Below are 115,343 nucleotides of genomic sequence, written 5' to 3'. Positions count from 1 at the left end.
TTGGTTGCTATAGGCAAATGATCTTCAACAAGCAGATTTATCGGTACGTTTTTATTATTCCTGATATTGATGATAAAACTTCTGGTTTCTTTTTTATTGCTACCCAGGAATTGGGTTTCCTTAAAATTCTTTTCTTTTTCTCTGGTGATGACGATGTTTTTGTCTATTCCCAAAGAAATATTTAAGGTGTCTGATGTATTAGAAGTGTTTATTAATGTTTTCCCCAGATAAGTGCCATCGTAAAATATGCTGGCTTCTCCTGTAATCAGATTTAAGTCTTTCAAATCGCTTAAATTAGCCATTAAATATACATTGTTATTAAGTTTGGGTACAGCGTAATACTCGTAATCACTAGCGACATCGTAGCTGGCAATATCTACAGCCGAATTTTTTCCATCGCTTAAAATAGTGTAGCTGTTTACAATGTTAAAGGAAATGTTGGTGGGCTGTTCTACGGTTTCTACCTCAATGGTATTTACAGGAGGAGCGGCTTTAGTAGTTGTGTTAAGTGTACTGACTCCGGCTAATCTTCCACTTAATGCAGTTTCGGCCTTCGCTTTGCCGTAACCTACTACCACAGTTTCGTTTAAAGCCATTTGGGTAGGTTGCAATACAATATTGTGTGTTTCTCTGCTCACAATTACTTCTCTGGTGTCGAACCCGATATAAGATACCACTAATCTGTTAGAAGAATTACTGTTAGGTAATTGCAGATTGTAATTTCCAGATCCATCTGTAGAAGTGCCTAAAGAACTGTTTTTTACCCGGATGGAAACTCCTGCTAAAGGCTGGCCTTCGTTATCGGTTATTTTTCCGGAAACGGTACTTATGGTATTGTTTTGAAAATTAAAACCATAACCTTGATTTACATATCCTAACTCATATTTCCGAAGGCTTGGGATTTGGTTGTCCACATTTGGATTGCCTGTAGATAAAGTCAGTTTTACATTTTTCCAGTCTTCGCCTGAGTTTTGAGAAACATTGGCTTTGTAAACCAGGTTTACCTTAGAGGTGACGTTTTTAGCTCTTAAATCATAAAATGGGTACCAGCCTGCATTTTTTACCAGATAGCTGATGGAAAAGCTTCCTTTGGTGATGCTGTTTGAAGAAACCTTAACGGCAATATCTGTACTTGTTGTGTTGGTGATGCCGTTATTCTCTATAAACTGTCGTTTAGCAAGAGCCATTTCATCATTTAACTTTTTGATGTTATGGTTTAAGGAAGTTTGTTTAGCTTTATTAGCCTTTAACCTTTCGTTCTGAAAATCTAAAGCCTGTTTAAGTTTTAGCACATCAAAACTGGTGTTACCATTCATAACCGTTTGATTCTTCAGTATCATTTGTTCTTCGGCTTTAGAAACCTCCAGTTCGTTGTTAAGAGCCGTGAGTTTCTCCTGATATTCGTCCATTTTTTCCTGGAAAGCTTTGTCAGGAGAACCGGTTTCTTTGTTTTTTAAAAAATTCAACTGTCTGGATACGGACAATATGGTGAAATTACCAGCTCCTTTAACCTGAATACTTTTTTCGTCAATATCTGGTGACACACCATTAAATACGATATAGTTTACGCCTTTAGGGATTTCTATCGATGCAGCGTTGCGGGTAACTTGCGCACCGCTTAAAAAGACAGTAACTTCCTGGATAGTGGAAGTGGCTTTAATTTTACCTTCTTCCTGTCCCATAGCTGTAAAGGATACCAGGGATAGGGCGATGAATGCTTTTAGGTATTGTTTCATAATATGAAGCTTTTTGTTTTTTATTTCAGTTTAATGATATGATGCAGGTTTTAGGAGAATTCCATAAAGGAAAGTATAAAAGTTCTGTATATGTATTTAGAAGAGCTTTTAAAATTAACTAAAAAATGTTTTTAGGATGAAACATCAATCTTTCTATATAAAACCTGGTTAGAGAGACTGATGTTTTGTAGTTAATGCTTTTGAGGAATAGAAGATACGTGACTAAATAACCTTAATTTTTTCAGTATATCTCGCTAAAAGTCTGTCTGTAGGATTTAAATCAGTAATTAAATAATCAAGAGCGTTTAAATCGCATACTTTTAGTTTTTGTGCAGAATTCAGTTTTTCGGCAATACAAACAATTGCTGTTTTTTGAGCAGAACGAAGCATAGCTTTTTTGGCTTGCACAACTTCCCAGTCAGAATCTGTAAGGCCATCATCAATAGAAATGCTGTTAGCACCCTGTATACATAAATCAACTTTTATATCAGCCAATTGGCTAATGGTTAAAGAGCCGGTATTAATATGAGCACTTTTAGAAAGCTGTCCACCTAATAAAATTACGTTTACTTTTTGCTTCTCTGCTAATTCCAGAGCAACCAATGGGCTAATGGTAAATATGGTGCATGAAAGATTATCTGGAAACATTCTGGCTAATTCAATCATAGTTGTTCCTCCGCTAACTAATAAAACCATATCATTTTGAACCAGGTTTAGTGTTTTTCTGGAAATCTCCTTTTTTGAATCTTTAGCGTAAGTGTTGTTTTCCTGAAATGGGTATTGGAAAGATTTAGATAATGCTCCACCATGTACTTTTAGTATTTTTCCGGCTTCCGCAAGTTCATTAAGATCTCTTCTGATGGTGTCTTCGGAAACATTCAATTGAATGCTCAAATCAGAAGATAGCACCTTGTTATGAAGATTAATCTGCTTGATGATATGATTTTGACGTTCTTCTTTAAGCATTTTCTAAGCTGTAGTGGTTATTTAGATTTGGTAAATTTATCTATAAAATCAATAAAAGTCCATTTCAATAAAAATTAGTTAATATAATCTTTGTCTTCGTCGCTTAAAGTAGGTTTGTTTTCTGTTATTTGTCCAGAATTAGTATCTTCTGTTGCGGTATCGTTATCGATGTTCTTTTTTGGTCTGCCTATAATCAACCCAATCAGGAAACCTGCAAAAGTTAAGGTCAGCATCATGATCAATTTAGAAACATACATTTCTTTCCATAACACTTTGAAGAGCACTTCGTCCTGATTCTGCATCAGGATAATGGTTATTATGGCAGTTACGGCTATAATAAAAAAGGTTTTGAATTTCATATCTCTATGTTTTTGTTTAGCAAAACTCTGTTTGCCTAAAGATTGTTTGTTCTTGTTAATAATTAAAAGTCAATCCTATCTCTACTATTGGCTTTTGAGAATTATTTCCCTGAGCCGGAATGATAAATTTACTATCTAATGCAAAATTAGGCAAATAATAACGAAGAAGATTCATGTCCATTCCAAATGTGAGACCAAAACTCTTAAAATTACCCGCCTGCTCCAAATTTTCAAAATCAGTAAAAGCTCCTCCTCTTAACCTTTTAACATAAGCTAAGGGGCCAATTTCCCAATCAGGATAGGCTAGAGGAAGCTTGTAATCCAATAATAGCGTATTATTTAGCTTGCCTATGGGTAATAAATGAGTATAGCCTCTTGCTCTGGGGATATTGGCATTATAAGCGAAACTACCGGATGAGTGCTGATAATTATACCGAACCTGTAAGCTGTGATTTTCCAGTAAACCTGGTAAGAAGCCAGCAGTTTTCAGGTAAAAGAACTCTCCGTTTACTTTCTTGTCAAAAGGATAGTGTTGGTAGTTTACGGCAAAACTAGCGGCGTATCTAGGTGCAAGATCTCTTTGTGACCTGAGTGTTGAGAAGGAACCATACCATTGGTATTGCATTGGAAAAACAAAATTTTGTTTAAAGTTTTGTAGGGCAATGGATGGATTAGAACGGGTAGAATAACTGGTATTGACCACATAACTGGTTTTTATGAATTTATTATTCCAGTTTTTTTGAAATGGAATTTCGATTTGAAGACTTGTTTTGTTTTCCCTCCAATAAAAAGGAATCCATATAGGGTTTGTTTGGTTACCTCCTTTGGCATAAGAGATATTTTCTTTATTGCTGACACCGAATGAAAATATAGGGTAATATTTTTTGTAGTTAAGCTGGGCATCAAATTCATTTGAGTTTAAGCTGGTATTGTAAGCATAGCCAATAGTTGTAGAGAGTGTATTCAATTTGTTGTCAGAAACCATATTGAAACCGATTCTGCTTTGGTTGTCATCTTCGAAAACAGGTCTTAAACTGTGAAAGTAAAACAAATGGGTAAGGTCTCTGTATTTTTTTACAGGGTAATTTACTTCTGGAATATGACTTAATACGTCGTGAGAGTTTTCCTGTGTTTTAAGCGAGTTTAGATAGGGGTGTGTATCTTTAGTGGTTTTTGTTTCGAACGTTGCTTCTGAAGGTGTTATTTTGCTTGTGGAGATGTTGAAGCCATCAGCTTGGTAGTCGTTAAATAAAATCTCGTCTTTATTAGTGGTTAGGTTAGCATTGTAACCTCCAAAAGAAGCATAAGTTATTTTTTTTCTTTGTTGAGTATTGAAGTCAAAATAGAAAATATTCTCTATGCCATCGTAATGTGCTTTATATAAAATACCATTGTTCCAGAAAACAGGTCGGGCTAGTAACTGTCTTTCTTCTTTAAAAATTTTTTGGTGTTTTTTGGTGTGAACATCATAAACCAAAAAAGTTTTACCCATATTGTTCACAGCAGTTACCACAATTTTTTCTCCATCTTCCCTATACCGCGGAGTTTGTAGGGTGTAACCTTCTTCATTAGGTAAAACAGAAATCGTATTTCCGGTACGGCTGTCTATTTCTTTAAGGTTAAAACTTCCGTTTTTATCTACAGCTACAAAAACGATCTTTTTTCCATCCGGAGATAATGAAGGAGAAAAACTTCGCGTGTTTTTGGTTAATGTTTTTTTGGTCTTAGTGTAAAAATCATAGATACATACCTCACTAAAGTTTTGTTTGGAGTATCTTTTGTCATAGCGGAACTCATCCCAGGTTAGCATCTGGTTGGCATAGTGGAAATGGCTTTCTAGTTGCGGGCCAATGCTGACTATTTTTTTTTCTTTGTGATTGTTTATAGTTATGATTTGAGTAGGGGTAGATAGAGCTGTTTTGAGGCATAAAATATCTCCATTTTCAGTTTGAATAGGTAATAGATAATTTGATGGTTTTTTTGAAGAGATGTTATTGATAGGAGTATAGTTTCTATGTTCCGTTTTTGATAACTGATCTTGCCAAAAAGAGTCAATTTCCATAGTGGTTTTTTTATATAATTGATGCGTTCCATAACCTCCGAATTTTTTAATAGAAGAACTGAAGTTGTAAGGTCTTAAAGGAAACTTTGCAATCCTGTTTAAACTTTGGTCCAGAATTTCTGATCCGAAATCTTTTCTCAGTTTGCTAGTCATGAAGTAGCCCAATGTATAATAATCCGGGGTGAAGTTTTTGTAAGAGCCTAAGTAGTTTTTAGAATAAGAATAGTTGCGTCCCGAAAGCAGGTTGGCTCTTAGGTTAAGATCAAATGAAGGTTGTCTGCCGCGGCCTGCTTGCGTTAGCAAGGTTTCGGTGATAACAGCATCTCCTTCGAAAAACCATGGTGGAAGGTTTATGCCGAAAAGGGCCAATTTTAGTTCTTCGAAAAGTGGAGCCTCTAAGTGAGGGATTACTTTGTCGAACTGAACGACATGTCTTAGTTCGTGTATAATTAAACTCTTAAGCCAATCTTGAAAATCAAATTCTTGTGATGGGATAGTGTATAATTCTGATCTTCTTGGTGCGGTTTGTACAAAGCCATTTGCTTCTACTGTTTTGCTTTGCAGGATAATACTGATTGGGCGAGGGGAGTGGTTTAGCGAGTAGCTTACCTGGTTAATTACATGTTCCAGTGTATTGGCTACAATTTGTGCTTTTTTTTCTTCCTCGCTCGGAAAGATGATTTGGAAGTGGGGAGTGTTTATTTGATTGAATTTTACACTAGGAGGGTTTTGCCCACCGTCAAAAAATTGACCGTAAGCAGTATGTGAAGCTATAGTTAATGTTGAATATAATTTTAATCTGATTATAAGTGATTTATAATTATTTTTTAACTGCATTATATATTTTTACTAATATTTTTAGTTTTTATATCTTTCTGTTCTTTGTTTTAGTTGAATTTTTTATTCATATTCAAATATATAAAAAATTGATTTATAAATATTTATTATTTAATATATTTTTCATTTTTATTTTGTTTGTTGTTGTTTTTGATGTGTTTTTATGAGGTTTTAGATTTTAATTCTGTTTTGGATTATTGGATGAATAATAAATGTTTTTTGTACACTAACTTTTAATGAATCCTTGCTTTTAAATTCTGATTGTTTCGTTAATGTGATGGTCGTTTGGTTGAGCTTATTTAAAAAATTAATGAATGAACACGGTTTTAAAGAAATAAAAAACGGTAATTTTTTTTGTTCTTTGAACGTTTTTTAGAGTAGAATTCTGATATTTTAAAATGTTGTTTTTTTAAGTCTTTTTAAATTTTGATAGTGTATTGTATTTTGTTTTATATTGTTATAATTATGCTTTATGTGTTTTAGTTAGTGTATTTTTTGTTTTTAAATTTAAGAATATGAAAAGGTTGTTCTTGTCTAGGGGATACCTGTGTTCTCTTTACTTGTTTTGAGTTGAGGGGGCGGGGCAGTATGGATAAAGGAGGAGAAGTTTTAGTACTTGTTCAATTGTTCTGGTTTTAGGTTTGTTTTAAGTTTTTAAAGGGGTCGAGAGGTGGAGGATTTGACTGAGTGTTATATTTTTTAAAGAATATATGAAGATGGTTTTTAAGAGAAAATAAGATGATGGTAAAGGTGTCTTTTTAATTGAAAAAAAGAGGAGTTAAAGTAGAGGGGTTTGATGAGCTGAGATAATTTTGCGAGGGTTGGTTAAGAGCTTTTTTGAAGTCTTGTAAGAATGAGTGTATTGGTTTGATATCCTATAGCTATTAATTAATAGGATAGTAAAAAAGTCTCTGTGTAGGAGACTTTTTTTAGGAATATATAGTGCGTTTTATCTGATGATTTAGTGCTTAATATAGAGGTGTTCTTTTGCTTAATTTACGTTTTTCAATTTTGCTTTTTATGATAGGATACATAAAAACAGTTCCTAAAATAATACTTGCTCCTGTATAAAAACCAGATGTCATTTGTTCTGTTTTTCCGAAGATAATAAGTGCGAGAACAATCCCGTAAATAGGTTCCAGGTTGGTGACCAATGCTACTCTAAAAGCGGTAAGTTCTTTCATTACTCCTACGCCCAATACATATGCAAAAGAAGTGCATACTGTGCTTAAGAGCATTAAGTAGGCAAAGTCCTTAGTGTTAAGTTTTAGTCCGCTGTTGAATCCTCCGCTAAGAAGAAGGTATAACGAAATCCAAAAGAAAGCGCCAGACATTTCGTAGAATGTAATGACGGTTGCGCTGTTTTTTTTGATTAATTTAGAGTTAATAATAGAGAAAATACTGGCGCAAAAAGCACTTGAAATACCCATTAAAATTCCAATTTTATACTGTGTTTCAAATTTAAAAATCATGTAAACACCTAAAATAATCAGCATTCCTATGCAGATTTCAAGGAAAGAGATGGATTTGGCTTTAAATAAAGGCTCCAGAAGCGCTGTAAATAAAGTAAGGGAAGAAAGACATACAATTCCTACGGATACGGTAGAAGCCTTAATAGAGCCAAAAAATAAGATCCAGTGTAGTCCTACTATTCCGCCAGTGATAAATATTCTGATAAATTCATCTTTAGGAATTCTGAAATTTACCCCTTTAATTTTAAAATATAGGTAGAGTGTAATAGCTGCAATGCCTACTCTGTACCATACTAAATGTACTTCGTTAATAGAGATTAATGCACCTAAAATTCCTGTGAATCCCCATATCAGTACTGTGAAATGCAGGATGAGTACGTTGCTTATCTTTAGCTTCATGTGTGTATAAGAAAATGTAAATATCTGAAACTTATATGAGATGGAACTACCGGAATAACATAGAATTGTATGTTGTTCCGGTAATTATTTTGTTAGAATTTATCGCACAAACGTAAGTTGTGCTACTTCATTCCTTAGTTAAACGGCTCTGGATTTAATAGAATTTCTATTTAGGAGCTTTAATTACTAAATAGATACCTAGGCAAGCAAATAAAGTGTTCGGGATTAATACGGCTATGATAGGAGGTAATCCGCCCTTAAGTGCAAAAACGTTAGCAAATTGTATAAATAGGATATAGGTGAAACTTAATAAGATTCCGAGTCCTAATGGAAGCCCTACGCCCCCTCTTACTTTTCTGGAAGAAAGCGCTACGCCAATAAGTGTTAAAATATAGGTGGAAAAAGGGTAGGTCCAGCGTTTGTATTTCTCTAATTCAAGGTTCACCATGACCCCAGATCCTCTTATTTTCTCCTTTTCAATCTTCTCATTCAGCTCCCAGTAATTCATAGCCGAGTAAATATTGTCTCTGATATCAAAATCTATCGGCTTCATGTCAAGTGTAGTATCTTTGCTGATACCATTTTCCATGCGTTCCTTAAGTCCATCCACATACCTTACAGTATAATTCTCTATTTTCCATTTGTGGCTTACAGAATCCCAGGAGATACGGTCTGCCATTAGTTTTTCCTTTAGATCTTTTTTGTCAAATAATTCCAGAGAGAATTTGTAGCCAGATTTGCGTATATTATCAAAGGACTCCATATATATATAAGTATTAGAGTCTAGTTGTAAATGTACATTGCTTCTGGAGGTGTCTTTTATCTTAGTATAGGTATTCTCAAAGTTGATCATTAACCTATTGGTTTCAGGTATAATAAACAAGTTAAAAGCAATATTGAATACGAAAATAACCGTAGAGGCAATAAAATAAGGCCTTAGGAATCTGTTGAAACTTGCTCCACTGGTTAAAATAGGAACAATCTCTGTTTGGTCGGCCATTTTAGCCGTAAAGAAAATAACAGATATGAAGTTGATCAGTGGATTTAAAAAGTTGAGATAAAACGGTACAAAGCCAGCGTAGTATTGGAACACTACTTGATTAAACGTAGCCTTGCTTTTTAAAAAGTCATCCAGCTTCTCAGATATATCAAAAACAACCGAAATAACCGTAAAAAGGGCCATTGTAAATATAAATGTGCCCAGGTATTTTTTGATGATGTACCAGTCTATTAACTTGATGTATCTGTTTAGAAATTTCATTAAAGCCTTTGTCCTAACACTTTAACCATTTTGTTTTTCCATTCGTAAAACTCGCCTGATATAATTTTCTCTCTGGCTTCTTTTACTAACCAAAGATAAAAATGTAAGTTGTGTAAAGAAGCAATTTGTGCACCTAAAATTTCTTTAGAATGAATAAGGTGTCTTAAATAGGCTTTAGAATACACTAAATCAGAATAAAGGTCACTATCAGGATCTATGGGCGAGAAGTCGTCTTTCCACTTTTCGTTTTTAATATTGATAATTCCATTTCTGGTAAATAACATTCCATTTCTTGCATTCCTGGTAGGCATAACGCAATCAAACATGTCAATTCCCAAAGCAATATTTTCTAAAATATTGATAGGAGTACCTACCCCCATTAAATATCTTGGTTTTTCGTAGGGTAATATATCGCAAACAACCTCCGTCATGGCATACATTTCCTCTGCCGGCTCGCCTACAGAAAGTCCTCCAATAGCATTCCCCTCCCGGTTTTGTTCTGCAATAAACTCTGCCGATTTCTTGCGAAGATCTTTATAGACAGAGCCTTGTACGATGGGGAATAAAGTTTGTGAGTAGCCATATTTAGATTCAGTATTATCAAACCTGTCAATACATCTTTTTAGCCAGCGATGGGTCATGTCCAGCGACTTTCTAGCGTAATTATAATCGCAGGGATAAGGTGTACATTCATCAAAAGCCATAATAATATCGGCTCCTATAGTTCTCTGGGTATCCATCACATTTTCTGGGGTAAACAAATGTTTAGAGCCATCAATGTGTGATCTGAAGGTTACACCTTCTTCTTTAATTTTACGTACTTCGGTAAGAGAATATACCTGATACCCGCCACTGTCCGTTAATATTGGACGTTCCCAACCGTTAAATTTATGTAATCCACCAGCTTTTTCAATAACATCTAAACCTGGTCTTAAGTATAAATGGTAAGTATTGCCTAAGATAATCTGAGCCTTGATGTCATCGCGGAGCTCTCTCTGGTGAACAGATTTTACAGTTCCGGCAGTGCCAACCGGCATAAATATAGGGGTTTGTATAGTTCCGTGGTCGGTTGCTATTTCTCCCGCCCGGGCCTTTGACAATTTATCCTGCGCAGCTAGCTTAAATTTCATTCAGTTAATTCTAAAGATGGCAAAAATAGTAAAATTTAGTGCAGAATTATGGTTTTAACCTGTAAATAAGTAGATATAGATTACATACTTAATTTTGGTGAAAGCCTAATGAAGAGAGTAACAAGCGCCTGTTTTAGAATGAATATTTACGATATAATAAATAAAATACAACTAAAAAGCCGAAAATATCTATTATTACTGCTACATAATTTGTTTTCTTGTATAATTTATGAAATTTGCACTCTTAAACATTACTTAATTGGAAGCTTATATAGAATACGTTATACTTATATTCTTACTGGTTTTTTTCTGTCTTCAGCTCTATTATTTATTAGGAGTACAAAGAAAATTGGCGGTATATCACCCGAAAGAAAAGACAATCAATCCTAATTTTAAAGCTTCGGTGATTATATGTGCCCGTAACGAGGCAGCTAATTTAAAAGAAAACCTTCCGTTTATTTTTGAACAAAAAGGAATAGATTTTGAAGTTGTAGTGGTGAATGATTGTTCTTCTGATACTTCAGACGAAATTTTGAGAGCTTTTAAAGCAGAATATAACAATTTGAAGATAGTAACTAAAGATGAACATCCTTTATTTAAGACAGGAAAGAAATTTGCAGTAACCCTTGGGATAAAGGCCTCCTCTAATGAAGTATTGGTTTTTACCGATGCAGATTGTAAACCCGAAACAAACCAGTGGCTGGCAACAATTTGCTCTAATTATGAGGATACCAATACAGAAATAGTTTTAGGATACTCGCCTTATAAGAGATCCAAAGGACTTTTAAACCTTTTAATCAGGTACGAAACATTTCAGACAGCATTAAACTATTTTTCCTTTGCTATTAAAGGTATGCCGTATATGGGGGTAGGACGAAATCTTTCCTATAAAAAATCGTTATTTTTTAGGGGGAAGGGATTTGCCTCTCATATGCATATCCAATCAGGAGATGATGATTTGTTTGTTAACCAGAATGCAAACGAATATAATACGGCAATAGAGATCAGACCAGAATCAAATGTATGGACCGAAGCTAAAACTACGTGGAAAGCTTATTGGATGCAAAAATTAAGACATTTTGGGGCGGGAAAAGCTTATAAGAAATCACATAAATTACAATTAACCTTACAAGCTCTATCTTCTATAGGCTTTTATGCCTTTGTTTTGTTAGGTGCATTGTTAACTCATTATTGGCCTTATGTATTGGCCGCTTTTGTTTTAAGGTTTTTAATCCAAAGTTTCGTTTTTTATAAATCATTTATTATTTTACGGTACAAAGATTTGATTTGGTGGTTGCTTTTTATTGATCCTTTGTATTATTTATTTTTAGTGATAATTAGTGTGAGGAGACTTTTTAGGAAGAAACAAGTATGGAAATAAATCCAAATTTTTCGGAAAATGCCAAGAATGATTATCATTTAGTGCTTAGCGCAAGAGAGGGTAGTCAGAAAGCCTATGCAGAATTAATGCATAGATATAAAGACTCCATCTATTTTATGGTGCTGAAAATGGTTAACAATAAGGATGATGCCATGGATTTAACAGTGTCAACATTTGCCAAGGCATTTGAGAATTTGGAAAAATATAAACCAGATTTTGCGTTTAGTACTTGGCTTTTTAGAATAGCGACTAATAGTAGTATAGATTTTATACGAAAAAAGAGAATAGTAACAACGTCTATTGACAATGTAGGAACAGATGAAGGGGAAGATCAGGTATTTCATATAAAAAGTGAAGATCTTAATCCCGAAGAATCCTCCATAAGAAAGCAACAGGCAGAACAATTAAAGGATATAGTAAGTAGGTTGCCAGACAGGTACCGTACGTTGGTAGTTTTAAGGTATTTTGATGAACTGTCTTATGAAGAGATATCAGAACACCTGATGCTGCCCTTAGGGACTGTAAAAGCACAATTGTTTAGAGCCCGGGATTTATTATCTAACATATTAAATAAAAGAAAGAAAATTGGAAGTGACCTCTGAAATAATCTATAGATATTTTCCAGATTTAACAGCTGAACAAAAACAACAGTTTGATCAGCTTTTTAGTTTATACGACCTCTGGAATTCGCAGATTAATGTAATCAGTAGAAAAGATATTGATTTGCTTTACGAGCGTCATATCTTACATTCACTGGGTATTGCAAAAGTGTGCACATTTAAGCCAGGTCAGCATATTATGGATGTAGGTACCGGAGGGGGATTTCCGGGAATACCTTTGGCTATATTATATCCTCAAACGCAATTTCATCTGGTAGATTCCATAGGGAAAAAGATAAAAGTAGTTAATGAGATAGCTAAAGCTATTGGACTTAAAAATTTAAAAGCTACGCATAGCCGAGCCGAGCAAGTAAACGAAAAGTTTGATTTTATAGTTTCCAGAGCAGTTACACAACTGAAAGATTTCTATCCGTGGATACGAGGTAAATTTAAGAAGGATTCTATATCCAGTCTTAAAAACGGGGTGCTGTATTTGAAAGGAGGAGATTTAGAAGAAGAACTTAAACAGTCAAATTTGAAAAACATAGCTCTTTATCCATTAAAAGATTATTTTGAGCAAGAGTTTTTCGAAACCAAGTATGTAGTTTACATTCCGGCGCAATAGCTTCATAAGATAATGCAACCAATTATAAACCAATATGATGCTGTACGAAATAGCCCTGACTTTTATAAAGGGTATAGGAGATGTGACCATCCGATCACTTCTGTCCCATTTTGGTAGTGCAGAAGAGATTTTTAAAGCCAATAAACACTCCCTGATGAAAATTCCGGGAATTGGAGAAAAAACAGCCCGGTCAATACTAGATCATCAAGCTTTTGATAGAGCAGAAGAAGAGCTTAAATTTATCGAACGCTATAAAATACAACCCTTATTTATAGGTCATAAAGACTATCCAAAACGTTTGTTAAATTGTGACGATGCCCCATTTATGTTATATTATAAAGGGAATGCAGACCTAAATAAGAAAAAAGTGCTTGCCGTAGTAGGAACCAGAAATGCAACCCCTTATGGTATACAGTTTTGTGATACACTAATTGAAGGATTGAAATCTCACGATATGCTGGTGGTAAGTGGATTGGCTTACGGGATAGATATTGCGTCGCATAAAGCGGCTTTAGCTCATGGATTACCTACAATAGGTATTTTAGGGCATGGTTTAGATAGAATTTATCCTGCACTGCACAGGAAAACTGCAGAAAAAATGCTAGAACAGGGAGGTTTGTTGACAGAATTCCCATCTGCATCTAATCCGGAAAGAGCAAATTTTCCAAAGCGAAATAGAATAATAGCAGGTATGGCTGATGCTGTAATTGTGGTAGAAGCAACCAGAACAGGCGGAGCATTAATTACCGCTGAAATAGCAAATACCTATAATAAAGATGTATTTGCGGTACCTGGAAGAGTAGATGATGAGTTTTCCGAAGGATGTAATTTTCTGATTAAAACCAATAGGGCAAGTGTTTTAACCAGACCAGAAGATATAGAATATATTATGGGATGGTTTGAGGTAGATAAGAAAACAGTAGCCAATAATCAATTGAAGATGCCTCTTAACCTAACTGCGGACGAACAAAAAATAGTAGCGCTGATTATGGAAAATGATCAAATGGGTATAGATGAGATTCAGTTTTCATTAAACCTATCGCAAAGTAAAGTAGCCTTTACCCTGCTCAATTTAGAAATGAATGGTGTTTTAATAAGTTTGCCCGGTAAAAGATACAGGTTAAACGCTTAAAAGAACAAAGGCTGTAAAAAATAAAGAAACCCTTACTTTTACAGCCTTTGCAGTAAAGTTTATTTTATATTCAGGATATTATAGTAATTCTATTCCCTGAGATGCTAGTCTTTCAATCTCTTCTTCGGCCCAGATACTAACCTGTACTTCGCCAATATGTGCTTTTTTAAGCATAAACATGCAGACGCGAGACTGACCTATTCCGCCTCCAATACATTCAGGAAGTTGTCCGTCAAGTAACATTTTGTGAAAAGACAGTTGAGCCCTTTCAGTACTGTCTCTTAGTTCTAATTGTTTGGCTAGTGCCGCTCTATCAACTCTTATTCCCATGGAAGAAAGTTCGAAAGCACATTTCAAGATAGGGTGCCATACCAAAATATCTCCGTTTAATCCGTAAGAACCTTCTTCGTTAAGTGTGCTCCAGTCATCATAATCAGGGGCCCTTCCGTCATGAGGTTCGCCATTGCTTAATTTTCCGCCAATACCATATAAGAATACAGCTCCATATTCTTTAGCTATGGCATTCTCGCGTTCTTTCGGCGTCAAATCAGGATATTTATCCAATAACTCCTGAGAAGAAATAAATTTGATGTTTTCAGGTAATATCGCCTTTACTTCCGGATAAGTTTGCTCAACAAATTTCTCGGTGTATTTTAAAGCGTCGTATATCTTAGAAACAGTTTGCTTTAAGTATTCCAGGTTTCTTTGAGAAGGATCAATTCTTTTTTCCCAATCCCACTGATCTACATATATAGAATGGATATGAGTATAGTCTTCGTCAGGACGTAAGGCTCTCATGTCCGTCAATATCCCAGAGTTTAGGTCAATTTCAAGCTGTTTTAGTCTCAATCTCTTCCATTTAGCCAAAGAATGTACTACAACTGCTCTTTGCTCTCCCAATGCTTTTACAGGAAATGCAACCGGGCGTTCGATACCATTTAAGTCGTCATTAATACCTGTGCCGTCTAATACAGCAATAGGAGAAGATACAGGTATGAGGTTGAGCTGACTAATAAGTTGGTTTCTTAACGTCTCTTTTACAAGAGTAATTGCAACTTCTGTTTTTAACATCTTTTGAAAGTTCATTATAATGTTTTTTATATCTCTATTAAAAGGCGATTCCAAGAAATCTCTCTTTTAATTTTTGCTATTTCGTTTTTGAAAAATTAAAATTAGCTCCCTCGAATATATATCGAATTTTTAATATATCTGCTATACTTTGGTAAAATTAACAATAAAAATGATGTTTTATTGTTTTTTTACTTTGTTTAGCTTCCTTTTTAGGAAAGCTAAAAGGCATATAATTAGTAAGTTATAAAAAACTTGACCACTATGCTCTCGTTTCTGTTTAATTTACCAAGGTAAAATCAGTCAAAAATGAGTGTATTTTATATTTAAAATTCAGATGGCAAAAGTAGTTTTTGTTTTGGAAAAATTTACTGAAAAAGTAAAATAGCTTTAAAATCTTTTTATTTCTTACGCAGAACCCCTCTAAATAGCTTAAATATGCGGAAACTATTGTGTCTGAGCTTTGAAAAATCCTTTATAAATTATAGAATTCTAAAATATTAGGTTACTGAAAGTGATAAATAAATAGAATGATTAGGTAAGTCCCGTTAATTATTTATGTTTTTTTAGGATTATCCAATATCTGCCATCAGGAATATTTCTCCATCAGCAGGACTTAAATTATCACTTCTGTCAATAAAATAAATATTTTCGAGATCTTCGTAAGTAGCAATCTGTATTTCTTTTAGATGGCAGCTATTAGCTAGATCAATAGCTTCCTCGGGGCTAAAAAAACTAATAAATGGAGTACCTGATTTTTTTGCCCCATCTATGGATATTTGTTGCAATGGCTGATCTGTTTTTGAAATAAGATTAAAGGGCAGCATAAAAGTCATGACCAATTTAGATCCTGAAGCTAAGCGGGATATTTGCTTTAAAGTATCTAGAATAGCTTCTTGGGTAAGGTACATACTTACACCTGTACAGGCAATAAAAGCAGGTTGGGTGCTGTCAAATCCCGATTTTTCTAAGGCCTTTAGCCACGATTTTTGCTCTTCAAAATTTACTGGAACAAAATGTAAAGATGGTGGTATAGTATAGCCGAGCTCTTTTAATCTTTGCTCTTTCCAGGTTAAGGTGTCCGGGTGGTCAATTTCAAATATCTGCAATCCATCTAGCTGCTGTGATCGTCTTTGGGCAAAAGTATCTAGTCCTGAGCCTAAAATAATATATTGGTTAATTCCCGCTCTAAAGTGAGTTGTAGCAAGATCATCCATAAACCTTGCTCTGGTTACAATAGCTAAGCGCACCCTTCTGGTAAAATCAGGATCCATATCTGGTTGTTTTTCCCAATCTTTTTCAGGAGATACCAATTTTATCCCTATCGCATCTTCCAGAATATGTGGAAGTGGGTCTGCCTGCAAATGCAGGGCTCGCCATAATGCGGTTCTTACAGCTGTTTGATTAGGCTGGGGATGATGTTTTGCTTGCATAGTATGATAAATGTTGTTTCCATAAAAAAAGCAACCATCTTTTGGATGATTGCCTTTTATGATTGATATCCATCAATAGATGATTATAATGTAGCCATGTGTTGTACCAAATCAACGATTTTGTTTGAGTAACCCCACTCATTATCGTACCAAGATACTACTTTTACGAAGTTGTCGTTCAAAGAAATACCAGCTTTTGCATCAAAGATAGAAGTTCTGGCATCACCTAAGAAATCTGTAGAAACTACTTCATCCTCAGTATATCCTAAAATGCCTTTCAATTCACCTTCAGAAGCTTCTTTCATAGCTGTTTTGATGTCTTCGTAAGATGCACCTTTGTTTAAACGTACAGTTAAGTCAACAACAGAAACGTCTGCAGTAGGTACACGTAAAGACATACCAGTTAATTTACCTTTTAATTCAGGTAATACTAAACCTACAGCTTTGGCTGCACCAGTAGAAGAAGGGATGATGTTTTGGTAAGCACCACGTCCACCTCTCCAGTCTTTTACAGACGGACCATCAACAGTTTTTTGAGTAGCTGTAACAGCATGCACAGTAGTCATTAAACCTTCAACAATACCAAATTTATCATTTAATACTTTAGCAATAGGAGCTAAACAGTTTGTAGTACAAGAAGCATTAGAAACGATGTTCTGATCTGCTTTTAAGCTTTTATGGTTAACCCCCATAACAAAAGTAGGAGTGTCATCCTTAGCAGGAGCAGACATTACTACTTTTTTAGCGCCAGCCTCGATATGTTTTTGTGCTGTTTCCTGAGTTAAGAAGAAACCAGTTGATTCAATGATGTATTCTGCACCTACTTCATTCCATTTTAAGTTTGCAGGATCTTTTTCTGCAGTAACTCTGATAGTTTGACCGTTAACAACTAAATTGCCGTTTTTTACTTCAACTGTACCGTCAAATCTACCGTGAGTAGAATCGTATTTTAGCATATAAGCCATATAGTCAACATCGATAAGGTCATTAATACCTACAATTTGGATGTCACTTCTATTTATTGCAGCTCTAAAAGCTAATCTTCCTATTCTACCGAATCCGTTAATTCCAATTTTCATTTTTGTTTTAATTTTTATTTGCGTAATAATTCAATAAATTATGTAGAGGCTCTTTAATAATCTGGGTTACCTCTATATCCTTTTTTTTAGCCACCTCTAATAAATAACTGTCAAAATTTGCCGAAACCGTACCTACGAAATTAACCGGTTGGTTATGGCCGTATTTATCCAGTAAAGGAATAAGATAACTATCCATAAACAAAGAAAAACCACTTTTTACAAAGTCTTTTACGAACGAGTGTTCTTTGTTTTCCAGTAACAAATCTACAAAAGAACTTAGAAAAAGATTAGGGTGAGCCTGTTTATATACTTTATCAAGCACCTGTCTTTTGTCTAAATCATATTTTTTGTTGAATATTTTTCTGAAATCAGCAGGAAGACTATTTGTCAGATACTGTTTAAGCAGCATTTTTCCTAACCAATTTGCAGAACCCTCATCAGCAATAGCGTAGCCTAATCCATAGTTGTTCTCTGTGATTTTTTTTCCATCAAAGTAAGCTGCATTAGAGCCGCTTCCCATAATGCACACAATGCCGGGTTCATCATTACAAGTGGCTCTGGCTGCAGCATCAAGATCGTGGTATACGAATACTTTGCTGAACCTGAAAAATTGAGAAAACGCATTCTGGATAATCTCATTCCTTTCTGCGGATGTTGCCCCTGCGCCAAAAAAATAGATCTTCTTGATTTTCTCGGCGTGGTGCACAAATTTAATATTCTTGTTCAATAAATTAAGAATATACTTTTCATCATTAAAGAAAGGGTTTATTCCCTGCGTACGTACTTCAAATAATTCCTGATCCTTATCTGCAATTTTCCAATTGGCAAACCTAGATCCACTATAGATGACAGCTATCATTTATGCTAATATGGTTGACATTTCCATCAAATCTTCTTCCAGTTTAAACTCATGTCCCGAAATAGATTGTTCCAGATCTGTAAAGCTGATATTGTTCCCTCTTAAGCCAACCATTTGTCTGGTTTCGCCTCTAAGGATAGCCTTTACAGCAGCGAAGCCCATTCTACTACCTAATATCCTGTCAAAACTACTAGGGCTTCCTCCTCTTTGTAAGTGGCCTAAGATAGTAACTTTTGTATCGAAGTAGTCAATTTTTTCTTTTACTTTTTGAGCGACATTATATGCTCCGCCATTTTTATCACCTTCGGCAATAATTACAATACTTGAAGATTTGTCGTTTTTAGCACCTGCTTCCAGGGTATTTATCAAATCATCAATAGCGGTTTCCTTTTCAGGAAGCATAATGGCTTCTGCACCTCCGGCAATTCCTGCGCGTAGAGCAATACATCCGGCATCCCGTCCCATAACTTCAATAAAGAACAATCTGTCATGAGATTCAGCAGTGTCCCTTATCTTGTCTATGGCATCTATAACCGTATTAGTCGCCGTATCAAAACCTAAAGTAAAATCCGTTCCGTAAAGGTCGTTGTCAATTGTACCCGGTACACACATTACAGGAATGTTAAAGTTTCTGGAAAGTCTTTCCGCTCCGGTAAAAGTTCCATCACCACCAATAGCTACCAAAGCATCTATACCGGCTTCTTTTAAATTGTCATAAGCTTTTTGTTGCCCTTCTTCGGTCTTAAATTCCAAACAGCGCGCTGTTTTTAATATAGTGCCGCCAAGTTGCATGATGTTGCTTACAGAATGGCGATTCATAGGGAAGAAATTTTTATCTATCATACCCTGGTATCCCTGTTTGATACCTATCACCTCACAACCATAATAAATTCCTGTTCTTACAACTGCCCTAATGCAGGCGTTCATGCCCGGTGCGTCGCCTCCTGAAGTGAATACTGCTATTTTTTTTATTTTAGACATTAAATTGAGAAATAATCATGTAATTTGGGAGTACTAATATACGTGTATTTTTTACACTAAGTGCTATTTTTTCGAAATTTTTTTTAAACTTTGCCGTTGTGGTTGATTAATGAACTTATAATTTATCGTTTTGACTTATTTACCGATTTATCTGAACTCGATTTTTTCAGTCGACTGTGTCATCTTTGGATTTGATGAGGGAGAGCTAAAAATTCTTTTGATAGAAAAGAATGAAGAACCCTACAAAGACTGGTTTGCATTGCCCGGTCATTTAGTCAATAAAGACGAAAGTATAGATGCCGCTGCTGAACGTATTTTGTACGAATTAACAGGGTTGAAGGGAATTTATATGGAGCAGTTTTATACGTTTGGAGAACTGGGAAGACACCCTCAGGGGCGTATCATTACGGTGGCTTATTTTGCGATGATCAGGTTACAGGGAAATAAGGAATTACAACCCATAACCAACTCAGCAAAGAAGGCATCATGGGTGTCTATTAAAGAGATTCCGGAACTTGCATTTGACCACCAGAAAATTTTTGAGAAAGGCTTTGAAAAGATAAAAAATAAGATCAGTTACCAACCTTTAGCTTTCGAACTTTTACCGGAGAAATTTACACTTACTCAGTTACAAAACTTGTACGAAGTAATCCTGAATAAGAAGCTGGATAAACGTAATTTTAGAAAGAAAATATTGGCATACGGTATCTTAAAAGAATTGGATGAGAAGCAAAAAGGCGTGTCTTATAGAGCCGCCAAACTTTATAAATTTGATCGTAGAAAGTACAGTAAATATTTTCAGAACGAATTATCCTTTTCTAAGGATTAGAATAACTTCTAAGTATTAAAATATAGAGTTTTTATAAACAGGAATTTTATAAAGATTATAAAGGGATTTAATACGAATCTAACAGATATAATAAGTGAGTTTGTCCCTGTTAAGTAGCTATTCCAAGTTTATTTGATAGAGGCAAGTACCATCAGCAATTGGGTGATTTTTAATTGTTTTTCTATTGATTAAAATGAGGGAGCCAAGAGATAGTAGTTGAAAGAGAGCCAAGTAAAACAGTACTTAATTTATTGGTGAAAAATACAAGGATAAAAATATCAGATAAGCAGGGAATTTGCTGTTTAAATGGATGTGTAGACGAAATAAATGATAAGGTGCTATTCTCTATAATTGTTGTAGACAAAAACAGAAAATAGCACCTATTATACATTTATAAACATTTAACAAATGCTATCTGGTACAATCAGCGGTCCATATAGCCCCATCTTTGGTATAGGCAATTTTTAAGCTATTTGCAGTTACTTTTATGTACTTCGCTTCGTCGCTACCTATAGAAATAACAGAGTTCTCTCCTTTTTCAAATTCTACACCTGTAAGATTAGGTATATCGTCAGAAAAAACAAAATAATAATTGTTTCCTGTTTTTACTACCCGTACATGTCCATCATCGCTATGTTTACTTACACCTTCCGCTTTGTAGTCAACAGTACCTTTGTAAGTCCCTACAAATAAATCTTTATCAGCAGGGTCGTCTTTTTTACTACACGCAGCAAATATTACCGAAATTAATAATAGTGCTGCTGAAATTTTCATTAAATTTTTCATAAATATTTGTTTGATATAAAACTAAATAGGCAACTATTATTCCAAAAAAGCTTTTCTTTTGATTTTTAATGAGGATAGTATATAATGATAGTAAGGAATTTTAGTAGTTATTTGCTTGTTTATGAGTTGTTTGTGGTTTTGTTTGGGTTTTTAATACCCTATCTTGGTTATTTTTTGTCTTTATTAATAAAGGGGCAGTGGCTACGCTTATTTTAGTTGACACAAGCTTTAAAATTGTTTCTGAAATAGACAGTATTTAATAAACCATGAATCTTAAAATATTACCTTGAACTCGTTAACGCAATGATATATGGAAAAAAACACAATAAAATGGGGGATTATAGGGTGTGGTGATGTTACTGAGGTGAAAAGTGGTCCTGCCTTTAAAAAAGTTGCTCATTCTTCTCTGCTTGCAGTTATGAGGCGCAATGCTGAAAAAGCTGCAGATTATGCTCAAAGACATCAGGTGGGAAAATGGTATGCTGATGCCGATCAGTTGATAAATGATCCCGAGATAAATGCCATATACATAGCGACGCCCCCTTCAAGCCACGAGAAGTTAACTATTAGAGCGCTGCGGGCAGGAAAGGATGTATATGTTGAAAAGCCGATGGCGCTTTCTGTTGCTGGTTGTGCAAATATGAACGCTGTAGCGGATGAGACAGGAAATAAATTGGTGATTGCACATTATAGACGGGCAATGCCTTACTTTGAGAAGGTTAGAACACTGATAAATAATGGTGCTATCGGAAAAGTAAACCTGATTAATTTGCAGGTTATACAAGGGGGAAATCATACTATTATCGCACAAACTACAGAAAATTGGAGAACAAATCCGGAAATATCCGGTGGCGGTCTTTTTCATGATCTGGCACCTCATCAACTAGATTTTATGATTTATCTCTTTGGAGATGTAAAAGCTGCCGTTGGTTTGGCAACAAGTAAGAAAAAAGAATCCGGTACAGATGACCTTATCTGTGGTCAATTGCTATTTGAGAACAATATAATGTTTAATGGAATATGGAGCTTTAATAATCTGCTGCCCGAAAATATAGATACCTGTGAGATTATAGGAACGGAGGGGAAAATAAATTTTAACTTCTTTGGGGGTACAAGTATAAAAATAGACTCTATACATGAAGATAGAATAATAGAAATAGCACATCCGCAACATGTACAACAACCCATGATAGAACGAGTGGTGGCATATTTTTTAAATAAAGGACCTAATCCTTGTGGAGCGGAATACGGTATAGAGGTGCTCAGGATAATAGATCTGTTTACCGCAAAGGGTAGTAAGTAGTGTATATCAATAAAACAAAAATAAATGTTAAAGACCAGTTATTTGTTAGCCGTTACGTTTGCGTTTTCGGCATGTGTGAGTCAAAAAAGCAAAAAGCTCCAATCGGTTACCGAGTTAAAAGATAAAACCGGGTGGACTACAGATACCCTTAGAAAAGATGTTATCTGGTACAAGTTTAATGCTGTTACCGATGGCGAATTTGCCAATCAGAATGTAAATGTCATCAGCTTTAATCCTAAACTAAAAATGGGTAAAATGCTGTTGGATTATAAAAAAGAGAAGGATTCTTTATCTGTTTTTGCGAGTAGAATTTCTGGAGCTCTGGCAGGAATTAATGCTACTTATTTTATCGAAAAAAAAGATTCTGCAGATTATATGCACCTTCGGTTGAAAGGTATAGATATACAAAATGTAAAAGTTCCTAAAAGCAGTATTTATTGGTGGAAACATCAGGGGATGTTTACTTTTAATAATGAGGGGACTGATTTTGCTATTCATTTTTCGTCTGAAGATTTTGGAAAGATAAAATCGGAAAACATTATGACAGGAGCTCCTATGCTGATCGATAATTTTAAACCTGTGGGTTTAACTTTTGCTGATACTGCAGGTGTAAATCTTAAAAAATTGCATTACGAGCATTATCTGAAGCACCAGGGCATCAGGCACCCGCGTACCGCAATAGCTGTTAGCCGGGAAGGAAATTTATTGTTGGTTACGGTGGATGGTAGAAATAAAAAGGCCTTGGGAATGTCTGCCAAAGAGCTTACTGCATTTTTGAGTAGGTATTTTAATCCGCGATCGGCAATGAATATTGATGGTGGTGGTTCTACTATGATGTGGGTGAAAGGTGAGCCCCATAATGGCATTGTTAATTATCCAACGGATAATAAAAAATTTGATCATTATGGACAACGTATGGTAGAGACTGTATTGTTTATCAAATAAATAGAGTGAGCCGAATTGAAATTATCTTTTAAATTTTAGTCTATAAATACTACTTTTACCGGCGCGCTTAAACCTATCCTTAAAAATAACAGATGAATAAACTAAAAAAATTAAAAACACTTCGTTCTTTATTATTCTTATTTTTAATAGTCTCTCAATCCTCTTTCGCTCAAAAGAAGGAAAAAACTTTAGCCAGACCTCGTTTAGTGGTAGGTATAGTTGTAGATCAGATGCGTTGGGATTATTTGTACAGGTATTATGATCGTTATCAGGACGGAGGTTTTAAGAGATTGCTTAACGAGGGGTTTAGCTGCGAAAATACTTATATTACCCATTTACCGGCAGTAACAGCTATAGGGCATTCTACTATTTATACAGGCTCGGTACCTGCCATTCACGGAATTACTTCAAACAATTTTACAGATCAGCTTACTGGTAGAAAATGGTATTGCGCCGAAGATACTGTGGAACAAACCGTAGGAAGTAAATCTGCTGCAGGAAAAATGTCACCCAGAAATCTGTTAGCTTCTACTGTTACCGATGAACTGGCTTTGGCTACTAATTTTCGCTCTAAAATTGTTGGTGTTTCATTAAAAGATAGAGCAGCAATTATGCCTGCAGGCCATACACCAACAGCAGCCTTTTGGTTGGATAATGAAAGTGATAATTTTATCACCAGTACTTATTATATGAAAGATTTACCTGATTGGGTAAATGTGTTTAATAGTAAGAAGTTAGGTCGCAATTTGGTGAAAGATGGTTGGCATACTTTATATCCTATGGAAACTTATGTGCAAAGTACGCCTGATAATGTGCCATGGGAAGGACTTTTTGCAGGGGAGAAGAAACCGGTTTTTCCTCATGATATTAAAAAGTATTTTGAGATCAATACAGAAAATATAAGAAAAACGCCTTTCGGAAACACACTGACTCTTGAGTTTGCTAAGGCGACTGTAGAGGGGTATGATTTGGCAAATGGGCCAGTAACTAACTTTCTGACCATTAATTGTGCTTCTACAGATTATATTGGACACATGTATTCTGCAAATTCAGTTGAAGCAGAAGATGGGCTTTTGAGATTGGATAAAGATCTTTCTTCTTTTTTTAAATACCTTGATGCTAAAGTAGGTAAAGGGAATTATACCGTGTTTTTAACTGCTGACCATGGAGGTGCGCATAATCCCATGTTTTTAGAAGAACATAATATTCCGACGGGAATGCTGGGCTTAAAGAAAAATGCTATGGCTGCTGTTAATAAAATGGTAGAGGAGCGTTATGGTCTAAAAAAAATAGTAACGGGAAATACAGGCATATATCTTTCTTTGAATGCTAAACAAGCGGCAGAAAAAGGAGTCGATTATGAGAAGCTGAAAAGAGATGTGGTAAGTTTGCTAATGAAACAACCGGGTATACAGTTTGCAGCAGATATGGAGAATATTGGGATGGCGTCGATTCCGCAACTCATTAAAGAAAAGATGATTAATGGGTACAATGCAAAACGGACAGGTGAAATTGCATTTATTCCGGAACCGGGGTGGACTTTAGGAGGTGCAAAAGGGGCAACTCATAGTTTGTGGAATCCTTTTGATACCCATATTCCACTCGTATTTATGGGATGGGGCATTAATCAGGGGAAATCAGTAGATACTTATTCTATGTGCGATATAGCGCCTACAATAGCGGCTTTACTACATATACAAGCACCTAATGGAAGTATTGGTAAGGCGATATCGGAAGTGATTAAAAAGTAATTTCATAGGGGAAATAAACCCTAATGTATAATTTACTTAGGGTAAGTTAAGAAAGTATTTGTACTATTGTTGGTCAAAATCTAAATTAAACAAATAAAAATTCTAATGAAGATGACTTTTAAGAAAATTAGCAGGAGACTGTTTTTATCTCTGTCCGTGGTATTGTTATTGGGGAACATTTCAGTAGCCAAGGATAAAGCAGAGTCAAAACAATTACAAGACAAGGTAATTAAGATTTTAGCCATAGGTAATAGCTTCTCGGAAGACGCTATTGAACATTATTTATATGGACTGGCAAAGGCAGGCGGGATAAAGGTTATTATTGGTAATTTATATATTGGTGGCGCGCCTTTGGATTTGCATTGGAAAAATGCGAGTACGGATAAATCGGCCTATGAATATCGTAAAGTAGATGTAGATGGTAAAAAAGAACGCTTTCCAAAAACTTCTATTTCTAAAGCACTGGCTGATGAAGATTGGGATTATATTAGCTTTCAGCAAGCAAGCCCTAAATCGGGACAGGCAGATACTTACGTTGAGCCATTACCCTTATTGTTTAAGTATGTAAAAGAACGGGCTACAAATCCTAACGTCAAATATGTTCTTCATCAAACCTGGGCTTATGCTCAAAACTCTACGCACAAAGGGTTTGCTAACTACAATAAAGATCAGATGACTATGTACAATGGGATTATTGATGCCAGTAAAAAGGCTATGAAATTAGTTCCTTTCAATATTCTTGTTCCTGCTGGTACTGCCATACAAAATGCCAGAACATCTTTTATTGGAGATAACATGTGTCGTGATGGATACCATCTTGATTTAAATGTGGGTAGGTATACAGCTTCTTGTACTTGGTATGAAACCATTTTTGGAAAAAGTGTTATTGGTAACTCTTTTAAGCCTGAAAAAGTATCGGATAGAGAGGCTGCAGTGGCTCAAAATGCAGCTCATTTTGCAGTTAAAAAGCCGTTTAAGGTGACTAAAATGAAAAAGTTTTTGAATAAATAATCTGTATTTTATTCATTGCAAATAGCAGAGGGTTAAAACGAGTTGTAAATATTCAATTCTTTTAACCCTCTTTTTATTGCGACTTTTAAACAGGCTCTTAATACTATTCCTTTAAAAACTCTTGATAATTGGTTAATATTTCGGAAATTTAGTAATCCATAACTTTGTTCTCCTAATTAACAGCATATAGATGTCGCATACTTTAGATAAGAAATAGTTCTTCTAAGAATCCCCTTATCCAATAGGGGGGGATTTTGTGTTATCCAAATCTTTACTAGTAATAACCATCAGATTTTATTAAATAACATAAATTTAATATACTCAATATAGGGAATATCTAAGTTTGACGAGGTTTGGTTTATAACATTTTATTGATATTTGTTTTAATAAATATCAATAATTAATTTAGACATATTATTACAAGCCGATATAAACACCATTATCTTGAATACTTACAGTAGCTATAGTGATAAAGAATTATTTGACCTGTTGAAGAACGGGAATAGAAATGCTTTTGCCGAAATTTACGATAGATACTGGGCATTGCTATATAAACATGCATATCGGCTGATAAAGGATCAGGACTTGGCTCAGGATGTTGTTCAGGAAGTCTTTGTGAGTTTATGGGATAAAATAAAAGCTATAGACCTTCAGTTTTCGATAAGCTCTTACTTGTATACCGCTGTAAGAAATAAAGTCCTGAATCTGATTCAGCGCGATAAAGTGAAGAACAATTATATTGAATCTTTGGCAAACTTTGTAGCCAGCTCAGAAGCAATTACCGACTATAGACTAAGAGAGGGATTGCTTAAGGAAAAAATAGAAAAGGAAGTTGCTGCCTTACCCTCAAAAATGCGTCAGGTTTTTGAAATGAGCAGAATTCAAAATATGTCTCATAAGCAAATAGCAGAAGAATTGAATTTGTCTGATAAGACTGTAAAAAAACAAATGAGTAATGCTATTAAGATATTGCGTCTTAAATTAGGAGGATTTCTGATACTTTCCATCTTGTTGAAATTGCTTTAGTAGCAATTCAGGGTTTTTTATTAAAAAAAGACAACAAGAAGCAATCTCATTTTCTATTTCTTATAAAAAAATAAAATAAATCTACTACCACCGCTCTATCAAATTGTCATAAGCAATATAAGATCACAAATTATGTGTTTATGGATGAAAAACAAATAAGGGAAATCCTAAAAAGATATAACGAAGGAAGCTGTTCCAGGGAAGAGAGGGAATGGGTAGAATCCTGGTATCTGGATATGGTGGATAAATCTCAATCAGCAGATATAACAGATACTGAAATGCTTGCAGCGAAGGATAATATCTGGCAAAACATAGTTAAAGAGCGACCAATTGGACAGAATAAAGGTATAAGATACTCCAGAATAGTAGCTGCAGCGTCTGTTATCGTAATCATGGGATTTGCCTATTATTTCTTCAATAGTGAAGTGCAGCTGAAAAATAATACAGCAATTGAAAATTATGCTGCTATAATACCGGGAGGCAACAAAGCATATCTAACTCTTGCCGATGGGAAAAAAATAAACCTTACCGATTTGGACAGTGGAATGACCATAACCCAGGAAGGAATAAAAGTCATTAAAAAATCTAATGGAGAACTGGTTTATGAAATTACAGATGCCGTTGCTTCTGCAGCTCAGGAAACTATAGGAAATAATACGATTGAAACTCCGGTAGGGGGGCAATATCAGGTTCTGTTGCCAGATGGAACTAAAGTTTGGCTGAACTCTTCTTCATCTCTTCAATATCCGGTTAAGTTTAGCTCAAATGAAAGAAGGGTTACTTTAACTGGCGAGGGTTATTTTGAAGTAAAATCTGATAAAACAAAGCCTTTTAAGGTGGTGTCGGAGAATCAGACCATAGAAGTGCTGGGTACAAAGTTTAATGTAAATACTTACAAAGATGAGCCAGCGGTAAGAACAACACTTTTAGAAGGTAGTGTAAAAGTATCATTGGCTAATGAGACAGAAATACTTCGTCCGGGAGAACAGTCAGCTATTAAAGGACAGCAGATAAGCATTCAAAAAGTAGATACAGAACAGGCGGTGGCATGGTACAGAGGCGACTTCGCTTTTGAAGGCGCGGAGCTGAAAAACATCATGCGCCAAATCAGTCGCTGGTACAATGTAGAAGTAGTCTATCAAGGTGATGTTGGCGATATAAAATTTGGCGGTTCTATTTCAAGATCCAAAGATATTCAGGAAGTGCTAAAAGTACTTTCGATGACACAAGGCGTAAACTTTAAGCTGGAAGGAAGGAGGGTTTTGGTTATGCTGTAAAAATATGAGTGCCGGGTAACCGAAAAAGAAAACGGGAACGTTGGCGCGTCCCCGATTAGATTTTGGTTCCCTACAGAAATACATAATGCGTCGAAACAATAAGTATTAAAAAAGAAACCTAAACAAATGTATAAAAATTATGCAAAAAATGGTGGTTGGCATACAGCTTTGCTCATAAGCCAACTGTTTAAATCCAGGATAGCATATCCTTCTCAAAACTTAAAGAGATTACTTATGCGGGTTAAATTAACTTGTGCTTTTATAGTAATTGCGTTTTTGCAGCTATCTTTTGCTTCCAATGCGCAAAACATCACTTTAACCAAGAAAAATATAAGCCTCACCGAGCTGTTTAAAGAAATTAAAAAGCAAAGTGGCTATGACTTTGTGTATAAACACGATTTATTGATTAAAGGAAAAAGCATTAGCATAGATGTTAAAAACAGGCCATTAAAAGAAGTTCTTGACCAAAGTTTCGAAAACCAGCCTTTTAGCTATTCTATAGAAAGTAAAACGGTAGTGGTTCTTCCAAAAGAAAAGGAAAAAAACGTATATCAGGTTAGTCCTCCTCTAAGCGGTAAAGTTGTAGATAAAGACGGAAATCCACTGGCAGGTGTAAGTGTCGCTGTAAAAGGCGAGAGTAAAGGGACACAGACCGATGCTAACGGAAACTTTACTTTAGCTGTCAGTACAGGCAGTACTCTTGTTTTTTCTTATTTGGGATTTGTTACACAAGATATAGTATATAATAATCAGAAAGCGATTGATGTTGTTTTAAGTGAATCTCCACAGGCTTTAAATGAAGTTGTAGTAACAGCTTATGGACGCCAACAGTCGAAAGCCAGTAATGTAGCTGCTATTTCTACTATAAAAAGTGCAGAAATCAAACAGAGTCCAGCAGCAAGCTTAAGCGTTGCATTAGCAGGACGTTTGCCCGGACTGACAGCAATCCAACGTTCTGGAGAACCGGGAAGAGAAGACAATATGCTGAGAATCAGAGGGCGAGGAACTTTTAATACCTCAGATCCCTTAGTAGTGGTTGATGGTGTAGAAAGAGCAGATTTCTTAAATTCTTTAGACCCTAATGAAATAGAGAGTATAAGTATACTTAAGGATGCTTCTTCAACTGCTTTATACGGAGTGAGAGGAGCGAATGGGGTTATTATTGTAACTACAAAAAGGGGAGAAGCCAATAAGCAGAGCATAAATTTTTCGGCCGAACAATCACTTCAGAATTATACCAGGTTTCCAGAGAGATTGAATGCTTACGATTATGCGGTTTTAATGAATGAAGCTCGTATAAATGCCGGAAGCACGCGAATGTATACCGATGATGAATTGGCTCATTGGAAAAATCAGGACTGGCCAGAGGCATATCCGGATATTGACTGGCTAAAAGAAATTACCAAGCCTTTCTCTTCTCAGAACAGATATAATCTGAATATATCCGGGGGTATGCCTAAAGTGAAATATTTTATCAATGCGGGAGCTCTCCTTCAAGATGGAATGTTTAAGCCAGACCAGACAGAATGGGAAGCGAATAGCACCTTAAAAAGATATAATTTCCGTACAAATTTTGATGCCAATTTAAATAATTCTTTAACAGCATCCTTACAGTTGGCAGGAAATATAGAAAAACAAAATAGGGCGGCCGGACTTTATGGACAGCCGGGACAGGATGCTACAGCTTATATTATCAATGCGGTGTTGAGACAGCCTGCAGGTTTGTTTAATCCGCTAACACCAAATGGAGAAGTACAAAATAGTCCGCAGGGAATATCAGACTGGCCTGTATATGGTGTATTAAACAGGAGTGGGTATGTTATTGAAACAAGAAACAATATAACCGGAACATTTTCTTTAAATCAGGATTTAAGTACTTCGGTAACTCCAGGTCTATCGGTAAAAGGGCTGTTTGCTTTTGACTCAAGAGCAAGCAACATACAGCGTAGAGAACGTAATTTCGAACGTTATCAAGCCATTATTGTAGGTGATAAGGTAGAGTATCAGCTGTTTCAGGGGACCAATACAAATCTTTCCAATGCACAGCTTACATCGGGTTTTTTATCAAATTCAACTTTGCAGTTTTCAGCAAATTATGCCAGGAAATTCGGGATACATGATGTAGGCGGATTATTGTTGTACCAGCAGGAACAAAAACATATAAATGCAGAATTGCCTTACAATTATAGGAGTTTTGCAAGCCGTTTTACGTATGGTTATGCAGGACGTTATTTGGCAGAAATAAATATGGGCTATAATGGTTCTGAACAGTTTGCTAAAGGAAACAGGTATGGCTTTTTTCCTGCTTTTTCTGCCGGATGGGTAATTACTGAAGAAGAATGGGGGAAAAAAATTCCGTTTGCAGAGAGCTTAAAATTAAGAGCTTCTTATGGGATAGTGGGTAATGACCGTATGTCGAGTGCAAGATTTTTATACCAGGATAATTATGGGAAGCGTACTGGAGCAAACATGACCGGAACTCCAATAGGCTGGTCTAATCTGAGTGGTGGAACAGTAGAAAATTTTATTGGTAATCCGGATATAACCTGGGAAACATCAAAAAAAGCTAATATAGGTATAGATGCGACTATTTTTAAAAATTTCTCGGTAGTAGCAGAGTATTTTCAGGAAGAGAGAAGCGATATATTGACAACTCGAGGTACAGTACCTGCCATGTTTGGAAATCTAAGTGCACTCCCGCCATTAAATTTTGGAGAAGTAAAAAATAAAGGATATGAAGTAGAGCTAGGCTACAGCAAAGCTTTTAAAAATGGATTATCTCTGATGTTAAGAGGTAACACAGGTTATGCTCATAATAAGATCATTTTCAAAGATGAACCTTTGCGAGATGATACATGGTCTTTAAGATACCCTACCACAGGCTTAATGATAGGCCAGCCGGTGGGATACGAAGTTGCGGGATACTTTAATACTTTAGATGAAATAGAGAGCTGGGCAGACCAAAGCGGTTTGGGTGCAATATCGCAACTTGGAGATTTTAAATATGTAGATAAGAATCGTGACGGAGTAATAGATGAAAAAGACAGGGTAGTAATAGGGTATCCTAATGAACCTCTTTTAAATTATGGATTTTCATTCTCTTTAAGCTATAAAAATTTTGATATGGCCGGCCTGTTTCAGGGAAGTGCCATGAAATCGTTGTATATAAGCGGGCAAGGTGCGTTCGCGTCAAGCAATCTTAATTTAAGTAGATATTTGGGCAGATGGAATCCTGAACGATATGCGGCAGGTGAAGAAATTACCTATCCACGGCTAACAGTAAATAGCAATTCTAATGAAATAGCCAATAGTTTCTTTGTAGAGAATGCTTCTTTTATCAGGCTGAAAACACTCGAATTAGGATATACACTTCCTGCCCGATGGACAAACCATATAAATGCAAAATCTGTAAGACTGTTCTTTACGGGGCTAAACTTATTTACCTGGGATAAGATGAAAAATAAGGACTATGATCCTGAAACTGCTAATGGGAATGGAACAGTTCACCCGCTTTTTAAGGTTTATAATTTTGGTTTAACAGCATCTTTTTGATGAGTTTGTATACATGATTAATTAGAAGAAACATGAAAATCAACATAAAATATTTAATGTTATGCCTGATGTTCTTAGGTATTTCGGGATGTAAGAAAGACCCATTAGATAAACTTCCAGATGGCGTATTAACCCGGGAGCAGGCATATAAAGATCCTGCATTAGCTATGGGATTCTTGGCAGAGATATATGCCGCAATACCTCCATATTTTGATGGTTATGGATTTTACAGAATGCTTGCAGTGAATAGTGACGAAGCAGCCGACAATGATTTGCAGAATGATCCGGGATGGAATGCAGGCAGGTTATCATTAAATTATAATCCTATAGCAGTACAGAATTTAAGGGGAGGGGCTAGCAGCAGACTATGGGATATTTATTGGAATGGTATCCGCCAGGCGAATATTTTTTTGGAAAACATAGACTTTACTCCAGTTGATGATTTGGGAGGGAGCAATGCAATTACAAGCGAACAAAAAAAAATGTGGATTGCAGAGGCCAGATTATTAAGGGCATTTTTTCATGCAGAATTGATAAAATACTACGGAGGCGTAGTTATTACAGAAAAAAGCTTTCCTGTAAGCTTTGATTTTGGTACTCTCAAAAGAAATACTTTTGAAGAATGTGCGAACTGGATTGTTAAAGAATGTGATGACGTATTGCCCGATTTGCCTGTAAGACGCCATCAAAGCGGTACGGCAACAGAAGTGGGCGTTGGCAGAATGACAAAAATGATAGCGCTTGCTATTAAAGCCAGGGTACTTTTATACAATGCGAGTCCTTTAAATAATCCGGAAAACGATATCAATAAATGGAGAGATGCTGCTATTGCCTCTAAAGCTGTGATTGATTTGGCGGAAACTACCGGAGAATATAAGCTATATTATCATACAGATAATTCTCCCGTTTCCAATACTTATGAATTATTCAGACAAAAAGATAATGGTACATCAGAAATGGCAGAAGTTATCTGGCAGCATCCCAATCCTCATAATAGTTTGGGACATTTTGCTTATGTTCACGGTATTCCCAGCGCAGGAAACCATAAAGCAGGCACTAATCCGTCACAGGAATTGGTGGATGCTTTTGAAACAATATCTGGTGAGCCTCCTGTTCTGGGATATGCCGATGAAGACAAGTTAATACCTGTGCTTAATGCAGATGCTGCAGATTATAATCCACAAAATCCTTATGCAAACAGAGATCCAAGACTAACTGCATTTGTGTATTATAACGGAGCTTATTGGGGCAAAAAAGGAGCTAATGATTATTATGTTCAGATATATCAGAATGGATTAGATCAGGTATCCAATAACAGGAGATATACAAGGACAGGGTATTATATCAGAAAATTTATGGACCCAACAAGAGGGAACGGGACTTTAAGTGCGGCAAGTCCATCAGGACAGGCTTATTGGCCTATTTTCCGTTTAGCTGAATTTTACCTTAGCTATGCAGAGGCAGAAAATGAGGTAAATGCCATACCGACTGCAGAGGTATTGAGCGCTCTTAATAAAGTAAGAGCAAGAGCAGGCATGCCTGATATAAAAAGCAAGTTTACTGGCAACAGAGAACTGCTTCGAGAAAGAATAAGGAACGAAAGAAGAGTAGAACTTTGTTTTGAAGAGCATCGCTTTTTTGATGTACGCAGATGGAATATCTTAGATAAGACGGATAAAGCAGTAACGGGTATGCTGGTTACTAAAAATGTGGATAATACATTTAGCTACAGCAGGTTTGTAGCTGAGAAAAGATATGCATGGGCAAATAAATACAAAATATTGCCTATTCCTTTAAATGAAATAACCAATATGCCTTTGCATGGGCAAAATCCGGGTTGGTAACCATTAAAAAATAGAAGATATGTATAGAGATTTAAGAAGAAGTATTTTTCTGACAGTTGGTTTGTCTTTTTTTGCAATAGCTCATTTGCAGTGTTCTAAAAGCAAAGAGGAAGAGTCAAATACTAATCCAGGGAATAATAACAGCAAAAAGCCAAATATTATTGTTATTGTTGCGGAAAGCCACAGGGCAGAAGCGCTTGGAATAATGGGAAATTCGGTTGTTCAGACACCTAACCTGGACAAGCTTGCGAATGATGGTATTGCCTTTATCAATTCTTATGTTACTACAGCCGTTTGTGCGGTAAGCAGGGCAAGCATATTGAGTGGTCAGTATCAGGAAAGACATAAAATAAACAGTTTTGCCGCTAATTTTACTTCATCGGCGTTAAGTCAGACTTATCCCTTGCTTTTGAAAAATGCAGGATATAAAATTGGCTGGGTAGGCATGTTTGGTGTTGGCAATACGCCACCAGCAAGCAGTTTCAATTACTGGCAGGAAAATCTTCCGTGGCAATCTAACGGAGTGCATAATACGGATTTGGTACAACAAAAAGTCTTTGAATTTCTGGATCGCTATCGTGGCGAACAGTTCTGTCTTTCGGTAAACTTTAATGCCGCACATGAAGTAGACGGAACTCCTGCGACTTATCTGGTGCAAGACCGTTATAAAAATACTTATTCTGGTGCAGCCATAGCTGTTCCTGAAACAGCAGATCCTAAATATTGGAATAGTTTTCCCGATTTTTTCAGGACAGATCAGAATATAGCCAGACAAAGATGGTATGGCTTTTTTTCTACTACAGAGCTTCTTCAAAATAATACCCGCAATTATTATCGTTTGCTAACAGGTGTAGACGAAGCTGTTGGATCAATTGTTCAGAAGCTTAAAAATCTGGGAATAGCTGATAATACCATCATTATCTATACTAGTGATCACGGATTTTCTTTAGGAGAACATGGTATGATGGGTAAATGGTATGGTTTTGAAGAGTCTATACGCGTACCAATGATTATTTATGACCCACGCTCTGCAGATCTGAAAAAAGGAAAGGTTTCACAGACATCTCTTAATATTGATATTGCGCCTACTGTTTTGAATATGGCTGGAGTAACTGTACCATCGACCATGCAAGGCGAAAATTTAATAGAAATAGCCAAAGGAAATCAGCCAGACCGCCAGCATTTCTTCTATAGCCATACGGTTTTCAGTGCTCCGCAGCTTCCAAAAGTAGAAGGTATTGTCTCAAAAGATTTTAAGTATATGACTTATACTGAGTACGCTTATGAAGAGCTGTATAACACACAGCAAGACCCAAAAGAAACAACGAATCTTGCGTTAAACCCTTCGTATGCAGCTAAGCTTAATGAAATGAGAAACTTGTATACTCAGGAAAAAGCTGCGGTAAAATAATGAACATTAAAAAAATGGACTATGAAACTTCATAAAGTAAAAATATGGGTTCTGTTCACTGTGTTTACATTGATGTATGCATCTTGTAAAGTAGAAGAAGGAACCGAAGGAACACCACAAAGCAATTACCATAAAAAAGTTCTGGAATTTGTGTCTATAGAAGGACGGGCCGGAGCTGCTAATATTAGTTGGTACAATCCATCTAAAAGAGAGATGGAAGTGACTATTAAGTACACCGATAATAATACAGAAGCAACGTTGCATAAAACATCTTCTGAAAAAAACGATGAACTGCTGATAGAAGGTTTAGAAAACCATGAATATGTTTTTGAAATAATAGTTAATGATACAAAATCAGGTCTGATAACTGAAAAAAAACAATTTAGTGTCCTACCTTTAAAGGTATATTCAATAGAAGATGTAATTGAAACTGTTGTTGCCGAATCCAATTCAGATGGTATTAAATTCTCATGGCAAAACCAGACAGGTAGCGGAATTGATTTGAAGATAACTTATCTGGTTTACGGACAGGAGAAAGTGCTATCTAAAAGTTCAGACATATTAAATGATAATATTTCCATAAGCCGGGCCCCTTCAGGACCAATGGATTTTTTAGTAGAAATTTCAAAAGACGGACAAAAAATTCAAAGAACCATTAGTCTTGTTGTTGAAGATATGGTGATATCCAATAAAAGTGAATGGACAGTAACTACCAATTCATACAGACCTGAAAGTCCTCCGTCTAACCTTGTTGATGGTAATATAAGCACTATATGGCATACACCAACAACAGCCGCTGCCGGTGCGCCAGGATTTCCTTACTGGTTTATAATTGACATGAAAAAAGAAGTCAATATAACTAAAGTGCATCTCTTCAAAAGAGTAGGTACACATAATGGATTTGGAGATTTTGAAGTTTGGGGAAGTACCAACGGAACAGATTTTACCCAGTTAAGCGGAGACACTTTCCATTTGATACAAACTGCTGAATATGATAATGTGGGGCAGAAATTTAATATAAGCGGAAAACCCCGGGTTAAATATTTAAAAATAGTTGCGCTGAAACTTACGCCAACATGGACACCCCAGACAGCCGGTTATACAAGCCTTGCCGAAGTTAATGTTTATGGTGATGAAGATTTTTAAGATGAATAAGAAAATGCAGATAAAGAAAGATTGCCGTTACAGGTTCAGGTATATAATACTTCTGTTCTTTTTGGGCGCTTTACAGGCGTCGGTTAATGCTCAATCTCTTGCCGTAAGTGAATTGACCTGCGAATACCGTAATAATCCGGAAGGAATAGATGTTAAAATTCCCCGTTTAAGCTGGAAACTGTTTTCTAAAAATAGGAATATTGTGCAAACAGCTTATGAGCTCAGGGTTTCAGAAGATATGAAATCTATCGCTAAAGGGAACAATTTATTATGGACATCAGGAAAAATAAGCTCGGGCCAATCAGTACTGGTTGATTATGGAGGGCCGGAGCTAAAATCTCGTCAACGCTATTATTGGCAGGTACGTGTTTGGGATAATAAAGGAAATATCTCGCCGTGGAGTGAGGTGAAGTACTGGGAAATGGGATTGCTTAGTGCCAAAGAATGGCATGCAAAGTGGATACAAACGGCAGAAGAGACTAACGGAAAGCCAATGCCTAGTCCAATGTTCAGAAAAGAGTTTAAAGCTGTTAAGCAATTGCATAGGGCAAAGCTGTATATAACCTCTCATGGATTATATGAAGCCAGAATTAATGGAAAACGAGTAGGAAACGATTATTTTACTCCTGGCTGGACAAGTTATCATAAACGTTTGCAATATCAGGTTTATGATGTGCTCCCTTTATTAAAAGAAGGTAATAATGCCACGTTGGTGACATTGGGAGATGGATGGTATAGGGGTTATCTGGAGTTTAACAATAAGCGCAATCTGTACGGAAAAGAACTTGCTTTATTGTACCAGCTTGAACTGGAATATGCAGACGGGAGCAAAGAGCTAATAGTATCAGACAATAGCTGGAAATATTCGTTCGATGGACCAATCCGTTTTTCTGACATCTATAATGGTGAGACTTACGATGCCCGAATGGAAAATAAAGCTGTTTGGCAACCAGGATATAATGATAGCAAATGGAAGAATGTGCGGGAAGCAGATATAGACAAAAGCAAGCTTGTTGCAAGTAATAATGTGCCGGTAAGAAAACATGAGGTTTTTAAGCCTGTAAAATATATTACTACTCCCAAAGGCGAACAGGTAATAGATTTTGGACAAAATCTGGTAGGTTGGGTACAGATTAAATTACAAGGTAAAGCCGGCGATTCCATTATATTGCATCATGCAGAAGTGCTGGATAAAGCCGGGAATTTTTATACAGATAATTTAAGAGGAGCTAAACAAGAGAATAAATACCTTTTCAAAGGTGAAGGGATAGAAGCGTGGGAACCTCATTTTACATTCCAGGGATTTCGTTATATCAGGATAAAAGGTTATAATGGAAAGTTAGACTCTACAAATGTGAAAGCTTTTGCTGTATATTCTGATATGAGCAGTACAGGAACATTTAGTACATCAAACCCTCTGTTAAATCAGTTACAGCACAATATACAATGGGGACAGAAAGGCAATTTTCTGGATGTGCCTACAGACTGTCCGCAACGTGATGAGCGCTTGGGATGGACTGGCGATGCTCAGGTGTTTTTCAATACTGCCGCTTATAACATGAATGTTGCCGGATTTTTTACCAAATGGCTGCAAGATCTAAAAGCAGACCAGCTTAAGAACGGGAATGTGCCGGTTGTTATTCCGAATGTCCGCGAAGAACGTTATTCGGGAACGGCAGCCTGGGCAGATGCAGCAACAATAATTCCATGGAATTTTTATGTAGCGTATGGAGACAAGAGGTTATTGGAAGAACAATATGACAGTATGAAAGCCTGGGTGAATTTTATAGAAACCACCAGTAAAAATAATCTTTCAACAGTGGGATCAAGCTATGGCGATTGGCTGTTCTATACTCCTGTAGATGACAGGTACGGTAAAGGAGCTATCACAGACCGGAATCTGATTGCACAGGCTTTTTATGTATACTCGACACAGCTAATGATTAATGCCGCAGAAGTATTGGGCAAAACAGAGGATGCAAATAAGTACAAAAAGCTTTTGCCATTGATAAAAGAGGCCTTTGCAAAAGAATACCTTACTCCAAACGGAAGACTGGTCTCATCAACACAGACAGCTTATGTATTGGCACTGCAATTTGATATTCTGCCTGAAAATTTAAGAAAGCAGGCTGCAGAAAGGTTAGTTGAAAATATAAAGGAATACAATTATCATTTAACAACAGGTTTTGTAGGAACACCTTATTTGTGCCATGTACTGACCCGTTTTGGATATAATGACATAGCTTACAAATTGTTGCTTCAGGAAACTTATCCTTCATGGTTATTTCAGGTTAAAAGAGGTGCAACAACAGTTTGGGAGCGTTGGGACGGTATAAAAGCAGACGGAACTTTCCAAAATAAGTTCATGAACTCTTTTAACCATTATTCCTATGGAGCTATTGGCGAATGGATGTACAAAACTATCAGCGGTATAAAACCTGATGATACTAATTCAGGATACAGACATTTTACCGTTGCGCCACAACCGGGAGGAGCGTTAACAAAAGCCGATGCAGAGCTGGAAACGCTATATGGTAAAATAAGGTCGAAATGGAAGATAGAGAATGGATTGTTTAAGCTGGAAGCAACTGTTCCTGCAAATTCTATGGCAACAATTATACTTTCTAATACAACTGTATCGGCAATTAAGGAAAGCGGAAAATCCCTGTTGCAATCATTGTCACAAGAAAATATAAAGGAGGAAGGGAACAATGTTATTATTAAAGTTGGTTCAGGAAATTATGCTTTTGAATGTACCTATTAAGCTACTTTAAAAATTAGTATATAAACCAAAAAGAAATCAGTTAAATAAATATTGGTATAAATCTCTCATTACAATCCGGCAAATACCTGTACCGGATTGTAGTGCGGGGATAGATATGCCCATACCACAATCTTATTGTTTCACGCACCTTTTGGGTATACAGGGTGCATAAAATTTATTAATATGTTTAAAATCAATTACTTATTTGTAGTTCTTGTGTTAAGCCTATGTTTGGCTCTTGATGTAAAAGGACAAGAATATGTTGCCGATCCGGGATTTGTTGCCGGAACAGGTGTAAATAGTACAGTTTGGGATATCGAGCTTCAAAGTGATGGGAAAATAATTGTACTGGGAACGTTTTCTGCTTATAATGGGGTCCCAGTAAATGGTATTATGCGTTTGAACAGTGACGGAAGCTTAGATAATGCTTATCAGGCAAATATGGGAAGCGGTTTTGGGGACTTGCCTTCAAAGGTTCCTGTGAAAGGTTTTTTACATACTGACGGTTCTTTGTATGTGATTGGTTCTTTCTCTTCTCTGAATGGAAAAACTGTACAAGGCCTGGCAAAAATAAAAGCTGACGGTACACCTGATGATATTTTTAATAATAATCTGGGGACAGGATTTACCTTAGGAGGAAGTGTAACTACAGGAACTCCTACGGTTTATAGTGTCGCTTTCCAGTCTGATGGGAAGATTGTTATTGGCGGTTATTTTGGAGCATTTAATGGTCTCTCTACAGTTAAGCATTTTCTGAGACTTAATTCTGACGGAACGTTAGACAATACTTTTAACGGAAATGGAAAGTTTGATCAGCAAGTGAGAGATGTAGCAATTACATCGGATGGGAAAATTATTGTAGCCGGGTATTATGGCAATTACCAAAGTTCTCCTGCCGTGGCTGTCGGTAAAATAGCTCGTCTAAATAGTGATGGTACATTGGATGCTGCTTTTAATGCGGGAGGCACAGGATTTAACAATGCGAATTTTGCTATAGCATTACAGCCAGATGGTAAAATTATAGTAGCAGGGGCTTCTGTATCTTACAATGGAAATGCAGCTGCCAGTGACAAGATAACCCGTTTAAATAGTGATGGCACATTGGATGCAAGTTTTAATACAGGAGGTACAGGAGTAAATACAGGAACAACTCATCCGCAGTATATAGCAGTACAGAACGATGGTAAAATTGTTGTATATGGAGAAGGTATTACGGCATACAACGGTACAGCTGTAAGTCCGGCTAATATTATCAGGCTAAATGCTAATGGTACTTTAGATAATACTTTAAATATTATAACTGATTTTTCTAATATTACAACTGTGAGAGCTTTTGTTAAAGATAATGATGGAAAACTATTAATAGGAGGCTCAAACAATAGGTTTGTTCGTCTGGTAGACAAAAGCACTTTGCCGGTAAATCTGCTTTCTTTTACAGCGAAATCAGAGAAAAACGATATTATACTTTCCTGGAAAACAGCTTCTGAAAAAGATAATGATATTTTTATTGTAGAAAGAAGTACAGATGCCGTTAACTGGTTAGAAATAGGTTGGCTAAAAGGAGCTGGAACAAACAACGAAACGGTCAATTATCAGTTACATGATCATAAGCCTTTAAATGGATTATCCTATTACAGACTTATCCAAAAAGATAATAATGGAAAAATAACAGTATTTGATCCCATTAGTTTAAATTATAGTTTATCTGAAGGCAATAATATAAAAGTTTATCCTAATCCCTTTGTTAATATCATAAATATAGAACTTGGTTTTAAAGAAGGAAACATATTAATTACAGATATTCAGGGGAAAACTATCTATCAAAAATCCTTTGCAGAGGAAGGAAATATAATAGTAAATATTGGTAATGTTGGTTCGGGTATCTACAATATTTCTGTTATATCAAAGAATGGAGAGATATTCAATAGAAAACTGATAAAGGTTAATTAATCAATTGATAGAATAACGCTGGCAGGGGGGATCAAATTTGGTGCATAATCCTGTCAGCGTTTTATCATTCCTGCCATGAATAGATAATAGCGTTCTTACATCTTTAATAAAAAAGCTTAATAATGCGTTTAAAAAAAATATATACTATACTTTTTACTTACCTTTTTTTTAATCTCCCATTTTTTATTTCAGAAGCTGATGCTCAAATAAAGCCTGTTCATCTAAGATGCGAGTATAAAAATACACCGGTAATAGATATTGCAGAGCCCAGATTGAGCTGGGAGTTAGTGTCTAATAGAAATAATCAGACACAGTCTGCCTATCAAATTATAGTTGCAAGTTCAGTTAAACTGCTTACAGAAAATGGAGCAGATATTTGGAATAGCGGTAAGGTATTGTCAAATTCTACAAATCAAATTGGGTTTAAAGGGAAGAAACTATTATCAGGAAAAGTTTATTATTGGAAAGTACGCAGCTGGGACAAGTCGGGTAGAGCAAGTGCATGGAGTAAAGCCTCGACATGGGAAACAGGGTTTTTAAAAAGAGAAGACTGGATCGCAAAATGGATTGGTTATAATTTGGATTCTTTAAACAAAAACAAAACCTATCATTTACCGCCAGCGCCTTATCTGAGAAAGGAAGCGAACGTAAATAAAAAAATAAAGACAGCCCGTTTGTATGTTACCTCTTTAGGATTGTATGAGTTTTATATCAATGGAAAACGCATAGGCGAAGATTTTTTTCAGCCAGGCTGGACAGACTATCATAAGCGGGTTTATTATCAGGTTTACGATATCACTAAGAATATCCGGCAGGGGAAAAATGCATTTGCTTCTATTCTTTCTTACGGCTGGTATTCGGGGTATTTAGGTTATGCGATGCTGGTAAAAAGTCCTCAGGTGAGAGCTTTTTATGGAGATACTCCAAAACTAAAGGCACAAATAGAAATAGAATATGCTGGTGGAGAGAAAGAATACATTGTAACAGACGAAACCTGGTTTGCAAACCAAGGTCCTTTGACAGAAAGTGATATCCTTAACGGAGAAACTTATGATGCCCGTTTGGAATTACAGGGCTGGGATAAGCCCGGTTATAATCAGCATGGATGGAAATCAGCAGTTGTATATCCTGAAAATGAAAATCAGGCATTAGAGATTTATCCCGGTAATCCGGTTAGGATATATAAAGAGTTAAAAGCAAAAAAAATTATCCCACGTCCAAATGGAAAGTATATTGTAGATTTTGGCCAGAATTTTTCCGGTATTATTAGACTAAAAGTAAAGGGAGCTGAGGGTGATAGTATTATATTAAGATATGGAGAAATGCTCCATCCGGATGGAAAGTTAATGACGGAAAACCTTCGAAAAGCAAGAGCTGCCGACACTTATATTTTAAAAGGAGATATGAAAGAAGAAGTCTGGCAGCCAGGATTTACTTACCATGGTTTCCAATATGTAGAAATCTCAGGATTGAGAAAAGCCCCTTCTGAAGAAACAGTTATAGGACTGGTATTGAGCTCATCTGTTCCAGTGACAGGAGATTTTGAAACAGACAATGCAATGGTTAATAAGCTATATAAAAACATTGTGTGGACACAGCTGTCAAATTATTTTGATATTCCGACAGATTGTCCGCAACGTGACGAGAGACTGGGATGGACAGGGGATGCGCATGTTTATATCAAATCGGCAATTTACAATAATGATATAAGCGCTTTTTTTACAAAATGGATGACGGATCTGAATGATGCACAGTTGTCTAATGGGGCCTATCCATCGTATGCTCCTATGCCAATGAAAGATGGAGTAGCTATGATCAGAAAGACAGACAGCTACTCTCCGGGTTGGATGGAAGCCGGTATAATATGTACTTATGAACTTTATAAAGCCTACGCAGATACCAGACTGATTGAAAAATATTGGAGCAACATGCTGCGATTTATGAAGTTTTTAGAAACAAAAAGCAAAGGAGAATATATATTTAAGGAGAGATCTTTTGAGGATATCCATCCTAAGGGAGGTTATGGTGACTGGCTTTCTGTTGGTAAGCAAACCTCTCCTGATTTGTTAGCCACTATGTATTACGCTTATTGTGCTGCTTTGATGAGCGAAATGGCAAGAGCCATTCAAAAGACAGAAGATAAATTATTCTTTGATAAGGTGTTTGAAAATGTGAAAAAAAAGCTTTATGAACATTATACAGACAAAACCGGGCAATTTAAAGTAGATTCTGATATTTATGGAAACGGAGCAGGATATTCTCATTACAATCCTCAAAAAGGTTTTGGCGGACATACACAAACAGCTTATGCCAACGCAATATACATGAGGCTTTTGTCTCGGGAAGACACCCAGAAAGCTGGGAATTATCTCAAAGAGCTTATTTTAAAGAACTCCGGAAAATTATCGACAGGTTTTTTGGGAGTAAAGCCGTTGCTTCCTGCTTTATCTGCTACAGACAATGGAGACATGGCTTATAAACTGCTGTTATCTACAGAGTACCCTTCGTGGGGATTTGAGGTGGTAAACGGGGCAACAACAATTTGGGAAAGATGGAACAGTTATACCAAAGAAAAGGGATTTGAAAATAATGCAGGAATGAATTCTTTTAATCATTATTCCTTTGGTGCTGTTAATGAATGGATGTTTGGCAATATGGCAGGTATAAAAAATGAAACTCCCGGATACAGGACATTTATTATAAAACCGGAAATACCTGAGCAAGGTATCAATCGTGTCAGGGCAAATTACAGATCAATTAATGGCAATATTGTTTCGGGCTGGAAAAAAATTGGCAGAAAACTGGAAATGGAAGCAATAATCCCTGTGAATACATCTGCATGGATTTATATACCATCAAGCTCCACGGATAAAATATCCATTAATGGCAAACAATTAAAGAAAAGTATTTACTATGCTAATACCGAAACAGCAGGCAATAAGGTAAAGGTTAAACTGGGATCGGGAAGTTACAAGATTGACTGTTTATTAGAATAATAAATAAATCTATATTATTAATTATAGTTGATAGATGTAGTAAGGGGGATTCTTTAAATAATAACTAAGAGCCTTTCCTATCAATATAAGGGAAGGCTCTTATTTTTTAAGGTACTTTTATGTTGTACTTATTCATGTTAATTTAATAACTTAGTAACATTATAGGCCTAAATTCGTTCAGCGCAATGAATGATATCGAAACTAACAAATATGAGTTAATCAGAAGATTTTCAGAAGGTGACGAAAAAGCTTTCCTGCAAATCTTTAATTCTTATCATAAGAAAATTTTTCCTTTTGTTCAGAAATATGTTCATTCCTCTGATTTGGCGAAAGACCTTACTCAGGAAGTTTTTGTGAAGATATGGGAGCAAAGAGAAAAGTTATCTGAGATAAAAGCGTTTAAATCATACCTTTTTACAGTAGCTAAGAATCATACCTTAAATGCGTTAAAAAAAGCCTCCCGTTCTCAGGAAGTTATGGGCGAAATAGTGGAAGCTTATCTTGTAGGAAACAATACTACAGAAGAAAAACTGCTTGATAAGGAATACCTATTCTATTTAAATAAAGCATTAGCACAATTACCGGAAAGAAGTCGTGAGATTTTTAGATTGTGCCGCGAACAGAAAAAAACATACGAAGAAGTAGCTTCTATTATGGGCATTTCCAGAAATGCAGTTAAAAATCACATGGTTTTATCTATGAAGCATTTAAGAAAAAGCGTTGAAGGAGAATTAGGGATATCTTTAAGTATTCTAATAGTTGCTTTCTTCAAATAACAAACCTATTTAATTTCATTAAAAAACTTTATTGAATAACTGCGGGAGTGCTTATTCATCCTATTTCAGTAAGTGTATTAAGCTTTTGTGCTTATAGCGAATATTTGATAATCATTCGGGATTTGAAAGGTTTTAACAGAGGTACAATACTGCCGTAAGTATACCGTAGTATGACCATTAGCGAACCGATAGTATATACTTAGTGGGCTTTTGCGGACTTTAGTGGAGTTTTATGGGCTTTTACGGAGTTTGTGAAGGTTTTGGAGTTGAAGATGTTAAGTTAAGAAAAAATATCTAAATCATATATATTGTTTTTTACCAATCTGGGACTTGTATGGTAGAATGTTTAAGTCCTATCAAAAAAAACAAAAAATCTGCTACCCTATATTACATTTTTATTGTCTTAGTAGTAAAGAGTAAATATTGAATGGAAGATAAGTTCTATAAAGAGTTAGTTGATAGATATCTGCAAAGAAAATTGGACGAAGAAGAATTGCAGGTGTTTTTTCATTTATTACATGAAGGTAAACTGGAAAAATATCTGTCAGAATCAATGGATAATGATTTGTATGATAGTTCAGTTGATGTAGAGCCATCAATATTTAAACACAGATATATTAAATATGTCTATAGAGTTGCAGCAGTTTTGGCAATTGTTGGACTGGCATTTTCACTCTATTTTTATTCGTATCACAATGGTGGAAGTAATGAAGTTATTGTAACACGGACTGTTGCTCCGGTTGTACCGGGAGGTAATAATGCTGTTTTAACGTTAAGTAATGGTAAGCATATTATACTGAACGATGTTGCTAATGGTACCTTAGAACAAAATAAGAGCTTTTCTGTGGAGAAACAGAAAGACGGACTATTGGTTTTTAATGCAAACCATATTATAGCTAAAGAAAAAAATACAGGCTTTAACAAGATAGAAACACCAAGAGGTGGAATCTATCAGGTAATTCTGCCTGATGGTTCTCATGTTTGGCTAAATAGTGCTTCAAGTATTACATTTCCGACCCAATTTACTGAAAGTGAGCGTAAGGTTTCCATAAAAGGGGAAGCTTATTTTGAAGTGGCTCACAATAAAAAGAAACCTTTTAAAGTATTAAGTAACAACCAGGAGATAGTAGTGTTGGGGACTAAATTTAATGTGAATGCTTATAATGACGAGCTGCTAACCCGGACAACATTGCTTGAAGGGAGCGTAAAAGTAAGTACACCTGCAATATCGCAGTTATTGAAGCCTGGTTACCAGGCACAAATGAGAGATATAGGACATCTTGATGTCAAGCGGGCAGATTTAGAATCTGTTATGGCATGGAAAGATGGTTTTTTTCAGTTTGATAGGGTAGATATCCAAACACTTATGCGTCAGCTGGCAAGATGGTATGATATTGAAATAGAATATAAAGGAGAGGTGCCAAAAGATGAGTTTGTTGGCAAAATTAAGCGTAATGCGGACATTGATAATGTACTGGAGGTACTCAGGTATGGGAAAGTGAAATTTCAGTTAATAGGAAGAAAACTAATTATCGGATAAAAAATAATAGTGCTTATGGTTAAAAACTAAGAGTCGAATGAACAAAAAACGGAAGTGCTACCAACACTCCCGTCAAAAGCCTTTAGAAGGCTGTTCAAATCTGGAAAGAATTATTAATCGCGAATCAATAACCTTTAATTTAAACATTACAAAAGTATGAAAATAATCTTTTGTGGGAAAATACCAATCCGTGAAATACACTCGTCGAAAATTTTTTTGGTAATGAAACTCACTGCTTTTTTAATCACGCTCGGCATACTTCAGGTAAGTGCAAAAAGCTACTCGCAGAAAATTAATTTTTCTGGAGAGAGCATACGCGTAGAGAAAGTTTTGAAGGCAATAGAAAAGCAAACCGGCTATTACCTTTTTTATAAATACAATGAGATTAAGGATGCAAAAGTCATTAATAATCTTGATTTAAAAAATGTAGAACTCAAGCAGGCACTTTCCGAAATTTTTAAAGATCAGCCCTTCGAGTATTTTTTAAAAGAGAATACCATCATTATCAATAAAAAAGAGAATACAAAATCTTTTGAAGTTCCTTTTCAGCAGATATTTATTAATGTGAAGGGAACTGTAGTTGATGAAAAAGGTGAAGCTTTGCCAGGGGCAAGTGTAAGGGTAAAGAATGGAAGTCAGGGAACTATGACGGATGCAGAAGGAGGATTTACCATTAGAAATATTACCGAAGGCGCCATCCTGTTGATCACGTTCACTGGTTTTGAAACCAGAGAAATAGAGGTGAAAGGCAATACTGATTTACGTATAGCATTAAAAACAGCGCAATCAAAATTAGATGAAATTGTGGTGGTAGGTTATGGTAGCCAGAGAAAAGAGCTGGTTACAAGTGCTATAGGAAGTGTGAAGTTTAAAGACGAAGATATTAGACAGGTTTCGTCTCCGGCTAGAATGTTAGAAGGTAGAATAGCAGGGGTAAATCTATCATTAGGATCTGGAAATTTGGCTTCTGGAGAACGCATCTCAATTAGAGGAACGTCCTCTATTAGTGCAGGGAATAATCCTTTATATGTTGTAGATGGTGTTCCTATCAATAACTCTAATATGTCTATTTATGATTTTGGTGAAACTTACAGTCCACTTGCTGCATTCAACCATGCAGATATCGAATCTATAGAGGTATTAAAAGATGCCGCTTCTGCTGCAATATATGGCTCCAGAGCGAGTAATGGGGTTATTCTGATTACTACAAAATCGGGAAAAAACGGAAAAAACATTGTAAAAGTGGATGTAACTACTGGGTTTTCTGAGTTTGCGGATAAGAATAAGTTGAAAATAGCCAATTCGGATTTATATGTATTACAATTTAATGAGGGACAGGAAAACTATAATAAACAATATGGTTTAAAAGTTGGAGATGCAAATTACAAGCTTCCTATTTCTAATCCGTTTGGAAATATGCCCGATACTGATTGGTTAGGTCTTATTTTGCAGAAGGGGTATTTTAAAAATGTTAATACCAATTTTTCTGGCGGAACAGGGAAAACTCAATATTATGTAGGTATAGGAGTAACAGACCAGGAAGGGGTTGTCCATAATAATTCTATTAAAAAATACAATCTGAATACCAAATTCAGCCATCAATTTAACGATTGGTTAGAAATAGGATTCAATAATATGGGGAATTATATCCGTAATAATCAGGTTCCCGGAGCAAATCTTGGATCTACTATTTTGGCCAGGGCAATTGAACAAAGGCCTTTTGACAGACCTTATAAACCTAATGGGGATTATTATGTTGGCGGGACTGATGAGTTGATGCGTCATAACCCTATTCAGATCTTAAATGAACAAACTGCTTATGTAGATAACTTCAGGTATTTAGGAACTTATTATGGTAAAATCAACTTTAATGACCACCTGTCTTTCAGATCTTCTTTTAGTGCAGATATAGGTTATACTTATGATTATACTTATTATAATGAGAAACATCCTTACGGAACGGGAGTTGGGAGGTTGTTGGATGATAATCGTTTAATACAAAACTATCTGACAGAAAATGTTCTGAATTATACCAACACTTTTGGGAAATATACTTTAAGCGGTTTATTAGGACATTCTTTCCAAAAACAGCAAAGTAGAAATACCAACGTAGATGCTCGTGGATTTGCTACACCATCTTTGGGAGTGGTATCTGTGGCTTCTGAAATAACTAGCGCCAGTGGTTCGGCCAGTGAATATGCACTAGAATCTTATTTTGGTAGAGCAACGGTTTCTTATGATGATAAGTATATGTTTACAGGTACTCTAAGAGCCGATGGTTCCTCTAAATTCAGATCAGATCACAGATGGGGTATATTCCCTTCATTGTCGTTTGGTTGGAATATTTCTAAGGAGGAGTTTATGGATGGAACAAATCTGGATTTGAAACTGAGAACGAGTTATGGAAAAACGGGTAATCAGGAAGGTATCGGAAATTATGCCTATCAGCCTTTAATTGCGGGAGGTCAAAATTATGGTGGAATTAGTGGGATCTCTGTTTCTACTTTTGGTAACGAAGACCTGACCTGGGAAAAGGCAGATCAATATGATGCAGGATTTGATATTTCGCTATTCAACAGAAAGGTAGATTTATCATTAGATGCTTATTACAAGAAAACTACAGATTTATTGTACAGCCGACCTATCCACGCCACAAGTGGTATGACAAGTATCATATCTAACATAGGGTCTATGGAAAATAAAGGGATAGAGCTATCTGTTAATACTCATTTCAAATTAGGACCGGTAGCATGGAATTCCAGTTTTAATATAGCGCATAATAAGAATAAAATTTTATCGCTGATAGATAATGAGAACAAGCCTATTTCTATAGGTGATAACAGGGCATTAATGGTGGGGCGAGATATAGGGTCATATTATCTTTTTCAGTCACAAGGTTTATATCAATATGATGGGGAAGTTCCTCAAAAACAGTTTGATCTTGGAGTTAGGGCAGGAGATGTTAGATGGACAGATTTGGATGATAACGAAATCATTAATGATAATGACAGGGTTGTAGTGGGTTCGTCAAACCCTAAATTTTCGGGTGGCTGGAACAACAGTTTTAAGTATAAGAGACTACAACTAGATGTTTTGGCAACTTATAGCTATGGCGCAAATATTTACGCAGCATGGAAACCTAATGGATTGGGACGTATAGGTTACAGATTTGCCCAGTTGGAGGAATATATTGACAATCGTTGGACTGGATCGGGTACAACCAATGTTTATCCACGAGCGATTGCCAGCGAAACATTCAATACGCGTAATTCCACAAGATTTCTGGAAGATGCTTCATTTATCAGATTGCGGGCGCTTACGCTTGGGTATTTATTGCCAGAGTTGACAGTGAAAAAGTTTAAGGTAAGTCAGATCAGATTGTTTGCACAGGCAGATAATTTGTTTTTATGGACAAAATATTCGGGATGGGACCCTGAAGTCAATACCAATCTGGATCCGAGATTTTCAGGGGTTGATAACCTGAATAATCCTCAGCCAAGAACCTATAGTATTGGAGCAAATATTAGTTTTTAACATTCAGCTGTACAAACATGAAAAAGAAATATTTATATATAATGATACTTGCGGGTACGATTTTAGGGAGTTCATGTGCTAATAAACTAGACCTTTATCCATACTCTTCAGTGTCGCCGGATGCTAGTACCGAAAAAGATTTACCCGCACTACGTATAGGCATGTATAATAACATGCAGAACGATCCGGGAGTACATGCTTTTATCCTTTTTGATATTCTGGGAGGGAATTTACATACAGCTTCTGGGGCACCATTAGATCTTATAAACTCTCAATTAAGTCCTTTAGCAGGCGTGGTTTCTACTGGCTGGAATGGATATTATAGTGCGCTTTATCAGGTTAATAATGTGATTTCTATATGTGAATCCCTGGAATCCAATAGTGTCAGGAATACTGCTTTGGGAGAGGCGTATTATTTCAGAGCTTATATCTATTACAGTTTATTGACCAGATGGGGAGGTGTGCCTATTTACCGTAAAAATTCTCTTGAGAAATTAGCAAGAAATACAAACGATGAGGTATGGGCTTTTATAGAAGAAAACCTGACTGAGGCTGAGCAACTATTGGGCGAATCTTCCAGTTATTATTACGTGTCAAAAGATGCGGTATCTGCATTGAAAGCAAGGGTGTATTTGTATCGTGGAAATAAGTCGGCTGCGGCCACAATTGCAGAAAATCTTATTACTTCTGGTAGGTATAAGTTGGATTCCTTTGAGAAAATATTCAGAAAACTGGCTAATACCGAGATCATTTTTGCTTTTGAGAACAGAACGGAAGAATCTAAGATTAATATATCTGATTTGTTTTATTCTTATGCACATCCTAATAAAGGACAGGGAAACTACAGGGTTTTTCAGCCAATGGTAGATGCTTTTATTGGTTCAGATAAGCGTAAGGATATATCTATTACCAACATTGCAGGGACTTATTGCGTTAATAAATATCCTAGTGGGCAGACCGGGAAAGATCCGGTAATTATTTCCAGAGTTTCTGAACTGTATTTGATTAGCGCAGAGGCACAGGGTAGAACAACAGGTATTAATAGATTAAATGAATTACGTCGTTTTAGAGGCTTGCAGGATATATCTGTTAATTCTGATGAGCAGTATCAGGAAGCTATATTAAATGAAAGGAACCTGGAGTTATTTGGAGAAAATTTCAGGTATTATGATTTAGTTCGTACCAATACAGCGGTACAAAAACTGGGAATTCTAGATTACCAGACAGTATTGCCTATCCCGGGTCGCGAACTACAGTATAATACTAATCTGGTACCTAATCCAAACTATTAATCTTAAAAGGAGAATTCAGAAATGAAAAATATAAAATATATATTACTGCCATTGGGTTTCACCCTTTCTATGTTAATAGCTATAGGGTGCAGTAATAAAGAGGAGTTAATAAAACCATATGAACAGTATGTTGCTAATCCAAAAACAGCTGTTGCTACTAAAGTTGTAACCAATAGTGATTTAATAGCAAGTATTAATACAGATACAACTTATACTGTGGTTAATGGGGTTGAAGCTACAGAAATTCGTTATCTGTCATCTACAGGCTTATCTATGAAAGCTTTTGTATTTGAGATTGATTTAACCAATCAGTCAGTAAAAATAGAGGCTTCTACACCAAATAATGCACCGGCTTTTGGTATGCAGCCTATGACCAAGCAGGCAACTTATGCAGATAATCAGGGGCATAAAGTATGGGCTGGTATAAATGGCGATTTTTATAACATGGATACGGGAGTTCCCCAAGGGATTTTGTATAAACAAGGAATTGCTATAAAAACAACTGTTACAGATGCAATAAATACATTTTTTGCGATTACCAAAGATGGAAAAGCATTTATTGGCAATCAGCAAGATTATGCATTAGTTAAAAATAATATACAAGAAGCTATAGGCGGAAGAGTGGTCTTGTTAAAAGATGGATTGCCTGTAAGTCAGGCTGATAAGAGGTTAGAGCCAAGAACATGTATAGGTGTAAATAAAGAAGGAACCAAAGTGTATATGTTGGTGGTAGATGGTCGTAATTTTCATTATTCCAACGGTATGAATTATGATGATTTGGCCAAGTTTATGAAGGCTTTGGGGGCTTATCAATCTATAAATCTTGATGGCGGAGGTTCGAGTACCTTTTTTGTTAGAAACACACCTTCTTTTGATGCAGGTAGGTTTATGATAAGAAATTGGCCTACAGATAATGGAGGTAAAGAGCGCTCTGTTGCCAATGGTTTAATAATAGTGTCTTTAACTAATTAAGCTTGTAATTATGAAAAATAGATCAATAATATTGCAGCTATTGGGGTTGGCGTTATTTATGGTATGTATAGTTTCTTGTCGTAAAATAGATCAGGAAAGTTTCGTGCCCAAGCAACCAGAAATTAGTTTTTCTCAACAGGAAGTTAGTGTAGGTAATGATGTAGATACGATAGAAGTTGAATTGAAATCTAATTTACCCTGGAAAATAAAAAACAATGCAAACTGGTTGACTGTGTTAAACTCAAATGGTCAAGGAGATGATAAAGTTAAAATAGCCATCCAGAAAAATAAAACAACTTCAGTACGTAACGCAAAAATAGAAGCATACATTACGGATGATGCCAAAACAGAATTGAAGGTTATTCAAAGTGCCGGAGATCCTGCTCCTGATTATACCAGAAATTTTTATGTTAAAATAGATGGAGTGGAAGCTAATGATGGACTTTCCTGGAGTAAGCCTATAACATTGGATGCTGCGTTAGATAGGGCTCTAAGTGGGGATATAATCCACGTGGCTGCGGGAACCTATAAACCAACGGTAACTATTACGGGAGGAAGTGCATCTACAGAAGCCGATAAAACTTTTGAGATTGGAGAAAATGTGAAATTGATAGGAGGGTATCCGGAACAGGCTACTGCTGGAGCAGTTGCCAATCCAGTTACTAATAAAACTATTTTAAGTGGACAATTGAATGGAAGCAGAGCTTACCATGTTGTAACTATAACAGCTATTCAGGAGCAGGATAAGCAAGTAGTATTAGATGGTTTTATAATTAAAGAAGGACGGGCACACTCGGCTAACAGTTCTGTTACTATAAATGGAATAGCTGTTAATAGATCTTACGGTGGTGGATTGCTTATTGCAGGTAGTAAAGCAGAGATAAATAACTGTATTGTTACTGAAAATGAGACAAGTACTCATTGTGCGGGAGTATATTTAACAGGTAACTCTTATGCTGTGTTTAATAGAAGTTCTATTTCTAAGAATCAGGGATTAGCCGAAACCACTAATGGAGCGGGTATTTGGAATGATGGATCTACGTTATATATGTATGATAGTGAAGTTACAGCTAATAAAGCTGGAGGTGTGGGAGGTGGAATATATGCTATAAATACAGCCAGAACATCTTATAATTACCTGTTTAATGTTACTATAGCGAATAATGAAGTTGGAGCAACAGGAGTGACATCCAGAACAGGAGCGGGTATATACGCTCGTGAAAAATCTAAATTTGTTATCGTTAATTCTACCATTTACGGGAATAAAAATAACGGTACTGCTTTTGGAGCAGGCATTTCTCTGTATGGTGTTTGTACTGTAGATTTAGTGAATACCACTGTTTCTAATAATCAGGGTGGACAGGGTAATACAGCTACTATTGGAGGATCTGGTATCTACAATAATCCGGCACATGCTAACATATTAAATATTTATAATTCGATAGTTTCCGGAAATATAGGAGCGGCAATAGAAGTTGGAGGAACAAATAGTGCCCGCTCATCAATTATTGGAAGTGGCGTATTTAATTATGATGGTATTCTGGATGCAGGTAAGAATTTTGATCCTGCAAATGCTTTTAGTCCTTTTGGTAAATACGGAGGTTTTGGCCAAACTATTCCTTTATTAAATTTAGGAAGTGCTGCGGCTACATCAGGAATGAGTATATTGCAACTACAGATTCTTGCTTCAAACCTGGTTTTGGAAAGCGATCTGTTGTCGTCAGACCAAAACGGAAAAAGCCGTTCTGGAAAAACAGTAATGGGAGCTGCGCTTCCTTAATAAATTTAAAATAATATGGAGACTGTATCAAAAGTGAGAGATTTTTTATTTTTGATGCAGTCTCTCTCTATAAACCATTTTATGAAAGAACATTTTAAAGCAGTAATATCAATTTTTTTGTTTTTGTTGATTAGTAATGTCGTTTTTGCACAAAATGAAATTGCTATAATTCCTTATCCAAATGATGTGGAGCTAAAAACAGGAAAAACAGATTTACAAAAAGGAGTTTTTATAACTGGCAATTCTGAGCAGAAAGTTTATTTGAAAAAAATACTCAAGGATAGCGGGATTTCTGAGCAGAATGGAAAGAAAGGAATCCAGATAGATTTGCTACAGACCTCTACAATGTCTGGTAATCCGGAAGGTTATGAGCTTTCTGTTTCTAAAGGGAAAATAGCTGTTAAAGCTGCTACTGAAACTGGTGTTTTCTATGGTATTCAAAGTTTGAGGCAGTTATTACTTAAGTCTTCAGAAATTCCATGGTTAACAATTAAAGATGCACCAGCTTTTAAATGGAGATCTTTTATGCTGGATGATGCCCGATATTTTCAGGGAAAGGAAACAGTTAAGAAGCTATTGGATGAAATGGCTTTATTGAAAATGAATAGATTTCATTGGCATTTAACCAATGATGCGGGTTGGAGGATAGAAATTAAAGCATATCCTTTATTAACTCAGATAGGAGCGAAAAGAGATAGTAGCCAAATAAATGATAATGGGAAAAAATGGAAGAGTGAAATTTCTGATCACAAGGCTCATAGTGGTTTTTATACCCAGAACGATATCAAAGAAATTATTAACTATGCTGCTGAACGTCAGATTACCATTATACCCGAAATTAGTATGCCTGGGCATACTTCTGCAGCAATAGCTAGTTATCCCTTTTTAGGAACAACCAAGCAGCAGATTAAAGTACCTACACGTTTTGGAGTAGAAAGTGCAGTTTTAGATGTTTCGGACCAACGTGTTTACCAATTTATTCATCAGGTTTTAAAAGAAGTGTCTGAGTTATTCCCTTCTCAATATATCCATATCGGAGGTGATGAGGTAAAGTTTGATCAATGGAAGAATTCTTCATCAATACAACAATATATGAGTAAGCATGGGATTAAAAACTATTACGACCTGCATGTTTACTTTACTAATGAGGTATCCAAATTTGTAGAAGACTCTTTAGGGAAAAGAATTATAGGTTGGAACGAAGTATTAGGCAAGAATGTTCATGAGTGGGCTAATGAAGAAAATGCCAATACAGCATTGTCTAAAAAAGCAATTGTTCAGTTTTGGAAAGGAGACGCTAAAGATTTGTTGTTTGGAATAGACAAGGGCTATGAGATTATCAATTCTGACCATAGGTACACTTATTTAGATTATACATATAAACAAATAGATCTGAAGAAAGCGTACGGATTTAATCCTATTCCAGAAGGGTTAAATGCAGAACAACAAAAGTTAGTAATAGGTTTAGGTGCGCAAATGTGGGGCGAGTGGACTCCTACTTTTAAAGAGGTGTCTTACCAAACTTTTCCAAGAATAGCTGCTTATGCAGAATCTGGTTGGACCAACCCGAAGAATAAAAATTTTAAAAGGTTTGAGGAGCATATCCAATATCTGGTGAAATACTGGAGGATGAAAAACTATGTTTTACCAGAGCTTTAAATACTACTAATCATAAGTGTTCTTAATTGTAATCTTATATTAACAATAAACTAACATTATAAATAATACCTTTATCAGCATGAAAAGAAGAGATCTTTTTAAAGGCGGTGCCTTAGCTTTTTTGGGTGGCGCTTTAATTTCACCTTACGATACTATTGCTGGACTTGCCCCTAAGCAAAAGCTGGGAAAAACGGCAAAGAATATTATATTTCTGGTTAGTGATGGTATGAGCCTTGGTACCTTAAACCTCGCGAGCATGCTATTGGAGCGTAAGAACGGAAAAACAAGTAATTGGCTTTCTCTTTATCAGCAACAAGGTAAAGTAACCCGGGCATTAATGGAAACTGCTTCGGCAAATTCTTTGGTGACAGATTCTGCTGCAGCGAGTTCTTCGTGGGGTGGCGGGGTACGAGTGCCTAACGGGTCTTTAAATGTAAATGCAGACGGATCGGAAAACATGCCTATTTGGCAAAAGTTTAAAAAGGCTGGAAAATCTGCGGGAGTGGTTACTTCTGTAATGGCTACACATGCAACGCCGGCGGGTTTTTGCGTGAACAGTAAAAAAAGAAGTGACGAGGCGGGGATTGCTAAGAAATATTTGGAACTGGGGATAGATGTGGTGATGGGAGGCGGTTTAGAGAACTTTGATGCTAAATTAAGAAAAGACAAGCAGGATGTATTTGCAGATTATACTAAAAAAGGATATGCTGTGTGCAAAGATCGTCAATCATTACTTGCGCATACTGGAGTAAAGCAACCTGTTTTGGGAATTTTTTATGAAGATGCTTTGCCTTACGCTATAGACAGAGCTTCGGAAAAGGAATTGGCTGAAAAAGTACCTACACTTGCGGAGATGACTAAACAGGCTATTGCTACACTTTCGCAAAATAAAAATGGTTTTGTATTACAGGTAGAGGGAGGAAAGGTTGATTGGGCTGCCCATGCTAACGATACACCGGCTGCTTTGTACGACCAGATTGCTTTTGACGAAGCTATAGCTGTTGCTATAGAGTTTGCAGAGAAAAACAGAGATACTTTGGTAGTGGTAACTACAGACCATGGAAACTCCAATCCGGGTTTGTATTATGGTAGTAAAGCTGATAAGAATTTTGATCGCCTGCAAAAGTTTAAATACTCTAATAATTGGGTATTAAATGGCATAGGCAAAAGTACAAGTGCTTCGCAGTTAATAGAGCGCATAGAGTTTGCACAGGGATATGCTATTAAGGAGGAAGATGCCAAAGCTATTCTTAAGCATTATGAAAAACTTGATGAAGAAGGATTGTACAATCCGTATAAACTACCTTATAAGCAGTATGCGCAAATACAGTCGGAATACACTTCTGTAGGTTGGGGCGGAATACAACATACCGCAGATTATGTAGAACTGGCTATGTTTGGACCTGGAAGTGAATTGTTGAAACCTTTTGTTAAAAACATAGAACTGCATAACCTGATGCTGGAAGCTACAGGAGTGATGGTTTAATTTCTTCTGGTCTACGAGGAAATTCCGGCTATTAAGCAAGTGTAGTATATTTAAGTGAGAGACTATTTTGTGAATTTGCGAGAATGTCCTATAAAAGGCATTATCAATAGGTTTACAAAATAGTTTCTTTGTTTTAAAAGGGTAATGCATAGATAAATTATTGAAAATTCATGCTTCAGTAAACTCTTTTAGTTAAAAATGTGTCAAAAAAACTTATTGCAATCAATCTGTCGCAAAGAATAGAATATTCCCATAATTTTGTGCGAAACGATTGATTTATAATTGATAGACATGAGAAAGTTAATTTTTACAATTTTTATATTTTGTGCGTTAGCAGTAAATGCTCAAAATAATATTCCTTCTGCCCAAGTCGGACAAACTTATGGGGAAGTAATTACTGCGGATAATGCCATTGATTTAGGTAAATTATCTAAGGTATTGGCTGCAAGTGACACACCTTTTAAAGGGAAAATTGAAGGTAAAGTTGTTGAGGTTTGCAAGAAAAAAGGATGTTTTATAAAAGTAAAGCAAGCTGATGCTGAACCTATAATGGTTAAATTTAAGGATTATGGTTTTTTTATGCCCCAAGACATAGTTGGAAAAACTATTGTTATGGATGGTGAAGCCAGTGTTAAAGTAACATCGGTTGAAAGATTAAAACATTATGCTGAGGATGCAGGTAAGAGTGCTGAAGAAATCAATAAAATTACTGAACCTAAAAGAGCAATAAATATTTTAGCCAGTGGTGTAGTGGTAAAATAATCACTAACTATGTCTCATAGCTTATAAAGCAGGGAACAGGGGAGTTAAGGAGGAGGGGCTTTAGATTACCTCTTTTAAGTAAAAAATGCATACTCAAAAGAGGTAATCAAGGTTTGTGTTACCAAATTTTAACCCTGTCTTCAGGAGTTCTGTATAACTTATCACCAGGTTTAATATCAAAAGCTCTATACCATTCGTCCATATTAACCAAAGGGCCAATAGTTCTGTATTCTCCCGGAGAATGTGGATCAATCAGAATATAACGGGCGGCTGTTTCCGGTAAAATATTACCTCTCCAAACTTGTGCCCATGATAAGAAGAACCGCTGGTCAGGAGTAAAGCCGTCAATCTTCTCATAGCTTTGACCTTCTTTAGTCATTTTGAAAGCAGTGTATGCAGCATTTAAACCACCCAAATCACCTATGTTTTCCCCCAATGTTAACTCGCCATTAACGGCTATGGTATCCAATACCTTGTAATTATTAAATTGCTCTACTAGTTTTTTTGTACGTTCTTCAAACTTTTCACGGTCTTCTTTCGTCCACCAGTCATTTAAAGCACCTTTGGCATCGTACTGGCTGCCCATATCATCAAATCCGTGAGACATTTCATGACCAATTACCGCTCCTATACCACCATAATTTACAGCATCATCAGCATTGGGGTCAAAGAAAGGGAATTGCAGAATACCTGCCGGGAAAACAATCTCATTCATTACCGGATTGTAATAGGCATTAACCGTTGGAGGGGTCATTTCCCATCTTGTGCGATCTACAGGTTTACCTAACCTGTTTACCATATCTGCATAAGCCCATTTATCCGCATTAATCAGATTTTGAAAGTAAGTTTTCCTGTTTATGATTAGTCCATTGTAATTTTCCCATTTAGAAGGATAGCCAATTTTAGGGATAAAGGCTCTAAGTTTTTCCAGCGCTTTTTGTTTAGTAACATCAGACATCCAGTCCAGGTTGTTGATACGTATTTCAAATGCTTTGGATAGATTATTGATCATCTCATCCATACGGGCTTTTGCTTCTGGTTTAAAGTATTCTGAAACATATAATTGCCCTAGTAACTCCCCAATGTTTTGGTCGGTTTTAAAAGATATCTTCTGCCATCTTGGTGTAGGAATTTTTTGTCCGGTAGTTGCTTTTGTAAAATCAAAATTAGCCTTTACAAAAGCACTGCTTAAATAGGGGGCTGAGTTTTTAAGCAGATTCCACTTCAGGTAAATTTTCCAATCACTCAAAGACTTATTGTTTACCAGATTGTTGGCTTCTATGAAAAAGTCTGGATTGTCTACCAATACATGTTCCTGGTTTTTAATCAGCATTTTGGGTAATAATGTGCTGAAGTTTAATGTGGGAGCATCTTTGCTTAATTCCTTAATAGAAAGTTTATTGTATGTTTTCTGCGGGTCTCTAAGTTGCACACGGCTCAGTTGTGCTTTAGCCAATTCAGTTTCTATATTTAGTATGGTTTTAAAATAAGATTCTGCCGTTTCTTTTTTTACTCCCAGCAAGCCGAAAAGCTTCACTACATAGTTATGGTAGGCATCTCTTAATTGTACACTTCTGCTATCATCTTTAAGGTAATAATCGCGATCGGGTAAAGAAGTGCCGCCCTGTACAAGCTGAGCTATCATTTCTTCTGGATTTTTACTGTCCTGATCAACATAGAAACCAAACAGAGGCGACGCGATTCCCTGTGTTCTCAAAGATGCAAAAGCATTTACAATGCCTGCTTTATCTTTAATCTCATCAATTTGTTTTAAGTAGGGAAGAACAGGAGATACCCCCAGTTTTTCAATAGTTAGAGTGTCCATTCCGGCGGCATAGAAATCGCCCACCCTTTTTTCAATAGATCCTTCTTTTACATTTTTCTGATTTGCAGACTTTTCCAGTATTTCTTTTATAGCATTGATGTTGAATTCCTGTAGTACATTAAAAGAACCCCATGTAGTTTCTTTGGCAGGGACAGGATTGTTCTTTACCCAAATCCCTCCGGCATAGGTGTAAAAGTCATCTCCGGGTTTTACAGATAAATCCATATCTGCTCTGTCCAGAAATTTACGAGGTGTTTTGTCCGTATTTGGGCCGGTGGCAAAAGCACTAATGCTTACGCCAACACCTAATGTCAATAGTAGTTTTGTTTTCAGTTTCATTAATGTTGTAGCTAGTTTTGGAACTCTAAATTAAGGTTAAAACCGGTGAAATCATTATTTAATAACAAGCTTGTTACTTTTTAGTTAATAGTTTTTTAAATGAATATGGAGCAGGGTTTAATGTGTTTAATATCACGGGTTTTTAAAAATGTTAAAATCATCTCATAAACAGCTGTTTATTTTAAACTGAAACCGTATTTTTGCAAATTGTTAAGATTGAGTACATCATATATGAGCATTGCGAAGACATACAATCCGAGAGAAACCGAAGAAAAATGGTATTCCTATTGGTTAGAGAACAAATTCTTTAAATCTGAACCAGATGATCGAGAACCCTATACAATCGTAATTCCTCCGCCAAATGTTACCGGAGTATTACACATGGGGCACATGTTGAATAATACTATTCAGGATGTACTGGTCCGTCGCGCTCGTATGAAGGGTAAAAATGCTTGTTGGGTACCTGGAACTGACCATGCTTCCATTGCAACAGAAGCTAAGGTGGTGGCTATGCTTAAAGAAAAAGGCATTAGCAAAAAAGATTTAACCAGACCGGATTTTCTTAAATACGCTTATGAGTGGAAAGAGAAATATGGAGGTATTATTCTTGACCAGCTAAAAAAACTGGGAGCTTCCTGTGATTGGGATCGTACGGCATTTACAATGGATCCGGCTTTATCAGAAGCGGTTATAGATACTTTTATCCACTTGCATAAAAGGGGTTTGATTTATAGGGGTATACGTATGGTAAACTGGGATCCGAAAGGATTGACTGCAGTTTCTGATGAAGAAGTTATCCGTAAAGAGGTAAACCAAAAGCTTTACTACATAAAATATAAATTGGTAGAAGGAGATGGTTTTGTAACGATTGCTACAACCAGACCGGAAACCATAATGGCAGACGCTGCGGTTTGCGTAAACCCTGCAGACGAGAGATATCAGCACCTCCATGGTAAACAGGTTTTAATTCCTTTAATTAATAAAGCAATTACTGTTATTCCGGATGAATATGTGGAAACAGAATTTGGGACAGGATGCTTAAAAGTAACGCCAGCTCATGATTTGAATGATTATGAATTAGGGGTAAAACACCATTTAGAGGTTATAGATATTCTGAACGATGATGGTACTTTAAATGAAAAGGCTCAGATACTGGTAGGAGAGGATCGTTTTGCTGCAAGAAAGAAAATAGCAGTGCTGCTGGAAGAGGCAGGAGCTTTAGAAAAGATAGACGATTATAAATCGCAGGTAGGTTTTTCTGAAAGAACGGATGCGGTTATAGAACCTAAGCTTTCTTTGCAGTGGTTTTGCAAAATGGAAGAAATGGCAAAACCGGCATTGGAATATGTGCTTAACGGCGACGTTAAATTGATACCTGATAAATTTATCAATACTTACCGTCACTGGATGGAAAACGTGAAAGATTGGTGTATATCCAGACAATTATGGTGGGGACAGCAAATCCCGGCATGGTATGCGCCCAATGGAGACGTAGAGGTTGCTAAAACTGCCGAAGAAGCGTTACAGGCATTTAAAGCTAAGGGAAAACCTGGTTATGATAGTTTAACTGAGGCAGATCTTATTCAGGATGAAGATGTGGTAGATACCTGGTTTTCATCGTGGTTGTGGCCTATGTCGGTATTTGATCCATCCGTTATGGGAAATCCGAATGCTAAAGGGAATGCAGACTTTCAATATTATTACCCTACCAATGATTTGGTAACAGCTCCTGAAATTTTGTTTTTCTGGGTGGCAAGAATGATTATGGCAGGACATGAGTTTACCGGAGAAATCCCGTTTAAAAATGTTTACCTGACTGGAATTGTAAGGGATAAGATAGGACGTAAAATGTCTAAATCTTTAGGGAATTCGCCAGATCCTTTAGATTTGATAGATAAATACAGTGCAGATGGTGTGCGTGTGGGAATGTTGTTGAGTTCGCCGGCTGGAAACGATATCATGTTTGATGAGGGGTCTTGTGAGCAGGGAAGGAATTTTGGAAATAAGATATGGAATGCTTTCAGATTGGTGAAAGGTTGGGAGGTAGATGCAACTTTAGCTAATACAAATACAAAGGCAATAGCTTGGTTTGATGCCCGATTTAATGAAGCACTAGCTCAGATAGAAGCTAATTTTGATCAGTACAGATTGAATGAAGCTTTGATGGATTCTTATAAATTGGTGTGGGATGATTTCTGTGCCTGGTATCTTGAAATGGTAAAACCTGCATACCAACAACCCATAGATGCCGAAACTTATAAAGCAACCATAGGCTTTTTTGAAAGGATATTAAAATTATTGCATCCGTTTATGCCATTTATTACTGAGGAGCTATGGCATGATGATATATTTGGAAACAGAGCGGCTTCTGACTGTTGTATTGTAGCGCAAATGGAAGCGGCAGGCAATTATAACGAAGCTTTGTTAAAAGATGTAGAAATAGTAAAGCAGGTAATTTCAGAGATTAGAAATGTAAGAAATACAAAACAAATATCTCCGAAAGAAGCTTTGAAACTGTTTGTTAAAAAAGGTTCAGAAATTAATTTTGATAATTATAAGAACGTTTTGTTTAAACTTGGTAATATCAGCGAATTTACACAAGTAGATGAAAAACTTTCTGGATCAGCATCGTTTTTGGCAGGTAGAGATGAGTTTTATATTCCATTAGAAGGTAATGTAGATGTAGCTGCTGAAAAAGAAAAAATAGAAAAAGAAATTGCTTACTTGCAGGGCTTCCTGAAAGCGGTAAACGCCAAGTTGAGCAATGAAAGATTTGTGCAGAATGCAAAAGCTGATATTGTAGAGAACGAGAGGAACAAACAAGCTGATGCTGAAGCTAAAATTAAGATTTTAGAGGAAACTTTTAAAAGCTTATAAACAAATGAATAGTGCAAACAGGGCTTACTTAAGGCTCTGTTTGTATTTGCTACAAAAAATAAAAGGAGTGCTTGTAACTAACAAAAGCACTCCAATTAAACTATAAACCTAAACCAATTATGATATTTTTTGTAATGTATTTTGCGGAAGATATTGCCTTAAAAGTTCTTTAACTTCCCACCGTTTTTTCTCTGACCTGATAAAATCCAGCCTGATAATGTGCGGATGGAGATTAGTATCATAGATGATAACTTCATTAAACCGGGTTTCAAAATAGGCTATATTATCTAATGGTAACCTAATATTATCCTGATTGCTTCTTTTTTGCGATACACATATATGATTATCACTGATATGTAAGAAGCAAGTTTTTTTACGGCAGAGCAATATGCATATCAAAGAACACGGTATTAATACAGCAAACGCAATAAGTGTGCCTTTGTTTTCAAAAAGATTGCTACTTTTTAAAACAAAACCAATGTACAGCAATTGCGCCGCAGTGCTAAAGACAAGAAATCTAGTCAATAATCCGTTTTCTCTCTCAATAGTAACTGATTTTTGATTCATTTTCCATAGGGTTTAATTCCTTATACGAGGGATTATTGCCTAGGGTTTCGTAATTGTGTAATTTTTTTTCTTTATGGATGCTTTTTTCTTGTAGGGCTGACTTATTTGTAATCAGGAATGTCAGCTAAGAAGACATAGCTGTCGTTTAAATAGTCCATTTCGCAATAGAAATGTTCTAGTCCATTGGTAGTGATAAGATATTTAACCTGGTGGATAAAATTATATCTTGCGACCTGATCAAACACTTTTTGGTCTATCTTTATATGACTAGCTTTACATTCGACCAATATAAAGGGCTTTCCATGAATATCGTAAATTACAATGTCCGTTCTTTTTTGTAGTCGGTTTAAATGAAGACCACCTTCAAGCTTGATGAGCGATTTCGGGTATTTTTTGTGTAACATCAGGTATTGTACAAAATGTTGTCTTACCCATTCTTCTGGCGTAAGTACCAGATTTTTTTTTCTTATTTCATCAAAAATAAAAAGCTGTTGAGCTTTCTGTGTCAGCTTAAAAGGATAAGGCGGAAGGTTTAAAGGCTTCGGGTTAAACATATCGACAAAATAAAGCGCTAATTTTTAACAATCCAACTTAATTTTACTAATTATCTTTAATTTCGCCATAATGACAGCTGCAGAGATTATTAAAGATATAAAGAACAGAAAGTTCAGACCTATTTACCTTTTACACGGAGAAGAAAGTTATTATATTGATTTAATTGCTGATGCATTGGAAAGCTCAGTATTGTCCGAAGCCGAAAAAGGATTTAACCAGACTATTTTTTACGGTAAAGATACCGATGCGGTAAATGTATTGAATGCAGCCAAGCGTTTTCCTATGATGAGCGATTATCAGCTTATTTTGGTTAAGGAAGCGCAGGATTTAAAATTTGATAAAATAGCAGATCAGTTTCAGGCTTATTGCGAAAAACCTTTGCAAAGTACCATTCTGGTTATTTGCCATAAATATGGTAAATACGATAAAAGGAAGAAAGCATATAAGTTGATGGAAAAGAATGGGGTGGTGTTTGAATCTGCTGCAATTTATGAGAATAAAGTTCCTGCATGGATTGAAGATTTTGTAAGAACAAAAAACTATCATATAAATCCTAAGGCCTCTTTATTGCTTGCCGAATATTTGGGGAATGATTTAAGTAAGGTTGCCAATGAGCTGGAAAAACTAATGTTGAATATTGCGCAGGGGCAGGAGATAGGTACCAAAGAGATACAAGAAAACATAGGTATTAGTAAGGAGTTTAACGTATTTGAGCTGCAGAATGCTTTAGCGCGGAGAGATGTACTGAAGGCTAATCAAATTATCAATTACTTTGAAGCTAACCCTAAAGCCAATCCTATTGTGCTGGTAATGGGGAATTTATATACCTATTTCTCCAAAATATTAAAATATCATTATTTACAAGATAAAAGTCAGGCAGCCAGAGAGCTGGGTGTAAATCCTTATTTTGTTAAAGATTACGAAGCGGCAGCTAGAAATTATTCATGGCAGAAAGTATTTCAGGTAATTAGTGTACTCAGAGAATATGATTTAAAATCTAAAGGGGTTGATTCTACCGGTAATACCGAGCATGGTGATTTAATGCGCGAAATGGTCTGGAAAATTATCCACTAAAGTTTGATTTAATGTAAACATAAAACGTAGTTCCTGCATTTATTACGCTTTCTACTTCAATTTTGCCTCCCATAGCTTCTACCTGGTTTTTGGTGATAAAAAGTCCAATACCTTTGGCGTCTTTGTTGCCATGAAATGTTTTATACATTCCAAATAAATCAGAACCAATTTTTTCAATATTCATTCCCTGTCCATTATCCGAAATTTTAAGTATTCTGTATTTGTCTTTTCGGTAACAGTCTATATTGATAATAGGTTGTCTGGATGGGGCAGCATATTTGATCGAATTAGAAAGCAGGTTATATAATACACTTTCCAGGTATGCTGAGTTATAATCAATAAACAGTTCCTTATGTACATTATTAATTAACAAGACATTTTTGTACTTGATTTCCCTGTTGAGCATATCTTCTACTTTTTTGATGTAGCCATATAAATTATGGTTTTTAAGTTCCAGATTTTTCTTGTTTTGTATGGAAAGCACCTCGTTAAGATGCATGATGGTTTCGCTCAATTGCCTTGAAATGCTTTTAAGGTAACCAAACTCGATGTCTCTTTCTTCTGGAGATTCTGCATTTTCAATAAACTGAAGTAATATTTCCAGATTACTTGTATGGGTTCTCAGATTATGAGATACAATATAGGCAAAGTTAGAGAGACGGCTATTTTGGTTTTTTACCATTCTCATATGCTCTTCTAATTCTAACTCGCGTATTTTTCGGAGCGTAATATCGGCATGTGTACCTACCATCCTTACCGGTTGGTTGTTTCTGTCCCAGGCAATAATTTTTCCTTTGTAAAGTACCCATTTATAAGAACCGTCAAAGCATTTAACGCGGGCCTCAGTGGTGAAAATTCTGTTTTTTCCCCGAAGATATTTTAGGAAGTCTATTTTAAACATCTTAATATCTTCCGGGTGGATAAAGTTTAGCCAAAAGTCCAGATTTTCACTGGTTTCATGTGCTAATCCGAATCTTTCCAAAAATCTGCTGGATAAAAAAAGTGACTTTTTAGGGAAATTATAGTCCCAGATGCCTTCTTCAGAACTTTCGAGTGCAAAATGAAGACGTTCTTCTTTTTGTAAAAGTGCTCTGGCCGTTTTTTTTCGTTCTGTAACATCAGTGGTATATCCGTAACATATATAATTGTTATTGTCAAAAAACTGAGTTTTGGCAGTAGTCCTTATCCATCTGGAACCTTTAATAGGTAAATGTACCTGATAGTCAATTTCCCACTTATGAGAGTTCTTAAAAGTGCTTCTGGCTATTCTTTTGATCCTTCTGATGTCATTAGGGTCTATTCTTGTAAATAAAGTTTGCGCATCTTTCTGCACATCTTCTAGTTTAAGCTCAAATAGATCCCAAATTCCTGGGCTGGCAAAAGGAATACTTACTCTTCCGTTCTCTACGCAGCATTTAAATATAGCGCCGGGAAGTTCTGTAAGTAAAGGTTCTGGAATTTGTGAAAAAGTAGAGGTTTTATCCATTTACAGATTGTTGATTGTATTCTACAAGTTAACATTTTATTCGTATAATGAAAAATGTTGTAATATCTGTATTTGTATCACCTGTCTTTTGAGATGATTTAGGACCTCTGGGGTAAAAATATTAACATTATTGTTACATAAGTAAGTGTTTTTTTAATGAAGTAGATGATGTAATACTTATAGCCTTAAAATAAATTCAGTTTACTCTGAATGATTATTAGAGATGAATATTTAAATATGACAAATTTTATCTGTTTAAGAACTTATTGACAAGTTTATAGAGGAGGAGAAGCAAATGATCAGTATGTATTAATAGAGGGATCCAAGGGGAGCCTTCGCATTTTTTAATCGATATATGTACCAATGTCTTATGGTTTTATTACCTCGTTTTTGATGAAGTATAGTAGCTAGTTCAATGGAATGAAATAGATTATGGTATAATGCTTTTGGATCATCAAAATTATTAGAAGGAACAATGAAGTAGGCATCTCCACCACTTTTAATATTCCCTTCAATGACATTTAACCAAACAAACTTATGTAAATCACTCAGATTTCCTACGCCAATAGTAGGGATGTTTAGGGGCCGAGCAACATAAAAATATAAATGACCACCTGGAAACCATTTATTGATTAAAATAACAGCATCGGGATTCATTTTGTCTTTAATGACATCCTGTTCTCTAAATTTTGAAAAATCAATGCCCAGTTTTTCCCATCCTGTCATATCCAAAGAAAAATCGCCTTTTCCCAGTTCCTTTTTTTCGTTAGCTCCAGAAAGGTTACCAGGATATAAACGTATAAGTAACACTCCCGAAAAAAGAATTACTAAGGTGAAATACAAAGCAGAGTTTAATAAGGGCTTACTTATAGAGGTTCTGGTTTGGTGTAAATGCCAATCAATCCATGTAGCAGTTAAAAGCATAAATGGTATAAAACCCGGACCGCTCCAATGTGGTAATATAGGTCTGAACAGAGCTATTAATGTTGTAGCCAAAATAATAGGGATAGCACAGCAAAGTAACAATCGAACAGTATTCGCCGGTATTATGTTATTAGCCTTGCGCAAGGCTAATAACGCAATAGTGTATAAAACAATTAATAGGGGATTATTGTAAAATAACTGACCTGCTATTGCCGTGAATAAACTATTGAAATGTATATAATTGTCTTTTATATTTACCCTATCTCCATGAAACTTCCAGGTAATGAAATCATATTTTAAATTCCATAAAAAAATGGGTAGTATAATAATTATGGTTAAAAATATAGAAATGTAGAGTTGTTTTCTGAAAAGCAAATTTTTTTGGTAAAGCAAAATATAAATAACAAAGCCTAGCCAAAGAAAAACGCCATGAACTTTACTCATGATTGCTAAACCAATAAAAAAGCCAAGCCATATTAGAGTCCTACTGATTTTTTTTTCTTTATTCAGAATAATCTTTAACATACAGTATAAGCTGGCTAGCCAGAAAAATACGGCTGGAGAATCTGGAAGAATAAACAGCCCTGCAATAATGCTGGTATAGATGGATACATTATAGATAATGGCGGCAATAAAACCTGTCCGTTGATTGCGTAGTAAAGTGCCGGTACGGGCAATTAGCCAGGTGTTAATAGCTGCTATTATTATAGCTCCAAACCGCATAGAAAAGGTATTTATCCAATGTAGGTTAAGGGTAAAGAAGCGGATAACAATGCCAACAATAGGAGGGTGATCAAAATGATTCCAATCTAATTGAAGAGCATAGGTGTAATAATAAACTTCATCATTGCCTAATTCAACCAATAAGGCACATACACATCGTATAAGTGTTGCAAATAGAATTAACCAACGTAACTTAATCCTATATTCCACAGGTGGTGCAATTAAATGTAAACAATGAGTTTAAGGTAAAGTTCCATATAAATACAAAGGCAATAGCAATCACTTTGCTTAAGTAGAAGTTAAGACGTATTTTATTGTGAAGAAGATAGATTATAAAGGTGTTCAATAATAAACCTGTAAGGCTTACCATGAGAAATAGAAGAAATTGGTTGGTGATCTTGGGATTATTACTGGTAAATGTCCAAATACGATTAAGCAGATAGTTGTTAATTACAGCAATACAAAAACCTAATCCATTAGCTAAAAACTTATTGAAACGTAATTTTTCTTTGCAAAACCAGGTGACGGAAAAATCAAGAATTAGACCAATAAGTCCAACGATACCAAACTTGAAGATAATCTCCAATAATGCAGGCATAAGTTATAATTTAATAGAGGGACGTGGAAAGTTAGTCTTCAAAAGATTCTTTGAGGATAGGTAAGGAAGCAGCAATAGATATAGACAGGAAGTACTTACGCCGAGAAAAGAGCCAAACCAAATATCTTCTACAAAATGTTGTCCCAGATAAACTCTTGAATAGCCCGCTAAAAAAGCTATACAAATGGCAACAACTCCTAGTTTTTTGTTGCCCGAAAGAAGGGCAATGGTGGTAGCCATAGCGAATGCAGATGTAGTATGACCTGATGGAAAAGAGTTGTGGTGTGCCAAAGGTAACCATGGAACAATATGAAATGTAGATAGGTTTTCAAAAAACATGGCAGGACGATAAGCCTGGAAGGTGTTTTTTAAAACAGAACATATAAGCCCTGAAAAAACATAAGTACCCACCAGTGAAAATGCAATTTGTCTTTTTCTGATAAGATAGCATATCACAGCAGCAGCAATAACAAATAGACCATCTCCGGTGTAAGTACTTGCGGTAAAAAAGACATCGGCAAAAGGATGGTTGTTTGAGTTGATAATTTGAAATGAATACTGTTTTGGAATGCAGAAAGCTACTGCTGTAAGTAGTATAAACCATAACATAAAGCAGGTGAAAAAAGGCCTGTTGGTTGTGTAGAGATATTTTAAACGTTCCATAGCTAAAATAGTATGTATGTTTGAGGTTACGGTGTAAAAGTAAGAGAAGGGTATTACCAAATTGTTAGTTTAAATTAGGGATTTTGTTAATTTATGAAGAGGGGTTAAGAGCGCTGAATTAGAGAATGATGAGTTATTGAACTATAAACTTGTGAATGATAGACTAATGAACTATGAATGGAGAGAGGTGAATTTTGTATTGCCATTTTACAACAGGAAAAATAATTGATAGTATTTAGTGTATATATTTGATCCGAATTTATTTGTTCTAATGGAGGTTCTTTTCGTTTTGTTTTTTGTTGGTTTAATGGCTGGAGCAATGAATGCTGTTGCCGGAGGTGGTTCTTTTATTACTTTTCCGGCTTTGGTTTATGCAGGAGTACCGCAAGTCTCTGCTAATGCATCGAGTACGGTGGCGATTTTTCCTGCCAGTTTGGCCAGTGCCTGGGAGTTTAGAGAATATGTTCGCCCGTTTCCACGGGTTTCTATGTGGTCTATGATTGTGCTTACATTAATAGGAGGAGCTGTAGGGGCTTTATTACTTTTATATACGCCTGCATCAGAATTTAAGAAAATAATTCCCTGGTTGTTACTAATTGGTTCTTTAACTTTTGCATTTGGGAAGTCGGCGGGAGAGTATTTGCGTAGTAAATTCAAGATAGGTGGCGTATTGGTATTATCCGGACAGTTTCTACTAGGAATATATGGCGGTTATTTTGGCGGAGCTGTAGGTATTATGATGATGGTTGTCTGGAGTTTATTTGGCCTTACTGATATTAAAGTAATTAATGCCAATAAGGCATTATTTGTTGGTGTCGCTAATTTTATTGCAGTAATTTTATTTGTAATAGCGGGTAAAGTGGCATGGCCAGAAACGTGTACGATGCTGGTAGCTACAATTTGTGGTGGTTATTTTGGAGCTAAATATACTAAGCGGTTAAATCCGGATAAACTAAGGATGGGGATTGTTATATTTAATTTTTTGATTACTGCGGTTTTCTTTATCAAAACTTATGCGGTATAAATTATATTTGGGAGTATGGGGATAAATAGAAAAGATATAGGTTTTTGTAATTCAGATAGAGTAAGTTTAAAGTTTTATAACAGGCTTAAATTTATTGATTGGATAGATTTAAATTCCGTTAGAAGATTATACGGAAGCTATTAGTTTGTAGTTTTTTACTAAACAGTTTTAATGACTAAAAAAGTACTTGTAATTATTCCGTGTTATAATGAAGAGATATCTTTACCCGGAGTTATCGATGCTATTCGGCAGTTGGAAATAATCGAGAAATATGAAATAATTCCGCTTGTAATTAATGATTGTTCTAAGGATGAAACTTTGTCTGTAGCCCGTAGTTTAGGAATAAAAACGATAGATTTATCCTGCAATTTAGGCATTGGAGGCGCAGTACAAACAGGACTCAAATATGCATATCTCTATAACTTTGACTTGGCGGTACAAATGGATGGCGATGGGCAACACCCTGCTGTAGAATTAGAAAAGTTGTTACAGGCGTATGAAGTTTCAGCGGTAGATATTGTTATAGGTTCAAGGTTTATTGATAAACAAGGATTTCAGTCGTCTTTTATGAGAAGAATAGGTATCCGCTACTTCTACTTTCTCAATAAATTATTAACAGGTAAGCCCATATATGACAGTACCTCTGGGTTTAGACTTTTGGGAAAGAGAGCTATAGAAGCGGGAGCTTTTAGTTATCCAGATGATTATCCGGAACCAGAATCTTTGGTTATATTTTCTAAGTTAGGTTTAACAATAAAAGAAATTCCCGTATTAATGAATAGCAGAACAGGAGGGGTTTCGTCAATAAGTAATTCAAGGTCTATATATTATAGTGTCAAAGTAACTTTAGCTATGATTTATTCTTACATCCGTAAACCAAGATAGAAAAATGGAACGCATACAGATTATTACTATTACATTAAATTTTTTATTCTTGTTTTATGTATCCCGATTAATTATTAGAGGGCGATTAAGAGAGGAGTATGCCATTGTTTGGACTTTAACTACAATTTTATTGCTAATATTCTCTTTTTGGAAAAATGGCTTAACTGTGTTGTCCGACTTATTTGGGGTTTTTGTTCCCGCAAATCTGGTGTTTATGGGATTCATTTTTATTATTCTGGTTTATCTACTGCATCTCTCGGTAGTAAACTCAAAATTACAGAAGAATATTACAAAATTAACCCAGGAAGTAGCTTTACTCAAAGAAACTTTCGAAAGAAGTGAAGAAGTAAAAACCAGTAATGAAAATATAAAAAACTGATTGTGCTAAAATAAGCAGCGACAGTATAATTGATCGAAATTTTAATAATGGGTACCTTATTTACGAAGTAAGGTTTTACTCCCGTAATAATATTTAAAAGAAGAATACCTAGTAAGCTCAAATACAGAATGATGAACAGGAATATTATATTATTGGCAACTCTGCTCTTTATAGTTTTCATTGGCGTTTATGCCAATCATTTCTATAATGGCTTTCATTTTGACGATTCGCATACAATAGTAGATAATGTATATATACGCAATATTAAAAATATACCTGCCTTTTTTTTCCATCCAGAAATGTTTAGTGCCTCTCCCGCTCATTGGGGGTTAAGGCCTATGGTGACTACAACATTAGCTATTGACTACTGGTTAGGGAAAGGGTTAAATCCTTTTTATTTTCATCTTTCTACTTTTATATGGTATGGTTTGTTATGTGTTATGTTATATTTTGTGTACAAGCAGTTATTAAGCAATGCAATCAAGACTCCAGATGTTAAATACCTTTCGCTATTTGGAGTTGCATGGTATGCCTTACACACCGCTAATGCAGAAACTATTAATTATATTATTTCCCGGTCAGATGTCTTATCTACTTTTTTTATTGTGTCCTCATTTTTTATTTACATAAGATGGCCACATCTAAGAAATAAATTTCTATATATCATTCCCGCATTTATAGGCGTTTTTGCAAAAGAAACTGTTTTGGTATTGCTTATTATTTTGTTTTTTTATATTGTGTTGTTTGAAAAAGGGCTCTCGCTTCGGCAGCTTCTTACAAAAGAACATTTTCCCCAAATATTTAAAACCATAGGTCAGCTGTTTCCTTTATTGATTGTTGTGGGGATAACCCAAATATATACCTTGTCAAAAATAAATGCTATTGAGGGAATATCTAATCCTTTAGGCCCCTACGTACTTACGCAATCTTATGTTTGGTTACGTTATTTTATTGCTTTCTTTTTGCCGTTAAATTTAAGTGCAGATACAGATTGGACGGTAATCTACAATCCTTTTGATGAGAGAATTATCATAGGTGTTTCATTCTGTATAGCATTAATATGGAGCATCTTCAAAGCGTCTGAAAAAACAGCAACAAAACCCATAGCTTTTGGCCTCATCTGGTTTGCTGCTGCATTATTACCTACCTCTTTGGCACCCTTTGCCGAAGTCACTAATGATCATAGAATGTTTTTTCCATTTATAGGTTTAATGTTAAGTGTGGTTATGGCAATGGCGTTGTGTCTGGAAAAATATAGTTCTGTCTGGAAAAAGAATGTTTTTAGCCGGAGTTGCGTAATTTTTATAGCCCTTTTTATCGTAGGCTTAAATGCCTATGGTGTGTATCAGCGAAATAAGATTTGGAAAGATGAAGAAACACTTTGGCTGGATGTAACGGTAAAAAGTCCACTTAATGGGAGAGGGTTAATGAATTATGGATTAAGCCAAATGGCAAAAGGAAATTATAGTGTGGCCGAAGAATATTTTAATAAAGCATCGGTCTATTTGCCTTATTATAGTACTTTATATATCAATATAGGTATTCTGAAAAGTGCACTTAATTCCCCGGAGTTAGCGGAAGAGAATTTTAAGAAGGCCATATCTTTGGATCCGGGAGCTTTCGCTCCTTATGTTTATTATGCACAGTTTTTAAAAGATACACATCGTTTGGTGGAAGCACAGCAAATGGGAGAAAAAGCATTGGCTATTAATTCTTCTTCACTTTTTTTGCTAAACGTTTTAACAGAAGTTTACCAGCAACTTGAACTGTGGAATGAACTGAAAGAAACAGCAAAAAAAACACTGGTATTGTTACCTGGTGATGCCAAAGCTTTATCTAGTCTTGCTTTCGCAGAAGATAAGATGTCATTTAAAAGAGGAGATGTTTCAAAGGAAACGAAAGCTAAAACAGCAGCAGATTATCTTAACCAAAGTCTGTATTATTATAATAGTAAGGATTATAACAGTTGTATTGAGGCATGTCGGCAGGCATTAAAAATTAAACCCGATTATGCCGATGCCTATAGCAATATGGGAGCGGCTTATAATCAATTAAAACAATGGGATAAGGGGGCTGATGCTTGCAGAAAGGCCTTGTCTATTAATCCCGATCATCCATTAGCTAAAGGTAATTTGGAATGGGCTTTAAAACAACGTGAAATGTGAAATAAAAGCATTTTAACGAGTGATAAATAAGAGGGAGAGTTTGCTATTGAAAAATATAATAGTCTGTAGAACAGTAGTTTTTATTAATGAAGTCGGTTCGATGAATAAAATGGAATTATGAATCTAAACTATACTCCTACTGAAAGAATAAGGGTTGATGGACCTGTAGATCGTATTAAGTACATTACAACTGTCTGTAATCATAAAAAGGTACTTGATTTGGGGTGTTATGATGAAACAGCCCGTATTAAAGAATGTTCAGGTAATTATTTGTTTGAAGAGATATCTGTTGTCGCAGCTCACCATGTTGGGGTAGATAACTCGGTATTAATTCCAGATAAAGGGGTGTTCTTTGGGAAGCATACATATATTCTAAAAGGAGACATATATGAGCTCGGTAATATTGACTTTGGGAATATAGAATTTGATGTGATTATAGCAGGTGAATTGATTGAGCATCTGCCAGACACGCTTCGTTTTTTTACAACATTAAAAGACCTTTTTCCTGGAAAAAGACTAATCTGTACAACACCAAATGCCACGTCTTTCTCTAATATGGTACTTTCGTTTGTAAACAGAGAGTCAGCACATAAAGATCATTTACAAGTGTATTCTCTAAAAACATTAAACACATTGTGTAATCTGTCCCATTTTCAGGAATGGAAAATTATACCTTATCATGTCAGGTTCACAGAGATGATTATGCAAGCGTCAAGCGGAAAAAAGCAAATGGTAAAAATGAGCCAGACCCTTATTAATGGAATTGAAAAGCTGTTTCCTATGACAGCAGGAGGTTATATTATAGATATTGTTTTATAATTTATATGATTTTGGTAAAACAACAGGTCTGGATTTATTTTCCTCACTTTAAGAGCCTAATTTGAACTTATGAGATAAGTTTTAAAAAAGGTCTAATATTTCAATAATGCTTTTTGCGAAAACGAAGCTGCTGATCTATTTTATAAAAATCCGGATGAATGTTCGTGTCTGTTTTTTAGGTATTTATTCTGTTTGTTTATAATCTTCGTAGTTGTATTCTTCGGGAGCAAAAAGAAGGTGTTTTAGGTGTATACCCTGATCTATGTAGAGATTATTGGGAATATTATTTGTTGTTTTTACACAGACCGTTTATGTACGTGTGTTTGCCTGGTTTTTGTTAAACCTTTTGGAAATTACAGACTTCTGCTAAACTAATATGATTAATGTATTTAGTAATGTCATAAGAAGTGCTAAAGAAGTGTTGGAGAAGCATTAAAGAAGTATTAAAGGTCAGGTTTGTACCCTTTCTCTTTTGTGCTACTTACAGTACCGATGAAGGGAGGGATATGTTCTATTTTGTTCTAAATATGTTGCATAAGGTTCCAATATGTCGCATGGCTATTTTATTGCTTTTCTATTTTGTATGTTTATTGGGTAGGCGCTATTATATCTATATAAAATAGAGCAATATCAGTTATATAACATTTTAAAATTTAAACAAAATGGCATTATCAAACAGAAACATCATTACTCAGGGGTTAAGCGGTCTTGTCGGAAACAGCCTCGTTTTCAGGCAAAGATTTGGAAAAACCGTTGTAGCCAATGCCCCCTCCAAACCTCGTAAATCTCCCAGCAAGGCTATGCTTAAGTCCCGATACAAATTTAAACAGGCAGCAAATATGCACAGCATGCGCTCAAAGATCCTGCTATAAAAGCAGGATATCAGTCGGTTACCCGATATGGCAGGTCTGCTTTTAATACTGCCTTTGCAGATTATCTAAAAGCTCCTGAAATAGAAGACGGATTAACTTTTTCTGATTATCAAGGCCAGGCAGGGTATGAGTTTAAGGTGGCAGTGATTGATGACTTTAAAGTCAAAAGAGTACATTTTATCTTATTAAACCTGGAAGGTTCTCTGGTAGAAAGTGGGGATGCCATCCAGCAGGCAGATGGTCTGGATTGGGCCTATATAAGCAAGGTTAATAACCTGGATTATAACGGAGGAATAGTACAGATAAAAGCCTATGATTATCCCGATAACGAAACCATTGCCGAAGTACAGTTAGACAAAGAGGTATCCTGATATTGGTTGTTGCTTTTAAGAATAAACTTTCTGTATAAAAACAGTGAGAGAAAGAAACATAATTACTACGGTTGTTTAGAGGGGGGCTATTCTAAAACATTGCGTTTTTGGGTGAGGGAATTAGATATCATTATTTTTGTATCCTTTGCTATAAAATCGGCTTAATACCCCGGCTATATGCTTTCCCCAAATCTGTTCAAAAAAAAGATATTCCTCTATAGCTCTTTTACCATTTGTAATTTGGTTAGTAGTTTCTGATTCTCGATGTATTCTATGCTGTACAAGTTGTTGATTGATATAAAGAAAAGAACCGGTTTGTTTTGCCAGTTGATACCAGGCAAACCAGTCGAGTGTACAACTGTAAGTAGTTGAAAATTTAAAATTTGAAATATTTTCTTTGTTAAAGGTTACGGAAGGGCAGCATATTGGATTGCCAAAGAGTAGGATTGTTTTTTTAAGATGTTTAGATGTAATGGTTTCGGAAATAATGAAAGGAGTTAACAGAAGTTTTTTTATCCAGGCGTTCAGCGAGTTTTTTCTGATCTGGTTGTCTATAAGATCCCAATAACCTGTAAAAGCAATCAGCACATTTTTGTTTTTAGCAGCATTTATTTTTTTTAAAAGCCTTTCAGTGTATTGAGGTCCATAAATATCATCCTGATGAGCTATAGTCACGTATTTTGTGTCTGTTACCCCAAGGGCAAAGTTCCAGTCATTCCCAATACTACTCGGAGTTGGATTTATTATCAATTCCAATTGATAATTATTCGCTATATCTTTTAAAAAATCAGATGGGGTAGACGTGGTTATTAATATTTTGCTTTTTTTTGTCTGCTGCATAAGGCTTTCAATACACTTTTCTAAGTAAGGAGAACTGCCATAAGCCGGAATTACAAAAGAGTGGTTTTTTGTGTCCATTAATTAAATGTCTTGGGAGCCAATTGTGTTCCTGTTTTGTTGCAAATGATGCTTAAGTTTTATGGGCAATATAGCTATTTTAGAAGATTGTTGAGATTATTGAAACTTTTGCTAGCTTTGCCCGTTATAATCTAATATGGTGAAACTATCTACTTTTGTACTATTTTCTACGTTTTTATTTGCTTTAAAGGTTCATGCTCAATCTCTTCAGCGCTCTGTGGTCGCTTCAGCAGGAGAAACATTACAGGCTGCAAATATAAGCCTTACATTTGTAGTTGGCGAACCTGTATCGGGTTTGTTTTTGGATAATATTGCGCATAAGTACTTAACAGTAGGATTTTCGCAGCCTGATACCGAATTAAAACAATTAGTAGCTCTTTATCCAGAAAAACCTATTGTGGTATACCCTAATCCTACCAAGACCGGGATCATTAAAGTTGCCTTTAATGATATGCCCGAGACAGATTATTTATTGGAAGTTATAGATGCCTCAGGTCAGGTTTTGCAAAGTAGCGAGGTCAGTTATTTAAAAAGTAGCTTTTTGTATGTTCCATTAGATATTTCTGCATATAATCGCGGGGTATATTTTGTCCGTTTAAAAAATGGCCAGACTGTTGCCGGTCAGGTAAAACTCATTAGAAACTAATCTCCTTTACGTAAAAGCTTTAATCAATCCGTGTATGTTTAGAAAAATATTTGTCTGTGTACTTGCTTTTTTTACAATATCAATCGCAGTACTAGCTCAACCCCCTCAGGCATTTAAATACCAGGCGGTAGCCAGAGGTGCTAATGGCGCTTTATTGGTAAATAAGTCAATCATGTTACGTATATCTATTCGTAATGGTTCTGGAAGTGGTACAGCCGTGTATCAGGAAACTCATCAGGTTACCACTAATGAATACGGTTTGTTTGCTATAGATGTTGGTTCTGGAAACGCAAATCAAGGTACATTTAGTAATATATCCTGGTCAGAGGCAACAGAAAAATATATTAATACAGAAGTTAATTTAGGTTCTGGTTATGTAGATATGGGAGCTTCCAAGTTGTTGAGTGTTCCTTATGCATTATATTCATTAAATCCGGGACCTGTTGGCGCAACAGGTCCGCAAGGAATTCAGGGAATTCAAGGTATTACCGGTGCAGTAGGTGCTACGGGAGCTCAGGGTATTGCTGGAGTAACTGGCGCAACAGGTGTTACCGGAGCAACAGGTCCGCAAGGAATTCAGGGAATTCAAGGTATTACCGGTGCAGTAGGTGCTACGGGAGCTCAGGGTATTGCTGGAGTAACTGGTACAACAGGTGTAACCGGCGCAACAGGTCCGCAAGGAATTCAGGGAATTCAAGGTATTACCGGTGCAGTAGGTGCTACGGGAGCTCAGGGTATTGCTGGAGTAACTGGTGCAACAGGTGTAACCGGCGCAACAGGTCCGCAAGGAATTCAGGGAATTCAAGGTATTACCGGTGCAGTAGGTGCTACGGGAGCTCAGGGTATTGTTGGAGTAACTGGTGCAACTGGTGCAACAGGTGTAACCGGCGCAACAGGTCCGCAAGGAATTCAAGGTATTGTTGGAGTAACTGGAGTAACGGGTGCAACAGGTGCAATAGGTGCTACAGGACCTGGGGTTCCTACAGGTGGAACTGCAGGGCAAGTATTGACTAAGATTAATGGAACAGATTATAATACACAATGGTCAACACTAAGCGGAACAGGTAGTAATATTGGATTTTCTTCTAAAAAGACTATAGCTTTAGAATTCACTGATTCGGGTACTATTAATAATTACGATGTGACAAGCGATCCATTTTATACAGGAACTGGATTTAATGCTACAACCGGGGTTTATACTGTCCCGGAGGATGGTGTATATGCCATTAGTGCAGTAATTAATTATATGACAACTAATGCTGCTACTGCTAGTTTAGGGCAAGGGCAAGGTATTGCCCCTACTTTTGAACTGCAAAGAGGAGGTGTTGCTGTGTTAAGCAGTAAATTACCAATACTTAATGTTAATGTTGCGTTGGTATTAACTTTGAGGACTATTTTAGGTTCTGCTGCAGTCCCTTTGTCGGGTAATTTGTCCCTGAAAGCAGGTGATCAAATACAGTTAGCATACAAGGCGGATGGTTTAACTGTTGCATTAAATGTAGATGGAGTTTGGTCTGTTAAAAAAGTGGCCGATTAGTGCATTATACATTTAATTTAAGCAGTATAATATTGCGGCTTGGTTATAAGCTGCATGTTACACTGCTTAAATCTGATGGCTTCAAATTTCCATTTGATTGTAAAGTAAATAATCTCCATGAAAAATAACATACCTGTATATATCCTTGTTTTTTGCATCAGTATCGTTCCTGTTTTTGCTCAAAATCAAGGTAATCCTATAACAACCACCGTACCGTTTTTAAATATTAGTCCTGATGCCAGGTCTGGGGCTATGGGAGATGCCGGGGTGGCTATATCTCCGGATGTAAATGCCATGTTTTGGAATCCTTCGAAATTAGCTTTTCTGGAAAATAAAAATTCATTTTCTTTATCATACAGTCCATGGATGCATAATATAGATAAAGATATGAACCTGGCTTATGCTGCTTTTGCGCATAAGCTAAATGATAAAAATGCTTTTGGGCTAAGTCTTAATGTCTTTAATATAGGAAACGTTGATGTATATGATGATAACCTAACCTCGTATGGAAGTTACAGACCCAACGAATTTGCTTTTGAAACTACTTTTTCCCGTAAAATGGGGAGCGATTTTTCTCTGGGTATGGCACTTAAATATATTCAGTCTGGCCTTAATTCGTCACTTTTTGAAGCAGGGGAAGAAGTAGGAAAAGTAAATACACTGGCGGTAGGAGTATCTTTATATTATACTAAGAAAGTGCAACAATTTGGAAAAGATGCGATTTTTTCTTTTGGTACCTATATTTCTAATCTAGGGCCTAAAATTGGTTACTCGTATAATGGATCTAAGGAGTTTTTACCTGCAAACCTAAAGATAGGGGCGGCTAATACCTGGTTTTTGGATGAGCAGAATAAGTTAACTTTTGCCCTGGATTTGAATAAGCTGTTGGTGCCAACTCCGCCTGTGGTAGATGCTGCAGGTAATATAATAGAGGGTAAAAATGCAGACAGGTCCATTGTTTCCGGAATAATAGGGTCTTTTAGTGATGCACCCGGTGGGTTTAGTGAAGAAATAAAGGAAATTATGTTTTCGCCAGCTATAGAGTATTGGTATGATAATCAATTTGCTTTAAGAGCAGGTTACAGCTATGAAAACCCTGAAAAAGGGCATAGAAAGTATGCTACGTTTGGCGTAGGTTATAAATATCGCAGTCTTGATTTTGCGGTATCCTATCTGGCAGCTAATCAGTACAAAAGTGCACTGGCAAATACTTTGCGTCTATCGTTATCCTTAAATTTGAACGATAAATAGGTGGTTTAATCTAGCAGTAAAAATGGTTAGAGGTAAATAGTAATTTAGCCATTTTACAACAGATATAACAATGGTCTGTATTAGTTATATTATTTGTAATATCAGGTCAATTAATATGAAAGGTGCTGTGATATCATGTAGCTAATTATATTATCTCATATTCTTGTTGATCGAGTAATCTTCGGTGATAATTGATCTGCCCTACATGATAGGCGAGGTGCGTTGTTAAATGCGTTAAAAAGTAGGCAAAGCTTGTCTTTTTATCAAAAACTAAAATAGGATATTCTTTTTCCAGATCTTTCTCGGTTAATTTTTCAAGAGCGTTTATAACAATTTCTTTCGTTTTATCTATTTCATGGATAAGCGCTGATTTTGGAATATTTTTCAAAGAAAACTCCTTTTCACGATTTCTAATGTAACCAGACTTTCCAATCTCTGCACCAATATAGGTGTTTAGGTTGCCTATCAGATGTAAACAAAGGTTTCCTGCCGAGTTAGCAATACCTTTTTCTATATGCCACAGCTTTCGTTCGTCCTGATAGGAGTCAATTTCGTGTTTTAACTTGTTTAGATCTCTCTCAAACAAAGTTTGTAAGGTTTTTATTAGCATAATTCAGGTGAGTTTATTCTTCCTTTAAGTTTATTTGAAACAAACTAACCGTCGCATTATCATAATGTGCCGGGAGTCCTTCCGTGTTTTTGAGTTTTAGGGGGCCTAAATACTCGAATCCGCATTTTTCATAATAGGCTATTAACTTTGTGTTATCACCAACGGTATCCATTCTAATAAACTGTTTGTTATGGGTGGTAGCATAATCTTTTGCCCAATTTACAATTTCAACAACCAGATTTTGTCCTCTAAAATCAGGATCTGTAGCTATACGATGAATGTAAATAGCAGGGTCTTCATTTCGTTCTTCCCATATCTGGGGGTCGCTGAATGTTGTTGCCCAAATACAGGCAGTTTTTCCTCTTATTTCAATTTTCCACTGCCTGTTCTCACTAATTTCACTCTCTACCATTTTACGGTCGAACTCTGGCCAGTGAACAATAAACTTTGTTTTCTGAAAATCTGTTGCTATTCTGTATAACCTAAAAATATCGTCAATATCTTCTACTATACTATTTTTTATCTTTATCATATTTGGAGCTTTATATAAGAAGTCCGATGTCTGTTTTAATGAATGTCAGTTATTATCCCTAAACAAAGTAAAAATAATTGTTTTTTTGAATAAATAGAACGGATGTTCTATTTTTATAATATGAAAACCAATGAAAAAATATTGGATGCAGCGAGGATTCTGTTTAATCAACAAGGTATCCGGAATACTACAACACGACACATAGCAAGCTCAATGTCTATTAGTGCAGGAAATTTGCATTACCATTTTAAACATACCGAGGATATAGTTATTGCACTTTTTAGAGATTTAACAAATTGGTACGATCAGATTATAGATCAAGTACAGGAACTTTCTTTACAACAACTGGATGATTTGATTCCGATTTTGAATCTCATATATGAGAAAATGGATAAATTCCGTTTTCTGTTTATACATTTTGTTGAGATTGGGATCTGGATTCCAGAAATTAAAAACGATTATCAACAACTGATTAAAAAAAGAGAAGAACAGTTTAAGGGGTGGTTACAAAGATTGGAAGATCAGGGAGTTTTACTTGTACTTCCTCATCAGATAAAAATACAATTGGTTAAAAATCTATTTATTGTGGGCGATTTCTGGATATCTCATAATGCTTTATACAGACAGTACACAGGGGAGGAGGCTCGTTATGATTTTGTTTCGACCATGTTGTCTGTTTTGCTGCCTTATGTCAAAAAATAGCTCAAGAGGCCGTTATTGGGAACTGAGATTATGGATATAAACTGAATGATATAAAACTGTTTCTATAAAAGAAACACGACTGATATAAAAATGTGTTTAAGTTCTCGTACTACATTCGTTATCTTAACCTACGGTTGGTGTTGCTACTGATGAACATTTTATTGCGTTCTTCAGAAATAATCTCTATAAACCGTTCGTAATGTTTCAGTACATCAGAAATCAATTCGTTTTTGGTGAAAAAACGTACATCATATCCCTCGCGGTCGTCGCCAAAATATGATTTAGGGAAAAAAGTTTGGTTCCCTTCCATATCCGGTAGGTTTTCTTCATTCAGCAGGTAATCGGATACGATTCTCGATTCACCTTTTACCCCGTACAAAAAATTATTTACGACATCGTATTTGATCTCTATCTCTATTCTATGGGGATTTTCATAGCTATTAACTTTAGCTTCGACATCATTTTTAGAAAATTCCTCCTGTAATTCCATAAAGGCATCCCTAACTGTTGTATCAATGAAAGCAACAATAGCCTTCTTATCGTTGAAGGAGACGATCTGTTTCAGACGCTCTTTCCAAAACTCTCCTGACCAAGGTATGGTGGTTGCTGAAAAATCACGTTCGTAATAGCTTCTATCAATGGACAGTGCCTTTATCAGGCTGACGATGAAAAGCAGCATGATAATAGAAAACGGCAAGGCTGTAATCAATGTCATACTTTGTAAAGCCGTCAGTCCGCCAGCGTTCAATAACATCAGTGCCAATACGGCAAGCAGGATACCCCAACTGATGGTCTGCCATTTCGGAGATATCCGGGCATTTTTTGTTGCTATACTGTTCATGACGAACATACCCGAATCGGCAGAAGTAACAAAGAAGATAATGATAATAGCAATAGTCAAAAAACTGGTGATTTCGGTTAGAGGCAGATATTCCAAGAAACGGAACATCAGGGCATCCGGATTGCCAGCAAGTTGACTCAGCACCCCGTTGGCAACGTTCGCATCAAACCATATCGCACTGTTTCCAAAAACAGTCATCCAGATAAAATTAAACAAAGTAGGGATAATCAAGACCGCTGCTACAAACTCCCGTATGGTTCGTCCCTTCGAAATTTTAGCGATAAATAGCCCGACATAAGGTGACCACGAAATCCACCATGCCCAATACAGTATTGTCCAGTCGTAAAACCACTGCTGGGTGTTCTCTTCGTACACATGTGTGCTAAATGTCAAACTAAAGAATTCATTGATATATGTCCCGATCCCTTCCGTGAAACTTCCTATCAAATATACCGTAGGGCCGAGGATCAAAACAAAAAGTAAAAGTATGACAGCACTTACAATATTGATATTGCTCAATATCCGTACGCCTTTGTCCACCCCGCTTACAGCAGATATAATAGAAAGTGAAACCAATACACCTACAATCAATACCTGATAAATAAAGCTGCTTCCTGGTAAGATATTCAGTGTTTCCAGACCAGAATTGATCTGTACGACTCCGAAACCCAATGTGGTGGTAATTCCAAAAAAAGTACTGCAAAGTGCGAATACATCAATGATGTTGCCCCATGTGCCTTTTATCTTATCCTTCAACAGAGGATAGAAACAGCTCCGTAAGGAAAGAGGTAAACGATAACGATAGGTAAAATAGGCTAAAGACAACCCGACAATCCCGTAAATAGCCCAAGCGTGGATACCCCAATGGAAGAAAGTATAAAGCTGTGCGTCTTTGGCTCGCTGAACAGCCGTATTTCCTGAAAAAACTTCATTTGAATAATGCTGCATCGGTTCCGCAACACTGAAATACATTAAACCGATACCCATGCCGGCAGCAAAAAGCATAGAAATCCACGAAAAGAAGGAATAGGCGGGTTTGCTATCATTTCTTCCCAACCGGATATTACCATATTTACTGAACATCAGATACACTAAGAACAGGACAAAAATGGTTACCGACCAGACATAAACGTAATTCAGGTTCACAAAGATAAAATCTTTGATTGTGTTGAGCAGGTCTTCTGTTAGACTTGGGAAAATAGCCGACAATAGACAGATTCCCACAATGAAAATCAAACTTGGAACAACGACCCCTTTATTGAGTGTCGTTCTTATTCTTACAGGTTTTTTCATATGGAATTTTAAAATACTTGGTCTTTTGGTAATAGCATTCAAGAAATAATCAAAGAAGTTCTGTTCGTACCACAAATACTGTATTTAGGAAGTACGGAAACGACTGTACAAACCTAATTAAATTCATTTTGATATACAATCTAACTAGCTTTGTATAGAAAATTAATACCATATGAGCGCCACGCCATGCGATTCGGTGGTTTACTACTATTGGAATCAGGTGTCGAAACAATTACCTTAATGCAGCTAAGCCGCTAACATCTCCTTACATGTTTTGGCACAGGCGCGGCAAGCTTCAGCACACTTACGGCAATGCTCCATGCCCATATCTGCATGCTTTTCGCATTCGTCTGCACATCGTTCGCAGATATCTGCACATATTTTACAGAGCTCTGTAGTTAACTGCCCATCGATACTCATGACTTTTACAGTAGTAGCACAGATGATAGTGCATTCCAGATTTAATTGGATACATTTTTTAAGATGCTCCAGATCTTTTTCATTTAAACAGGCAGCTACGCACTGGCGACAGGATATGGCACATTCTCCACATGTTTCTATACAATCTTGAAATTTTGTCTGTATCATAATGTTGAAATTTTTGTAGTATATGACCAGAACAAATGAGACAATTATTTGTTCGGTTTAATTTTATCTTGGGACTGAAGCACATCATTATGGATAATCGGGATAACCCGTATGATGATAGAAGAGAGTTATTGCACACTCACCCAAATAGATAAGTTGACCATTGCTGTTGTAGAATTCATAGTCCAAGATTATTTGGGTACTGACCTTGTTACACTCAAAGTTTGTCCTGGAAGATTTATCTAATATGGTGGGAACAGATAGCTTGATAAGTACAGTTTCGCATCCTGTCCGATCGCACAGAAAATAAAATCCATCTCATTTATCTTTGAGAAATGCTGGGTGATGGCATCAATTATTGACCCGCCACAAGTTGTGATATTGCGGTTTTTAGTACCCGAAACCGAACAACTATCGAAACATTTTTTGGAAGATTTACAAAAAATATTAGATATTTTCAATAGGTGATCGCTTTGGATTTGACTAGAGTAACAACTATAATATTACTTATACTCAATAACTTCAAAGTAGAGCTCAGGTAAAATTATTTTGATTTCCTGTGAAGTTTCTTCTTTAAGCCAGTACAATACGAAATTCACATTCACACTTTTCAATTTATAATGTTTTGACTCCATTTCCTTAATTTTCTTAATGAGCAGCTTTGAAAATTTCAACACAGATTGTCCATCTGAATTCAAACATTCATCTCCTTTCACAAATAACTTATCGCCACTTACCAACTGTGAGATCAGATGCTGTTTGTTGATGAAATAGTCTAACCAGATATCTTTCAGTGTTGCATGTACAGCAATTTTATCAGGTGTGGTGTACGTTTCAAAATCGTCAATATGTTCAAGATTTTCCGAAACCAAATGATTGAGATAGCTTGCATTTAGGTGTATATTTAGATTCTGTTTTGCCCTTGTCATTGCCACGTACAATTGTCGTTTAGCTTCATCTGTAGCTATATTAAAATTATCAAGCAAAAGGAATACATTATCAAACTCTTTACCCTTAGCTTTATGAATAGTTGACACAAAAATTGTTTCGCCATTTTCATTATAAAAATCCTCCAGTTTAGATTCCCGGATCAAAACTTCTAAATCAGATTTATACTTTTTGTAAGGATTAGTGGTTTCAAAATCTTTGATGATGTTCAGACATATCTCTAATTTATTGCTGTTACGGAAGGCACTGATCAGTTCTCTTTTAGCAGTATCCCAAACCTCATCACTTATTGTGTAAATATCAGCCCCACAATTTATTTTATCCAGTAAAAAACGGATTTCAACAAGATTATACAAATTAAAACCATCATTAGATTGTATCAGTTTTGCCTTGATACCTTTCTTTAAAAGTAAGCCCGAAACTTTAATAGCCTCTTCGTTCGTTTTTGTGAGAACACACGTAGTTCCGGAAAGATCTGTATTAGCCACATCAGTTACAAGAGGCGTAATCAGATTATTGCTTTGATGTCTAACAATCTTGATTTTTCCATTATCAGTTTGATTAGCAATAATCGGTGTTTCTTTTAATCGGTGTTGAATTTGTCGGACAAATTGATTTGAGAATGTAATCAGATTACTTTTACTACGGTAATTTTCAACCAATTCGTGTTTTATAGCCTTGTTATCATAAATGAACTGTTCCAAATATTTAGAACTAGCACCTCTAAATTCATAAATATTTTGGTCATCATCTCCCACAGCAATAACCCTCATTTCTTCATTTTGCTCCATCAATGCATTAATAAGAGCGAATTCGTCTGCATTCATATCCTGGGCTTCGTCAATAACTAAAACGGTTTTTGTAATTTTACTGGCTTCAACCTCGCCATTTTTAATCCTTTCAACCGTAGTGTTTAAAATATCCGTGGATTTTTCTAAAGAGCCAACCTTACCCAAAAGATCAAAACAATAAGAATGGAATGTTTTAATCTCAATAAAATTCGCGGCATTGCCAATAAGCTTTAGTAAACGCTTTTTAAATTCGGTAGCAGCCGCCCTTGAAAATGTCAGCATCAATAACTGCTCATGCTTAACATCCTCCATTAACAGGAGTGAAGCCAGTTTATGAACTAACAACTTTGTTTTTCCACTACCTGGACCGGCAGCAACAACTATATGCTGTGTTTCGTTATCATTAATAATTTTCAACTGTGTAGGGGATAGTTCACCGAATAGCTGCCTGAATTTTGCAGGCGTAATATTCCGCTTAATCTCATTTTGCCTGCTTCCTTTGAAATACTTGTTTAAGAAAGAACTATAATTGAGTTGAAAATAGTCTTCCACAAACTGAAGTGCATTTCTATAATCGGTAATCATTCTTTGGGCATATTCGCCCACAATGTGAATTTGCTGGACTTTGCTTTCGTAAAACTGGCTGAGCTTTTGATAATCGTCTTTAGTGTACTGCTTTTTATTATTTTGTTCGGTTCGCTCAATGGTTAGGCGATTATACACGACAAGAAAACCACCTTCTATCTTTATTGCCTCAATTCGTGAAAGATAGAACAATGTATCTTCAATATCATCAATGCCTATTTCTTTTTTGAAGAGGCTGAAGCTATTATCATAAGCAGCCTTTAGCTCATGTACTGAAAACTCCACCAAAATCTCATCTTTATTCTGCCGGTCTTTTATCGCCTCAGTGATGGTTTTGTCATAAAAGAATTCAATAATAAATTTTGCAAGCTCATGGCGTTTTTCAAGCTTCTCTTTTAATTGTTCTTTATTTTGAAGGCAGAGTACAGCAATGTAATTTTTAGAATGTTCTAAGTTTTTCCTCTTAATCCAGTTTTTAATAGACCAAAAGTTAATTATTGTTTTCAGCTTATTGGTATTCACACCATCACAGCCATTCTTTTCAGCCTCCTCATTCAATTCTTTCAAATGAAAAATACTTTCTTCTTCTTTGAAAATCGGAAGTAAATAGTTTTCAATTTTACTGTATGTCTCTACAATGTAAAGGGAACGGTTTTTATTGTCTACTTTCTTTATAAATGCGGTCAGATCCTTGGCATCTGCCAAAATATTCTCCTCACGCAGCAAATTTATCACATTAATAACCTCTTCTTTTACAATACCCAAATGATCACTAATATAATCTACCCTTGATTCGGCAGTTTCATTATTGGTCTGCTTTCTGCTTTTACTTGAAAAGAGTTTCTTTATAATACGTACACCTTGCTCTTTTTGCTTTTCTTCAAATTTTTCTGAAGTGTTTATCTTATCAATAGCTTCCTGAGCATTTTTAGATAAAATACTGTTAGCAAATACCCTCGGCATGTTCTGTCCACGTTTAAGATATCCGGCATTTTCAAGAGCAGCAATGGCAGTAGTTACGCGTGTTTCTATTTCTACCACATTATCATCCCAACCTGCTTTGCGGGCAATCTCCAATGCTGAATTGGATACTTTAGAGCGGAATCTTGTAATATCTTTTATCGCTTTCCATACCTGCTGGATTTCTTTTATGGAAAGTTTGGTTTGATTTAACAGAATAAAGTGCTTACTGAGGTCTTCTTCATTAAAGAGCACAAAACAATCAGCTGAAATATTTTCATCTCTGCCTGCGCGTCCTGCTTCCTGAACATAGTTTTCAAGTGAATCTGAGATTTCGTAATGAATGACCAAGCCCACATCTTTCTTGTCAACCCCCATGCCAAAAGCAGATGTCGCCACCATAATTTGCGTTTCACCATTTAAAAAGGAATCCTGGTTTTCGGTCTTTTCCTGTTTATCCATTTTGCCATGGTATGGTTTTGCATTAAAACCATCATTTGCTAACCTTTCAGCGAGCAGATAAGCTTTTCGGGTTCGGGATACGTAAATAATAGTAGGGCAGTTTTTCTCTTCGATTAAATCTCTCGCAGTCAAATATTTTTCTTCTTCATTTTGCTTTTCAAAAACCTTGTACTGAAGATTAGTCCTTGACGCTTTTGAAGTGAAAACTTCAAGATCCAGCGATAATTTTTCGCTAAAATAATCCCGTATGTCCTCAATTACCTTCTGTTTGGCCGTTGCGGTAAAGCATGATACCGGTATGCCATCTTCGAGGTTTTTCTTTTCCTGAATTAATTTTATAAAATCGCCAATGTATAGATAGTCTACCCTGAAATCTTGTCCCCATGATGAAAAGCAGTGCGCTTCGTCAATTACAAAACGGGCAACTTTCCTTCCTAAAATCAGCTTTTCAATAGTTCTTGACCGTAGTGATTCAGGCGAAATGTATAAAATAGAAGCAGAACCATCTTCAATCCTTTCAAACGATTTGGCTCTTTCAATAGGGTCTAATAGACCGTTAATAGTAACAGCTTCGGTTATACCATTTTTTTCGAGGTTGTCAACCTGATCTTTCATTAACGACTGAAGCGGAGAAATTACAATAGTCAATCCTTTTGAACTTTCAGCGCTCATAAGTGCCGGAACCTGAAATGTAATTGACTTTCCACCGCCAGTAGGGAAAACAGCCAGTACCGACTTATTATTAATGGCTGCCTTAACGGCTTTTTCCTGAAGCGGCTCGCCACCATATGTCCGGTATGAATTGAAACCAAAGAATCTTTTTAATCCTTTGTAGATGTCGAGGGTGGTATTACAATAAGCACAGCCTGTTATACAAGGTTTACTCCGCAACAATCGTATTATACGTTCCACCTCGGGATAGTTTTTAAGAACCCAGGGAGGCGTAATGGAGTGAACCGTTTTATGGGTCATAAATGAATTGATCAATGCCAGGCAATACGCCAGTTCAATAGGATGTTCAGCTATTATTTGGGTTAGATTTGCATCTTCACAAATTTCGTTACGGAATTTTAATCTAATCAGGGCTTCTGCATCAGGATTTATACTCCTGTAATTTAAAAACTTAAAAAATGCGCCAAATTCCTTTGTAGAATTTAAGAGAATGTAGAAGATTTCTTTAAGAATTTTATCAATTTGCCAAAAAGCAGCAACCTCACTATTGAATAAATCTCTTGCCTTAATGGAATCGTTTAATGGGTTGTTTGTGTCTTCCGTCTGAAGTTTATCATCCTTCAATAATGCATGGTATGGGTTTGTGGGGAATAATAAGGGAGATAGATGCAGCGTATCAATTATGTTTGAAGGGTTAACACCGGCATCGTAAATTGCTTTGCCTATATATTTTATATCGTGATTTAATATGTTATGCCCACACACATACTCATCGCCTTTTAGGAATTGAATAAAATCCCCTAAAAATGCTTTATGGAATTGACTACCGTTTTGTTTAATTGCACCTATATCAAGTATTTTACTTTTGTTTGGTTCAATTTCGGTGTCAATGAATGTAATATTTTGTTCATCTATTAGCATTAAACTCAATAAAATTGCGGTTTGGTTTGTCTATCGTAATTTATATAATTATTGGCATAAAAATTATTTTGCCAAACTTATATTTATCAGTTCGTCAATTTCTCGTTCTCTGTTTCTTCGCACAGCATATCTACGCATTTTCAAATCATTTAAGGTGTATTTCTGCATTACACTCCTCATAATAAATTCCTTTTCATTTTGCTGTGCCGAAAAAAGTGTTGTATCAATCAACATATCCACCAATAACTTTTCCAATGCAGGTACATTAATTTTATCTTTTTCTATCAAAGGAGACTCCGAAACCATATTTTTCACAATAAGAACTTCATCTTGATTATGAATATAACGGTCAAATATTTCCTCATCAGGATTAAAGAAAACGTTTTTATTGGTTTCTGTTAGAAAGGCAAATACAGATTCTGATGCACCTTTTTCTACTTCTATAACAACATAATGTTTAAATGGCTGGTGAAGCATAAAATCATTCAGCCACACCGTGTCCCAAATACAAAAATTGATATAAGGAAATTCACGTTTTACCTTATTAAATATTCTCTTTAAACCATTTGAAATATTAGGTTGAAAAGGAATGTAGCTATCCATCTCATAAATCCCTCTGGAAGGAGCATTTATCACCCCCTCTTTTTTTAGTTTGGACAGGTACATATTGATCGTGTTGTCAGACCAGGATGGAAAATCTTTTTTTATTGATCCCACAAGCTTTTGTTTGGAAAGTCTTTCACTTTCCTTAAAATAGCGACGGATATATTTTTCTAACGTTTCTGCCAAAATCATCTTTTATAGTAAATGTAATATTAATTTATATAAGTTCGGCATAAAAATTGTGTTTTGTCAAAGTTATATTTCAATTAAGTTTTGTTTTTCAATGTTTTAAGCCTATTTTTTACTGTAAATTAATGTCTGAAATAAGATTTTATGAAAAAGGGTAAAACACAGAATAGAACCTTGAAGATATTGACAAGCTTTATGAAAAGTTGGAAAAGGAAGATCGTTTGATAGACCTTATTGTTGAAATAATTGTGAGTTCTACAATGAGATAGTACTATGAGAGTATGGATGCTAAAGATAAGCCTACACCCTACAATGAAAAAGATGAATAACTCTTAAAATTCACTCGAAAAGAAAAAACAGAAAAAAAGCCTTTCTAATAACGGATGCAAGCCAACGAAGCAGTAGAATTCCCGAAGGATGGCGAAGCCATTATATATCTGGAGTTGGTGGTATCCGTTAGCTTTGCTGCTCTTTTTGTTTGTTTTTATTTGTATTCGTTTACAAATCTTTATCCATATATTCTTCCAAAGAAGATTTTAGCTGGTCTAAAAATGTGGTTCTGGAACCTGCTCGATATTTCATTCGGTGGAAAGAATGATACAAATCTCCCAAGTTAATCTGAAATAGTTTTTCAAGAGCAAAACTGATTTTTCGAATTCCTATTCTTCCGTACGAAACGGAACCACTCGAATGAAGGGCATAAACCAATTCTATTAAAGCGTTTATAGTATCTGTCCAAATAATGGTATCTGACGAAATATCTCTTATTGAAGGAGATTTAGCCATTTCATCATTATTTAACGTGAGTTGGGATTAGAAAAACGTTTTAAAAAGTGTTTTTATATCAAAAAAAGGCTTGGTTTTTTATTGTAATTGTTTGTAAATAAAATTGTTGGAGTTGTAAAAGAAATCCTGTGCTTAGAGATAAAACTCTAGAAATATTTGTTAAGGTGGATGACTTTTATAAGGGAATTCAACCGATCTTGGAAGAAAAGCTACCGTAAAGCAGTTCTAGGCGAGAGTGAGATAATCAGTTTGAGGGTCTTGTTCCATAGCGGTCAGTTCAGTAACCTAAAGTCTTTTTATGTGCATTATGCAAAACCCCATCTTCAGGATCTTTTTCCAGGTCTAACCTCATATAACTGTTTTATGGAACTCCAGCCACGTTGTGCCGTGGTGTTGATGCTTTTTGTCAAAATGCGCTGTCTAGGAAAAACATAGGAGAGATAAAAAGGGGGAAGAAATAGGGGAAGTTCAAATGAAACCAAAGTGATACCTGTTGAGGCAATTCACGAAGCATAAAAAAAGGTATCACCCGTTGAGGGTAATACCTTGACCTGTAGCCCGTAGGGGAATTGAAGAATGTTCACTGTCTTTTATCAGTTTTGCTTAAAAAGCATATGCCAATAAGATTGAATATGAATTACTTTTTTTGTTAGATAATCCGCTATATACTGATATAAAATGATAAAAGGGAAAGTTGTATGGTATATTGTATGTCTTAGAGAAAGTTGATTTGCTGTTTTTAGGGCAATAAATAAAACTGAAATCTAGTAAAATTTCTGAATTTTTTAAAATCATTATTATCTATAGCTAGATGATTATGTATAGTAGTGTCTACCATAGCTACGTGAAAAGATGATGAAAATATTAGCTAATTAACTTTTAAAATAACTACAATTTTATATAAATAACTATTATTTATATACGACTGTTTTATCTTTTCTTTTGGAGATTTCATACAGAGTTTTTAAGATTGTAAATATCTGATTATTAAATAATTAAATATTATTTAATAAAAATATTTTAATAATTTTAAATACTCAAAAATGGCGAAAGCAACACTTAAATTAGAACAAAGAAGAGATACGAAAACAGGACAGCTTAAAGAAAAGAATATTCCAGTTCTAATAGATTTTACATTCGATGGAAAAAGGATGTGGATTCAGACAGGGGAGAATGTAGATCGGAGGAATTGGGATGATAAAAATAAGAGGGTAAAACCCTCCGCAATGAATAGTTCACAAATAAACTCCTACCTGCAAAAAAGGGTGGAACAAATTAATAAAATATATAGAGAGGCACTTCTAAATGATAAATCTATTTCAGTTGCATATTTGAGAAATAAACTGAATCAAGTTAAGACAAGTAGCAATAAAACTTTTAGTGAATATTACGAAGAATATATTAGAAATGAAGAATTGAGATGTGCAAAAAATACTCTTAAAAAGCACAAGACATCTTTTGATCTGCTAAAGAAATTCGGAACAAAGAAAAGGGTAAGCATAGACTTTGAAATAATTGATACTGAATTCTTTCATAATTATGTAGAGTTTCTTAGAGAAGAGATGAATCATTCCAATGTAACTGTGTCTAAATACATCAGGACTTTAAAGCAATTTTTAAATTACTGCTCATTAAAAGGCTATAATAAAAGCCCTATCTACAAAACTTTTAGCTTTTCATCTCAAGAAGCAGAAATTATAGCTTTAAAAAAATATGAAATCCAGACTATAAAAAACTTAGACTTATCGAACGAGAAGTGTTTGGACCAAGTAAGAGACTGTTTTCTTTTCTTATGCTATACAGGTTTGAGATATTCAGATGGAGCTAATTTAAGAAGGGAAAATTTAAATGAAGGCTGGATTGAATTGATTTCAGTCAAAACTAAAAATAAGATTAGTGTTCCTTTAATACCTGAAGCAATAGAGATAATAAATAAATATAGTAATATAGACAACAGGTCAAGATTATTGCCCTTCATTTCTAATCAAAAAATGAATAGTTATCTCAAAGATATTGGTAAGCTTGCCAATTTAAATCGAGATATTATAAAAGTTAAGTACTATGGGGCGGATAGAAAGGAATTTCCAAAGAAACTTCATGAAGTGCTTACTACTCACTTGGGACGAAAGTCTTTCATTTCTTATCTTTTTAATGAGGGGATGGATTCTGAACTAATAAGATCTCTAAGTAACCATAAAAGCATATCCTCTTTTGCTAGATATAATAAAATTGAAGACGATCTCAAGAAAAATCAATTATTAGAGAAATTTAAATTTTGAAATTATCTGTATTTTCTTTTAAAGTTTTTAAAATTCGCTGATCTTTGTTTTATTAAATTTAATTAAATATTAATAATTTATTAAAAATTACATTATATTATGTTAGAAGATAAAATCACCGAACTAATTGTTGAACCTTTAATTTATAAAATCACAGAATTAATGAAAGAAGTATTAGAAATGTTATCTCATGAAAATCGAAAAAGTGGGAAACTAGAAGTTAAAGAAAAATTTATCACACGAGAAGAAGTTTGTGAGTTATTAAAAATAAGTCATCCAACATTGACTAAAAGGATGAATGATGGTACTATCAAATTTATAAGAGTGGGGCGTAGAGTTCTATTTGATAAAAATAATTTGATATGATCGATTACACTACAATAGTTTTAAACAGTGTTTCACTTGATGAATTTAGGAAATTTTTGGATCTCGTAAGTATCGAGATCCCTCATGAATCAGAAAAAATGATTGTCTTTTTTGAAAATCTAAGAATAGGATACTATCCAAATATTCAGCAATTGAAAATTCAAAATAGTTTACATCGCTTCTTCAACAGGACTTGTGCAGAGATAAAAACTGAAGGTAGTTACAACGATTTCAAATTGATAGACTTTTGTGTTGTGTGTTATATGTTTTCCGAATTCTATTTTGAAAGGAGCTTGGAGGACTTTAAGCTATCCACAAGGTTCGAGACAGGAGTTAACGTCGATTGTGGAGGGTATAAGCCAATGGAGATTATGCAAAGATATAATTCTTATCAGGCAGGCACGAGTATTGTCGATTTCCAAACGATAGAACCATACGGTAGTCGTATTGAAAAACCGACAACAAGAAAAGTATTCTTGTCTGATTACCAACTCAAATCATACGACAAGGCGGTAGAGTCGAAATTGTCAGGTAGAAACTTGTTACGTTATGAGATTGTATATGGTCAGATAAGAAAAATTAGGTCTGTGCTTGGTACTCAAGAAATCAATTTGGGTACATTGTGTAAGTGGGAGAATTGGAAGTTATTGGGTGATTATCTTGTTGAAACGTACAGTCGAATTAAGAAATTGCCACTTATAACTAGTTCAAAATTAACAATTGAAGAAATAAATATGATTCATGCGGTGTCAAACAAACACCTAAGAAAGGATTTGTCTACTAATCTATCGAGACACTATTACTCTAAATATTTAAACGAGTGTAAGACTGTCTACAATAGGATATCTGTGTTGGAAGATAACTATCACGAAGTGATGCATAAAAAAATTGCTGATAAGGTTAAACTTCTATATACAAATGGGAATTAGAAACTGGAAATCTGCATTGTTTCATTACTCGTTAGTATATATGAAACGAACATTAGAAATTAAGGAACTAGAATCTATTTAGTATCTAATTTTTAGATAGATGTATAAATAATAATTAATAGATAGATTATTATAAAATAGAGGAGAAAGATAAAATGATATATAAAGAATTAATAGTAATAAACTTATTAGAAGTATTAAATAAAAGAATAAAAAACCGAATAATAGATATTAAATAAAAAATAATAAAATAAAATAATTAAAAAATGCGAAGTCGAAATGCTACTCGGTACTACAGGCCGCTATGACGCACATACGGCAAGATCTTTTAATCTTCGCAAAGATTGCTGTCGAAAAAGAATCTTGCAATATATGGGCCATATTAAATTTTGTGTTTATGGAAGAAAGAGAAATAGTGGATTATTTTACAAAAAGTCTTTCTATGTTTAAATTGAGAGCAGAAGATAAAGCGTGTATTGTACTTAGGGTAGGATTAATTTCACCTCTTTCGATTCTTCCTACTTGAGAGATAGGAATTCCAGCACTATTGGCTAATTCTTCTTGAGATAAATTTTGTGAAATTCTTAGTTCACGTACTCTAGAACCAAATGCTTTAATAACCTCTTGGTTTTTGATATTAATCACATAGGCAAATTGGCTTATATTTATATTTTGTATAAACGCATATATGCGTTATTTTTAAAAAAAATAATATTATTAAATTTTAAACTATAAATATTATGAAAAAGATTAAGAGAGTATTATCTCTATTTATGACATTATTGCTAACAAACAACTTATTCAGTCAGGATAAAAATGAAGTGCATTTTTTTGGGTTTCGACTATCAACATATGATATGCCTGTACTAGTAGGAGTAAATGAGTATAAGGCATACTTTAAATACTCTGAAGATAGAAGGAGTCAAGGTAGATTAATTATAGATGAGAAAGCAAAAACATTCACAATAAAATGGTTGAGTGGTGAGGATTGGATTGCTAAATTTTCAAAAAAGCAAATTAAGGACGGTAGGGAAGATTTATATGGGGATGTAACTAAAATAATTTATGAGGGAAAATGGGTTGATGATGGTAATGAATGTTCATTGATATTAATAAAAACAAATTCTTCAGGATGTATCACTATTCTTAACTCAGTAAAAGTTGTTGATAAATATTATGGTATAAATACTTGGAAGAAAATTTTTATGTTGGGAACTAGCACTTGTTTGTATGAAGATTACGGGAGCAGTAGATATGAGAAAGAGCAACAAATAAAAGCTGCGGAAACAAAAGAGAAAGAAAGGGAGAATAAAATTAAATCAAAAATTTACGACCTTGAAGAATATGCTCCTGAAGCATACAAAAGTACTCTGAATAAACAGAGAGAAGCAATTGTTAAATATTTTACAAGTTCATCAAACATTAGTTCTGAGTTCCCCTCATACAATACTTTAGCGAGCTCAGAAAAAAAATATGCACGATTTAAAAATACCTATAATGTCAACTATAAGCTAATAAATAAGAGTAGAGAAAGTGTTAGTAATGATTATGTAGTAGTAGCAGGTTTAAGAGATATTAGGACTTTAAAACAAATTAAACTTGTAGACGGAAATGATTCAAAACTAAAACTTTTCAATTCGGCATCCATTTCAATTCCAACTATAGAAATAGAAGGATATGAGGTAATGACAGAAGCGAATTTAAAAGATGTAAGAGTTGACTTTACACGAGGTCTAACTGAAGTTAAGGTAAAGGATAATAAAGTCGAATTTAAAAAATTCCTTCCTGAACAAGACTTCCATAAAATCTTAATAGATGAATTGAAGAAAAAAGAAGCTAACGGAAAATATCTTGTAAAATATGAAATACAAGATATTATGGGGGACAAAAGTGTAAATGTTGAGCTTGAAAAGAAAAGTAAAAAAGTTAATTCAAGTTGGTTACTTTCGGGCTTATTAGTAGGGTTGTTATTTTTATAAAGTAATCAAACTAAAGCAGTATAAAGTAGGCTTTTGGGAGAATTGAACTTCGGAAATCCTCTTCATACGTTTGCAGGTTATTCAAATTTAAAACTGTAAACTATGAATTGTGAATTTCAAAAGGTAGAAAATATAATCTTAGCCTACCCAAAATCATTTAAGAATAATTTTAAAAAGGCAGCTTCGGTCATTGAAGAATTGATAAGTAAAATTCCAGATAAGATTAATGTTAAACTAATACTATCAAATGAAAACGACCTAAATTATTTGTATGATGTTATTGGTTATCGGAAATCTATTCAACCACTAATAGTAAAAGGTTGGGATGAAATCTGGTTAAGAGACTGCATGGGCTTTATCAATGGAAATAAATTGATAAAGCCTATTTACTTTCCAAAGTATTGCGATTATAGATTTAGATGGAAGTATTTTAATAGAATTAATCAATTATCTAAAGATATTATTTCCACTCTCGTAAAAAAAGAAATAACTGATATTCCTCTAATATGGGATGGTGGAAATTTAATCAATAATGAGGAATATGGATTCATGACATCAAAAATAGTTGAAGACAATCCAACTTTTTCAAAGTTTTATATTGAGAAAATGATTGAGGAATATTTAGATATAAAACCTATAATTATATTTAGACAGGATGATGATGTTATAGGTCATATAGATGGGTATGCTTCATTTATTAGCAATGATAAATTAGGAGTTAGTTTGTATCCAGATATGAATTTTTTGAGAGATGATAACGTTTATCTTGAAGAATTAATTAAGAGTGCACACTATTTGGGATTAGAGACAGTCAGGATTCTTGATAGACCAATTGATGAAAGTATTAAATGTCAATGTAAAAAGAAAAAGAGAAGTGGTTGTTATTCGGTTTCAAGAGGAATCTATATCAATAATATTATATTAAATGATTTAATTATACTTCCCCAATATACATTAACTACAAGAAGAGAAACAGAGTTTTACAATAATAGAAATAGAGAATTGTATGAAGGAATGGGATTTAAAGTAGAGACTGTTAACTGTGATTCTCTTTCACAATTTGGAGGCTCATTGCATTGTCTTTGTTGGACATATTAGAAGATATTGGATTGAGAAAGTCTCTTGCAATTTTTATGATCTTGACATTTTTGGCAACAATAAAAACGAAGTGTATGGGATCTTGTATGGCAGAAATAAAAAATCCGCAAAATCTTTCGAAATTCGCGGATTTTCGTAGCCCGTAGGGGAATCGAACCCCTGTTTCAAGAATGAAAATCTTGCGTCCTAACCCCTAGACGAACGGGCCGTTTGTTTAACGTGGTGCAAAGATAAAAACGGTTTGAATATCTCCAAAATAAATTTTTAATTTTTTTAAAAATCCTATTTAGGTACATTTGGGTATTAATAAAAGGGAAATGAAAGTTGCTATAAATGGGTTTGGTCGTATTGGCCGTACGGTATTAAAATTGTTGTTGGAGAGGGGAGATGTGGATGTGTTGGCAATCAATGATTTAACGGATACCGAAACGCTGGCACACCTTTTTAAATACGATTCTGTACATCGTAATTATAAAGGTAAAGTGTCTTTTGATAAAGACCACTTATTTATAGATGGTAATCAGATTGCAGTTTATGCAGAGCGAGACCCTGAGAATTTACCCTGGAAAAAATTAGGAATAGATTTAGTGATAGAATCTACCGGTAAATTCTTATCAGGGGAATTAGCTTCTAAGCATCTGCGGGCGGGAGCCCGACAGGTAGTTATATCAACACCTGTGGCAGATAAAGATATTCCCATGGTTGTACTGGGGGTTAATGATCATGAAGCAGATCTTTCCAGTCCGCTGATATCGAATGCTTCCTGCACAACAAATAATGTTGCAGCACTTATTAAAGTATTAGATGATCATTGGAAAATAAAAGAAGGGTATATTACCACGGTGCACTCTATGACGGGGGATCAGAGTCTGCATGATGCTCCGCATAAAGATCTGCGTAGAGGAAGGGCAGCTTCGGCCTCCATTATTCCAACTACCACAGGAGCGGCAAAGGCTATAACAGCAATATTTCCGCATTTAGAAGGTAAACTCGGTGGGGCAGGTATCAGGGTTCCGGTTTTAAATGGATCGTTAACAGATTTTACTTGTATATTAGAACAGCAGCCTGGTTCTATAGACGAAATAAATTCAGCATTCAAAACAGCAGAAAATGGTATGCTAAAAGGTGTTTTGGAGTATACAGAAGATCCAATTGTGTCAGTAGATATATTAGATAACCCACATTCTTGTATATTTGATGCAAAATTAACTTCCATAGTTGGAGGAATGGTCAAAGTTGTTGGTTGGTATGACAACGAGTATGGCTACTCAAGCCGATTGGCTGATTTGGTTGGGAAAATAAAAGCATATCGTTATAATCAATGATAAAATTTGTAAGCACAGCAGAAGTACTGGAAATAAGAAATATTGTTTTAAGGGAAGGAAAGCTTACAAATGAGGAGTGTGTTTTTGATGGAGATCTGGAAGGTACAACTTTTCATGTAGGTTATGAGCGGGAAGGGAAACTGGTTTGTGTCGCTACATTTCATAAACAACCACACGAAAAGTTTGAAGGAACAGGGTACCAATTGAGAGGTATGGCAACATTACCAGAATATCAGGGAAAAGGATTGGGAAACCTGTTGATGAATTTCGCAATAGTTTATTTGCGGGGACAAAAAGCAAACTACCTTTGGTGTAATGCAAGAGAAGTAGCCTATAAATTTTACCTGTCATTAGGTTTTGAATTTATATCGGCAGAATTTCAGATTCCATCAATAGGACCACATAGACAAATGTATCTTAAAATAAATTAAAAGAACCATATTTAATTATAGAAATGAAAACTGTAGACAGCTTAAACTTTAAGGGCAAGAAGGCGTTGATAAGAGTAGATTTCAATGTGCCATTAAACTCAGAATTTGTAATCACAGACGATAAAAGAATAACAGCAGCATTGCCAACTATTCAGAAAATCCTTAACGATGGAGGTGCTGTAATATTAATGTCGCATTTAGGGCGTCCGAAAGAAGGACCAACTGAAAAATATTCTTTGAAACATATTGTTGCACATCTTTCAAAACTGTTAGGTAGAGAAGTGCAGTTTGCAGATGACTGTATTGGTGCAGATGCAAAAGCTAAAGCTGATGCTTTGCAAGCAGGAGAAGTGTTATTGATAGAAAATTTACGTTTCTACAAAGAAGAAGAAAAAGGAGATGAGGCTTTTGCAGAAAAGCTATCTAAACTGGGTGAAGTTTATGTGAATGATGCTTTTGGTGCCGCTCACAGAGCACATGCCTCTACTGCAGTAATTGCTAAGTTTTTTCCGGATGCCAAATATTTTGGTTACCTGATGGCTTCTGAAGTTGAAAACGCAGAAAAAGTATTGAACCATGCTGCAAGACCATTTACTGCAATTATGGGTGGTTCTAAAGTATCAGATAAAATTCTTTTGATAGATAGATTGTTGGATAAAGTAGACAACCTGATTATTGGTGGTGGTATGACCTATACTTTTATTAAAGCATTAGGTGGTTCTATAGGCCAATCTATTGTAGAGTTAGACAAATTGCAACTTGCGTTGGATGTTATTGAAAAAGCAAAAACAAAAGGAGTGAAGTTGCATTTGGCTGCTGATTCTGTAATTGCCGATGATTTTTCTGAGACAGCAAATACGCAGATTGTAGCTACTAAAGAAATTCCTGATGGATGGGAAGGACTAGATATAGGCCCGGAAACCAGAGTGCGTTTTGCTGAAGTAATTGCTGAATCTAAAACTATTCTTTGGAACGGACCAATGGGCGTATTTGAAATGAACGCTTTTGATAAAGGAACAAGAGCAGTTGCTGATGCTATTGTTGCAGCTACTCAAAAAGGCGCTTTTTCTTTAATAGGAGGAGGTGATTCAGCTGCGGCTATTGCTAAATTTGGTTTAGAAAATGAGGTAAGCTATGTTTCTACCGGAGGTGGAGCTTTACTGGAATATATGGAAGGAAAAGAATTACCTGGAGTAAAAGCTATTCACGGATAATCCTGATTTTTTAGTACATTTCTGTAGAAGGGTTTAAAGGCTTTTGCATTTTGGCAAAACTCTTTAAACCCTTTTTTGTTTTTTATTATACCTGTATTTTAATGGTTGAATAGCTTAACTTTAAGGTGCTATGTCCCAGATGAAAATAGATATACAAAGGGTTTACGATGCATCTCCTGTAAAGGAAGAAGCTTTTCGTGTTTTGGTAGACAGGCTTTGGCCAAGGGGAGTGAAGAAGGAAAATCTGGAATTGGATTTGTGGGCTAAAGATATCAGTCCGTCTTCAGCACTAAGGGAAAAGTTTCATCATCAGCCCAATAGCTTTTCCGATTTTAAGAAACAATATGTTGAGGAACTGGACAACAATGAGTTGTTTGCTCATTTTGTGGAAGAAATATCTAAACACCCAAAGGTATTGTTTTTGTACTCATCAAAAGATCAAGAACATAATAATGCTGTGGTTTTAAAGGCTTATATAGAAAGCAAGCTCTCCTGAGCTTATAATTCTTACAATAAGTGTTTAAGGAGTTCCTAAAATTTGTATAACCGTCCCGTCTGGTATATCTTTCAGCATAATCTGGCAAGCTAATCTACTACTGTCATCGCTATTGGGTAAAGAATCCAACATGGATAGTTCTATGGAATTAGCTTCAGGTAGTGCTTCCCCTTTTTTCATAACATCAATATGGCAAGTAGCACATAGTGCTATCCCTCCACAACTAGCTTCTATATTGTATTCCGCTGCTTTTAAAAATTCCATTAAACTGATGCCTAAATTAACGTCTGGAATTTCTAGTGTATTTTCTCTTCCATCAGGAGTTATAACTATTATTCTGGGTGTTTTCATAGTGGATTAATGCCGTAAACTGTAGTGTATTTGAAAGTAAGTTTTTCGTCCGGATAAACAAGTTTAAATGCACTTTGAGCCATTAATGCTGCTTCGTGAAAGCCACAGAGAATTAATTTAAGCTTCCCTTCGTAGGTATTTATATCTCCAATAGCATATACGCCGCTTATATTGGTAGAGTAATCAACGGTGTTTACCAGAATAGCATTTTTATCTATTCCTAATCCCCATTCAGAGATGGGGCCAAGTTTGGGGCTTAGGCCAAATAAAGGAATAAAATAATCAGCTTTGATGAATAAATTATTTTTGGAATGATCCAGAATTTCTGCTTTTTCAAGTTTTGCTGTACCATGTAAATCTACGACGTTGGCTTTTAATACTAAATTGATTTTGTTTTGTTGGGCTAATTCATAGACTTTAGCAGCTGATTCCGGTGTTCCTCTAAAGGTATCTCCCCGATGAACCAGGGTGACATGCGGGCTGATATTGGCCAGATGAATAGTCCAGTCTAATGCCGAGTCGCCACCTCCAGCAATAACAATATGTTTGTTTTTTAATTCATCTGGTTTTTTGATCAGGTAAATAACACCTTTTCCTTCAAAAGAGGAAAGGTTTGGAATAGCGGGTTTTCGAGGCTCAAAACAACCTAGTCCGGCAGCTATCACTATAACTTTTGCGGTGATAACAGAGCCCTCGTTAGTGGTGAGTTTAAATAGGCCTTCCTGATTTCTGGAAAAACTATCCACCCGTTCTCCTAAGGTAAACGTAGGAGAGAAAGGTTTTATTTGATCCATTAGTTTGTCAACTAATTGCTGCGCAGATATTTCCGGGTAACCAGGGATATCGTAAATAGGCTTGTGAGGATAAACTTCTGATAGTTGACCACCAACCTGAGGAAGAGCATCAATTACATGGCAGCGCATTTTTAGCAAGCCTGCTTCAAATACAGCGAACAAACCCGTTGGTCCTGCTCCAATTATACATATATCGCATTTGATCATGTTTTACCTGTGTTATAAAGCATCAACAAAGGAGAGACCGTATTGTTGATGAAATGTACTTTAAGAAATATCAGATTTATAATTTCCAGAATTCAACAGGGTAATTGTCTGTAAAGTCGTCTTTTTCTTTGTCCAGTATTTTTTCTATCAGCCTGAGCTCTGCCGTCGAAAGGCTCTTTTCTAAATGCGGAAATACCTGTCTCTCTTCAAACCTTATATGCAGGTTAACCTGATCGATGAGAGACTGAAATAAAGAACTTTTGGGATTTTCATCTTGATGAATCTGTCTGATAATTTCTGTAATGATATCATGTTGATTAACGGCGTCTTTGCATAGTTGATCCAAACAGTTATTATATAGCAGTATTTCTTCCTGTTTAAAATGGTCAAGCATGTGCCCTTTCCAGAAGAAATGTACATAATCTTTAAGTATAGGAGAAATATCTCTTTTTAGTCCTTCTTTAATCTTCCAGCAAAATAGTAAGCTAAGATGATGGTCGCGCGATAGTTGGATCAAGAAATTAGAACGTTTAATGGGTTTGTTTTGCATAGTTATTCCTCAGGTATTTGTTTTACGGCTTTCATTATTCTGGCAATGCTCCAAGCCCTTTTTTTTGCATTGGTTGCAATTTCGCCCTTAAAGCGTTCGTCAATAGTAGTTTCAAAAAGATTAATCCATCTGTCGAAATGTGTTTTTTCTATTTTCAGTGGTAAATGGACAGGTAGCGGATCTCCCTTATAGGTTCTGGTATAAAGCAAAAGCGTAAACCAAAAACTAATCATTTTTTCAAGGTGGCTATCCCAATCCTTAATAACTGCATTAAAAATAGGAGATAGCAGTTCGTCTTCTCTTATTTTATTGTAAAAACAAAGAACAAGTTCTGTAATGTCTTCCTTATTTTTTATATCCTTATAGATTACTGAATTTTTGTTCATGTTATTATACTATTACCTTGTTGGGATTGCCCTTCATAAGCTCAAGACGAGACTGGAACATACTGGCCATTAATTCTGCTCTGTATTTACAATCGTTAGCTATATCGCCTTCAAAATTTTTGTTAATAGTTTCATGGAATAGTTTTATCCATTGTTCAAAATGAACTTTATTAATAGGAAGAGGCGCATGTCTTGCAAATGGATTACCTTTGAAACCCGGAACACCAAAAAGTGCAGCATTCCAGAATTTATACATTTTATCTAAATGTGTAGGCCAATCCGTTATGGTGTTGTTAAAGATAGGGCCCAGCAAATCGTCAAGCTGTATTTTGTGGTAGAATTCATCTACAAAAATTTTAATATCATCTATATTTCTGATGTCTGTTTTCATACTGATAAATTAACTGAAGAGGAGGTAACGATAAAATAAATAGTCCAGGCAAGAAATAAAATCAGGATGATAAATATCCAGAAAGGAATACTTTGTGGAGATTCACTGCCTGATATTAAAAAGTTTTTTTGGTTTCCTTTTCCGTAGGCATTAACCATAATGGGTACAATGCCATCTACCACCGCATTTTCCTTAATCCCTTCGATGGCTATGGAAGGACCATTTCTTACTTCAAAATTAATTACCCTGATTCCTTCTTTTCCTCTGGGATCTTTACTGATTATTTTGAGTGTATGTTTCCCGTCTACCAGTTTAGATGTGTCTAGTTCAAAGTTTACAGGAGCGTACAATTCGGCTATGGGAGCAGGATCATCATCAATAAATAAAAATATTTTACTTTTCTCTTCCATGCTTTAATTGATAAAAAGGTTTTTAATATGCTGCTCAGATTTTTCACCGGGTTTAAATAAAAATTTCAGAGAAAAGAATAAAGTGGCAATAACTAATACAACAACGAAAGCGATAATTACAAAATCCCAGTTGCTTTGCGGACCTGTACCGTGTGTTATCCCTTTCAATATTTTTGGTTGTTGTTTTTCGCAAACAGGGCAGGCTATGGTTGTAATACCCAGAAGCAGTATCGGAAGGGTAATAAATAATCGTTTCATACTGATTTATTGTTTAACTTGTTTAACCAATTCTTCTACTTGTTTACTGGAAACCTTTTGTGCGTTATTTCCCCAATTGGTTTTTACGTAATTCATAATAGCGCTTATTTCTGCTGCAGACAGATTATTGTTTACACCAACAGCTGGCATAACGGCGTATCCTTCACTAACTCTCCCACTATATCCATTCATAATAATATCAACCATGGTTTCTGGCTTATCATCATCCAATACTATCTTGCTGTCTTTAAGAGCGGGGAAAGCACCTTTTAATCCTTCTCCATTTGCCTGATGGCACATTTGGCAATTGTTTGCGTATAATGGAGCTCCGTCAAGTTCTTCTTCTTCGTCTCCAGATGTAGATTTTGCGGGTTTAGGTTCGCGTTTGTAAAGAAAAACAGGTTGTGGTGTAGCTTCCGGTAAATCTACCTGCACCAAAGATTGCAGGTAAGCTATTAAATGCAATGCTTTTTCGCTGGCTACAATCTTTGTGTGTTTGCTGGGCAGGTATTCGTCGGGGACGGTGACTACTATATCTGTGGGAAGTGTATTTTCTTTGATCTCAAATAACCAGGGATAGGAAGGCATGATAGATTCTTTTACCAATATGCGTGGATTATAAAGGTGAGTTAAGTTCCATTCCGTGCTGGGTTGTCGGGTTCCTATGTTGGTAAGGTCTGGCCCTGTTCTTTCGGTTCCCATTAAAGTAGCAGTATTTCTCCATATATCCGTTCTTGATATTCCAGTGTAATCTGCTGCAATGCTAGGGCGTTTTCCCCAGCTTTTATCCATGTCTATATTACGCACCTGCTGGGTATGACAGGCGACACACCCTTCAGAAATAAAAATAGCTTTACCCATTTCTGCTTCTTTGCTTAATGGTTTTGCGTTAGGTAAAGGCTCGTAGTTTTTTTGGTTGTCTAACGCCGGGAAAATACATACCAATAAAGTAAGCAAAATAAAAAGGGAAGTAGCGGTAACAAATAACTTTTTATGATTATTGAAATATTCCATGATTGCTTTAATTTATTTTGCGTTTTCTTTTTCGGTGAGTTTATCTAGTCTTTTTATTGCAGTTTCATTAATGTCTATCGTGTTTCGGCCTTCAAGCATCTTATATAGGTTATAGATAAAAAACAGATGAGAAAGCCACATGAGACTTCCACCTATAGCCCGCCATAACCAATAAGGAGCCATAAGTGTAACACCTTCGATAAATGGTTTTCCATCCATCCATAAAAGTCCTTTAAGCGTGCTTCCGTACATTAAAGGAATAGTGTAAATCAGTAAACCAATTAAAGCCAGCCAGAAATGAATTCCTACAGTTAGGTGAGGAGCTTCTTTGCCGGTTAATCTTGGGAATAAAGCGTAAATGCCAGCCCAAAGTAAAAAGCATATAATGCCATACATGGTGAGGTGTGAGTGGGCTACAGTAAAATCAGTGAAATGCCAGAGCATATTGGTATATCTAAAAGCTTCTGCTGTACCTTGTAAAGAACCAGTGAAATAAAAAATAATCCCTACAAGAAAGAATGGAAGTGTATAACTCTGACCTATTTTATGCCAGGACCCGTTAAACGTGAGCAGGAAATTTGCGGTTCCGGCAGCAACAGGAATAACCATTCCGGCACTCCCTACAATGGCTACTGTTTGCAACCACCAGGCAATAGAGCTGAAAATGAAGTGATGCGTTCCTATTAATGTATAAAATATAATTTGCGCCCAAAATGCCAGAATCCCTAAGCTGTACGAGTAAATGGGCTTGTTTAACTGCTGTGGCAGAAAATAGTAAACAATACCTAATGTAAACAGCATAAACCACATGCCAACACCCTGATGCATATAATATCCCTGGATAATGGTTTCGCCAAGCCCTTTTTGCCAGAAAGGCAGGTAAGCTACCAGTGTAATAACAATAGTAAAAAGAATAGATGCTACTATATACCAATTGGAAATGTATATTTCTTTGGTTTTTCGGTGCGCAATTGTGTTGAGGAAATTAATTACACATACAACCAATGCTATAGCAAAAGGTAACATCACAGGCCATATATATTCTCTGTATTCTCCACCGCCATTATTAATGCCGGCCATGAGAGATAAAGAGCCCGCTATTACTGTAATGTTGATGAGAATAAAAGCCCACCAACCCATTTTTAAACTGTATAAAGGAGTGTTACTGACCCGAGGTACAATGTAATGCCCTAAGCCAAACATACCTAAAGAAGCCCATCCCCAAAAAACAGCGTTAGTGTGGACAGGCCTCAATCTACCAAAACTTAACCAGCTAATATTATCACTCTCGGGAGCTAAGAACTTTATACCTAAATATTCGCCAACAGTAGTTCCAAATAACAACCAGAACGCTGCTGCACCAATATACCATATAATAAGATTGCTTAATTTGGGGTCAATTTGCGGACGTTCCGGAGCTTTCTTTTTTGCCGAAACCAGTGGGAGTGGAGCTTCGTGTTCAATAGTATTCAACAAACCCTTAGGGTCCTCAGCAGGAGCCTCGCCTGATAGCTGGTTGTTAGGTAAGCGATAATCCAGGGCTTGTTTTCTTTTGACGAGTTCCTGTTCTGTATTTTCGTCTGTGTTTTGAATAAGAAACTGAGAAAACCTAATGGACTCACTAATATCTTGCTTGTTTTTGTATTTGTTGAGTGCATTGAAAAGTTTAATAATCAGGATGGCCAGGCCTGCTAGTATGGGAATCAATATTAAAATAAATGTGATAATGATTCCTCCTTTACCAGATAGTGAATCTGCATTGGTGGTTTGAGCAAAAACACTTTGATTAATCAGGTTGAATCCAATAAGTAAAATTATACCAATTGATTTTTTAGAGATGTGTTTTTCTTTTTGGATATAGTTGAGATAAGACTGTATTTGTTGACTGTTAAAGCCTTTTATTCTTTCCTTAAATCTTTGATATTCGTTTGCTTTATCATTTATCCTGTTGGCATTGTTACTAATGTTGTCAGCTTTATTCATTATACGCAGAACAGCAAATAGTACGGCAATAAATATAATTAAGAGAAGTAGTACCGCTATAATTTGCATAAAGGAAGAGTTGGTTTGATTTGATGCAAAACAAAATTGAGGGGCAATAGTGCAGATAGTAACAGTAGCATATTTAGAATAGGTTTTCATTTTTGTTATTAAAATATATTAATACCTTTTTGTCTTTTATTGTAGTAAAAATTTTTATTTTTTCAACGTGAAGTTTCCTAGAACCAAATCTTCGTTAAACTCTTCAATAGTAGTTTTTTTAAGCATTTTAATAATATCGGTTCTTATTCTCTTAAAATCGTGATGAATAGGGCAGGGGTTACTTTCAGAACAATAAGTTAATCCTAAACCACAACCTACAAAAATATTGTCGCCATCAATAGCTTCTACAACGGCAGACAGTGGTTGTTTTAATGTACGTCCATCCATATAGAACCCTCCAGTAGGACCTTTGGCAGATAAAATAATTCCTTTTCTGCTGAGATCCTGAAGTATTTTTCCTAAAAAATGCTCAGGAGAGTCTATTCCTTGGGCAATTTCCTTTAGGCCCACTCTGTTATTATTAGTGGTCTTATGCGCTATAAAAAATACTGCGCGCATGGCGTATTCACATGTCTTAGAAAAAATACTCATAACGTATGCACAAAGTTAAATTATATTCAGATATAATAAAATACTTTTTTGTCTTTTATTAGGTATGGGTTTAGTTCTCCCACTTTTTTTAAAAATAGAGTGAAAAAATGGTCTGGATTCCCACTTTGTTCTAAAATGTGTGTTTATGGTTTGTTTAAGGGTGTTTTTTTGCGCTTTTTGTATTGTGTTTTATCTTTTTTTAGAGAGGTGTTATCTTCTTTAAACGGTGTTTTTATAAAAAAAATCACTTGTTGAAAACTTTTTGTGGTAAAAAGTGGTAATATGTGGAAGTAATACTTAATTTTACATTTGAAACAGTCTTTAAATACAACTATGTCTCATTTGATTGGAGAATTTGATTGTAAGCTTGACTCGAAAGGACGTTTAATGGTTCCTGCCGGGCTTAAGAAACAATTGCCTGCCATAGATGCAGATGGGCTTGTTGTGAATAGGGGTTTTGAAAAACATCTGGTGATTTACTCGAGAGCAGAATGGGATAAAGTGACTGCAGAATTAGCTGAGTTAAATCCGTATGAAGAAAAGAATAGAAAGTTTGTAAGGTATTTTACAAGGGGGGCAACGGAGTTGAATTTGGATTCTTCGGGTAGGGTGTTGTTGCCGAAGACTTTGTTGGAGTATGCGGGTATTGGATCTGAGGTAGTTCTTTCTTGTCAATTTAATAAAATAGAAATGTGGTCGAGAGAGGCGTATGATGCGCAAATGGATGATGAGCCTGAGAATTTTGCGAGTTTAGCGGAGGATGTAATGGGGAATGGAAGGAGGTTATCGGATGGATAATGTGTATCATGTTCCGGTGATGCTTCAGGAGTGTATTGACGCTCTGAATATTAAGCCTGGAGGGGTTTATGTGGATGTGACATTTGGAGGTGGAGGGCATTCTCGTGAGATTATTAAGCAGTTGGATGGAGATGGTGTTTTGGTTGCTTTTGATCAGGATGTAGATGCGCAAAAGAATAAGATAGATGATGATCGTTTTGTTTTTGTGGATCAGAACTTTCGCTACCTGAAAAATAACCTGCGTATGGAGGGTTTGGTGCCTGTAGATGGTATTCTGGCGGATTTAGGGGTTTCATCGCATCAATTTGATGTTCCGGAAAGAGGTTTTTCTATCCGTTTTGATGGAGAGCTGGATATGAGGATGGATCAGGACGGGGATTTGACAGCGAGGAAAGTGGTGAATACTTATGTTGAAGAAGAGTTGCATAAGATTTTTGGTTTGTATGGGGAAATTCAGAATGCAAAAACATTAGCGAAAACGATAGTTACTGCCAGGTTGAATGAGGAGATTGTTACTGTAGAAGATTTGAAAAAAGTTATTTCAAGGTTAATACCCAGAAATAAAGAAAATAAATATTTGGCGCAAGTTTTTCAGGCATTGAGGATAGAGGTGAATCAGGAAATGGAGGTTTTGCGTGAATTTTTGATGCAGGCGGCAGAGGTTTTAAAGCCGGGAGGTAGGTTGGTGGTGATGTCTTATCATTCGTTGGAGGATAGATTGGTGAAGAATTTTATGGCAAAAGGAAAATTTTCGGGGCAGGTGGAGAAAGATTTTTATGGTAATGAAATTAAGCCTTTGACTGTGTTGACAAAAAAATCAATTACAGCATCTGAAGAAGAGCTGAAGCAAAATAACAGGGCTAGAAGTGCGAGATTGAGAATTGCGGTAAAAAATGGTGAATAAAATTAAAATACCACTAGAAGAGGAGCCACTTGCGGATGTGCAACAAGAAAAAGTGGAAGAAGCGGGAAAAAGTCCTGCTATGTCTGCTTTTTTTGCATTTGTAACTAAAGGAGTGGTGTCTAAGGAGGCAGTAACAGAGGCTTTGCCTTTTGTGTTGTTTCTGGCTTTTTTGGGTATGATTTATATAGGAAATCGCCATAATGCAGAAAATAATATCAGGAAGATTGATAAGCTGAATAAAGAAGTTAAAGAGCTGAGCTGGGATTTTAAAACGTTGAAAGCGGATTTGATGTTCAGAAGCAAGCAGACAGAAGTAGTAAAAAAAGTGGATTCTGTTTTGGGATTAAAAGTTCCGGTAGAACCTCCAATAAAAATTAAAATAGGTCAAAATGAATATAAGAACTAATATTCTTCTTCGTGTATATGCGGCGTTTGGCTTGATTGTTTTGTTTGCCGTGGCCGTTGTTTTTAGGATGGGGCAGGTGCAATTGGTGCAGGGAGGTAAATATAAGGCTATGGCGGATAGTTTAAGTACCCGTTATGCTGAAGTAGAAGCTGCAAGGGGAAATATTTATTCGGCGGACGGAAGCTTGTTAGCTACATCTGTTCCGGAGTATGAGATTAGAATGGATTTGTTGGCGGGAGGAATAGAAGATGATAAAGTTTTTTATGAAAAAATAGATTCTCTGGCTTATCAACTGTCAGTACGTTTTAAAGATAAAAGTTCCAGAGAGTATTCACGATTGTTAAGAAATGCCCGGGCAGATAAGCAAAGGTATTTCCTGATTAAAAGAAAAGTTAGTTATCAGGATCTGAAAGCATTGAAGCAATTTCCAATCTTCAATTTAGGAAGATATAAAGGTGGGATGATTGCTGTTCAGCAAAATAAAAGAATTTTTCCGTTTGGAGATCTGGCGGCCAGAACTATAGGTTATTATAACGAAAATGCAGGTGTGGCAGTGGGTTTAGAAGGAGCTTATGGTGATTATATCAATGGAGAGACAGGGAAAAGATTAGTTCAGCGTATAGCGGGAGGTGTTTGGATGCCGGTAAATGAAGATGCTGAAATTGCACCGAAAGATGGGGCAGATATTATTTCTACCATCGATGTGAATATCCAGGATTTGGCGCAAAATGCGCTGAAAAAGCAATTGATAAAAAGCGAAGCTGATTTTGGTACTGTAGTAGTTATGGAGGTGGAGACTGGAAGAGTAAAGGCTATTGCTAATTATACCAAAGCAGGCGAAGGTTATAAAGAAAGCTTTAATTATGCTATTGCGCAGAGCGCAGAACCAGGTTCTACTTTTAAACTGGCATCTTACATGGTTGCTATGGAAGATAAAAAGTTTGATCTGGATGATAAGATAGATACAGACGAAGGTAAATATAAAATATATCGTCATACCATTAAAGATTCTCATGCTGGTGGTTATGGTGTAATTACCATGAAAAGGGCTTTTGAGGTTTCTTCCAATGTGGCTATTGTTAAACAGATTTATAATAGCTATAAAGATAAGCCATCAGCGTTTACAGATAAATTGTATGATCTGAAATTGGGAGATAAATTGGGTTTACAGATTCCTGGAGAAGGAACTCCTTTGATAAAAACGCCAAAAAGCAGATCGTGGAGTGGTTTAACACTTCCCCAAATGGCTTATGGGTACGAGTTGAAAATGACTCCAATGGAAATTCTATCTCTTTATAACGCTGTGGCAAATGATGGGAAAATGATCGCACCGTTGTTTGTGCAGGAGATCAGAAGATTGGGTAATACCGTAGAGCAGTTTCAGCCACGAGTAATTAATAGTCGGGTATGTTCAGACCGTACATTGGGGATGTTGAAAGAGATGCTGGAAGCAGTAGTAGAAGAGGGTACAGGGAAAAGGTTGAAAAATCCCCTTTATAAAATAGCAGGTAAAACCGGAACAGCGCAAGTAGCGGATGGGTCAAAGGGATACAGAGGAAAACGTAAATATCAGGCTTCTTTTTGTGGATATTTTCCGGCTGAAAAGCCAAAATACTCTATGATTGTTGTGGTGCAGAATCCTACAAAAGGATCTTACTATGCGGCAGATGTGGCTGGTCCTGTTTTTAGAGAGGTGGCCGATGTAATTTATGCCAGCGACTTGCAAATGTATGCTGATGTAAAAGAACCAAAAGTTATTGGCAATACCAGATTGCCTTTAGTGAAAGCAGGTTCTAAAAAGGCAGCGCAGGAGGTGTATAGTAGTTTAGGGGTGAAGTCTTATTTCGCATCGGCGAAAGAAATGGATGTAGATACCAATTCGGGTATTGCATACAGAGAAGTGAAAACAAATAACGGAATTGTTCCGGATGTTACCGGGATGGGATTGAGAGATGCACTTTATGCATTGGGTAATGCGGGTCTGAATCCAGTAATAAAAGGTTCTGGAGAGGTAGAATTGCAATCTATTCCTGCCGGAGCAAAAGTGATGAAAGGAACGAAAATAACAATCGAATTACGATAATGGCAGTTTTAAAAGACATATTGTACGGTGTAGCCATAGAGCAGGTGATTGGATCGACAGAAGTCGAGATTCAACAATTGCAATTCGATTCCAGAAAAGTTTCTCAGGGAACTTTATTTGTGGCTATCAAAGGAACACGTTCCGATGGTCACGACTTTGTAAATGACGTAATAGAAAATGGGACCAATGCAGTAGTTGTAGAACTACTGCCCGAAGTTTTTGCAGAAGGAGTTACTTATGTGAAAGTAGCGAATTCTGCAACTGCACTTGGGGTAATGGCTTCAAATTTTTATCATAACCCATCTTCAAAATTGAAATTAGTAGGCGTAACAGGTACAAACGGTAAAACTACCGTATGTACTCTGTTATATAAACTATTCAGAAAATTAGGGTATAAAACAGGATTAATATCAACCGTAGAGAATTATATAAATGATACGGTTGTTCCGGCAACACATACAACACCAGATCAATTAGCGTTGAATCAATTGTTGGATAAAATGGTGCAAAGCGGTTGCGAATATTGTTTTATGGAGGTGAGCTCGCATGCAGTTGCTCAACATAGAATTAGTGGGATAGCCTTTGCAGGTGGGGTATTTACCAATATCACTCACGATCATTTAGATTTTCACAAAACTTTCGATAATTATATCAAAGCTAAAAAGGGATTTTTTGATGCTTTAAATACTAATGCATTTGCGCTCACAAACACCGATGATAAAAACGGAAGTGTTATGTTGCAAAATACAAAAGCATACAAAAAAAGCTATGGTCTAAAATCATTAGCAGATTTTAAAGGGAAAATAATTGAGAATGAATTTTCTGGACTACACATGGATGTAGATGGTTCTGAGGTTTATTTTAGACTGGTAGGGACTTTTAATGCTTATAATCTGTTGGCTGTGTATGCTACAGCATTGCTTTTAGAGCAAGATAAAATGAGCGTTTTAACCAATCTGAGTATGCTTTCAGGAGCAGAGGGAAGGTTCGATTATATGATCTCTCCAAATAAAGTAGTTGGTATAGTAGATTATGCACATACGCCAGATGCATTAAGAAATATCCTTTCAACCATAGAGAATATTCGTACAGGAAACGAATCTATTATAACTGTAGTAGGTTGCGGTGGAGATAGAGATAAAACAAAACGTCCTATTATGGCTCAAACAGCATGTGATTGGAGTCATAAAGTTATCCTGACCTCAGATAATCCACGTTCCGAGAAACCGGAGGATATTATAGAGGATATGAAGCAAGGAATAACGGCAGTTAATCAAAAGAAAGTCTTAACTATAGTGGATAGAAAAGAAGCTATAAAAACAGCCTGTCATTTGGCAGAACCTGGAGACATCATTTTGCTGGCCGGAAAAGGACATGAAAAATACCAGGAGATAAACGGAGAGCGGAAACATTTTGATGATAAAGAGATATTAATAGAACAATTTAATTTATTGGGCTAATGCTATACTACCTATTTGATTTTTTACATAAGCATTATGATATTCCCGGAACGGGGATATTCCAATTCATCTCTTTTAGAGCAGGGATGGCTATTATCTTGTCTTTAGTGATAACAACTGTTTTTGGTAATAAGCTAATTGCTTATTTAAGATACAAACAGGTGGGTGAGACCGTCAGAAATCTGGGTTTAGAAGGGCAGATACAAAAACAAGGAACACCTACAATGGGTGGTTTAATTATCATAGCCGGTATTCTTATTCCCGTATTGCTTTTTGCTAAACTAGATAATATTTATATCATTTTGATGCTGATAACAACCCTTTGGATGGGAGCTATTGGCTTTTTGGATGACTATATAAAAGTATTTCGCAAAAATAAAGAAGGACTGGCTGGTCGTTTTAAAGTAGTAGGTCAGGTAGGCCTAGCTCTGATTGTAGGGTGGACTATGTATTTTCATCCTCAGATATTGGTTAGACAAACGGTGACAGGTCCTTTGCCGGTTAGTAAATCAGCACCAAAGCAAGGAATCAGCGAAGAGATTATTATAAATAAAGAAGGAGAGAGACTGGTTAGAATAGAAAAATCAACCGGAGTATATTATGCTAAAGATGTAAAAAGCACTATTACCAATGTGCCTTTTTATAAAAATAACGAATTTGATTATGCTAAGGTGCTGAAAATATTTGGAGGTAATTATCAGGATTATGCTCTCATGGTTTTTCTGCTCTTTGTGATTGTAATTATTACTGCGGTATCTAATGGTGCGAATATAACAGATGGGATAGACGGCTTAGCTACCGGAACGTCAGCAATTATTG

General features: G+C 35.7%; 94 protein-coding genes, 1 tRNA gene and 1 pseudogene (2 of these 96 running past the window's edge). 56 read left to right on the top strand and 40 right to left on the bottom strand.

The window, feature by feature from the left end; genetic code table 11:
• The 7 genes from ACFSAH_RS10455 to tgt all read right to left on the bottom strand — a co-directional run.
• Positions 1–1,736 carry the 5' portion of a DUF4139 domain-containing protein gene (locus ACFSAH_RS10455; RefSeq protein ID WP_379662677.1) on the bottom strand. 163 nt of this gene lie to the left of the window's left edge, so only the first 1,736 of its 1,899 coding nucleotides appear in the window; it begins with the start codon at positions 1,734–1,736; its stop codon lies off the left edge, out of view.
• Between the two features lie 222 nt (positions 1,737–1,958).
• Positions 1,959–2,702, bottom strand: a complete 744-nt coding sequence (locus ACFSAH_RS10450; RefSeq protein ID WP_379662676.1) for a DeoR/GlpR family DNA-binding transcription regulator — start codon at positions 2,700–2,702, stop codon at positions 1,959–1,961.
• A gap of 74 nt (positions 2,703–2,776) precedes the next feature.
• Positions 2,777–3,061, bottom strand: a complete 285-nt coding sequence (locus ACFSAH_RS10445; protein ID WP_379662675.1) for a hypothetical protein — start codon at positions 3,059–3,061, stop codon at positions 2,777–2,779.
• A gap of 55 nt (positions 3,062–3,116) precedes the next feature.
• The gene (locus ACFSAH_RS10440; protein ID WP_379662674.1) at positions 3,117–5,960 is read right to left on the bottom strand and encodes a TolB family protein; all 2,844 of its coding nucleotides are present in this window, start codon (positions 5,958–5,960) and stop codon (positions 3,117–3,119) included.
• A gap of 968 nt (positions 5,961–6,928) precedes the next feature.
• Positions 6,929–7,831 (bottom strand): DMT family transporter, encoded by a 903-nt coding sequence (locus ACFSAH_RS10435; protein ID WP_379662673.1) that lies wholly within the window; start codon positions 7,829–7,831, stop codon positions 6,929–6,931.
• A 166-nt stretch (positions 7,832–7,997) separates the two neighbouring features.
• Complete coding sequence (locus ACFSAH_RS10430) at positions 7,998–9,092, bottom strand: LptF/LptG family permease (RefSeq protein ID WP_379662672.1); 1,095 nt, start codon at positions 9,090–9,092, stop codon at positions 7,998–8,000.
• Positions 9,092–10,222: a tRNA guanosine(34) transglycosylase Tgt gene (tgt, locus tag ACFSAH_RS10425; RefSeq protein WP_379662671.1), complete on the bottom strand. Its 1,131-nt coding sequence runs from the start codon at positions 10,220–10,222 to the stop codon at positions 9,092–9,094. Before tgt ends, ACFSAH_RS10430 begins: the two co-directional genes overlap by 1 nt.
• A gap of 259 nt (positions 10,223–10,481) precedes the next feature.
• On the opposite strand from tgt, the gene ACFSAH_RS10420 reads away from it, so the two are divergent.
• Genes ACFSAH_RS10420 through dprA form a run of 4 tightly spaced genes read left to right on the top strand, consistent with a single transcriptional unit; the run spans position 10,482 to position 13,959 of the window.
• Entirely contained in the window at positions 10,482–11,603 is a 1,122-nt protein-coding gene (locus ACFSAH_RS10420; RefSeq protein ID WP_379662670.1) for a glycosyltransferase, read from the top strand.
• Entirely contained in the window at positions 11,594–12,205 is a 612-nt protein-coding gene (locus ACFSAH_RS10415) for an RNA polymerase sigma factor (protein WP_379662669.1), read from the top strand. Before ACFSAH_RS10420 ends, ACFSAH_RS10415 begins: the two co-directional genes overlap by 10 nt.
• The gene (rsmG, locus tag ACFSAH_RS10410; RefSeq protein ID WP_379662729.1) at positions 12,195–12,827 is read left to right on the top strand and encodes a 16S rRNA (guanine(527)-N(7))-methyltransferase RsmG; all 633 of its coding nucleotides are present in this window, start codon (positions 12,195–12,197) and stop codon (positions 12,825–12,827) included. The genes ACFSAH_RS10415 and rsmG overlap by 11 nt, the downstream gene beginning before the upstream one ends.
• Before the next feature lie 34 nt (positions 12,828–12,861).
• Complete coding sequence (gene dprA, locus ACFSAH_RS10405; protein WP_379662668.1) at positions 12,862–13,959, top strand: DNA-processing protein DprA; 1,098 nt, start codon at positions 12,862–12,864, stop codon at positions 13,957–13,959.
• A 78-nt stretch (positions 13,960–14,037) separates the two neighbouring features.
• Here dprA and asnA read toward each other — a convergent pair whose 3' ends face one another.
• The 5 genes from asnA to pfkA form a co-directional block, all read right to left on the bottom strand.
• Entirely contained in the window at positions 14,038–15,045 is a 1,008-nt protein-coding gene (gene asnA / locus ACFSAH_RS10400) for an aspartate--ammonia ligase (RefSeq protein WP_379662667.1), read from the bottom strand.
• Between the two features lie 554 nt (positions 15,046–15,599).
• Positions 15,600–16,460, bottom strand: a complete 861-nt coding sequence (locus ACFSAH_RS10395; protein WP_379662666.1) for a class I SAM-dependent methyltransferase — start codon at positions 16,458–16,460, stop codon at positions 15,600–15,602.
• 83 nt (positions 16,461–16,543) lie between these two features.
• Complete coding sequence (gene gap / locus ACFSAH_RS10390; RefSeq protein WP_379662665.1) at positions 16,544–17,539, bottom strand: type I glyceraldehyde-3-phosphate dehydrogenase; 996 nt, start codon at positions 17,537–17,539, stop codon at positions 16,544–16,546.
• A 7-nt stretch (positions 17,540–17,546) separates the two neighbouring features.
• The gene (locus tag ACFSAH_RS10385; RefSeq protein ID WP_379662664.1) at positions 17,547–18,398 is read right to left on the bottom strand and encodes a hypothetical protein; all 852 of its coding nucleotides are present in this window, start codon (positions 18,396–18,398) and stop codon (positions 17,547–17,549) included.
• Positions 18,399–19,379 carry a 6-phosphofructokinase gene (gene pfkA, locus ACFSAH_RS10380; RefSeq protein WP_379662663.1) on the bottom strand — a complete coding sequence of 327 codons (981 nt, stop codon included), beginning with the start codon at positions 19,377–19,379 and terminating at the stop codon, positions 18,399–18,401. It lies immediately after the preceding gene.
• 130 nt (positions 19,380–19,509) lie between these two features.
• Here pfkA and ACFSAH_RS10375 point away from each other — a divergent pair, with 130 nt between their 5' ends.
• Positions 19,510–20,208: an NUDIX hydrolase gene (locus tag ACFSAH_RS10375; protein WP_379662662.1), complete on the top strand. Its 699-nt coding sequence runs from the start codon at positions 19,510–19,512 to the stop codon at positions 20,206–20,208.
• A gap of 411 nt (positions 20,209–20,619) precedes the next feature.
• On the opposite strand, the gene ACFSAH_RS10370 is transcribed toward ACFSAH_RS10375, so the two are convergent.
• A complete protein-coding gene (locus tag ACFSAH_RS10370) occupies positions 20,620–20,994 on the bottom strand; it encodes a hypothetical protein (RefSeq protein ID WP_379662661.1) in 375 nt (124 codons plus the stop codon).
• 310 nt (positions 20,995–21,304) lie between these two features.
• On the opposite strand from ACFSAH_RS10370, the gene ACFSAH_RS10365 reads away from it, so the two are divergent.
• From ACFSAH_RS10365 to ACFSAH_RS10260, 22 genes are all read left to right on the top strand, one after another.
• On the top strand, positions 21,305–22,297 hold the full coding sequence (locus ACFSAH_RS10365) for a Gfo/Idh/MocA family protein (RefSeq protein ID WP_379662660.1): 993 nt from the start codon (positions 21,305–21,307) through the stop codon (positions 22,295–22,297).
• 24 nt (positions 22,298–22,321) lie between these two features.
• Positions 22,322–23,242, top strand: a complete 921-nt coding sequence (locus ACFSAH_RS10360; protein WP_379662659.1) for a phosphodiester glycosidase family protein — start codon at positions 22,322–22,324, stop codon at positions 23,240–23,242.
• 92 nt (positions 23,243–23,334) lie between these two features.
• Complete coding sequence (pafA, locus tag ACFSAH_RS10355) at positions 23,335–24,993, top strand: alkaline phosphatase PafA (RefSeq protein ID WP_379662658.1); 1,659 nt, start codon at positions 23,335–23,337, stop codon at positions 24,991–24,993.
• 111 nt (positions 24,994–25,104) lie between these two features.
• Positions 25,105–26,004, top strand: coding sequence for a DUF4886 domain-containing protein (locus ACFSAH_RS10350; RefSeq protein WP_379662657.1), 900 nt, complete (start codon positions 25,105–25,107; stop codon positions 26,002–26,004).
• A 444-nt stretch (positions 26,005–26,448) separates the two neighbouring features.
• A complete protein-coding gene (locus ACFSAH_RS10345; RefSeq protein ID WP_379662656.1) occupies positions 26,449–27,030 on the top strand; it encodes an RNA polymerase sigma factor in 582 nt (193 codons plus the stop codon).
• Positions 27,031–27,170: 140 nt separating this feature from the next.
• Complete coding sequence (locus ACFSAH_RS10340) at positions 27,171–28,307, top strand: FecR family protein (protein WP_379662655.1); 1,137 nt, start codon at positions 27,171–27,173, stop codon at positions 28,305–28,307.
• A gap of 234 nt (positions 28,308–28,541) precedes the next feature.
• Positions 28,542–31,859 carry a TonB-dependent receptor gene (locus tag ACFSAH_RS10335; RefSeq protein ID WP_379662654.1) on the top strand — a complete coding sequence of 1,106 codons (3,318 nt, stop codon included), beginning with the start codon at positions 28,542–28,544 and terminating at the stop codon, positions 31,857–31,859.
• 32 nt (positions 31,860–31,891) lie between these two features.
• Positions 31,892–33,703 carry a RagB/SusD family nutrient uptake outer membrane protein gene (locus ACFSAH_RS10330; protein WP_379662653.1) on the top strand — a complete coding sequence of 604 codons (1,812 nt, stop codon included), beginning with the start codon at positions 31,892–31,894 and terminating at the stop codon, positions 33,701–33,703.
• A 19-nt stretch (positions 33,704–33,722) separates the two neighbouring features.
• Entirely contained in the window at positions 33,723–35,114 is a 1,392-nt protein-coding gene (locus ACFSAH_RS10325) for a sulfatase-like hydrolase/transferase (protein WP_379662652.1), read from the top strand.
• Positions 35,115–35,135: 21 nt separating this feature from the next.
• Entirely contained in the window at positions 35,136–36,260 is a 1,125-nt protein-coding gene (locus tag ACFSAH_RS10320; RefSeq protein WP_379662651.1) for a discoidin domain-containing protein, read from the top strand.
• Entirely contained in the window at positions 36,247–39,033 is a 2,787-nt protein-coding gene (locus tag ACFSAH_RS10315; RefSeq protein WP_379662650.1) for a family 78 glycoside hydrolase catalytic domain, read from the top strand. Before ACFSAH_RS10320 ends, ACFSAH_RS10315 begins: the two co-directional genes overlap by 14 nt.
• Before the next feature lie 183 nt (positions 39,034–39,216).
• The gene (locus ACFSAH_RS10310) at positions 39,217–40,983 is read left to right on the top strand and encodes a T9SS type A sorting domain-containing protein (RefSeq protein ID WP_379662649.1); all 1,767 of its coding nucleotides are present in this window, start codon (positions 39,217–39,219) and stop codon (positions 40,981–40,983) included.
• Positions 40,984–41,105: 122 nt separating this feature from the next.
• Positions 41,106–43,979 (top strand): family 78 glycoside hydrolase catalytic domain, encoded by a 2,874-nt coding sequence (locus tag ACFSAH_RS10305; RefSeq protein WP_379662648.1) that lies wholly within the window; start codon positions 41,106–41,108, stop codon positions 43,977–43,979.
• 185 nt (positions 43,980–44,164) lie between these two features.
• Positions 44,165–44,755, top strand: a complete 591-nt coding sequence (locus ACFSAH_RS10300; RefSeq protein WP_379662647.1) for an RNA polymerase sigma factor — start codon at positions 44,165–44,167, stop codon at positions 44,753–44,755.
• Positions 44,756–45,182: 427 nt separating this feature from the next.
• Positions 45,183–46,295: a FecR family protein gene (locus ACFSAH_RS10295; protein ID WP_379662646.1), complete on the top strand. Its 1,113-nt coding sequence runs from the start codon at positions 45,183–45,185 to the stop codon at positions 46,293–46,295.
• A 156-nt stretch (positions 46,296–46,451) separates the two neighbouring features.
• On the top strand, positions 46,452–49,829 hold the full coding sequence (locus ACFSAH_RS10290; RefSeq protein ID WP_379662645.1) for a SusC/RagA family TonB-linked outer membrane protein: 3,378 nt from the start codon (positions 46,452–46,454) through the stop codon (positions 49,827–49,829).
• A 17-nt stretch (positions 49,830–49,846) separates the two neighbouring features.
• Positions 49,847–51,121 (top strand): RagB/SusD family nutrient uptake outer membrane protein, encoded by a 1,275-nt coding sequence (locus ACFSAH_RS10285; protein ID WP_379662644.1) that lies wholly within the window; start codon positions 49,847–49,849, stop codon positions 51,119–51,121.
• Between the two features lie 21 nt (positions 51,122–51,142).
• The gene (locus ACFSAH_RS10280; RefSeq protein WP_379662643.1) at positions 51,143–52,093 is read left to right on the top strand and encodes a phosphodiester glycosidase family protein; all 951 of its coding nucleotides are present in this window, start codon (positions 51,143–51,145) and stop codon (positions 52,091–52,093) included.
• A 10-nt stretch (positions 52,094–52,103) separates the two neighbouring features.
• Complete coding sequence (locus ACFSAH_RS10275) at positions 52,104–53,873, top strand: BACON domain-containing protein (RefSeq protein WP_379662642.1); 1,770 nt, start codon at positions 52,104–52,106, stop codon at positions 53,871–53,873.
• Positions 53,874–53,954: 81 nt separating this feature from the next.
• The gene (locus ACFSAH_RS10270; protein WP_379662641.1) at positions 53,955–55,532 is read left to right on the top strand and encodes a beta-N-acetylhexosaminidase; all 1,578 of its coding nucleotides are present in this window, start codon (positions 53,955–53,957) and stop codon (positions 55,530–55,532) included.
• A 79-nt stretch (positions 55,533–55,611) separates the two neighbouring features.
• Entirely contained in the window at positions 55,612–57,018 is a 1,407-nt protein-coding gene (locus ACFSAH_RS10265; protein ID WP_379662640.1) for an alkaline phosphatase, read from the top strand.
• Between the two features lie 291 nt (positions 57,019–57,309).
• Complete coding sequence (locus ACFSAH_RS10260; protein WP_379662639.1) at positions 57,310–57,780, top strand: DUF4920 domain-containing protein; 471 nt, start codon at positions 57,310–57,312, stop codon at positions 57,778–57,780.
• Positions 57,781–57,898: 118 nt separating this feature from the next.
• On the opposite strand, the gene ACFSAH_RS10255 is transcribed toward ACFSAH_RS10260, so the two are convergent.
• On the bottom strand, positions 57,899–59,944 hold the full coding sequence (locus ACFSAH_RS10255; RefSeq protein ID WP_379662638.1) for a M13 family metallopeptidase: 2,046 nt from the start codon (positions 59,942–59,944) through the stop codon (positions 57,899–57,901).
• Between the two features lie 231 nt (positions 59,945–60,175).
• Here ACFSAH_RS10255 and ACFSAH_RS10250 point away from each other — a divergent pair, with 231 nt between their 5' ends.
• Positions 60,176–62,821, top strand: coding sequence for a valine--tRNA ligase (locus tag ACFSAH_RS10250; protein WP_379662637.1), 2,646 nt, complete (start codon positions 60,176–60,178; stop codon positions 62,819–62,821).
• A 117-nt stretch (positions 62,822–62,938) separates the two neighbouring features.
• Here the strand turns inward: ACFSAH_RS10250 and ACFSAH_RS10245 are convergent, their stop codons facing one another.
• On the bottom strand, positions 62,939–63,388 hold the full coding sequence (locus ACFSAH_RS10245) for a hypothetical protein (protein ID WP_379662636.1): 450 nt from the start codon (positions 63,386–63,388) through the stop codon (positions 62,939–62,941).
• 101 nt (positions 63,389–63,489) lie between these two features.
• On the bottom strand, positions 63,490–63,942 hold the full coding sequence (locus ACFSAH_RS10240) for a type I restriction enzyme HsdR N-terminal domain-containing protein (protein ID WP_379662635.1): 453 nt from the start codon (positions 63,940–63,942) through the stop codon (positions 63,490–63,492).
• Between the two features lie 70 nt (positions 63,943–64,012).
• On the opposite strand from ACFSAH_RS10240, the gene holA reads away from it, so the two are divergent.
• Positions 64,013–65,017 (top strand): DNA polymerase III subunit delta, encoded by a 1,005-nt coding sequence (gene holA / locus ACFSAH_RS10235; RefSeq protein ID WP_379662634.1) that lies wholly within the window; start codon positions 64,013–64,015, stop codon positions 65,015–65,017.
• Here the strand turns inward: holA and ACFSAH_RS10230 are convergent.
• The 4 genes from ACFSAH_RS10230 to ACFSAH_RS10215 form a co-directional block, all read right to left on the bottom strand.
• Entirely contained in the window at positions 65,007–66,503 is a 1,497-nt protein-coding gene (locus ACFSAH_RS10230; protein ID WP_379662633.1) for a sensor histidine kinase, read from the bottom strand. The genes holA and ACFSAH_RS10230 overlap by 11 nt on opposite strands.
• A 309-nt stretch (positions 66,504–66,812) precedes the next feature.
• Complete coding sequence (locus ACFSAH_RS10225) at positions 66,813–68,360, bottom strand: ArnT family glycosyltransferase (protein WP_379662632.1); 1,548 nt, start codon at positions 68,358–68,360, stop codon at positions 66,813–66,815.
• Positions 68,350–68,748, bottom strand: coding sequence for a GtrA family protein (locus ACFSAH_RS10220; protein ID WP_379662631.1), 399 nt, complete (start codon positions 68,746–68,748; stop codon positions 68,350–68,352). The genes ACFSAH_RS10225 and ACFSAH_RS10220 overlap by 11 nt, the downstream gene beginning before the upstream one ends.
• Before the next feature lie 3 nt (positions 68,749–68,751).
• Positions 68,752–69,411, bottom strand: coding sequence for a phosphatase PAP2 family protein (locus ACFSAH_RS10215; RefSeq protein ID WP_379662630.1), 660 nt, complete (start codon positions 69,409–69,411; stop codon positions 68,752–68,754).
• 271 nt (positions 69,412–69,682) lie between these two features.
• On the opposite strand from ACFSAH_RS10215, the gene ACFSAH_RS10210 reads away from it, so the two are divergent.
• From ACFSAH_RS10210 to ACFSAH_RS10180, 7 genes are all read left to right on the top strand, one after another.
• Complete coding sequence (locus ACFSAH_RS10210; RefSeq protein WP_379662629.1) at positions 69,683–70,435, top strand: sulfite exporter TauE/SafE family protein; 753 nt, start codon at positions 69,683–69,685, stop codon at positions 70,433–70,435.
• Between the two features lie 171 nt (positions 70,436–70,606).
• Positions 70,607–71,320: a glycosyltransferase family 2 protein gene (locus ACFSAH_RS10205; protein WP_379662628.1), complete on the top strand. Its 714-nt coding sequence runs from the start codon at positions 70,607–70,609 to the stop codon at positions 71,318–71,320.
• Positions 71,321–71,324: 4 nt separating this feature from the next.
• Entirely contained in the window at positions 71,325–71,699 is a 375-nt protein-coding gene (locus ACFSAH_RS10200) for a DUF2304 domain-containing protein (RefSeq protein WP_379662627.1), read from the top strand.
• 128 nt (positions 71,700–71,827) lie between these two features.
• Positions 71,828–73,864 carry a tetratricopeptide repeat protein gene (locus tag ACFSAH_RS10195; protein WP_379662626.1) on the top strand — a complete coding sequence of 679 codons (2,037 nt, stop codon included), beginning with the start codon at positions 71,828–71,830 and terminating at the stop codon, positions 73,862–73,864.
• 117 nt (positions 73,865–73,981) lie between these two features.
• A complete protein-coding gene (locus ACFSAH_RS10190; protein WP_379662625.1) occupies positions 73,982–74,683 on the top strand; it encodes a class I SAM-dependent methyltransferase in 702 nt (233 codons plus the stop codon).
• A gap of 662 nt (positions 74,684–75,345) precedes the next feature.
• Entirely contained in the window at positions 75,346–75,555 is a 210-nt protein-coding gene (locus tag ACFSAH_RS10185; protein ID WP_379662624.1) for a hypothetical protein, read from the top strand.
• Between the two features lie 137 nt (positions 75,556–75,692).
• Positions 75,693–75,926, top strand: a complete 234-nt coding sequence (locus ACFSAH_RS10180) for a hypothetical protein (protein ID WP_379662623.1) — start codon at positions 75,693–75,695, stop codon at positions 75,924–75,926.
• 120 nt (positions 75,927–76,046) lie between these two features.
• Here ACFSAH_RS10180 and ACFSAH_RS10175 read toward each other — a convergent pair whose 3' ends face one another.
• The gene (locus tag ACFSAH_RS10175; protein WP_379662622.1) at positions 76,047–76,844 is read right to left on the bottom strand and encodes a glycosyltransferase family A protein; all 798 of its coding nucleotides are present in this window, start codon (positions 76,842–76,844) and stop codon (positions 76,047–76,049) included.
• Between the two features lie 136 nt (positions 76,845–76,980).
• Between ACFSAH_RS10175 and ACFSAH_RS10170 the strand changes: the two genes are divergently transcribed.
• From ACFSAH_RS10170 to porV, 3 genes are all read left to right on the top strand, one after another.
• Entirely contained in the window at positions 76,981–77,490 is a 510-nt protein-coding gene (locus ACFSAH_RS10170) for a T9SS type A sorting domain-containing protein (RefSeq protein WP_379662621.1), read from the top strand.
• Between the two features lie 34 nt (positions 77,491–77,524).
• Positions 77,525–79,027: a hypothetical protein gene (locus ACFSAH_RS10165; protein WP_379662620.1), complete on the top strand. Its 1,503-nt coding sequence runs from the start codon at positions 77,525–77,527 to the stop codon at positions 79,025–79,027.
• Between the two features lie 117 nt (positions 79,028–79,144).
• Positions 79,145–80,278 (top strand): type IX secretion system outer membrane channel protein PorV, encoded by a 1,134-nt coding sequence (gene porV, locus ACFSAH_RS10160; RefSeq protein ID WP_379662619.1) that lies wholly within the window; start codon positions 79,145–79,147, stop codon positions 80,276–80,278.
• Between the two features lie 145 nt (positions 80,279–80,423).
• Here the strand turns inward: porV and ACFSAH_RS10155 are convergent, their stop codons facing one another.
• Together ACFSAH_RS10155 and ACFSAH_RS10150 are read right to left on the bottom strand one after the other, a co-directional pair.
• Positions 80,424–80,888: a DinB family protein gene (locus ACFSAH_RS10155; RefSeq protein WP_379662618.1), complete on the bottom strand. Its 465-nt coding sequence runs from the start codon at positions 80,886–80,888 to the stop codon at positions 80,424–80,426.
• Positions 80,889–80,901: 13 nt separating this feature from the next.
• Positions 80,902–81,420, bottom strand: a complete 519-nt coding sequence (locus ACFSAH_RS10150) for a GNAT family N-acetyltransferase (protein ID WP_379662617.1) — start codon at positions 81,418–81,420, stop codon at positions 80,902–80,904.
• A 120-nt stretch (positions 81,421–81,540) separates the two neighbouring features.
• Between ACFSAH_RS10150 and ACFSAH_RS10145 the strand changes: the two genes are divergently transcribed.
• Positions 81,541–82,122 (top strand): TetR/AcrR family transcriptional regulator, encoded by a 582-nt coding sequence (locus tag ACFSAH_RS10145; RefSeq protein WP_379662616.1) that lies wholly within the window; start codon positions 81,541–81,543, stop codon positions 82,120–82,122.
• Positions 82,123–82,240: 118 nt separating this feature from the next.
• Here the strand turns inward: ACFSAH_RS10145 and ACFSAH_RS10140 are convergent, their stop codons facing one another.
• The 5 genes from ACFSAH_RS10140 to ACFSAH_RS10120 form a co-directional block, all read right to left on the bottom strand.
• Positions 82,241–84,256, bottom strand: a complete 2,016-nt coding sequence (locus ACFSAH_RS10140) for a BCCT family transporter (RefSeq protein ID WP_379662615.1) — start codon at positions 84,254–84,256, stop codon at positions 82,241–82,243.
• Positions 84,257–84,502: 246 nt separating this feature from the next.
• Positions 84,503–84,844, bottom strand: a complete 342-nt coding sequence (locus ACFSAH_RS10135; RefSeq protein WP_379662614.1) for a four-helix bundle copper-binding protein — start codon at positions 84,842–84,844, stop codon at positions 84,503–84,505.
• A 503-nt stretch (positions 84,845–85,347) separates the two neighbouring features.
• Positions 85,348–90,183, bottom strand: coding sequence for a RecQ family ATP-dependent DNA helicase (locus tag ACFSAH_RS10130; RefSeq protein ID WP_379662613.1), 4,836 nt, complete (start codon positions 90,181–90,183; stop codon positions 85,348–85,350).
• 63 nt (positions 90,184–90,246) lie between these two features.
• The gene (locus tag ACFSAH_RS10125) at positions 90,247–90,972 is read right to left on the bottom strand and encodes a DUF6577 family protein (RefSeq protein WP_379662612.1); all 726 of its coding nucleotides are present in this window, start codon (positions 90,970–90,972) and stop codon (positions 90,247–90,249) included.
• A gap of 501 nt (positions 90,973–91,473) precedes the next feature.
• The gene (locus tag ACFSAH_RS10120) at positions 91,474–91,761 is read right to left on the bottom strand and encodes an RteC domain-containing protein (protein WP_379662611.1); all 288 of its coding nucleotides are present in this window, start codon (positions 91,759–91,761) and stop codon (positions 91,474–91,476) included.
• Between the two features lie 128 nt (positions 91,762–91,889).
• On the opposite strand from ACFSAH_RS10120, the pseudogene ACFSAH_RS19850 reads away from it, so the two are divergent.
• The 4 genes and pseudogenes from ACFSAH_RS19850 to ACFSAH_RS10105 form a co-directional block, all read left to right on the top strand.
• Positions 91,890–92,193, top strand: a pseudogene (locus ACFSAH_RS19850) (IS982 family transposase); the annotation flags it as partial.
• A gap of 611 nt (positions 92,194–92,804) precedes the next feature.
• A complete protein-coding gene (locus ACFSAH_RS10115) occupies positions 92,805–94,040 on the top strand; it encodes a site-specific integrase (protein WP_379662610.1) in 1,236 nt (411 codons plus the stop codon).
• Positions 94,041–94,139: 99 nt separating this feature from the next.
• Entirely contained in the window at positions 94,140–94,406 is a 267-nt protein-coding gene (locus ACFSAH_RS10110) for a helix-turn-helix domain-containing protein (RefSeq protein ID WP_379662609.1), read from the top strand.
• 98 nt (positions 94,407–94,504) lie between these two features.
• Positions 94,505–95,335, top strand: a complete 831-nt coding sequence (locus ACFSAH_RS10105; protein WP_379662608.1) for a hypothetical protein — start codon at positions 94,505–94,507, stop codon at positions 95,333–95,335.
• A gap of 420 nt (positions 95,336–95,755) precedes the next feature.
• Here ACFSAH_RS10105 and ACFSAH_RS10100 read toward each other — a convergent pair whose 3' ends face one another.
• Positions 95,756–95,980, bottom strand: coding sequence for a helix-turn-helix domain-containing protein (locus ACFSAH_RS10100; protein WP_379662607.1), 225 nt, complete (start codon positions 95,978–95,980; stop codon positions 95,756–95,758).
• Positions 95,981–96,075: 95 nt separating this feature from the next.
• Between ACFSAH_RS10100 and ACFSAH_RS10095 the strand changes: the two genes are divergently transcribed.
• Entirely contained in the window at positions 96,076–97,314 is a 1,239-nt protein-coding gene (locus ACFSAH_RS10095) for a hypothetical protein (protein WP_379662606.1), read from the top strand.
• 102 nt (positions 97,315–97,416) lie between these two features.
• Positions 97,417–98,412, top strand: coding sequence for an agmatine deiminase family protein (locus ACFSAH_RS10090; protein ID WP_379662605.1), 996 nt, complete (start codon positions 97,417–97,419; stop codon positions 98,410–98,412).
• Positions 98,413–98,548: 136 nt separating this feature from the next.
• Here the strand turns inward: ACFSAH_RS10090 and ACFSAH_RS10085 are convergent.
• Positions 98,549–98,620, bottom strand: a tRNA-Glu gene (locus ACFSAH_RS10085).
• Positions 98,621–98,729: 109 nt separating this feature from the next.
• On the opposite strand from ACFSAH_RS10085, the gene gap (ACFSAH_RS10080) reads away from it, so the two are divergent.
• From gap (ACFSAH_RS10080) to ACFSAH_RS10065, 4 genes are all read left to right on the top strand, one after another.
• Complete coding sequence (gene gap, locus ACFSAH_RS10080) at positions 98,730–99,737, top strand: type I glyceraldehyde-3-phosphate dehydrogenase (RefSeq protein ID WP_379662604.1); 1,008 nt, start codon at positions 98,730–98,732, stop codon at positions 99,735–99,737.
• Complete coding sequence (locus ACFSAH_RS10075; protein WP_379662603.1) at positions 99,734–100,168, top strand: GNAT family N-acetyltransferase; 435 nt, start codon at positions 99,734–99,736, stop codon at positions 100,166–100,168. The genes gap (ACFSAH_RS10080) and ACFSAH_RS10075 overlap by 4 nt, the downstream gene beginning before the upstream one ends.
• 23 nt (positions 100,169–100,191) lie before the next feature.
• Positions 100,192–101,382, top strand: a complete 1,191-nt coding sequence (locus ACFSAH_RS10070; RefSeq protein ID WP_379662602.1) for a phosphoglycerate kinase — start codon at positions 100,192–100,194, stop codon at positions 101,380–101,382.
• 139 nt (positions 101,383–101,521) lie between these two features.
• Positions 101,522–101,878 (top strand): DUF488 domain-containing protein, encoded by a 357-nt coding sequence (locus tag ACFSAH_RS10065; RefSeq protein ID WP_379662601.1) that lies wholly within the window; start codon positions 101,522–101,524, stop codon positions 101,876–101,878.
• A gap of 24 nt (positions 101,879–101,902) precedes the next feature.
• Here the strand turns inward: ACFSAH_RS10065 and ACFSAH_RS10060 are convergent, their stop codons facing one another.
• The 10 genes from ACFSAH_RS10060 to ACFSAH_RS10015 form a co-directional block, all read right to left on the bottom strand.
• Positions 101,903–102,229 (bottom strand): 2Fe-2S iron-sulfur cluster-binding protein, encoded by a 327-nt coding sequence (locus ACFSAH_RS10060; RefSeq protein ID WP_379662600.1) that lies wholly within the window; start codon positions 102,227–102,229, stop codon positions 101,903–101,905.
• Positions 102,226–103,230: an NAD(P)/FAD-dependent oxidoreductase gene (locus ACFSAH_RS10055; protein ID WP_379662599.1), complete on the bottom strand. Its 1,005-nt coding sequence runs from the start codon at positions 103,228–103,230 to the stop codon at positions 102,226–102,228. The genes ACFSAH_RS10060 and ACFSAH_RS10055 overlap by 4 nt, the downstream gene beginning before the upstream one ends.
• A gap of 76 nt (positions 103,231–103,306) precedes the next feature.
• Entirely contained in the window at positions 103,307–103,780 is a 474-nt protein-coding gene (locus tag ACFSAH_RS10050) for a hemerythrin domain-containing protein (protein ID WP_379662598.1), read from the bottom strand.
• A 2-nt stretch (positions 103,781–103,782) separates the two neighbouring features.
• The gene (locus ACFSAH_RS10045) at positions 103,783–104,166 is read right to left on the bottom strand and encodes a group III truncated hemoglobin (protein WP_379662597.1); all 384 of its coding nucleotides are present in this window, start codon (positions 104,164–104,166) and stop codon (positions 103,783–103,785) included.
• A 4-nt stretch (positions 104,167–104,170) separates the two neighbouring features.
• Entirely contained in the window at positions 104,171–104,557 is a 387-nt protein-coding gene (locus ACFSAH_RS10040) for a group III truncated hemoglobin (RefSeq protein ID WP_379662596.1), read from the bottom strand.
• On the bottom strand, positions 104,554–104,967 hold the full coding sequence (locus tag ACFSAH_RS10035) for a cytochrome C (protein WP_379662595.1): 414 nt from the start codon (positions 104,965–104,967) through the stop codon (positions 104,554–104,556). The genes ACFSAH_RS10040 and ACFSAH_RS10035 overlap by 4 nt, the downstream gene beginning before the upstream one ends.
• A 3-nt stretch (positions 104,968–104,970) precedes the next feature.
• Entirely contained in the window at positions 104,971–105,225 is a 255-nt protein-coding gene (locus ACFSAH_RS10030; protein WP_379662594.1) for a hypothetical protein, read from the bottom strand.
• A 6-nt stretch (positions 105,226–105,231) separates the two neighbouring features.
• On the bottom strand, positions 105,232–106,239 hold the full coding sequence (locus ACFSAH_RS10025; protein ID WP_379662593.1) for a cytochrome c: 1,008 nt from the start codon (positions 106,237–106,239) through the stop codon (positions 105,232–105,234).
• A gap of 12 nt (positions 106,240–106,251) precedes the next feature.
• On the bottom strand, positions 106,252–108,381 hold the full coding sequence (locus ACFSAH_RS10020; protein WP_379662592.1) for a cbb3-type cytochrome c oxidase subunit I: 2,130 nt from the start codon (positions 108,379–108,381) through the stop codon (positions 106,252–106,254).
• Positions 108,382–108,435: 54 nt separating this feature from the next.
• Positions 108,436–108,873: an RrF2 family transcriptional regulator gene (locus tag ACFSAH_RS10015; RefSeq protein WP_379662591.1), complete on the bottom strand. Its 438-nt coding sequence runs from the start codon at positions 108,871–108,873 to the stop codon at positions 108,436–108,438.
• A 333-nt stretch (positions 108,874–109,206) separates the two neighbouring features.
• Between ACFSAH_RS10015 and mraZ the strand changes: the two genes are divergently transcribed.
• The 6 genes in view from mraZ to mraY are tightly spaced (each overlapping or abutting the next) and all read left to right on the top strand, a layout consistent with a single transcriptional unit that may run on beyond the window.
• Positions 109,207–109,671, top strand: a complete 465-nt coding sequence (gene mraZ, locus ACFSAH_RS10010; protein WP_379662590.1) for a division/cell wall cluster transcriptional repressor MraZ — start codon at positions 109,207–109,209, stop codon at positions 109,669–109,671.
• The gene (rsmH, locus tag ACFSAH_RS10005) at positions 109,664–110,575 is read left to right on the top strand and encodes a 16S rRNA (cytosine(1402)-N(4))-methyltransferase RsmH (protein ID WP_379662728.1); all 912 of its coding nucleotides are present in this window, start codon (positions 109,664–109,666) and stop codon (positions 110,573–110,575) included. Before mraZ ends, rsmH begins: the two co-directional genes overlap by 8 nt.
• Positions 110,565–110,981 (top strand): FtsL-like putative cell division protein, encoded by a 417-nt coding sequence (locus tag ACFSAH_RS10000; protein ID WP_379662589.1) that lies wholly within the window; start codon positions 110,565–110,567, stop codon positions 110,979–110,981. Before rsmH ends, ACFSAH_RS10000 begins: the two co-directional genes overlap by 11 nt.
• On the top strand, positions 110,965–113,064 hold the full coding sequence (locus ACFSAH_RS09995; RefSeq protein ID WP_379662588.1) for a penicillin-binding protein: 2,100 nt from the start codon (positions 110,965–110,967) through the stop codon (positions 113,062–113,064). Before ACFSAH_RS10000 ends, ACFSAH_RS09995 begins: the two co-directional genes overlap by 17 nt.
• A complete protein-coding gene (locus ACFSAH_RS09990) occupies positions 113,064–114,524 on the top strand; it encodes a UDP-N-acetylmuramoyl-L-alanyl-D-glutamate--2,6-diaminopimelate ligase (RefSeq protein WP_379662587.1) in 1,461 nt (486 codons plus the stop codon). Before ACFSAH_RS09995 ends, ACFSAH_RS09990 begins: the two co-directional genes overlap by 1 nt.
• Positions 114,524–115,343, top strand: the 5' portion of a protein-coding gene (mraY, locus tag ACFSAH_RS09985; RefSeq protein ID WP_379662586.1) for a phospho-N-acetylmuramoyl-pentapeptide-transferase. The gene runs 476 nt beyond the window's last position; only the first 820 of its 1,296 coding nucleotides appear in the window; the start codon lies at positions 114,524–114,526; its stop codon lies beyond the right edge, outside the window. The genes ACFSAH_RS09990 and mraY overlap by 1 nt, the downstream gene beginning before the upstream one ends.

It is taken from the genome of Pseudopedobacter beijingensis, from assembly GCF_042678145.1.
Lineage (GTDB): Bacteria > Bacteroidota > Bacteroidia > Sphingobacteriales > Sphingobacteriaceae > Pseudopedobacter > Pseudopedobacter beijingensis.
The sequence above is the reverse complement of the archived record's forward strand: the minus strand, read 5'-3'. Positions and strand labels throughout refer to the sequence as shown.

Bases quoted from the DNA above. Each gene is read 5' to 3' on its own strand.
- ACFSAH_RS10450 (WP_379662676.1), bottom strand. From the start codon at position 2,702: ATGCTTAAAGAAGAACGTCAAAATCATATCATCAAGCAGATTAATCTT.
- ACFSAH_RS10445 (WP_379662675.1), bottom strand. From the start codon at position 3,061: ATGAAATTCAAAACCTTTTTTATTATAGCCGTAACTGCCATAATAACC.
- ACFSAH_RS10440 (WP_379662674.1), bottom strand. From the start codon at position 5,960: ATGCAGTTAAAAAATAATTATAAATCACTTATAATCAGATTAAAATTA.
- ACFSAH_RS10435 (WP_379662673.1), bottom strand. From the start codon at position 7,831: ATGAAGCTAAAGATAAGCAACGTACTCATCCTGCATTTCACAGTACTG.
- ACFSAH_RS10430 (WP_379662672.1), bottom strand. From the start codon at position 9,092: ATGAAATTTCTAAACAGATACATCAAGTTAATAGACTGGTACATCATC.
- tgt (WP_379662671.1), bottom strand. From the start codon at position 10,222: ATGAAATTTAAGCTAGCTGCGCAGGATAAATTGTCAAAGGCCCGGGCG.
- ACFSAH_RS10415 (WP_379662669.1), top strand. From the start codon at position 11,594: ATGGAAATAAATCCAAATTTTTCGGAAAATGCCAAGAATGATTATCAT.
- dprA (WP_379662668.1), top strand. From the start codon at position 12,862: ATGATGCTGTACGAAATAGCCCTGACTTTTATAAAGGGTATAGGAGAT.
- asnA (WP_379662667.1), bottom strand. From the start codon at position 15,045: ATGAACTTTCAAAAGATGTTAAAAACAGAAGTTGCAATTACTCTTGTA.
- ACFSAH_RS10395 (WP_379662666.1), bottom strand. From the start codon at position 16,460: ATGCAAGCAAAACATCATCCCCAGCCTAATCAAACAGCTGTAAGAACC.
- gap (WP_379662665.1), bottom strand. From the start codon at position 17,539: ATGAAAATTGGAATTAACGGATTCGGTAGAATAGGAAGATTAGCTTTT.
- ACFSAH_RS10385 (WP_379662664.1), bottom strand. From the start codon at position 18,398: ATGATAGCTGTCATCTATAGTGGATCTAGGTTTGCCAATTGGAAAATT.
- pfkA (WP_379662663.1), bottom strand. From the start codon at position 19,379: ATGTCTAAAATAAAAAAAATAGCAGTATTCACTTCAGGAGGCGACGCA.
- ACFSAH_RS10370 (WP_379662661.1), bottom strand. From the start codon at position 20,994: ATGAAAAATTTAATGAAAATTTCAGCAGCACTATTATTAATTTCGGTA.
- ACFSAH_RS10365 (WP_379662660.1), top strand. From the start codon at position 21,305: ATGGAAAAAAACACAATAAAATGGGGGATTATAGGGTGTGGTGATGTT.
- ACFSAH_RS10360 (WP_379662659.1), top strand. From the start codon at position 22,322: ATGTTAAAGACCAGTTATTTGTTAGCCGTTACGTTTGCGTTTTCGGCA.
- pafA (WP_379662658.1), top strand. From the start codon at position 23,335: ATGAATAAACTAAAAAAATTAAAAACACTTCGTTCTTTATTATTCTTA.
- ACFSAH_RS10350 (WP_379662657.1), top strand. From the start codon at position 25,105: ATGACTTTTAAGAAAATTAGCAGGAGACTGTTTTTATCTCTGTCCGTG.
- ACFSAH_RS10340 (WP_379662655.1), top strand. From the start codon at position 27,171: ATGGATGAAAAACAAATAAGGGAAATCCTAAAAAGATATAACGAAGGA.
- ACFSAH_RS10335 (WP_379662654.1), top strand. From the start codon at position 28,542: ATGCGGGTTAAATTAACTTGTGCTTTTATAGTAATTGCGTTTTTGCAG.
- ACFSAH_RS10330 (WP_379662653.1), top strand. From the start codon at position 31,892: ATGAAAATCAACATAAAATATTTAATGTTATGCCTGATGTTCTTAGGT.
- ACFSAH_RS10325 (WP_379662652.1), top strand. From the start codon at position 33,723: ATGTATAGAGATTTAAGAAGAAGTATTTTTCTGACAGTTGGTTTGTCT.
- ACFSAH_RS10320 (WP_379662651.1), top strand. From the start codon at position 35,136: ATGAAACTTCATAAAGTAAAAATATGGGTTCTGTTCACTGTGTTTACA.
- ACFSAH_RS10315 (WP_379662650.1), top strand. From the start codon at position 36,247: ATGAAGATTTTTAAGATGAATAAGAAAATGCAGATAAAGAAAGATTGC.
- ACFSAH_RS10310 (WP_379662649.1), top strand. From the start codon at position 39,217: ATGTTTAAAATCAATTACTTATTTGTAGTTCTTGTGTTAAGCCTATGT.
- ACFSAH_RS10305 (WP_379662648.1), top strand. From the start codon at position 41,106: ATGCGTTTAAAAAAAATATATACTATACTTTTTACTTACCTTTTTTTT.
- ACFSAH_RS10300 (WP_379662647.1), top strand. From the start codon at position 44,165: ATGAATGATATCGAAACTAACAAATATGAGTTAATCAGAAGATTTTCA.
- ACFSAH_RS10295 (WP_379662646.1), top strand. From the start codon at position 45,183: ATGGAAGATAAGTTCTATAAAGAGTTAGTTGATAGATATCTGCAAAGA.
- ACFSAH_RS10290 (WP_379662645.1), top strand. From the start codon at position 46,452: ATGAAAATAATCTTTTGTGGGAAAATACCAATCCGTGAAATACACTCG.
- ACFSAH_RS10285 (WP_379662644.1), top strand. From the start codon at position 49,847: ATGAAAAAGAAATATTTATATATAATGATACTTGCGGGTACGATTTTA.
- ACFSAH_RS10280 (WP_379662643.1), top strand. From the start codon at position 51,143: ATGAAAAATATAAAATATATATTACTGCCATTGGGTTTCACCCTTTCT.
- ACFSAH_RS10275 (WP_379662642.1), top strand. From the start codon at position 52,104: ATGAAAAATAGATCAATAATATTGCAGCTATTGGGGTTGGCGTTATTT.
- ACFSAH_RS10270 (WP_379662641.1), top strand. From the start codon at position 53,955: ATGAAAGAACATTTTAAAGCAGTAATATCAATTTTTTTGTTTTTGTTG.
- ACFSAH_RS10265 (WP_379662640.1), top strand. From the start codon at position 55,612: ATGAAAAGAAGAGATCTTTTTAAAGGCGGTGCCTTAGCTTTTTTGGGT.
- ACFSAH_RS10260 (WP_379662639.1), top strand. From the start codon at position 57,310: ATGAGAAAGTTAATTTTTACAATTTTTATATTTTGTGCGTTAGCAGTA.
- ACFSAH_RS10255 (WP_379662638.1), bottom strand. From the start codon at position 59,944: ATGAAACTGAAAACAAAACTACTATTGACATTAGGTGTTGGCGTAAGC.
- ACFSAH_RS10250 (WP_379662637.1), top strand. From the start codon at position 60,176: ATGAGCATTGCGAAGACATACAATCCGAGAGAAACCGAAGAAAAATGG.
- ACFSAH_RS10245 (WP_379662636.1), bottom strand. From the start codon at position 63,388: ATGAATCAAAAATCAGTTACTATTGAGAGAGAAAACGGATTATTGACT.
- ACFSAH_RS10240 (WP_379662635.1), bottom strand. From the start codon at position 63,942: ATGTTTAACCCGAAGCCTTTAAACCTTCCGCCTTATCCTTTTAAGCTG.
- holA (WP_379662634.1), top strand. From the start codon at position 64,013: ATGACAGCTGCAGAGATTATTAAAGATATAAAGAACAGAAAGTTCAGA.
- ACFSAH_RS10230 (WP_379662633.1), bottom strand. From the start codon at position 66,503: ATGGATAAAACCTCTACTTTTTCACAAATTCCAGAACCTTTACTTACA.
- ACFSAH_RS10220 (WP_379662631.1), bottom strand. From the start codon at position 68,748: ATGCCTGCATTATTGGAGATTATCTTCAAGTTTGGTATCGTTGGACTT.
- ACFSAH_RS10215 (WP_379662630.1), bottom strand. From the start codon at position 69,411: ATGGAACGTTTAAAATATCTCTACACAACCAACAGGCCTTTTTTCACC.
- ACFSAH_RS10210 (WP_379662629.1), top strand. From the start codon at position 69,683: ATGGAGGTTCTTTTCGTTTTGTTTTTTGTTGGTTTAATGGCTGGAGCA.
- ACFSAH_RS10205 (WP_379662628.1), top strand. From the start codon at position 70,607: ATGACTAAAAAAGTACTTGTAATTATTCCGTGTTATAATGAAGAGATA.
- ACFSAH_RS10200 (WP_379662627.1), top strand. From the start codon at position 71,325: ATGGAACGCATACAGATTATTACTATTACATTAAATTTTTTATTCTTG.
- ACFSAH_RS10195 (WP_379662626.1), top strand. From the start codon at position 71,828: ATGATGAACAGGAATATTATATTATTGGCAACTCTGCTCTTTATAGTT.
- ACFSAH_RS10190 (WP_379662625.1), top strand. From the start codon at position 73,982: ATGAATCTAAACTATACTCCTACTGAAAGAATAAGGGTTGATGGACCT.
- ACFSAH_RS10185 (WP_379662624.1), top strand. From the start codon at position 75,346: ATGGCATTATCAAACAGAAACATCATTACTCAGGGGTTAAGCGGTCTT.
- ACFSAH_RS10175 (WP_379662622.1), bottom strand. From the start codon at position 76,844: ATGGACACAAAAAACCACTCTTTTGTAATTCCGGCTTATGGCAGTTCT.
- ACFSAH_RS10170 (WP_379662621.1), top strand. From the start codon at position 76,981: ATGGTGAAACTATCTACTTTTGTACTATTTTCTACGTTTTTATTTGCT.
- ACFSAH_RS10165 (WP_379662620.1), top strand. From the start codon at position 77,525: ATGTTTAGAAAAATATTTGTCTGTGTACTTGCTTTTTTTACAATATCA.
- porV (WP_379662619.1), top strand. From the start codon at position 79,145: ATGAAAAATAACATACCTGTATATATCCTTGTTTTTTGCATCAGTATC.
- ACFSAH_RS10155 (WP_379662618.1), bottom strand. From the start codon at position 80,888: ATGCTAATAAAAACCTTACAAACTTTGTTTGAGAGAGATCTAAACAAG.
- ACFSAH_RS10150 (WP_379662617.1), bottom strand. From the start codon at position 81,420: ATGATAAAGATAAAAAATAGTATAGTAGAAGATATTGACGATATTTTT.
- ACFSAH_RS10145 (WP_379662616.1), top strand. From the start codon at position 81,541: ATGAAAACCAATGAAAAAATATTGGATGCAGCGAGGATTCTGTTTAAT.
- ACFSAH_RS10140 (WP_379662615.1), bottom strand. From the start codon at position 84,256: ATGAAAAAACCTGTAAGAATAAGAACGACACTCAATAAAGGGGTCGTT.
- ACFSAH_RS10135 (WP_379662614.1), bottom strand. From the start codon at position 84,844: ATGATACAGACAAAATTTCAAGATTGTATAGAAACATGTGGAGAATGT.
- ACFSAH_RS10130 (WP_379662613.1), bottom strand. From the start codon at position 90,183: ATGCTAATAGATGAACAAAATATTACATTCATTGACACCGAAATTGAA.
- ACFSAH_RS10120 (WP_379662611.1), bottom strand. From the start codon at position 91,761: ATGGCTAAATCTCCTTCAATAAGAGATATTTCGTCAGATACCATTATT.
- ACFSAH_RS10115 (WP_379662610.1), top strand. From the start codon at position 92,805: ATGGCGAAAGCAACACTTAAATTAGAACAAAGAAGAGATACGAAAACA.
- ACFSAH_RS10110 (WP_379662609.1), top strand. From the start codon at position 94,140: ATGTTAGAAGATAAAATCACCGAACTAATTGTTGAACCTTTAATTTAT.
- ACFSAH_RS10105 (WP_379662608.1), top strand. From the start codon at position 94,505: ATGATTGTCTTTTTTGAAAATCTAAGAATAGGATACTATCCAAATATT.
- ACFSAH_RS10095 (WP_379662606.1), top strand. From the start codon at position 96,076: ATGAAAAAGATTAAGAGAGTATTATCTCTATTTATGACATTATTGCTA.
- ACFSAH_RS10090 (WP_379662605.1), top strand. From the start codon at position 97,417: ATGAATTGTGAATTTCAAAAGGTAGAAAATATAATCTTAGCCTACCCA.
- gap (WP_379662604.1), top strand. From the start codon at position 98,730: ATGAAAGTTGCTATAAATGGGTTTGGTCGTATTGGCCGTACGGTATTA.
- ACFSAH_RS10075 (WP_379662603.1), top strand. From the start codon at position 99,734: ATGATAAAATTTGTAAGCACAGCAGAAGTACTGGAAATAAGAAATATT.
- ACFSAH_RS10070 (WP_379662602.1), top strand. From the start codon at position 100,192: ATGAAAACTGTAGACAGCTTAAACTTTAAGGGCAAGAAGGCGTTGATA.
- ACFSAH_RS10065 (WP_379662601.1), top strand. From the start codon at position 101,522: ATGAAAATAGATATACAAAGGGTTTACGATGCATCTCCTGTAAAGGAA.
- ACFSAH_RS10060 (WP_379662600.1), bottom strand. From the start codon at position 102,229: ATGAAAACACCCAGAATAATAGTTATAACTCCTGATGGAAGAGAAAAT.
- ACFSAH_RS10055 (WP_379662599.1), bottom strand. From the start codon at position 103,230: ATGATCAAATGCGATATATGTATAATTGGAGCAGGACCAACGGGTTTG.
- ACFSAH_RS10050 (WP_379662598.1), bottom strand. From the start codon at position 103,780: ATGCAAAACAAACCCATTAAACGTTCTAATTTCTTGATCCAACTATCG.
- ACFSAH_RS10045 (WP_379662597.1), bottom strand. From the start codon at position 104,166: ATGAACAAAAATTCAGTAATCTATAAGGATATAAAAAATAAGGAAGAC.
- ACFSAH_RS10040 (WP_379662596.1), bottom strand. From the start codon at position 104,557: ATGAAAACAGACATCAGAAATATAGATGATATTAAAATTTTTGTAGAT.
- ACFSAH_RS10035 (WP_379662595.1), bottom strand. From the start codon at position 104,967: ATGGAAGAGAAAAGTAAAATATTTTTATTTATTGATGATGATCCTGCT.
- ACFSAH_RS10030 (WP_379662594.1), bottom strand. From the start codon at position 105,225: ATGAAACGATTATTTATTACCCTTCCGATACTGCTTCTGGGTATTACA.
- ACFSAH_RS10025 (WP_379662593.1), bottom strand. From the start codon at position 106,239: ATGGAATATTTCAATAATCATAAAAAGTTATTTGTTACCGCTACTTCC.
- ACFSAH_RS10020 (WP_379662592.1), bottom strand. From the start codon at position 108,381: ATGAAAACCTATTCTAAATATGCTACTGTTACTATCTGCACTATTGCC.
- ACFSAH_RS10015 (WP_379662591.1), bottom strand. From the start codon at position 108,873: ATGAGTATTTTTTCTAAGACATGTGAATACGCCATGCGCGCAGTATTT.
- mraZ (WP_379662590.1), top strand. From the start codon at position 109,207: ATGTCTCATTTGATTGGAGAATTTGATTGTAAGCTTGACTCGAAAGGA.
- rsmH (WP_379662728.1), top strand. From the start codon at position 109,664: ATGGATAATGTGTATCATGTTCCGGTGATGCTTCAGGAGTGTATTGAC.
- ACFSAH_RS10000 (WP_379662589.1), top strand. From the start codon at position 110,565: ATGGTGAATAAAATTAAAATACCACTAGAAGAGGAGCCACTTGCGGAT.
- ACFSAH_RS09995 (WP_379662588.1), top strand. From the start codon at position 110,965: ATGAATATAAGAACTAATATTCTTCTTCGTGTATATGCGGCGTTTGGC.
- ACFSAH_RS09990 (WP_379662587.1), top strand. From the start codon at position 113,064: ATGGCAGTTTTAAAAGACATATTGTACGGTGTAGCCATAGAGCAGGTG.